Origin of the sequence: Shinella sp. AETb1-6, from assembly GCF_009826875.1 — a bacterium.
GTDB classification, from domain to species: Bacteria; Pseudomonadota; Alphaproteobacteria; order Rhizobiales; family Rhizobiaceae; genus Shinella; species Shinella sumterensis.
On record NZ_WUMM01000008.1, the window covers coordinates 114589 to 228526 of the forward strand.

The 113938-nt window shown below is 64.4% G+C and carries 98 protein-coding genes, 3 tRNA genes, 2 pseudogenes and 1 riboswitch (1 of these 104 cut by a window edge); of the genes and pseudogenes, 58 read left to right on the plus strand and 45 right to left on the minus strand.

The annotated features are described in order from the left end of the window. Nucleotides 1-76 precede the first annotated feature (76 nt). The 3 genes and pseudogenes from GR158_RS15760 to GR158_RS15770 all read right to left on the minus strand — a co-directional run bounded on the left by GR158_RS15760 (nt 77) and on the right by GR158_RS15770 (nt 1474). A pseudogene (locus GR158_RS15760) lies at nt 77-459 on the minus strand (RidA family protein). A 4-nt stretch (nt 460-463) separates the two neighbouring features. After that, nucleotides 464-1069 carry a 3-isopropylmalate dehydratase small subunit gene (gene leuD / locus GR158_RS15765; protein ID WP_134648469.1) on the minus strand — a complete coding sequence of 202 codons (606 nt, stop codon included), beginning with the start codon at nt 1067-1069 and terminating at the stop codon, nt 464-466. A 150-nt stretch (nt 1070-1219) separates the two neighbouring features. After that, a complete protein-coding gene (locus tag GR158_RS15770) occupies nt 1220-1474 on the minus strand; it encodes a hypothetical protein (RefSeq protein WP_134648467.1) in 255 nt (84 codons plus the stop codon). 109 nt (nt 1475-1583) lie between these two features. On the opposite strand from GR158_RS15770, the gene GR158_RS15775 reads away from it, so the two are divergent. Continuing rightward, a complete protein-coding gene (locus tag GR158_RS15775; protein WP_160871723.1) occupies nt 1584-2492 on the plus strand; it encodes a CoA ester lyase in 909 nt (302 codons plus the stop codon). Continuing rightward, nucleotides 2489-2695 carry a DUF1737 domain-containing protein gene (locus tag GR158_RS15780; RefSeq protein WP_134648463.1) on the plus strand — a complete coding sequence of 69 codons (207 nt, stop codon included), beginning with the start codon at nt 2489-2491 and terminating at the stop codon, nt 2693-2695. Before GR158_RS15775 ends, GR158_RS15780 begins: the two co-directional genes overlap by 4 nt. Nucleotides 2696-2780: 85 nt before the next feature. On the opposite strand, the gene GR158_RS15785 is transcribed toward GR158_RS15780, so the two are convergent. Further along, nucleotides 2781-3224 carry a metallopeptidase family protein gene (locus GR158_RS15785; RefSeq protein WP_134648461.1) on the minus strand — a complete coding sequence of 148 codons (444 nt, stop codon included), beginning with the start codon at nt 3222-3224 and terminating at the stop codon, nt 2781-2783. Further along, nucleotides 3211-3519: a hypothetical protein gene (locus GR158_RS15790; RefSeq protein WP_160871724.1), complete on the minus strand. Its 309-nt coding sequence runs from the start codon at nt 3517-3519 to the stop codon at nt 3211-3213. The genes GR158_RS15785 and GR158_RS15790 overlap by 14 nt, the downstream gene beginning before the upstream one ends. A gap of 71 nt (nt 3520-3590) precedes the next feature. Here GR158_RS15790 and GR158_RS15795 point away from each other — a divergent pair, with 71 nt between their 5' ends. Together GR158_RS15795 and bfr are read left to right on the plus strand one after the other, a co-directional pair. Continuing rightward, the gene (locus GR158_RS15795) at nt 3591-3902 is read left to right on the plus strand and encodes a bacterioferritin-associated ferredoxin (RefSeq protein ID WP_134648636.1); all 312 of its coding nucleotides are present in this window, start codon (nt 3591-3593) and stop codon (nt 3900-3902) included. Next, entirely contained in the window at nt 3868-4353 is a 486-nt protein-coding gene (gene bfr, locus GR158_RS15800; RefSeq protein ID WP_134648459.1) for a bacterioferritin, read from the plus strand. The genes GR158_RS15795 and bfr overlap by 35 nt, the downstream gene beginning before the upstream one ends. A gap of 54 nt (nt 4354-4407) precedes the next feature. On the opposite strand, the gene GR158_RS15805 is transcribed toward bfr, so the two are convergent. The 10 genes from GR158_RS15805 to obgE all read right to left on the minus strand — a co-directional run bounded on the left by GR158_RS15805 (nt 4408) and on the right by obgE (nt 14302). After that, nucleotides 4408-4935, minus strand: a complete 528-nt coding sequence (locus GR158_RS15805; protein WP_160871725.1) for an RNA pyrophosphohydrolase — start codon at nt 4933-4935, stop codon at nt 4408-4410. 9 nt (nt 4936-4944) lie between these two features. Next, nucleotides 4945-6138, minus strand: a complete 1194-nt coding sequence (locus tag GR158_RS15810) for a divergent polysaccharide deacetylase family protein (RefSeq protein WP_160871726.1) — start codon at nt 6136-6138, stop codon at nt 4945-4947. A gap of 70 nt (nt 6139-6208) precedes the next feature. Further along, nucleotides 6209-7531 (minus strand): S41 family peptidase, encoded by a 1323-nt coding sequence (locus GR158_RS15815; RefSeq protein WP_134648453.1) that lies wholly within the window; start codon nt 7529-7531, stop codon nt 6209-6211. Next, nucleotides 7521-8951, minus strand: a complete 1431-nt coding sequence (locus GR158_RS15820; protein ID WP_246665674.1) for a murein hydrolase activator EnvC — start codon at nt 8949-8951, stop codon at nt 7521-7523. The genes GR158_RS15815 and GR158_RS15820 overlap by 11 nt, the downstream gene beginning before the upstream one ends. Nucleotides 8952-9073: 122 nt before the next feature. Continuing rightward, nucleotides 9074-9556 (minus strand): 23S rRNA (pseudouridine(1915)-N(3))-methyltransferase RlmH, encoded by a 483-nt coding sequence (gene rlmH, locus GR158_RS15825; protein ID WP_160871823.1) that lies wholly within the window; start codon nt 9554-9556, stop codon nt 9074-9076. Nucleotides 9557-9690: 134 nt separating this feature from the next. Then, nucleotides 9691-10170: a ribosome silencing factor gene (rsfS, locus tag GR158_RS15830; RefSeq protein ID WP_160871824.1), complete on the minus strand. Its 480-nt coding sequence runs from the start codon at nt 10168-10170 to the stop codon at nt 9691-9693. 31 nt (nt 10171-10201) lie between these two features. Continuing rightward, nucleotides 10202-10810 carry a nicotinate-nucleotide adenylyltransferase gene (locus GR158_RS15835; protein ID WP_246665682.1) on the minus strand — a complete coding sequence of 203 codons (609 nt, stop codon included), beginning with the start codon at nt 10808-10810 and terminating at the stop codon, nt 10202-10204. Nucleotides 10811-10847: 37 nt separating this feature from the next. After that, nucleotides 10848-12125 carry a glutamate-5-semialdehyde dehydrogenase gene (locus tag GR158_RS15840; RefSeq protein ID WP_160871728.1) on the minus strand — a complete coding sequence of 426 codons (1278 nt, stop codon included), beginning with the start codon at nt 12123-12125 and terminating at the stop codon, nt 10848-10850. Beyond that, nucleotides 12118-13290, minus strand: coding sequence for a glutamate 5-kinase (gene proB, locus GR158_RS15845; protein WP_160871729.1), 1173 nt, complete (start codon nt 13288-13290; stop codon nt 12118-12120). Before proB ends, GR158_RS15840 begins: the two co-directional genes overlap by 8 nt. Nucleotide 13291: 1 nt before the next feature. Further along, nucleotides 13292-14302, minus strand: a complete 1011-nt coding sequence (gene obgE / locus GR158_RS15850; protein WP_134648445.1) for a GTPase ObgE — start codon at nt 14300-14302, stop codon at nt 13292-13294. Nucleotides 14303-14387: 85 nt separating this feature from the next. Between obgE and GR158_RS15855 the strand changes: the two genes are divergently transcribed. Beyond that, nucleotides 14388-15248: an endonuclease/exonuclease/phosphatase family protein gene (locus tag GR158_RS15855; protein WP_160871730.1), complete on the plus strand. Its 861-nt coding sequence runs from the start codon at nt 14388-14390 to the stop codon at nt 15246-15248. A gap of 160 nt (nt 15249-15408) precedes the next feature. Here GR158_RS15855 and GR158_RS15860 read toward each other — a convergent pair whose 3' ends face one another. The 4 genes and pseudogenes from GR158_RS15860 to rplU all read right to left on the minus strand — a co-directional run. Further along, nucleotides 15409-15999 (minus strand): GNAT family N-acetyltransferase, encoded by a 591-nt coding sequence (locus GR158_RS15860; protein ID WP_160871731.1) that lies wholly within the window; start codon nt 15997-15999, stop codon nt 15409-15411. Further along, the gene (locus GR158_RS15865) at nt 15996-16628 is read right to left on the minus strand and encodes a GNAT family N-acetyltransferase (RefSeq protein ID WP_134648439.1); all 633 of its coding nucleotides are present in this window, start codon (nt 16626-16628) and stop codon (nt 15996-15998) included. Before GR158_RS15865 ends, GR158_RS15860 begins: the two co-directional genes overlap by 4 nt. Before the next feature lie 126 nt (nt 16629-16754). Next, complete coding sequence (rpmA, locus tag GR158_RS15870; RefSeq protein ID WP_134648437.1) at nt 16755-17024, minus strand: 50S ribosomal protein L27; 270 nt, start codon at nt 17022-17024, stop codon at nt 16755-16757. A gap of 88 nt (nt 17025-17112) precedes the next feature. After that, nucleotides 17113-17424, minus strand: a pseudogene (gene rplU, locus GR158_RS15875) (50S ribosomal protein L21); the annotation flags it as partial. A gap of 337 nt (nt 17425-17761) precedes the next feature. On the opposite strand from rplU, the gene GR158_RS15880 reads away from it, so the two are divergent. The 3 genes from GR158_RS15880 to GR158_RS15890 all read left to right on the plus strand — a co-directional run bounded on the left by GR158_RS15880 (nt 17762) and on the right by GR158_RS15890 (nt 18889). Further along, nucleotides 17762-17851, plus strand: a tRNA-Ser gene (locus tag GR158_RS15880). A gap of 203 nt (nt 17852-18054) precedes the next feature. Continuing rightward, nucleotides 18055-18127 (plus strand) — tRNA-Lys (locus GR158_RS15885). 45 nt (nt 18128-18172) lie between these two features. Further along, a complete protein-coding gene (locus GR158_RS15890; RefSeq protein ID WP_160871732.1) occupies nt 18173-18889 on the plus strand; it encodes a hypothetical protein in 717 nt (238 codons plus the stop codon). Between the two features lie 182 nt (nt 18890-19071). Here the strand turns inward: GR158_RS15890 and GR158_RS15895 are convergent, their stop codons facing one another. Next, on the minus strand, nt 19072-20355 hold the full coding sequence (locus GR158_RS15895) for a PAN domain-containing protein (protein WP_160871733.1): 1284 nt from the start codon (nt 20353-20355) through the stop codon (nt 19072-19074). Between the two features lie 182 nt (nt 20356-20537). Between GR158_RS15895 and GR158_RS15900 the strand changes: the two genes are divergently transcribed. Both GR158_RS15900 and GR158_RS15905 read left to right on the plus strand, forming a co-directional pair. After that, nucleotides 20538-21530 (plus strand): site-specific integrase, encoded by a 993-nt coding sequence (locus tag GR158_RS15900; protein WP_160871734.1) that lies wholly within the window; start codon nt 20538-20540, stop codon nt 21528-21530. A gap of 1112 nt (nt 21531-22642) precedes the next feature. After that, nucleotides 22643-23170, plus strand: a complete 528-nt coding sequence (locus tag GR158_RS15905) for a hypothetical protein (protein WP_160871735.1) — start codon at nt 22643-22645, stop codon at nt 23168-23170. 96 nt (nt 23171-23266) lie between these two features. Here GR158_RS15905 and GR158_RS15910 read toward each other — a convergent pair whose 3' ends face one another. Then, nucleotides 23267-23521 (minus strand): hypothetical protein, encoded by a 255-nt coding sequence (locus GR158_RS15910; protein WP_160871736.1) that lies wholly within the window; start codon nt 23519-23521, stop codon nt 23267-23269. Between the two features lie 204 nt (nt 23522-23725). Between GR158_RS15910 and GR158_RS15915 the strand changes: the two genes are divergently transcribed. Continuing rightward, nucleotides 23726-24325, plus strand: a complete 600-nt coding sequence (locus GR158_RS15915) for a recombinase family protein (protein WP_160871737.1) — start codon at nt 23726-23728, stop codon at nt 24323-24325. On the opposite strand, the gene GR158_RS15920 is transcribed toward GR158_RS15915, so the two are convergent. From GR158_RS15920 to GR158_RS15935, 4 genes are all read right to left on the minus strand, one after another. Further along, on the minus strand, nt 24326-24526 hold the full coding sequence (locus tag GR158_RS15920; protein WP_160871738.1) for a hypothetical protein: 201 nt from the start codon (nt 24524-24526) through the stop codon (nt 24326-24328). 223 nt (nt 24527-24749) lie between these two features. Beyond that, the gene (locus GR158_RS15925) at nt 24750-28106 is read right to left on the minus strand and encodes a DUF499 domain-containing protein (protein WP_160871739.1); all 3357 of its coding nucleotides are present in this window, start codon (nt 28104-28106) and stop codon (nt 24750-24752) included. Nucleotides 28107-28116: 10 nt separating this feature from the next. After that, nucleotides 28117-30993, minus strand: a complete 2877-nt coding sequence (locus tag GR158_RS15930) for a DUF1156 domain-containing protein (protein ID WP_160871740.1) — start codon at nt 30991-30993, stop codon at nt 28117-28119. Between the two features lie 75 nt (nt 30994-31068). Continuing rightward, nucleotides 31069-34575, minus strand: coding sequence for a helicase-related protein (locus tag GR158_RS15935; protein WP_160871741.1), 3507 nt, complete (start codon nt 34573-34575; stop codon nt 31069-31071). Nucleotides 34576-34778: 203 nt separating this feature from the next. Between GR158_RS15935 and GR158_RS15940 the strand changes: the two genes are divergently transcribed. Then, nucleotides 34779-34868: transfer RNA gene (locus GR158_RS15940), tRNA-Ser, on the plus strand. Nucleotides 34869-34939: 71 nt separating this feature from the next. On the opposite strand, the gene GR158_RS15945 is transcribed toward GR158_RS15940, so the two are convergent. Next, nucleotides 34940-35740: an endonuclease/exonuclease/phosphatase family protein gene (locus tag GR158_RS15945; RefSeq protein WP_160871742.1), complete on the minus strand. Its 801-nt coding sequence runs from the start codon at nt 35738-35740 to the stop codon at nt 34940-34942. A 222-nt stretch (nt 35741-35962) separates the two neighbouring features. Here GR158_RS15945 and GR158_RS15950 point away from each other — a divergent pair, with 222 nt between their 5' ends. From GR158_RS15950 to GR158_RS15995, 10 genes are all read left to right on the plus strand, one after another. Next, nucleotides 35963-36781: an SDR family NAD(P)-dependent oxidoreductase gene (locus tag GR158_RS15950; protein ID WP_160871743.1), complete on the plus strand. Its 819-nt coding sequence runs from the start codon at nt 35963-35965 to the stop codon at nt 36779-36781. An 80-nt stretch (nt 36782-36861) separates the two neighbouring features. Continuing rightward, nucleotides 36862-38160 carry an ABC transporter substrate-binding protein gene (locus GR158_RS15955; protein WP_160871744.1) on the plus strand — a complete coding sequence of 433 codons (1299 nt, stop codon included), beginning with the start codon at nt 36862-36864 and terminating at the stop codon, nt 38158-38160. 158 nt (nt 38161-38318) lie between these two features. Next, nucleotides 38319-39014 (plus strand): ABC transporter ATP-binding protein, encoded by a 696-nt coding sequence (locus GR158_RS15960; protein ID WP_306159437.1) that lies wholly within the window; start codon nt 38319-38321, stop codon nt 39012-39014. After that, entirely contained in the window at nt 39011-39742 is a 732-nt protein-coding gene (locus GR158_RS15965; protein WP_160871745.1) for an ABC transporter ATP-binding protein, read from the plus strand. Before GR158_RS15960 ends, GR158_RS15965 begins: the two co-directional genes overlap by 4 nt. Further along, on the plus strand, nt 39729-40586 hold the full coding sequence (locus GR158_RS15970) for a branched-chain amino acid ABC transporter permease (RefSeq protein ID WP_160871746.1): 858 nt from the start codon (nt 39729-39731) through the stop codon (nt 40584-40586). Before GR158_RS15965 ends, GR158_RS15970 begins: the two co-directional genes overlap by 14 nt. 4 nt (nt 40587-40590) lie before the next feature. Beyond that, nucleotides 40591-41634: a branched-chain amino acid ABC transporter permease gene (locus GR158_RS15975; protein ID WP_230640062.1), complete on the plus strand. Its 1044-nt coding sequence runs from the start codon at nt 40591-40593 to the stop codon at nt 41632-41634. After that, nucleotides 41631-42644 (plus strand): zinc-binding dehydrogenase, encoded by a 1014-nt coding sequence (locus GR158_RS15980; RefSeq protein ID WP_160871747.1) that lies wholly within the window; start codon nt 41631-41633, stop codon nt 42642-42644. The genes GR158_RS15975 and GR158_RS15980 overlap by 4 nt, the downstream gene beginning before the upstream one ends. A 25-nt stretch (nt 42645-42669) precedes the next feature. Continuing rightward, a complete protein-coding gene (locus GR158_RS15985) occupies nt 42670-43449 on the plus strand; it encodes an alpha/beta fold hydrolase (RefSeq protein WP_160871748.1) in 780 nt (259 codons plus the stop codon). 59 nt (nt 43450-43508) lie between these two features. Continuing rightward, entirely contained in the window at nt 43509-44735 is a 1227-nt protein-coding gene (locus GR158_RS15990) for an acyl-CoA dehydrogenase family protein (RefSeq protein ID WP_160871749.1), read from the plus strand. After that, a complete protein-coding gene (locus tag GR158_RS15995) occupies nt 44732-45346 on the plus strand; it encodes a flavin reductase family protein (protein WP_134648419.1) in 615 nt (204 codons plus the stop codon). Before GR158_RS15990 ends, GR158_RS15995 begins: the two co-directional genes overlap by 4 nt. Nucleotides 45347-45379: 33 nt before the next feature. Here GR158_RS15995 and GR158_RS16000 read toward each other — a convergent pair whose 3' ends face one another. Next, entirely contained in the window at nt 45380-46330 is a 951-nt protein-coding gene (locus GR158_RS16000) for a LysR family transcriptional regulator (protein ID WP_134648417.1), read from the minus strand. A gap of 80 nt (nt 46331-46410) precedes the next feature. Here GR158_RS16000 and GR158_RS16005 point away from each other — a divergent pair, with 80 nt between their 5' ends. Genes GR158_RS16005 through GR158_RS16045 form a run of 9 tightly spaced genes read left to right on the plus strand, consistent with a single transcriptional unit; the run spans nt 46411 to nt 55660 of the window. Then, nucleotides 46411-47271 (plus strand): dioxygenase, encoded by an 861-nt coding sequence (locus GR158_RS16005; RefSeq protein WP_134648415.1) that lies wholly within the window; start codon nt 46411-46413, stop codon nt 47269-47271. Next, the gene (locus GR158_RS16010; protein ID WP_160871750.1) at nt 47268-48332 is read left to right on the plus strand and encodes a maleylacetate reductase; all 1065 of its coding nucleotides are present in this window, start codon (nt 47268-47270) and stop codon (nt 48330-48332) included. The genes GR158_RS16005 and GR158_RS16010 overlap by 4 nt, the downstream gene beginning before the upstream one ends. Nucleotides 48333-48356: 24 nt before the next feature. Then, nucleotides 48357-49634, plus strand: a complete 1278-nt coding sequence (locus GR158_RS16015; RefSeq protein WP_160871751.1) for an ABC transporter substrate-binding protein — start codon at nt 48357-48359, stop codon at nt 49632-49634. 3 nt (nt 49635-49637) lie between these two features. Beyond that, nucleotides 49638-50357, plus strand: coding sequence for an ABC transporter ATP-binding protein (locus GR158_RS16020; protein ID WP_160871752.1), 720 nt, complete (start codon nt 49638-49640; stop codon nt 50355-50357). Next, nucleotides 50357-51067, plus strand: coding sequence for an ABC transporter ATP-binding protein (locus GR158_RS16025; protein ID WP_160871753.1), 711 nt, complete (start codon nt 50357-50359; stop codon nt 51065-51067). The genes GR158_RS16020 and GR158_RS16025 overlap by 1 nt, the downstream gene beginning before the upstream one ends. Next, nucleotides 51064-51927 carry a branched-chain amino acid ABC transporter permease gene (locus GR158_RS16030; RefSeq protein WP_160871754.1) on the plus strand — a complete coding sequence of 288 codons (864 nt, stop codon included), beginning with the start codon at nt 51064-51066 and terminating at the stop codon, nt 51925-51927. Before GR158_RS16025 ends, GR158_RS16030 begins: the two co-directional genes overlap by 4 nt. A 1-nt stretch (nt 51928) precedes the next feature. After that, nucleotides 51929-53014, plus strand: coding sequence for a branched-chain amino acid ABC transporter permease (locus GR158_RS16035; RefSeq protein ID WP_160871755.1), 1086 nt, complete (start codon nt 51929-51931; stop codon nt 53012-53014). Further along, nucleotides 53014-54768, plus strand: coding sequence for an FAD-dependent monooxygenase (locus GR158_RS16040; RefSeq protein WP_160871756.1), 1755 nt, complete (start codon nt 53014-53016; stop codon nt 54766-54768). The genes GR158_RS16035 and GR158_RS16040 overlap by 1 nt, the downstream gene beginning before the upstream one ends. A 7-nt stretch (nt 54769-54775) precedes the next feature. Next, nucleotides 54776-55660 carry an intradiol ring-cleavage dioxygenase gene (locus GR158_RS16045; RefSeq protein WP_160871757.1) on the plus strand — a complete coding sequence of 295 codons (885 nt, stop codon included), beginning with the start codon at nt 54776-54778 and terminating at the stop codon, nt 55658-55660. A 52-nt stretch (nt 55661-55712) separates the two neighbouring features. Here the strand turns inward: GR158_RS16045 and GR158_RS16050 are convergent, their stop codons facing one another. Further along, entirely contained in the window at nt 55713-56705 is a 993-nt protein-coding gene (locus GR158_RS16050; RefSeq protein ID WP_134648397.1) for a LysR family transcriptional regulator, read from the minus strand. A 164-nt stretch (nt 56706-56869) separates the two neighbouring features. Between GR158_RS16050 and GR158_RS16055 the strand changes: the two genes are divergently transcribed. Both GR158_RS16055 and GR158_RS16060 read left to right on the plus strand, forming a co-directional pair. Further along, nucleotides 56870-57826, plus strand: a complete 957-nt coding sequence (locus GR158_RS16055) for a VOC family protein (protein WP_134648395.1) — start codon at nt 56870-56872, stop codon at nt 57824-57826. Nucleotides 57827-57836: 10 nt separating this feature from the next. After that, nucleotides 57837-58481, plus strand: coding sequence for an alpha/beta hydrolase (locus GR158_RS16060; protein ID WP_160871758.1), 645 nt, complete (start codon nt 57837-57839; stop codon nt 58479-58481). Nucleotides 58482-58519: 38 nt separating this feature from the next. Here GR158_RS16060 and GR158_RS16065 read toward each other — a convergent pair whose 3' ends face one another. Genes GR158_RS16065 through GR158_RS16075 form a run of 3 tightly spaced genes read right to left on the minus strand, consistent with a single transcriptional unit; the run spans nt 58520 to nt 61383 of the window. Then, nucleotides 58520-58825, minus strand: a complete 306-nt coding sequence (locus GR158_RS16065; protein WP_134648391.1) for an antibiotic biosynthesis monooxygenase — start codon at nt 58823-58825, stop codon at nt 58520-58522. A gap of 41 nt (nt 58826-58866) precedes the next feature. After that, a complete protein-coding gene (lsrK, locus tag GR158_RS16070; RefSeq protein WP_160871759.1) occupies nt 58867-60429 on the minus strand; it encodes an autoinducer-2 kinase in 1563 nt (520 codons plus the stop codon). A gap of 6 nt (nt 60430-60435) precedes the next feature. Continuing rightward, entirely contained in the window at nt 60436-61383 is a 948-nt protein-coding gene (locus tag GR158_RS16075; protein ID WP_134648389.1) for a sugar-binding transcriptional regulator, read from the minus strand. A 238-nt stretch (nt 61384-61621) separates the two neighbouring features. On the opposite strand from GR158_RS16075, the gene lsrA reads away from it, so the two are divergent. The 8 genes from lsrA to GR158_RS16115 all read left to right on the plus strand — a co-directional run bounded on the left by lsrA (nt 61622) and on the right by GR158_RS16115 (nt 70625). Beyond that, nucleotides 61622-63124 (plus strand): autoinducer 2 ABC transporter ATP-binding protein LsrA, encoded by a 1503-nt coding sequence (gene lsrA, locus GR158_RS16080; RefSeq protein WP_160871760.1) that lies wholly within the window; start codon nt 61622-61624, stop codon nt 63122-63124. After that, the gene (locus GR158_RS16085; RefSeq protein WP_160871761.1) at nt 63117-64148 is read left to right on the plus strand and encodes an autoinducer 2 ABC transporter permease LsrC; all 1032 of its coding nucleotides are present in this window, start codon (nt 63117-63119) and stop codon (nt 64146-64148) included. Before lsrA ends, GR158_RS16085 begins: the two co-directional genes overlap by 8 nt. Continuing rightward, entirely contained in the window at nt 64145-65158 is a 1014-nt protein-coding gene (locus GR158_RS16090; RefSeq protein ID WP_160871762.1) for an autoinducer 2 import system permease LsrD, read from the plus strand. The genes GR158_RS16085 and GR158_RS16090 overlap by 4 nt, the downstream gene beginning before the upstream one ends. A gap of 2 nt (nt 65159-65160) precedes the next feature. Further along, nucleotides 65161-66192 carry an autoinducer 2 ABC transporter substrate-binding protein LsrB gene (lsrB, locus tag GR158_RS16095; protein ID WP_160871763.1) on the plus strand — a complete coding sequence of 344 codons (1032 nt, stop codon included), beginning with the start codon at nt 65161-65163 and terminating at the stop codon, nt 66190-66192. Nucleotides 66193-66258: 66 nt separating this feature from the next. Beyond that, on the plus strand, nt 66259-67512 hold the full coding sequence (locus tag GR158_RS16100) for a class II aldolase (protein WP_160871764.1): 1254 nt from the start codon (nt 66259-66261) through the stop codon (nt 67510-67512). A gap of 84 nt (nt 67513-67596) precedes the next feature. Further along, on the plus strand, nt 67597-68265 hold the full coding sequence (locus GR158_RS16105; RefSeq protein WP_160871765.1) for an RluA family pseudouridine synthase: 669 nt from the start codon (nt 67597-67599) through the stop codon (nt 68263-68265). Between the two features lie 10 nt (nt 68266-68275). After that, nucleotides 68276-68902, plus strand: coding sequence for a class I SAM-dependent methyltransferase (locus GR158_RS16110; protein WP_371731696.1), 627 nt, complete (start codon nt 68276-68278; stop codon nt 68900-68902). A 100-nt stretch (nt 68903-69002) separates the two neighbouring features. Further along, nucleotides 69003-70625, plus strand: a complete 1623-nt coding sequence (locus GR158_RS16115; protein WP_160871767.1) for an ABC-F family ATP-binding cassette domain-containing protein — start codon at nt 69003-69005, stop codon at nt 70623-70625. A gap of 26 nt (nt 70626-70651) precedes the next feature. Here GR158_RS16115 and GR158_RS16120 read toward each other — a convergent pair whose 3' ends face one another. Beyond that, entirely contained in the window at nt 70652-71056 is a 405-nt protein-coding gene (locus GR158_RS16120; RefSeq protein WP_160871768.1) for a cupin domain-containing protein, read from the minus strand. A gap of 112 nt (nt 71057-71168) precedes the next feature. On the opposite strand from GR158_RS16120, the gene GR158_RS16125 reads away from it, so the two are divergent. Then, nucleotides 71169-72407, plus strand: coding sequence for a TIGR03862 family flavoprotein (locus tag GR158_RS16125; RefSeq protein WP_160871769.1), 1239 nt, complete (start codon nt 71169-71171; stop codon nt 72405-72407). A gap of 209 nt (nt 72408-72616) precedes the next feature. Then, on the plus strand, nt 72617-73501 hold the full coding sequence (purU, locus tag GR158_RS16130) for a formyltetrahydrofolate deformylase (RefSeq protein ID WP_160871770.1): 885 nt from the start codon (nt 72617-72619) through the stop codon (nt 73499-73501). Between the two features lie 54 nt (nt 73502-73555). On the opposite strand, the gene GR158_RS16135 is transcribed toward purU, so the two are convergent. Next, nucleotides 73556-74860 (minus strand): FAD-binding oxidoreductase, encoded by a 1305-nt coding sequence (locus GR158_RS16135; protein ID WP_160871771.1) that lies wholly within the window; start codon nt 74858-74860, stop codon nt 73556-73558. Next, on the minus strand, nt 74860-76209 hold the full coding sequence (locus tag GR158_RS16140; protein WP_160871772.1) for a glutamine synthetase family protein: 1350 nt from the start codon (nt 76207-76209) through the stop codon (nt 74860-74862). The genes GR158_RS16135 and GR158_RS16140 overlap by 1 nt, the downstream gene beginning before the upstream one ends. 138 nt (nt 76210-76347) lie before the next feature. On the opposite strand from GR158_RS16140, the gene GR158_RS16145 reads away from it, so the two are divergent. Further along, nucleotides 76348-77043, plus strand: coding sequence for a GntR family transcriptional regulator (locus GR158_RS16145; protein WP_134648363.1), 696 nt, complete (start codon nt 76348-76350; stop codon nt 77041-77043). Nucleotides 77044-77045: 2 nt separating this feature from the next. Here GR158_RS16145 and GR158_RS16150 read toward each other — a convergent pair whose 3' ends face one another. Next, nucleotides 77046-77750: an MOSC domain-containing protein gene (locus GR158_RS16150; protein WP_160871773.1), complete on the minus strand. Its 705-nt coding sequence runs from the start codon at nt 77748-77750 to the stop codon at nt 77046-77048. Between the two features lie 163 nt (nt 77751-77913). Between GR158_RS16150 and GR158_RS16155 the strand changes: the two genes are divergently transcribed. Continuing rightward, on the plus strand, nt 77914-79167 hold the full coding sequence (locus GR158_RS16155; RefSeq protein ID WP_134648357.1) for an FAD-binding oxidoreductase: 1254 nt from the start codon (nt 77914-77916) through the stop codon (nt 79165-79167). Between the two features lie 176 nt (nt 79168-79343). Here GR158_RS16155 and GR158_RS16160 read toward each other — a convergent pair whose 3' ends face one another. Next, nucleotides 79344-79784, minus strand: coding sequence for an Lrp/AsnC family transcriptional regulator (locus tag GR158_RS16160; protein WP_160871774.1), 441 nt, complete (start codon nt 79782-79784; stop codon nt 79344-79346). A gap of 112 nt (nt 79785-79896) precedes the next feature. Between GR158_RS16160 and GR158_RS16165 the strand changes: the two genes are divergently transcribed. Then, entirely contained in the window at nt 79897-80997 is a 1101-nt protein-coding gene (locus GR158_RS16165; protein ID WP_160871775.1) for a saccharopine dehydrogenase family protein, read from the plus strand. A 153-nt stretch (nt 80998-81150) separates the two neighbouring features. On the opposite strand, the gene GR158_RS16170 is transcribed toward GR158_RS16165, so the two are convergent. The 4 genes from GR158_RS16170 to GR158_RS16185 are packed head-to-tail and all read right to left on the minus strand — an operon-like array spanning nt 81151 to nt 86763. Further along, nucleotides 81151-82383, minus strand: coding sequence for a pyridoxal phosphate-dependent aminotransferase (locus GR158_RS16170; protein ID WP_160871776.1), 1233 nt, complete (start codon nt 82381-82383; stop codon nt 81151-81153). 6 nt (nt 82384-82389) lie between these two features. After that, nucleotides 82390-83913 (minus strand): aldehyde dehydrogenase family protein, encoded by a 1524-nt coding sequence (locus GR158_RS16175; protein WP_160871777.1) that lies wholly within the window; start codon nt 83911-83913, stop codon nt 82390-82392. A 22-nt stretch (nt 83914-83935) separates the two neighbouring features. Further along, entirely contained in the window at nt 83936-85354 is a 1419-nt protein-coding gene (locus tag GR158_RS16180; protein ID WP_160871778.1) for an FAD-binding oxidoreductase, read from the minus strand. An 11-nt stretch (nt 85355-85365) separates the two neighbouring features. Beyond that, complete coding sequence (locus tag GR158_RS16185) at nt 85366-86763, minus strand: VOC family protein (RefSeq protein ID WP_160871779.1); 1398 nt, start codon at nt 86761-86763, stop codon at nt 85366-85368. Between the two features lie 169 nt (nt 86764-86932). On the opposite strand from GR158_RS16185, the gene GR158_RS16190 reads away from it, so the two are divergent. Together GR158_RS16190 and GR158_RS16195 are read left to right on the plus strand one after the other, a co-directional pair. Next, the gene (locus GR158_RS16190) at nt 86933-87829 is read left to right on the plus strand and encodes a LysR family transcriptional regulator (protein WP_160871780.1); all 897 of its coding nucleotides are present in this window, start codon (nt 86933-86935) and stop codon (nt 87827-87829) included. A 116-nt stretch (nt 87830-87945) separates the two neighbouring features. Continuing rightward, nucleotides 87946-89229 (plus strand): FAD-binding oxidoreductase, encoded by a 1284-nt coding sequence (locus GR158_RS16195; protein ID WP_160871781.1) that lies wholly within the window; start codon nt 87946-87948, stop codon nt 89227-89229. 58 nt (nt 89230-89287) lie between these two features. Here the strand turns inward: GR158_RS16195 and GR158_RS16200 are convergent, their stop codons facing one another. Beyond that, nucleotides 89288-90490 carry an MFS transporter gene (locus tag GR158_RS16200; RefSeq protein WP_134648339.1) on the minus strand — a complete coding sequence of 401 codons (1203 nt, stop codon included), beginning with the start codon at nt 90488-90490 and terminating at the stop codon, nt 89288-89290. A 107-nt stretch (nt 90491-90597) separates the two neighbouring features. Between GR158_RS16200 and GR158_RS16205 the strand changes: the two genes are divergently transcribed. The 6 genes from GR158_RS16205 to GR158_RS16230 all read left to right on the plus strand — a co-directional run bounded on the left by GR158_RS16205 (nt 90598) and on the right by GR158_RS16230 (nt 95897). Continuing rightward, nucleotides 90598-91419: a helix-turn-helix domain-containing protein gene (locus GR158_RS16205; RefSeq protein WP_134648337.1), complete on the plus strand. Its 822-nt coding sequence runs from the start codon at nt 90598-90600 to the stop codon at nt 91417-91419. Between the two features lie 126 nt (nt 91420-91545). Next, nucleotides 91546-92325, plus strand: a complete 780-nt coding sequence (gene cobF / locus GR158_RS16210) for a precorrin-6A synthase (deacetylating) (RefSeq protein WP_160871782.1) — start codon at nt 91546-91548, stop codon at nt 92323-92325. Then, the gene (gene cobG, locus GR158_RS16215) at nt 92322-93776 is read left to right on the plus strand and encodes a precorrin-3B synthase (RefSeq protein ID WP_160871783.1); all 1455 of its coding nucleotides are present in this window, start codon (nt 92322-92324) and stop codon (nt 93774-93776) included. Before cobF ends, cobG begins: the two co-directional genes overlap by 4 nt. Further along, a complete protein-coding gene (locus tag GR158_RS16220) occupies nt 93773-94405 on the plus strand; it encodes a precorrin-8X methylmutase (RefSeq protein ID WP_134648331.1) in 633 nt (210 codons plus the stop codon). Before cobG ends, GR158_RS16220 begins: the two co-directional genes overlap by 4 nt. Next, on the plus strand, nt 94402-95136 hold the full coding sequence (locus tag GR158_RS16225; protein ID WP_134648329.1) for a precorrin-2 C(20)-methyltransferase: 735 nt from the start codon (nt 94402-94404) through the stop codon (nt 95134-95136). Before GR158_RS16220 ends, GR158_RS16225 begins: the two co-directional genes overlap by 4 nt. After that, nucleotides 95133-95897 carry a precorrin-3B C(17)-methyltransferase gene (locus tag GR158_RS16230; protein ID WP_160871784.1) on the plus strand — a complete coding sequence of 255 codons (765 nt, stop codon included), beginning with the start codon at nt 95133-95135 and terminating at the stop codon, nt 95895-95897. The genes GR158_RS16225 and GR158_RS16230 overlap by 4 nt, the downstream gene beginning before the upstream one ends. Here the strand turns inward: GR158_RS16230 and GR158_RS16235 are convergent. Continuing rightward, entirely contained in the window at nt 95861-96631 is a 771-nt protein-coding gene (locus GR158_RS16235; protein ID WP_160871785.1) for a cobalt-precorrin-6A reductase, read from the minus strand. The two genes, GR158_RS16230 and GR158_RS16235, sit on opposite strands and share 37 nt — an antisense overlap. Between GR158_RS16235 and cbiE the strand changes: the two genes are divergently transcribed. Together cbiE and cobM are read left to right on the plus strand one after the other, a co-directional pair. Continuing rightward, nucleotides 96615-97880: a precorrin-6y C5,15-methyltransferase (decarboxylating) subunit CbiE gene (gene cbiE / locus GR158_RS16240; RefSeq protein WP_134648323.1), complete on the plus strand. Its 1266-nt coding sequence runs from the start codon at nt 96615-96617 to the stop codon at nt 97878-97880. The genes GR158_RS16235 and cbiE overlap by 17 nt on opposite strands. Nucleotides 97881-97883: 3 nt before the next feature. Further along, nucleotides 97884-98645 (plus strand): precorrin-4 C(11)-methyltransferase, encoded by a 762-nt coding sequence (cobM, locus tag GR158_RS16245; protein WP_160871786.1) that lies wholly within the window; start codon nt 97884-97886, stop codon nt 98643-98645. On the opposite strand, the gene metH is transcribed toward cobM, so the two are convergent. Next, on the minus strand, nt 98646-102437 hold the full coding sequence (metH, locus tag GR158_RS16250) for a methionine synthase (protein ID WP_160871787.1): 3792 nt from the start codon (nt 102435-102437) through the stop codon (nt 98646-98648). It lies immediately after the preceding gene. Nucleotides 102438-102518: 81 nt separating this feature from the next. Then, nucleotides 102519-102734, minus strand: coding sequence for a hypothetical protein (locus GR158_RS16255; RefSeq protein ID WP_134648318.1), 216 nt, complete (start codon nt 102732-102734; stop codon nt 102519-102521). 95 nt (nt 102735-102829) lie between these two features. Next, nucleotides 102830-103058, minus strand: a riboswitch (cobalamin riboswitch). Between the two features lie 404 nt (nt 103059-103462). On the opposite strand from GR158_RS16255, the gene GR158_RS16260 reads away from it, so the two are divergent. Next, complete coding sequence (locus GR158_RS16260; protein ID WP_160871788.1) at nt 103463-111964, plus strand: GH36-type glycosyl hydrolase domain-containing protein; 8502 nt, start codon at nt 103463-103465, stop codon at nt 111962-111964. A 24-nt stretch (nt 111965-111988) separates the two neighbouring features. Next, complete coding sequence (locus tag GR158_RS16265; protein WP_160871789.1) at nt 111989-113161, plus strand: OpgC family protein; 1173 nt, start codon at nt 111989-111991, stop codon at nt 113159-113161. A gap of 6 nt (nt 113162-113167) precedes the next feature. Here the strand turns inward: GR158_RS16265 and GR158_RS16270 are convergent, their stop codons facing one another. Further along, nucleotides 113168-113938 carry the final stretch of a glucan ABC transporter ATP-binding protein/ permease gene (locus GR158_RS16270; protein ID WP_160871790.1) on the minus strand. Its footprint extends 990 nt past the window's final position, so 771 of the gene's 1761 nt are visible here — the last part of the coding sequence; the start codon falls outside the window, past its right edge — the gene reads right to left on this strand; its stop codon occupies nt 113168-113170.

Here is a 113938-nt window from a genome sequence, read left to right on the forward strand (position 1 = left end):
CGCTTCTTAGCGCAACTTCCGTTCAAGGAAAATCGCCGAAAAGAAAGAATTTTGCGCGATTGCCTCGGCCTTTCGGCTAGGTCCGGCGCAGGGCCGTCACTTCGATCTCGATCAGCATTTCGGGCCGGATGAGATCGCAGACGATCATGGTCGCAGCCGGCCGGACCGTGCCGAAGGTTTTGCCGAGGATGGGAAAGACGCGGTCCGCGAAGGCGGGGTCCGTCACGTAATAATGGCAGCGCACGATGTCTTCGACGGCAAAGCCGGCCTCTGTCAGAACGTCGCTGATGGTGGCAAGGTAGTTGCGCGTCTGATCCTCGACGCTGTCCGGCATGGTCATGGTGGTATAGTCGTAGCCGGTCGTGCCGGAAACGAAGCACCAGTCGCCCTGCACGACGGCGCGCGAATAGCCCGCCGTCACTTCGAAGGGAGAGAGCCGGATGAAATCAGCCGGCGCATGGCATCAAGCCCAGGGGCGCGAGGATGCGGTCTGCTTCTCGAAGCTGTCGATGGCGGTCGCCTTCTCCAGCGTCAGGCCGATGTCGTCGAGGCCGTTCAGCAGGCAGTGGCGGCGGAAGGCATCGATTTCGAAGCCGATGCGGCCACCGTCGGGGCCGGTGATTTCCTGGGCTTCCAGGTCGACGGTCAGGATGGCATTCGCGCCGCGGCTGGCGTCGTCCATCAGCTTGTCCAGGTCTTCCTGGCTGACGACGATCGGCAGGATGCCGTTCTTGAAACAGTTGTTGTAGAAGATGTCGGCGAAGCTCGTGGAGATCACGCAGCGGATGCCGAAGTCGAGCAGGGCCCACGGCGCATGTTCGCGCGAGGAGCCACAGCCGAAATTGTCGCCGGCAACGAGGATCGAGGCGTTCTGGTAGGCCGGCTTGTTCAGCACGAAGGTTTCGTTGAGGCTGCCATCCTCATTGTAGCGCGCTTCGGCGAAGAGACCCTTGCCGAGGCCCGTGCGCTTGATGGTCTTGAGGTAGTCCTTCGGAATGATCATGTCCGTGTCGATATTGACGACGGGGAGCGGCGCGGCGACGCCGGTCAGCTTGACGAACTTGTCCATGCGGAAACCCTCGGAATATGGAAGTCGATTTCGCCAAGCGTTTAAATCAGTTTTCCCGGAATTTGAAGGAAAATCTTGATCGGGGCCGCAAGGACGGCGCCGGGCGCGGAGGCAGGCGCCCGGATATCCTCTTTCGGGAGGACGCCTCTGTCAGAGGTCGATGATCGTGCCGCGGCCGTCGTTCCAGATCCGCGGCTCGCGCTGACCGGCGGTCGCGCGGTCGTTGCGGGCGCGCGCCGTTGCGCGGACCGGAGTCGGCTGGAATTTCGCTGCAAGCAGGGATCCAAGCATCAGGACGGCGGTGATGCCGACGATGGCGAGGCCGACCGAGGCGGCGAATACGATGGTCACGCCGGCGACAAGCATGGCGAAGACGGTGAAGATGATGGAGCGAATGCGCTGCATTTTGATTTGCCCTTTTCTCTGACAAGCAATGTGGGGGGCGATTTTGTCCATTGCAAGGCCGAATCTCATCGTGCTTGCGGGTTGCGACAAAGCGCGTCACAAAGGCACGATGAACAGGACACCGCATCACCATCCGCTTCACTTGCGCCGCTCGCTGTTGAGCGTTCCCGCGGTCAATGCGCGGGCGCTCGCGAAATCCGCGACGCTCGATTGCGACGCGATCATCTATGATCTCGAGGATTCCGTCCTGCCGGAGAAGAAGGCCGAGGCGCGCGCCGCGCTGATCGCGCATTTCGCCGCGCTCGACCGCAGCGACGGGCGCGAGCACGTGATGCGGATCAACCCGCTCGACGGGCCGGACGGCCTGCGCGACCTCGAGGCCGCACTCCAGTGCATGCCCGATGCCGTGCTTCTGCCAAAGGTGTCGGGGCCGCAGGACATCCTCGCGGCTGCCGACTGGTTTTCCGAAGCCGGTGCCGACGACGGACCGCGCCTCTGGGCGATGATCGAGACGGCCGCCGCCCTTCTCAATCTCTCCTCCATCGCCGAGACGGGGCGTACGCAGGGCGGACGGCTGGATTGCTTCGTCGTCGGGCTGAACGACCTGCGCAAGGAAACCGGGATCGCCGATATTGCCGGCCGGCCCTTCCTCGTGCCTCTGCTGCTTCAGGTGGTCGTGGCCGCGCGCGCCTGCGGCCTCGATGTCGTCGACAGCGTCTTCAACGATTTCGCGGACAGCGACGGCCTGGCCGCCGAATGCCGGCAGGGCCGCCAGATGGGGTTCGACGGCAAGATGCTGATCCATCCCGCGCAGATAGCCGCCGCCAATGACGCCTTCGGCGTGACGGAAGCGGAAGCCGCCGAGGCGATCGCCATCGTTGCCGCCTTTTCGGCGCCCGAAAATGTCGGCAAGGCCGTCGTTAATATTGCCGGCCGCATGGTGGAGAAGTTGCATGCCGAGCAGGCGGAGCGTCTGCTCGGCAAGGCCGACCTGATCAACGAGAGAAAGAAAGCATGAAAGTCTACCGATTCCTCACCGGCCCCGACGACGCATCCTTCTGCCACAAGGTCACGCTTGCGCTGAACAAGGGCTGGGAGCTGCACGGCTCGCCGACCTACGCCTACAATGCGGAGGCGAAGATCATGCAGTGCGGCCAGGCCGTGGTGAAGGATGTGCCCGGCAAGGACTATACGCCCGACATCAAGCTTTCGGAGCAATGAGCGCGATATAAGCGGCTGGTGCGTGCACAGCCCAAGCGCTTCAAGCCCGATGCATTCCGGTATCATCGGTCGGGCTTGACCCGCTTCAGGAGGATTGCTCCGCCGCGATCTCCGCGCTCGCCTCGATGCGCTCCATGTCGTCATCCGACAGGCCGAAATGATGGCCGATCTCGTGGATGAGGACATGGGTGACGATGTCGCCGAGCGTTTCCTCGTTCTCCGCCCAGTAATCCAGGATCGGACGGCGATAGAGCGTGATGCGGTTCGGCATTTCGCCTGTCTCGACGGTGAAACGCTCGGTGATGCCGCGACCCTCGAACAGGCCGAGCAGATCGAAGGGCGTTTCGAGCGCCATGTCCTCGAAAACATCGTCGCTGGGGAATTCGGAGATCTCGATGATCAGGTTGCCCGTCAGCGCGCGGAATTCCTCCGGCAGGTGACCGTAGGCCTCGAGCGCAAGGGATTCGAATGTGCTGATAGTCGGGGCGTGGCGGTTGCGCCAATCCTCGGTCTGGTCAATGCGGGCCATGAAGTCTCCTTTGACCGTCATATAGACGATTTCCAGCGTTTTTCGAGGGTTGAATTTGCACGCCGGGCATGCGCGCCGGGCGTCCCTCAAGGCGAGGCGGGACGATTCGTGTCGCCAGACGCGTGGCAAAGGCGGCAGACCGTCTTTTATGCAATAAAACGTGATCGGTCAGTTTGTCGCACGCTTTCACGATTTTTGCCCGCTGGTTTGAGCCGTAAGCGCATGAAAAGACGATATTTTTGATCAAGATTAGAACGACTCTAAGTTTGCGCAGGGCAGCAAGTGATGCGATCATTCTTGACAGTCAATGTCCTCTTTTGCTTAATCCCGGAAACTCAGTGCTTTGCGTATGACGGGCAAGTCGAAATGCTGGTTTGCAGCTGCAATTTCATCACCGAAAAGGACATCGTGGACGTGATCAACGGCCTCCTCGACGAGGACTGTTGGCAGCTCATCGTGCCTGCGAAAGTCTATCACGCGATGCAAAAGCGTGGCCGCTGCTGTGGCTGTTTTCCCAACGTCGTGGACATCATCATCCGCACGACGGAGCAATACCACGCCCGCGGCGACTCGACGGATGCCGAGATTTTTGATTTCATGACCCGCCTCAAACAGTTCCATGAAGAAAACAGGAGAGCGGATCTTGAAAGGCGACACAAGGGTCATCGAGCAGCTTAACGAAGCGCTCTATCTCGAGCTGGGTGCTGTCAACCAGTACTGGCTTCACTACCGCCTTCTCGAGGACTGGGGTTACACGCTTCTCGCCAAGAAGGAACGTGCCGAGTCCATCGAAGAAATGCAGCACGCCGACAAGCTCGTCGCCCGCATCATCTTCCTTGAAGGCCACCCGAACCTGCAAACCGTCGCACCGCTGCGCATCGGCCAGAACGTCAAGGAAGTTCTGGAAGCCGACCTTGCCGGCGAATACGATGCCCGCACGGCCTACAAGAAGTCGCGCGACATCTGTCACGACGCCGGTGACTACGTCACCATGAAGCTGTTCGAAGAGCTGCTGATCGACGAGGAAGGCCATATCGACTTCCTCGAGACCCAGCTGGAGCTGCTCGGCAAGCTCGGCGAGGAAAAGTACGGCCAGCTCAACGCAGCGCCGGCGAACGAAGCCGAATAAGACCGGCCTTCATCCACGCATACGAAAATCCCCGGCTTGCCGGGGATTTTTTTGTCAGGGCGCGAGATAGGCGAAGGTCGCCACGACCTCCTCGTAGACCTTGCGCTTGAACGGAACGATGAGCTCGGGCAGGTCGCGCATGGGCTTCCAGGCCCATTCGTCGAACTCGGCCGTGTGCCCGCCCGGCGGCGGGTTGATGGCGATCTCGCTTTCATCGCCCTCGAAGCGGAAGGCGAACCAGCGCTGCGTCTGGCCGCGATATTTTCCCTTCAGGCCAATGCCGATCAGGTGCGCCGGCAGGTCGTAGTTGATCCAGCGGCCGGCATCGGCGATCAGCGAGACGCTCTTCATGCCGGTCTCTTCGTAGAGCTCGCGGTACGCGGCCTCCAGCGGGTCCTCGCCCTCGTCGATGCCGCCCTGCGGCATCTGCCAGAGCTGCGGCGAGCCGTCATATTCGGAATTGCCGACCGCGAGCCGGTGACCGGCCCAGACCTTGTTTTCGGCGTTCAGCACCATGATGCCCACACAGGGGCGGTAAGGCAGGTCCTCGGCCCTGACCACCTTGTCCTTTTCCTTGCCCATCGGGAGTTCCTATCGTTTGGCGGGAATGTCTGCGAGCGATGCGACGCCGACGATCTCGATGCCGCGCGTGCCGGCTTCCTCGCACCATTCGCGGATGGCGTCCACACTTTCGTCAAAGGCCGAGGCGATGCCGATCGCGGTGCCGTTGCGCCGTGCGATGCGTTCCAGCTCATCGAGCTTCTTCAGGACGGCCGTGCGCGAGAGATCGGCGTCGAGCTGGAGGTCGGCAAAGGCATGCGGTGCGGAGACGGCGCCGGCAATGGTGCCCGAAAGCGACTGGGCGGAGCTGGCATCGTCCAAGAAGAGCAGGCCGCGGCTTGCCACGTCGCGCATCACGGGCTCCAGCGCGTCGGCGCTGGAGAGGAAGCGGCCGCCCATGAAATTCACGATGCCGGTATAGTTGGTGATCCGCGCCATCGCGCGGTGCAGCTCGGCGAGGTTCTGCGCCTCGCTCATGTCCGTGCGCAGCGTGTAGGGGCCGGGATCGTTCTGCGGATAATCGAAGGGTTCGAGCGGCAATTGCAACAGGATTTCGTGGCCGGCGCGCCGCGCCTCCTGCATCCAGCGCTGCAGGCTGTTGCCGCTGGCGGCAAAGGCCAGCGTCACCTCGCCCGGCAGTTCGCGGATGGCGCGCTGCGTGCCCGTCTGGCTGAGGCCGAGGCCGCCCACCACGATGGCGATCCGCGTGCCGCGCGCGCCCGACCATGGGCGGGCATACTGGTCCATCGGGCGCGTGCCGTCGAGACCGATGACCGGGATCTTGCCGTCGGAGGTGTCTTCCAGGAGATCTTCGTTCGGGAAGGCTGCCGTGCGGGCATCCTGGCCGACACGGTTTGCCTCGAGGATGACGGGACCGGTGCCGTCGCGCGTGCCGGGCGCATATTTGCGCACGACGCTTCCGTCGTCGGTGACGGTTTCCTCGACGCGTGCGCCGGAGAGGCCGTTGGCCCTGCGCACGCCGTCGCCGGGCTCAGCGGCCTTCCGGTCGGGCCCGGCATCCGCCGTTTCGATGGTTTCAGCGGGGACGGCAAACGGTTCCGTGCGCAGGCCGCTGGGCGCCAGCGCCGTCCAGCCGGACAGTCCGATCAAACCCGCGACGGCCAAAGCAGACACGACCCTGCCGGCGGGGAACCGTGACGGTCCCTTCCGTCCGGGCCTCGCCTTGCGGTCCTGGCCGAGAGGTGCGTGAATGTCTGTGCCCAAGGTCAGTCCGCGCTGGCCGGAAGGTGCGTGAAGACAGGGCCCGCGCGGTGACGGGCCCTGCGAATGCGACTTACTGCTTCAGCTCGGCCTTTTCCGGATTGGCCGGGAAGGACGGGTCGGACTTCTGGCCACGCAGCAGTTCGAGCGCGTATTGAAGCTGGACGTCGTCCTTGGCTTCCGGCGGCACGTAAGCGGAGGAGCCGGAGCCCGCTTCCGTCTCGCTCTGGCCCTGGATATGGCCGCGCAGGCTTGATTCGGCCGCGTTCTCGATCTTGCCCTGCAATTCCGGCGGCAGCGGCTGCTCGACGGTAATGTCGGGCGTAATGCCGGTGCCCTGGATCGATTTGCCCGACGGCGTGTAGTAGAGCGCCGTCGTCAGGCGAAGCGCGCCGGCGTCGCCCATCGGGATGATGGTCTGGACCGAACCCTTGCCGAAGGAACGCGTGCCGAGCACGGTGGCGCGGCGCAGGTCTTGCAGCGCGCCGGCGACGATTTCCGAAGCCGAGGCCGAGCCGCCGTTGATCAGCACGACGACCGGCTTGCCGTCGGTGATGTCGCCAGGCGTCGCGTTGAAGCGGCGGGTTTCGTCATCGTTGCGGCCGCGCGTCGAAACGACTTCGCCGCGCTCCAGGAAGGCGTCGGAGACGTTGATCGCCTGGTCGAGCAGACCGCCGGGGTTGAGGCGCAGGTCGAGCACGTAGCCCTTCAGCTTGTCGGCCGGAACCTCTTCCTTGATCTTGGTGATCGCGGCTTCGAGATCGTCATAGGTCTTCTCCGTGAAGGAGATGACGCGCAGGTAGCCGACATTGTCCTCGACACGCGACTTGACGGCCCTGACAGCGATGATGTCGCGCTTGATCGTCAGTTCGATCGGCTTGTCGGCGCCCTTGCGGATCAGCGTGAGCTTGATGGGCGTGTTGACCGCGCCGCGCATCTTCTCGACGGCGTCCTCAAGCTTCAGGCCGCGCACGTCCTGTCCGTCGATCTTGGAGATGAAGTCGCCGGCCAGAACGCCCGCGCGCGAAGCCGGCGTATCGTCGATCGGCGTGATGACCTTGACGAGCTCGTCTTCCATCGTGACCTCGATGCCGAGGCCGCCGAACTCGCCCTTGGTCTGGGTGCGCATGTCCTCGGCATCCTTGGCATTCATGTAGGACGAGTGCGGGTCGAGCGAGGTCAGCATGCCGTTGATGGCATTCTCGATCAGTTGGTCTTCCTTCGGCGGCGTCACATACTGGGCGCGCACGCGTTCGAAGACATCCCCGAAAATGGAAAGCTCGCGATAGGTCGACGAGCCGGCGGCTTCCGCGGGCAGCGTAACCGTGTTGATGACGCTCATGGCCGTGGCACCCATGAGTGCACCGACGATAACAAGTGAAGCCCTACGTATCATTGCGTGCCTTTCCAGAAATTTTGGCGGACCACCACGGCCGGGAATCAACCGGTTTTCCGTTCTTTCGAAACTCAATGTAAAGTGTCGGCTTGTCCGTTTCCAGCGTCAAAGCGTTCACACTTGCGATCCTCTTTTCGCCCATCACGGCGAGCGGCTCTCCCGCCACGACGAACTGGCCTTCCCGCACGTTCACCTTGTCCATGCCGGACAGGACGAGGTGGTAACCCTCCCCCGCGTTCAGAATGATCATGCGTCCGTAACTGCGAAACGTCCCGGCAAAGACGATCCATCCGTCGGCAGGGGCCGTGACGAGCGCGCCGGGATTGGTGGCGAGCGTCAGCCCCTGGGAATCGTGGCCGGTTCCGTCGGCGTCGCCGAATTGGCGCAACGGGTCGCCTGCCACGGGATAATCGAGTTTTGCCTGCAACTGTGAAAATTCATATGCGGGAGCAATGCGGTTTTTGTCGGGCACGCTGTCGCGCGCCAGCGCCCTCGCCTTCTCCCGCTCGGCCTCGCTCAGGCCGCGCCGTTCCTCTTCCTTGGCGCGGGCGAGCGCGGCGGCATCACGCACCGAGCCGATCTCCTTCTCCAGGCTGCCGATCAGGCCTTCCAGGCTCGTCGCGCGGCCGGCCAGCTCCTCCGCGCGCCGCTTTTCGGCGGCAAGCGTGCGGTTGTTGGTTTCCGTCAGCGCCTCGTTCTGGGCGACCAGCAGTTCCGAGCGTTTCTCCTCGTCCAGCCGGATCTGCATGGCGTCCGTCAGTTCGGTCTTTTCGCGGTCGATGTCGCTCTTGATGTCCATTAGCGCGGCGAGATCGTCGATCAGCGCATCGGTTTCCTTGCGGATGCCGGGCACGACCGCACCGAGCAGGATGGCGCTGCGCACGGAGGCCAGCGCGTCGTCGGGCGTCACCAGCAGGGCGGGCGGCGGATTGCGGCCCATGCGCTGCAAGGCGGCGAGAACCTCGGCCAGCACGCCGCGCCGCTCGTGCAGCGAGGCGCGCACGCCCGCCTCCTGTTCACGCATGCCTTCGAGCCGCTTTTCGCCGGCGAGAATCTTCTCCTCCATCTGCTTGCGCAGGGCGGCGGACTGGACGATGGCGTCGCGCAGGGTCTGGCGCGACTTGTCGAGCCGGGCGATCTCCGCCTCCAGCTCTTTCGTCTTTTCCTCGGAAACGCTGATGGACTGGGAGAGCGATTCGAGTTCGCGGCGCGTGCTGTCGCGGCGAAGGGCGAGGGCCGCGGCGGGATCCGGTTCGACACGGGGCAGCGAACCGGTCTTTTCGGTCGTGACGACCGTCTCGTCCGGTTCGGCGAGGACGGGATGGGTGAGCGCCGCCACCAGGAGCACAGCCGACAGCATTGCCGGCCGCAGCAGGCGGCTGACACCTTCACCGGGATGGGCTGTGCCGGTTTTCCTCATCGTCTTCCGAACATCCGTTCCCTTCGCTCTATGCTGATTTGCGGACTTCGCCAAGAAAGAGCGCCAAAAATAGGGCTGGCGGCACAGTGCGCGGTCAGGCTTGCGCGGCCATGGCGCGTGCGTCAGCTGCGATGATAGGGGTGGCCGGAAAGAATGGTGACGGCGCGGTAGAGCTGCTCGGCCAAAAGGATGCGCACGAGCTGGTGTGGCCAGGTCATCTTGCCGAGGCAGAGTGTTGCGTCCGCGCGGTCGTAGAGGGCGGGATCGAGCCCGTCGGCGCCGCCGATCGCGATCATCAGCTCGCGCTTGCCGGCATCGCGAAAGCCGCCGAGAAGAGTGGCGAAGCCGGGCGAATCGAGCGACTTGCCGCGCTCGTCGAGCAGGATCAGCACGGCGCCGTCAGGCAGCGCCTTTTCCAGCATCGCCGCTTCCTCGCGCTTTCGCGTATCGGCGTTGCCGGCGCGGCTTTCGCCGACCTCCGTCATCTTGCCGAGTTCGAGGCCGATCGCCGGGCCGGCCTTGGCGAAACGGTCGATATAGCGGGCCGCAAGATCCTTCTCAGGGCCGGCCTTGAGCCGTCCAACCGCAAAAAGTCCCACCCGCATCGCCGAAGCCCTGTCCGTTGTCGTGGTGCGGCGATCTCTACGCACGCACCGCTCTTCCTCGCCGGACAGGCGCCCGGCGTTATGTCAAAGCGCAGGTCTCGCGCAAAACCGCATCGCGTTCTTGCCGGATCCGCTCAGTGAACCGTACCGTCCTCGATTTCGGGAGCCGCCCACATCCGTTCGATGTTGTAGAACTCCCGGATTTCCGGCCGGAACACATGGATGATGATATCGCCCGTGTCGATCAGCACCCAGTCGCCGGCTTCAAGGCCCTCGACGCGGGCATTGCCCAGGCCTTCGTCCTTGAGATCGGAGATGAGGTGATCGGCGATCGCCATCACATGACGGTTCGAGCGTCCGGACACGACCACCATGTAGTCGCCCAGCGCCGATTTCCCGGCAATGTTGATGGACACGATATCTTCTGCCTTCGAGTCCTCGAGACTGGCGAGGACCAGTTGAAGGGCACGGTCGGCTGCATCGTCGCTGCGTCCCGCGCTCTTGGAGAAAACGCCATAGACGTTCCCCTTTGCGTGCACTGTTGTCAGGTTCGTTCCTTTCTGGATCAGAACAGCACGTCCCGTACCGGCAAAGCGCGCCGATACCTGCCAAATGTAGGCATCAATGGGTATCGGTTTCAAGACGTCACTTCTGAGGGATGGTTTTATCTAGGTCGGTGCGCGTGCGCAGGGCCGTGGAACTGAGCGCCGAGCGCGGCCCGTGGATGAAGGTCCAGGCGGGTGCGCGCCGGCCCGGCAGCGTCATGGCGTCCTCTTCGTCGACGCGGGCATAGTCGAAGGTCTTGGCCATGCGCGAGGAGAGATAGGCGAGCGTCGAGCCCGGCCGGTCGATGACGGCGATGGGGAAGGTGCGGGCGATCTTCCGCCAGTTCTGCCACTTGTGGAATGTCGCGAGATTGTCCGCGCCCATGATCCAGACGAAATTCACCCCACGGTTCAGCGCCTGTACGCGCTCCAGCGTCTTGGCAGTGTAGCTCTGGCCGAGCCGTTTCTCGAAGGCCGTCACCTTCACACGCGGCCCGGGCGCCATGGCCTCGCTCATGCGGATACGCTCTGCGAGCGGCGCAAGCTGCTTGTGGTCCTTCAGCGGGTTTCCGGGCGTCACCATCCACCAGAGCTGGTCGAGACCGAGCCGGCGCAGGGCCGTTTCGGCCACGAGCGCATGGCCCTCGTGCGGCGGATTGAAGGAACCGCCGAACAGGCCGACCGCCATGCCTTTCTCGACATGGGGCATTCTCAGATAGCGTTCTTCGACCGCGTCCGACGTCACCTCAGGGCCGCACCTGTCCGGTGCCGCGCACTCGGTACTTGAAGGAGGTGAGCTGCTCGACGCCGACGGGGCCGCGCGCATGCATCTTGCCGGTGGCGATGCCGATCTCGCCGCCCATGCCGAATTCCCCGCCATCGGCGAACTGCGTGGAGGCATTGTGCAGCAGGATCGCCGAATCGATCTCGGTGAAGAAGCGCTCGACCACGCCGGGGTCGTCGGCGATGACGGCCTCCGTATGGGCGGAAGACCAGCGGTTGATGTGCTCGATGGCGCCCGAGATACCGTCGACCAGCGAAACGGAGATGATCGCGTCGAGATATTCGGTCGACCAGTCCGCCTCGGTCGCCGGCACGAGATTGGGGATGCACGCGCGGATCTCGTCCGTCGCCCGGACCTCGCAACCGGCGGCCAGCAAGCCTTCGACCAGCGGGGCAAGATGCGTATCGGCCGCGGCGCGGTCGATCAGCAGCGTTTCGGCGGAGCCGCAGACGCCGGTGCGGCGCATCTTGGCGTTCAGGACGATGTCCCTTGCCATTTCCAGCCTGGCGGATTTGTCGACATAGACATGGCAGAGGCCTTCGAGATGCGCGAAGACCGGCACGCGGGCCTCGCTCTGCACGCGCGCGACGAGGCTCTTGCCGCCGCGCGGCACGATCACGTCGATGGCGCCGCCGAGGCCCGACAGCATGGCGCCGACGGCCGCACGATCCGTCACCGGCACATACTGGATGGCGTGCTCCGGCAGGCCGGCGGCCTTGAGACCGGCGACCAGGCAGGAATGGATAGCCTGCGATGAATTCACGCTGTCCGACCCGCCGCGCAGGATCACGGCGTTTCCGGCCTTCAGGCACAGCGCGCCGGCATCCGCCGTCACGTTCGGGCGGCTCTCGTAGATCACGCCGATGACGCCGAGCGGCGTGCGCACGCGCTCGATATGCAGGCCGTTCGGCCGGTCCCATTCGGCAATGACGTCGCCGACCGGATCCTTGAGGCCGGCAATGTCGCGGATGGCAGAGGCGATGCCTTCGATGCGCTCGGGCGTCAATATCAGCCGGTCGAGGAAGGATGCTGCGACGCCGCTTTCCTTCGCCTTGGCAAGGTCGAGCGCATTGGCGGCAAGGATCGCGTCGCGGTTCGCCAGGATCTCGGCGGCCATGACTTCCAGCGCGCGGTTCTTCTCTTCCGCGCTGGCGATGGAAAGCGGACGGGCGGCGGCGCGGGCATTGCGGCCGATCGTGTCCATCAGGGCGTCGATATCGGTCCTGACCTGGTCAAGCATGGCTCAAATCCTTCCCTGCCTCGGCAGCGGCCGGCACGGCAAGGCCGGTCACCACGAGGTCGTCCCGGTGCACCATGGCGGCGCGGCCGGCATAGCCCAGAATGGCGGCGATATCCGCCGATTTCTTGCCGACGATCAGCCGCGCCTCGTCGGCATCGTAGCCCGCGAGGCCGCGGGCGATCTCGCGGCCGTTCGTGCCGTAGATCGAAACCGTGTCGCCGCGCGAAAACGACCCCCATACGCCGCGCACGCCGGCGGGCAGCAGGCTCTTGCCGGCGCTGAGTGCTGTTTCCGCACCCGCATCGATTTCCAGCCGTCCGGCCGGCTGCAATTGCCCGGCAATCCACGTCTTGCGCGCGGTCACAGGCGACCCCGACGGTGCAAACCACGACGAGCGTGCGCCCTCTTCGATGGCGCGCAGTGGATGGTCGACCTTGCCCGAGGCGATGATCATGGCGCAACCCGCGCCCGTTGCGATCTTGCCGGCGTCGATCTTGGTGCGCATGCCGCCGCGCGACAGTTCCGACGCCGCACCACCGGCCATCGCCTCGATTTCCGGCGTGATGGCCGGGATGATCTCGAGGAATTTCGCGTCGGGATCGAGATGCGGCGGTGCCGTATAGAGCCCGTCGATATCCGACAGCAGCACCAGCAGGTCGGCGCCCGTCATGGTGGCGACGCGGGCGGCTAGCCGGTCGTTGTCGCCATAGCGGATTTCCGTGGTGGCGACCGTGTCGTTCTCGTTGATGATCGGCACGGCCCGGAGTTTCAGGAGCTGGTTGATCGTCGCGCGCGCATTGAGGTAGCGGCGGCGCTCCTCGGTATCGCCCAGCGTCAGGAGGATCTGGCCGGCGACGATAGCGTCGGCCGAAAGGCTTTCCGACCAGGCGCGCGCCAGCGCGATCTGGCCCACGGCGGCGGCGGCCTGGCTTTCCTCCAGCTTCAGGGCACCAGAGGGCACCTTCAGCACGGAACGGCCGAGCGCGATGGCGCCGGAGGAGACGACGAGAACCTCGGTGCCGCCGGCCTTCAATGCGGCAATATCCTTGCACATCGCATCGAGCCAGGCCTTCCTGAGGCCGCTTGCGCGGTCGACAAGCAGCGCCGAGCCGATCTTGATCACAATCCGGCGGTATTTTCCGAGCGGTTTGCGGTTCCTGGTCATCTCAGTCGTCGGATCCGGCATTCTTCGATTGAACGATGACGTCGCGGAGCGCACGCAGCGTGCCGACCATGCCGACATTGGCGACGGCGGAAAGCTGCAGCACGGGCTGGCCGCAGGCCTTCTGCAGCGCCTTGGACTTCTTCTTCAGCTCGTCCTCGTCGAGCAGGTCGATCTGCGAGAGCGCCACGATCTCCGGCTTGTCGGTGATTCCGCCGCCATAGGCTTCCAGCTCGTGCTTCACCGTCTTGTAGGCCTTGGCGACATCCTCCTCCTGGGCGGAGACGAGGTGCAGCAGCACGCGCGTGCGCTCGACATGGCCGAGGAAACGATCGCCGAGGCCCACGCCGTCATGGGCGCCTTCGATGAGGCCGGGAATGTCCGCCAGAATGAACTCGCCGCCGTCGATGGTGGCGACGCCCAGATTGGGATGCAGCGTCGTGAACGGATAGTTGGCGATCTTCGGCCGCGCGCGCGTGCAGGTCGCGAGGAAGGTCGACTTGCCGGCATTGGGCAGCCCGACGAGACCGGCATCGGCAATCAGCTTCAGCCGCAGCCAGATGGTCTTTTCCTCGCCCTCCAGGCCGGGATTGGCCCAGTTCGGCGCCTGGTTGGTCGAGGATTTGAAATGCGCGTTGCCGAAGCCGCCATTGCCGCCGGCGGCCAGCTTGAAGCGCTGTCCTTCCTGCACGAGATCCACGATCAGCGTCTCGTTGTCTTCCTCGAATATCTGCGTGCCAACGGGCACCTTCAACGTCACGCTCGCGCCGTTCGCGCCGGTGCGGTTGCGGCCCATGCCGTGCGTGCCGATCGTCGCCTTGAAGTGCTGCTGGTAACGGAAGTCGATCAGCGTGTTGAGGCCGTTGACGGCCTCCACCCACACGTCGCCGCCGCGTCCGCCGTCGCCGCCGTCGGGGCCGCCGAATTCGATGAATTTTTCGCGGCGGAACGAGACAGCCCCTGCCCCGCCGTCGCCGGACCGGATATAGACTTTTGCTTCGTCCAGGAACTTCATCGGCTCGCCGTTCGCTTTACTCTGATCAATATGGTCATTTTGCCGTCTTCGATATAGCCGCTTCCCGCAGAGGTCAAAGACTATCGTGAAATTCGTCAGCTATAACATCCAGTACGGGATCGGTCTCGACGATCGACTCGACCTGCCGCGCATCGTCTCCTCGATCCATGGCGCCGACATCATCGCGTTGCAGGAAGTGACACGCAACTTCCACCGCAATGGCGGCATCGACATGGTCGCCGAATTGCAGACCCTGCTGGCGAACCACTACTCCGTCTTCGGTTCGGTCTGTGATCTCGACGCAGGATCGGCCATCGAGAAGGGCCGTGTGGTCAATCGCCGCTTTCAGATCGGGAACATGATCTTCTCCCGCTGGCCGATCCTTTCGACCCGTACCATCCTGCTACCGCGCACACGAACCCTCGACAAGTTGAATACACAGCGCGGCGCCACCGAAGCGGTCATCGCCACACCGGGCGGCGCGCTCCGCGTCTATTCCGTGCATCTCGACCATGTGCACCGCGACGAGCGCATCGCCCAGATCCGGTATCTCAAGGACCGCGCCCAGCTCTACGGCTTCGAGGGCGGCGCGATTTCCGGCGCCCATGAACTCGGCCTGCCCGAACCGCCGGTGCCGGAGGACTATGTCCTGATGGGCGATTTCAACATGGTGCCGGAATCGCCCGAATATTGCGAAATGGTCGGCGGCGTCGATCCGCTTTATGGCCGCCAGATCCGCGCCGGCAACCCGGTCGATGCGATCGCCGGCCTCGGCAAGCGCCATGCCGCGAGCTTCAGCTGGATCAATCCCCAGGACCATGCCGACCGCATGTTCCTCGATTACTGTTTTCTCAGCCACGGCCTCGTGGAGCGCTTGACGGATGCCTGGGTCGACGAGACGGCCTTCGGCTCCGACCATATGCCCGTCTGGTTCGAATTGTCGTAAAGCGGCAGTTTTCCCAGCTTCGGCTGAAGCACTACCCCTCTCCTCCGTCATGGTCGGGCTTGACCCGACCATCCACCGCCGCGGGCGCCGCGTGGATCCTCGGGTTGAACCCGAGGATGACGAAAGAGAGGTGGGCGGATGTCTCCGCCCCGCTTGGTTGTCACTGCCTTGGCATCGCAGGGCGAAAATCGCCCGGCGCCAGCACGGTCTCGAGATGCGGCACCATGGCGGCGCGCGCGACGCTGAAGACGTCGCTGCAACCGGTGATGCGGAAGCCCGCCTTTTCCTGCACGCGAAGAGACGCGAGGTTGTCGGCGAAGATGCCCGAGTGGATTTCCGTGCCCGGCATGCGCATCAGGAAGCGGGCGATGGCCGCGTGCACGGCCTCGCTCATATAGCCGCGCTGCCAGTAGAAGCGGTTCAGCCAGTAGCCGATTTCCCAGCCTTTGCTCCGTCTCTCGAAGGAAACGCAGCCGATATGCACGTCGTCGCCGGCGGTGATGGCGAAGGCCCAGCCATCGTTGAGATCGGTGGTCGCCACGGCAAGCCACTCGGCGGCATCCTGCCGGTCATACGGGGCGGGAACCCGCGCCAGCATGCGCGAGACCTGGAAGTCGGCAAGCGACTGGGCGATGGCGTCGGCATCGGACATGCGGTGCGGGCGCAGCACCAGGCGCGCCGTCGTGATGGTCGGGCAGGGGCCGGGCCCGGCGGTGCGGGCCCGTTCGACGGAGGTTTGCATGGCGTTCATCGCATGCCTCCCCAGCTCTTCAGCGAGACCCAGGTCTTGCGGTCGAGCCGGTACCACTCCACGGGCACCATGCCGCCGACGGCAAGGCTCTGCACCATGCCGGTCGCCTGGAACTGGAAGCCGCACTTCTGGATGACCCGCCGCGAGGGGATGTTCATGACCCGGCAGCGCGCGTCGATCTGTTCGATGTCGCGGGTGCGGAAGACCATGTCGATCAGCGCATGGGCCGCTTCCGTGACATAACCCTGGTTCCAGTAGGGTTCGCCCAGCCAATAGCCCAGCTCGACCGTGCGTCCGTCGTCATGCGGCTCGATCCCGCAGCAACCGAGGAAGGCGCCGTTGTCGGCTTTCGTAATGGCATAGACGCACTTGCCAATCGCGCCGTCGCGCGTGCGTCGCACGAAATCGGCGGCGTCCGCAACCGTGTAGGGGTGCGGCATGCGGGCGACCATGTTGGCGATATTGGCGTTGTTGGCGAGATGGGCAAGGGCGTCGATGTCGTCTTCGTGCGGGGCTCTCATGACGAGCCGCGGCGACAGCAAGATCGGGCAATCGGTCCTCGACCGTTCAGGCCTTGGCCTTTCCTGGGGAGACCTTGATTGGTCTTCCCGCAACAGTTCGGTTTGCATGTTCAGTCCTCCAGAACGAAAAAGGGAGATAAGGTCTTGCCTCATCTCCCTTTTTCTTCTTCAGGCCTGAAACCTGTCGCGCCAGCCGGGTCGATGAGACGCCGGCTGTTTTAGAGCGCTACCGGCTTATTCCGCTGCTTCCGCTTTCGGGGCCACAGACACGTAAACGCGACCGTTGGCCTTCGTACGGAAATTCACATTGCCAGCCGTGAGAGCGAAGATCGTGTGATCCTTGCCGAGACCGACATTGGCACCGGGATGCCACTGCGTACCGCGCTGACGCACGATAATGTTGCCTGCGAGCACGGCTTCGCCGCCGAACTTCTTCACGCCAAGACGCTTGGACTCGGAATCGCGACCGTTGCGCGAGGAACCGCCAGCTTTTTTGTGTGCCATGGGAGTTCTCCTTTACCTGTCCGGGTTATTCGGCTGCTGCAACGGCTTCGGCTTCAGACTTCTTGGAAGCCTTCTTTGCCTTGCCGCCGGCGGCTGCGATGTCGATGATACGGACAGTCGTGTTGTGCTGACGATGACCGCGCGAACGCTTCGAGTTCTGGCGACGACGCTTCTTGAAGGCGATGACCTTCTTGGCGCGGCCGTGCTCGACGACTTCTGCGGTGACGATCGCGCCTTCGACGAAGGGCGCACCGATCGTCGCATCGGCGCCGACGCCGACCATCAGCACTTCGGTGAATTCGATCTTTGCACCAGCGTCGCCCGACAGCTTTTCAATTGTCAGAACGTCGTTGGCGGCCACGCGGTACTGCTTACCGCCGGTCTTGATGACTGCGAACATTTTGTATCCTTTCATGTTCGTGCCGGCTCTGCGCCCTGGGGCACGGCCGTCTTTTTATCAGTCGACAGGGATGGCGATGCATTGGCGCATCACCGGCTCGGGTGGTTCCGCAGAACGCGGCGCCGAAAAATCAGGCCGCTCGGCAAAAAGAACCATGTCGCGGCACGGGCGAGACCCATGCCACAGCACCTTGCGCAATAGGTGAGGGGCGGGAAACTGTCAAGGGAATTTCCGTCACCATGACAAATAGATGACCTTTCAACGGTCAAGGCCTCTTGCCAGCCTGCACGACACCCGCTATGTACCGCCCGCGCCTCAAAGGTGCCGACCGACATCCGGAGAGGTGGCAGAGTGGTCGAATGCACCGCACTCGAAATGCGGCATACCTGCAAGGGTATCGTGGGTTCGAATCCCACCCTCTCCGCCATCATGGACCTTGAGTTGCCAGTGGCTTGCCTCTGGCATTCGCTTTCTGTTGGTCTTCGGGCCCTGGTGCTCGATTTAGCTAGGGCCACACGTGGGGCACTTCTAACACCTCTGATAAGACATGATTTTATCAAGCAACGGGAATTTGCGTCTTGGTGGCGGGGACCTTGCCAACACCCAAGGCAAGTGATAGTTGAATTTTCGCGACGGTAGCTCAGCAAGGTAGAGCGCACGGTGTTTCACCGTGAGGTCCCCGGTTCGATTCCGGGCTGTCGAAACGTTGTCACTAAATGGCTGCGTTTCGACAGCCCGGGTTGGAAGAGTGGATCAGGCAAGTTGCAATAAAGTATTTGGCGCACAGACTCAAAATGTTAGGGCCCTCAGTGGGGCGAGAGTCCAGCTGTCACGCGCGATAAATGACGCGTTGAAGCAGAAGAATTACGCCACTGTCGGGGTGCTTTCTAAAAGCTTGGCTCTTGTCTTCTGCGCTTGGGTAGAAGCCAGCTTCTCAAAGCTCATTCATACACCACATGGCTTTACTCTTGATGAGATCGCAACCATTAAACAGGCGATTTCCTCGGGCAGCGTCGTTTCAGGGTGGGAGCGAGCGATCCAGATCGCAATGACAGATCACGATGCCGCAAAAAGCAATTTTGATGCGAACGATAGCCAAAAACTGAGCGATCTGGTCGATCGATTTGTGAAGAGGCCAAGTCTTCTTAGAAATAAGATCGCTCATGGCCAGTGGATAGTTGCTCTTAACGGTAAAAATACTGATATTAATTCAGATGTGACGAACGATATATCAGAAATTAATTCTGTAATGATCGACACATGGTTTGAATGCCAAGAAAAATTGATTGAAATAGTTGAGCATCTTATTCATTCACCCAACAAAGCGTTTATAAAAACATATCGCGCTCGCGTGGACCAACTTGAGCAGCTCTATCAGGAGCGCCAAACTTGGACAGATGAAACCAAAAGAGCGAAACTACTTGCCAGGCGCAGAGGGGCCTTAGAGACTACTGCAGTAGTTTAAGGCTTGCCGCATTTACCGAATGGCTCGGCTCACCTTATGCACCCCGTCTCGCTTATCGTGCCACGACGCTGAGGTGCCGGGATAACCCTTGGCACCTATCCGGGGCTGTCCTACGCGTGACCTTCAATATCCGTTGGAGATCACATGGCAACGATCAGAAAGCTCAGGGGACGCTGGCAGGCTTATTCCAGACTGATAACCTTAGCCGGCGAGAATGTCTCCAGCTTCTTTATGCCGGATACCATTTCCTTGCCGAAGACGGGCGAGCCGATTGCACCTTTCAGCCAGCACTCTCGTTTAGGCTTGATGTATGTGAACGCGATGCAAAGCGCTTCGTCTACGCAGGCCAATCGACAGGCGAGGGGCGTTTTCGCCGACTGATGCGGACGTCGTGAAAGATCACCGCCCGGCAGATCGACATTGTCAAACAGCGCGGTTTGAGGGTCGATGACGCCCATTGTGAAAGCTGATGGATCTGCCTCGGCTCCGCTCAGGAATCGCCCTGAGAAAGCTACGCTGTTTCCATCGGCTCGGCCGGCGCTCGACTTCAGGAAGCAGTTCGGTCCCTTCCTGAGCCTTGGATTCGTATTAAAGGTGAACGCCTTGCACTGACCGTCCATTACTAGGCAGCTATTAGCGCATGCCGCAGCATCATCGACACGAATAGAGGAGATGTCGTCACCGAACAGATCGAGGCCGGTGTAGATGGCTATTCGGTTTGGTCGCTTGGTGAACTCTTCGATCGGGGAAAGTGCCGTATCTCGAGGCAGGCTGGCTTGAAGCGAGTCTGGTGTTGGCTGATCAGAAGTGGCAGGTTGTTTGTCGGACGAGTTGCCTCCATCGATAGGCTTGGTGGTCGTTCGCGGATCTTGACTGGATCCGGCCAATTCATTCGATCGCTGGCTAGCATTTCGGTTCAACCCGTAACGTGCAATCTCATCTTGACTGAATACGTGCATGTCATCAGGCGGAGTCTTGAACATGACGTGCATCACGTCCATCGGCGTGCCGAAGCGGTTCAGCACTTCAATAATGTCCGATATCGCCAGCTGTGCGCCGACGAGATCAGACGAGCCGGAGGAGATCTGGTGGACGCCCAGGTCGCCATCGGCCTTTCTTTCAGCACCTGCAAGAAAGACGAAGGCGCATGCCGAGAAGCATTTGCTGCCACTCGGGATATAGGTGGCCAACTTACGTTGATGGATGTCGTCTGCGATGAGCAGACCGATCTGAACGTTACCGCCGGGACTGTTGAGGATAATTAGCTTTGCTTCCGGTGTCGCTTGAAGTGCGCGGCGAAAATTCAGGCCGGAATTGATGTCAATCTCACCATTTAGCGTGATGACGTCCGGCGTGGAATCGTCAAAGCTGAAGGGGCCAAAAGCTTTTTCCCCGGCGCTTGCATCGAAAATAGAGGCGACCGATAGCAGAATGCTCGCCAGCACAGCCCAAAATTGAATACGCATATTAACATACCCTTACCCGTGCTCATCAAACTACATCGATCGCTACTGAGCAAGAGTTGGATGGAATCGGCTCAATCTACCTGGGAGTGCAGTTAATCGTTGCCCCTTTCGGTGCCGGAATGTCCCTTGGCGCCCCTGCCGGGGCGTCCTACGCATGATCTCCAACGCAACAAGAGATCGAAATGGCAACTATCAGAAAGCTCAGAGGGCGCTGGCAAGCTCAGGTGCGTCGTCGCGGGATGAAGCCACGCGCGAAGAGCTTCGACAGCAAAGCAGACGCCGAGAAGTGGGCGCGAGATCTGGAAAGCCAGGTCGACCGCTTCGGGGCCGCTCCGGACACAAAGATCCTCGAGACCACGACGCTCGGTGCGCTCCTAGAGCGATATCAGCGGGAGATCACGCCCACCAAGCGCGGAGCGGTGCAGGAAGGACAGCGTATCGATGTTCTTCGGCGTCATGATCTCTCGCACCGAACGCTGATCGGGTTGAGCCAGCAGGACGTTGCGTCGTTCCGCGATGAGCGCCTGCAGTCGGTAGCTCCATCTACCGCTGTGAGAGAGATGGCGATCCTCAGTCATGCTCTTGAGGTTGCGATGCGTGATTGGGGAATGCCGCTCGCGAAGAACGTGGTGAAGCTCGTGCGCCGTCCGGTCATTCGAAATGAGCGCAGCCGACGCCTGACGGGCGATGAGGAGCAGCGCCTTCTCGATGGCTGTGACGCCGGATTGGTTCCCCATCTCAAAACGCTGATCATTCTGGCGATCGAGACCGGGATGCGCCGAGGGGAGATCCTGGGTCTTGAGTGGAAGGACTTCTCTCACAATCGCCGGGTGATCACCCTGATGATGACGAAGAACGGATCCGGGAGAGAGGTGCCTCTGTCTCAGCGTGCCTTTGACGCACTGACAGAATGGAGAGATCGAGCAGAAGTAGATCAATCTCTCATCTTCTCAATGAAGCCAGGCGCGCTCGAACAAGCTTGGCGTCGTCTTCTAGTTCGTTCAAAGATCAAGGGGCTGCGCTTCCATGACCTACGTCACGAGGGTGTCAGTCGCCTGTTCGAGCGCGGACTGAATATCATCGAGGTCAGCAGTATCTCAGGGCATCGCGACCTGCGTATGTTGAAAAGGTATACGCATCTAAGCGCCGACGATCTCGTGACTCGTCTCGCGTAGATCCATCTACGTCAATGCCGTCGCCTTGCACAACGTTTACACTAACCTGCGTGAGCGCCAAATCTGTCAAGGCTGAGCGATAAAATCGGTGAAAAATGTATATCATGGGTTGCGTTTCGCCTTGCCTCCAACCGCAAAAACCTGCGGATTGGCGCCCGACCTTGACATGATGTTTACGTTATCTTGCGGAAAGCGCTCATTTCGAGCGTTTTTGACGCCGATGTTAAGGTTGCGCAACGAGCGTGAGTTGCATCGCTGCTTCGGCGTCCCGTTGGCTGCCAGACAACCTGCTCAGACTACCAAAATTCGCGATCGGAGGACGGCTTAGCCGGCAAGTAGACGCTGCCGATCCCCTGGGTGCCAGTGGAGAAAACATATCCGCTGTTGAATCAGGATGCATGCGTGGGCGAACCTATATTCGTGTGCCAGCCCCTAAGGGTTGCCGTAACATTCGACAAGGAGTTGAGAGTCATCGAGCGCTACCGAACGCCTCCGCCCTCCTTGGACGATCCAGAGCAGAGCGTCCGCTTCTCGTTCATGTCCGCCCGGTGCCTGTGGACCTCCTCTGCCAGGGCTGCGGCGATCGACGATCGAGATCATTAGGCGGACATCGAAGTCTTAGAAAAAATCAAGCTGCGCGATGGGGATGCCTTCCGTGGCCGCGACGATTGGGTCCTCTATCCTCCCATGCCTCAAATCGACAGAGAAGCTCAGGCGAGCGAAGCATTATCAGAAGCAACTTCGTCGGACTCAACGAAGGATAGAGCCTGTGCCAATCCTGGAGTCAATCAGACCTATCCAGACAAGCAGGCGACATAGCCGGAGCGATAGACAGCAGGCATATTCTCTACCCAGCCAGCTGAAGCCCCCGGAAGCTTCTTTCACGCCCGCGACCACCAAGAGAATGGGAACGCCCGGGGCGTGAACTTTTGATCGTTCTTTATTATGGCTAATTACATATAAGACGTATCTTATAATAGAAGAGTTACATACGGCCAAAAGTTCACGCGCCGGTCATTCACAAATCACATCTCCCGCTCACGACGTGAAGCACTCGCTCCGGCTGGTTGCTATAAATCTTCACGACGACGAACAGCAGAGGAACTTCTGAAATGGAAAACTTGAGTGATGACGACACCTATGTGGTAGAACGCGCGCCGATCAAGCTCACCGCCTACGACCGCCGTCTGAAGGAGTTTCGTGACCTGAGCGAGAAGCGTGACGAGCTTGCGTCTCATCCGGACAGTCAGCGTAGGATGGCGCAGTTGAACCTGTTGATAGAGCAGGCGCAGAAGCGGCTTGAGATCGAAAAGGAGCGGAGCACCGATGATGCCTGGCGTCGGCGTCGTGACATCGATGACTGGCGTTCGCGCGATGGGAAGGAACTGCGCAATGCGGGCCGCCGGAAGGTTCGCCGGAAGCCGAATGACGACTTGTCGCACCTGACTCTCCCCGAGAAGGAGCAGCGGAAGCGTGACCAGCGTGCCGATGCAAATTTCATCAAACGGAAGGAGAGGGAAGGCATGTCCGAAGCGAATATTCAAGCCGCGCTTTTGCTGCGCCAGCAGCAGCGTGCCAGTAGGCGGGCAGTGTCAGAAGATAGCGATTTAGCGGTGAACCCGGCCTACGGGATGTTCTGAACGTGCGACGACGGTGTCGCTGATGCTAAGAGGCTGCGAATCGATTTAACAGCGCCCTACCGACGAGTTGTAGGCATGCGTGCCCGCCTTGTGACTTCAACCCAGCCAGGGACGCTCCGGATCTTTCGGGTTGGGTGCGAACTCGCCGTTACCCTGGCGTCGTTTCGACCGACGATCTTCAGATGACTTCTCTGCGGGCGAGAGCGCGGCGATCACGATCAATGCAGTGATGCTGAAGAAGAAGCCGAGGGCGAACCAGCCCAGCGGATCCCGGTTCTTGTTCGCGGCTAAGATCGCGCACGCACCACCGAACACGACGCCCGATGCAAAAATGATCAATGAAACGTCCATGCACTCCTCGCAGCAAATCGGGCCTGGATGTGCCCGCGAGAGCGAAAGGGAACCTTTGTCCGATAGAGATCAGCTGCAACTGCTGACCGGTCGCATCCTATGGTTTCAAGGACTTCCGGGAAAGCTCCATTTAATCACCGACAGAGCGAAATCGTTCCTTTATGTCAATCGCTTAGCTGCCATTGGAGCGTGAGGATGCACGAGATGAAGCTGGTCGGTTATGCCCGTGTTTCAACGGTCGAGCAGAACCTCGACATGCAGGTCGCCGCGTTGAAGGCGGCTGGTTGCTCAGAGATCTTCACCGATCATGGGGTATCCGGCGCCGACTTCCAGCGTCCTGGTCTTCTCACCGCTCTCAAGAAGGTCAAGCGGGGTGACATGCTCGTCGTTTGGCGTCTCGACCGGCTTGGACGCTCTCTCGTCGACCTAATTCAGACCGTGAACGGACTATCGAAGAGGGGCTGTGATTTCCGGTCGTTGACTGAGAGTATCGATACGTCATCATCGGGCGGACGGCTGCTCTTCCATGTGATGGCCGCGATGGCGGAATTCGAACGAGCCATCATCAGCGAGCGCACCAAGGCGGGGATGGAAGCTGCCAGAGCTCGAGGATCGCGTATTGGACGCCGTCGCTCGATGACGCCAGAGCAGACCGAAGCCGCGCGATCGGCAATCGAGAACGACCTGGAGCCCGTCGCCGACGTCGCTGCGGCATACGGTGTGCACCCGAAAACGCTCGCACGGCTCCTGCGCAGTTCCGTCAAATCGATGCGTTCGCAGGCAGCCATTTCTCCAGGGCCATAATCACATCGGGTTGCTGCCTGTCTCTCTATGAAGAGCTCGGCCCAATGACGCGTTGAGCTTCGGGAACTCCATCTCTGCCATTACGTCGCAGACCTTCAGATGGCGCTTCGCAATGATCTCTTCGATCTGGTTCTTTATGGCGGGCAATAGCTTTCCGTTGATTGCGATCGTGGGGCTATCCACCACGACACGAAAGCGCATAGCGACTCACCGGCGAGCATCGCCTCGCTTTCCTCTGCAGACATCGATCAATAGCTCGGAGCCAGCCACTGAGCTCCCCTGAGTCAACCAGACGCTGTTCCCCTAGGCATAGTGCTTAAGCTCCGATAGGGCGGCCCGGAAGACAGAGGGTCCGACTCTGATGTGACCTGCTTTGCGCTCATGCCCCCTATCGGACTATTGTGTTGGTATCTCTTTGAGGCTGTCAGTCATCGAACCCTGTCGATTCCGCCTTAAACTTCAACTGCTTTGCATTATCTCTGATGACACTTGCATCGTCGTCATCGAAGCCCTCGGGCGCAGTTGCCTCTATCTCAAGTGTTAACGTAACCTTTGCGCCCTGAGTGCGCTGCAGTTCCATGACGACAGCGTTCAGGATGGCGTCGAACGATTTGACGGGACGGATCATGTCGATCTCGACCGAGCCATAAAAGCGTGTCGGCTTGCTCGGCCTTGCAGGTTCCGAAACGACAGGGTCAAAGCCACGAACGGGTGCCGCAGGCTGACCAGGCGTCGGCCCAGTTGATGTTCCTGGGGTTGGTCGCGAGATGGCGATCGCTTCTTCGTCAATCTGCCGCCGGGCTTCCTCCTCTCGCACGATGAGCCCGCTCGACAGGTCAAGACTCACAGGCTCTCTGGCCCAGCTGAGCTTGTGATACTTGCCCGTCGCCTCGTCGAAGCTCTCCGCATATCCGAATTGGGGATCGAGCTTCGCCAGCGCGTCGCGGACTGCGACCTCGAGGACAACCCGGTCGCGAAGCTTCGGCAGGTAAACATAGGACGCGAACCAGTTGGTGATCTCGGCGACCGGCAGATGCGGACGATCCTCGGGCCAGATCGGCTTCAGTGCGAGCCAGAGGCGTTCGGTTCCAAGCTTCTCAAGAACTACACCATCGGCCTTCGCCTTGTCGTAGACCATGGCCGGGATAGCAGGTCGGTCGCGCGACGAGATCTGGTTGTGCTCGAGTTCGAAGGGTTTGCCAGGCGTATCACTCTTGACTGGGTGTATAATGTGGCTCCAAGCAGCTCTGACGGCCTTCTGAGCGGAGTCCCGGGTCGTCTTGGCCTTGTCCTTAGCATCCGCGGACTGTGCCTGCGTCATTTGTTGCTGCAGCCGGTCATCCGACGCGATAGAGGCCCAAGCGATGGCCTTGCGCATCACTTCACGGGCCGTGCCGAGCTGCGCAACGTCTGGCGCGACGAAGACCAGGGTGTTCCTGAAACGCCTCTGCGATGATCGGCAGCGCGTAAGAGTGTCATCGACCGCCTCTGTCGCGGCGGACTTGTCCGCGCCGCGACCCGCATGCGGATGGGCCGGACCTAGGATGACGAGCGACAGAGCTTGGGCTTCATCGATTGTCACTGGGTCATCAGGTGCGGCGAAGACGCGATGGAAGCCGCTGGCGGCCCTTGCATCGTCGCGCAGCACGTCCGCGATCGCGGCATCGACTTCGTGATCTGGGAGCGCCCTGGCGCGATCGTCGGCAAGACGGTTGAGAGTTGGCTGCGTCGAGAACCAGTATCGTCCTGCCTCTTCGTAGAGATAGGTGGCACGCTCGGTGAGCTCGCGCAGCGCTTCGCCGAAGATCGCAAGCTGATCTCCAGGTTCTGCACAGGCAAGTCGCAGACCCTGACCTGTGACCCCGGCGTTGGGTTGACCAACCAACGGCGCCGAGCAGACGAAGACGGCGCGAGCCGCGCGCGTGGCTGCGCGCGCCTGCGAGATCCGGCGAGATGGATTGGCCTCCATAAGGCTGGGCAGCGAGCTGTCTCCGTCGACCTCTCGGTCCACGACGGCGCCGAAGGCTGGATCGAGCGGGTAGAGCACGCTTGCACGCACGCGTTCATTGCTGACCGGGATCCGGGCCGGCAGGATCATCGGGTCGCGCGACTGCCCATGCCAGAGCACGCCGACGACGTTGGCCATGAAGCGTAGCACGCCACGCGTCCGCTGGAATTTCTCGAGGCTCGCCCAGTCCTTCGAGAGGCGATCGAAGAGCTCGGGATGGATCGGATAGGAAAGTCGCAGAAGCTCCAAATAGCGGGCCTCCTTGGCCGCTGGCGGAAATTCGGCAGCATTGGACTTGTAGAGATTGTGAAATGCCTTGACGGTCTCGTCGCGCGCCTTCTCTCCCTCGACGTCGAGCGGCTGGAACAGGCGGCGACGGATAATCTCGTAGGTCTCGTCGCCCGAGGCCGGGAGCCATGCTGACTGCACGCGCCCGAAAATCTTCTCGAGCCGCAACAGCGCTCTCACGCCACGCTCGCCGCCTGCCTCGGCATTGCTCTCGGGCAGCGAGCCGACGATCAAGATACCAGGCACCATCTTGGCCGCCTCAGTCAGCGACTGGATGAAGGACAGCAGCGCCTCGAAACGATCCTCGTCAAGCTGCCGGGCGAACATGGTCAGCTCGTCGAGCAGGATCACGCTAGGCCCAGCGAGCCTGAATACCTCAACCATCAGGTCAGAGCCAGGGCTCGTCCGGGCTGCCTCAGCCTCGGCGACCAGCCTCAGACCCTCCTCGCCAGCAATGCGCCAAGCTATGTAACCCCAGAGGGTATGCAGGCGCGGGCCGTCCTTGATGTTGAGCGAGACGTCGACGCCCTTCGAAGAGCCGACGAAGACCGAGATCTTCGGCTTCGGCAGGGAAGCAACGCCGGCGCGATCAAGGATCTCGGAAAGGCCCGGGAGTGCACGAGGATCGCCTCCACCCTGGAGGTGTTTCACGAGATGAAAGAGCGCGAGCATGGTGTGCGTCTTGCCGCCACCAAACGCGGTTTGCAGGCCGATCACCGGATCACCGCCCGACCCGCCCAGTCGCTGCACCGCAGTTGCCAGCACGCGCTTCAAGCCCTCGGTGAGGAAGGTGATGCCGTAAAAGGCGGAAGGCGTCGCATAGCCCTCGCCGGCGAGGCCGGCATCGACGGCAAAAAGGTCGGCGGCGAACTCGGCTTCCTTGAAGCGATTTGCGATGACATCCGGGTGCGGGAGAGCAACCTCGATCCAAGGCTTGAGAGCCGTTGTGGAAGGCTCTGGAGCCGTCAGGCCGAGCTGCGGTTGCGCCGCAGTCTCCACCACTTTGTTGACAGCCGGGGTTGCCGGATCGACCTGGCCTTTCTCGATGCCGGTTGTTCGTTGCGCTGCATAGGCGGACTTTACTTTCTCCAGCGTCGCAGCGGGCGCCTTGAGGATCTCGGCGAGTTGCAGCATCGCGAAGAGGTAGTTCAGCGCCTCGGCGTCGCTGAGCGGCAGGTTGAGGTGCGAGGTCGCATTACGTGCATCGAAGGCGACGGAAACGTGGTTGCGCGCCTTGTGCAGGATCTTGCGGTCGAAGCACGCGTAGAAGACGTCGTTCCAGTTGTCGATGATGGTCTTGAGCAAGCCATAGGCATCGAGCGGGTCGTTTGGACCGGAACCCGAGGCACGGCTTGCATAGTGCAGCCAGCGCGGCCCGTGTTTCTTCTTCATGTTGGCTTCGACGAAGCCCTCGAGCACCGGCTTCAGGACGAAATCCAGCGTGTCGCGAACCCGTTTCGTTCCTTCGATGTCTTCTCCAGCCATGATCAGTTCCTCAGAGATCTAACGCGGCCTGCGCAGGCTTTGTGTTGGACGGCGCAGCACGTGTGTTGGCGTCCTCGAGATGTGGCCATTCCTGCGCGAGCTCGTTGTAGACCAGCGCCTCTTGCGACCAGCCCTTCTGGGTGGCGATTTCGAAGAGCCGGTAGGCCAGCGTTCGCGCGTGGTCGCTTGCCGCACCCATCTGAGCCACCAGCTGACCGGCTGCCTCTGCGCCACCGTCCTCCGCGTTGAGCACGCGAGCCGTGTGCTGCACGCATTCCCATATCGTGAGTGTCCTGTCCTTCTCGGGCGACCAGTCCTTCGGGAGCTTTTCGCGTGGTGTCAACGCTGTCTTACCCCTCAGATCTTCGAATACGCCTGAATCGAACAGCGCGTTGCTGCTGATGTTCTTGGCGTTGGCCAATGTGATCAATTCGCCGGACGAACGGGCATCAAAGCCGTATGTCGAAAACCAGGCGAGAGCCACCTGAGTCTCCGAGTCGAAGGCGGCGTCGAGCTCCTGGTCGATTTCTTCCCAAACGCGGTTGATCAGGGCGAGAGCTGTCTTAACCGTCATAACGCCATCATCGTCCTCCAGAACCTTGGCGTGCCGAGAAAATACACCCATTCCAGGACCGATTACCGATTGCTGCATGTCAACTGGACCGACGCCTGCCTTGCGAATGTCGTCGATGGCATCCGGGAGCTCACGTCGGAGCAGGCGGATAAACTCGGCCCGAGTAATTATACCTGCGTTCTCCACCCGTTTTCTGCAAACGAGCACTATTGACGAAGCCAGAGCATTCATATTTGCCTTCAGACCCGTTGCTCTCTCGGTGCGAATGGGCCATGTTCCATCAATGAGCCAACCAGAACTAACAATGGCCTGAAGGAACGAGGCCCAGCCAGCTGAAGTAATACCTTCCTCTGACATCTCCGATTGCTTGAATGCGTAAAACAATGCCATGGGCGCTTCATTGACCGATGTGCGGCGTAAATCGCCAACCACCTTTCTCATCCCAGACAGAAAGAACTCTTCTGACGCTTCGGGAGTGCCGTGCCTAAATACATTCGCTACTAGCTCTTCTGATTTTGGAACAACAATTCGTCTGTATTGATCTGGCATTATTTCCGAAAGCATAGGTCTCTGCCAGGCGTAAAAAAAGTCCGATAGGTCGGAGTAAATTATGTTGTCGTAATAGGGCGGGTCAGAGGTAATTACTCTTACTCCCTCACCCAATTCGACTGTTCCCGCGGCGAAATTTTCAATAGATCCGACGCCGGCATTCCCGAGTGTGGATAATACTTTCAACATATTTGGAAGGGTGGTAAGAAAATCTCCAGCATTTCCATTAAAGACGTTTGATTCTGGATAGTCCCAGGTCATGGGTATAGCCTGTCGGCCGAATGCGTTGACCGCCTGATCCATGGAAGAACTCCAGAGCCCAACTGTCGACTGGGCCGCCGACAACTTGCTAACTGCTAAGGCTAAGTATACTGCTATAGCGTCTGCGTATGCGCGGGCTCCACTGCCACCCTCACGAAGTCGTGATGAGTTGTCGGTAAGACCGGCCATCTCGGCATCGATTTGTGCCATCTCACGCGCACGTTCAACAAGGCTGGAATAAGTTGTCAGCGCAACAAGCTGCCGCTTGGTGAATAGCGACGAAAATGTCCGCAAACCGTAGTTTGGTGTTTTGAAATCACGAGGGTTTTCAGGTAACTCTGCCTCGGGCCCCCAGTCGGCTTCCGCTGAGAGAGCGAGCTTTTCGTGATCGGGCGAGGGATTCAAATACACCCGCTTACGGCCGCCGTCGGCCACAACAGCCATTAGGCGCACTCCTAGTCCGTTCGATTGCCCTTGATGACGGACATAGCTGAAAGGCATGGATACGCCGGTGAGGATGCATGTGCCACCTGTGCTGCGTCCGATCGTGCCTTGTGCAAGCTGTTTCTCGCGCTCTTTGCTGAGGGTGCCAGTCTTCACTTCGAAGCGCCACCCCTCGGGTGCCTGTTCATCGATCACTGTCTCCACCCACGCCTTCTTTCCCTCCTTCGTCGAGAGCATGAAGGATGACACGAGCGGCACCATGGCGCCTTTCGCCGCTGGATCAGGTGAACGAACCGTTCGAGCCCAGAGCCACGCGATGACTGTTGATTTAGATCCGTCCGGTAGCGTTGCCTTCGGATAGAGATGGCCGATTTGCTTCTCCGCTTCGTCGCGCATCCACTGGCCATAGTAACGCACATCTTCTGCAAGACCCTGCGCCCCTTTTCCATTCCAACGCCCGCGTTTAAGTTCCTCTTGGGCCTTTGGGTTCACCGGTGGCCAGCCAGCAAACTTTGGTGGGATTTCCACCAGCGCCTTGCCAATCAGGACCGCGACCGGGTTGAGGTCGGATCCATAGGCACGCAGGCCAAGCCGCTGCGCCTCGAGCGGGATTGAGCCCCCGCCAGAGAACGGATCGTAAACCGGTGGCGCCTTCTCCTGCAGATAGGCGAGGATCGCCTTGCCATCATCGATTGCCGGAGGTTCCTCGCCAAGCCCCCAAGCGACCGAACGTGCGATCTCCCAGCGTGCTTCGTTGAGGATATCCTCGTTGTTCGAGGCCTCCCAGGGCACCATGCGCTCGATGACGCGATGCAGGCGTCGCCGCTCGATGTCCTGCGCCTCTTCGGTCGGAAAGCGGTCCGGCCAGGACGAGGGATCATCGACCAACTGCGAGAACAGCACAGCGCGGCAGGCTGCCAATGGTCGACGTGCCCACCAAAGATGGAGCGTCGAGGGATGCCCATGGCGGATCGACTTCTCTCGAGCGGATGCCGTATTGATTGCCTCGAGCGGGATCGATACCTCGATGAGTTTTTTGCGTGGAGCCGAAGCCGTCATATCCTACCTACAATTCGGGCACGTCGCGCGCTGCCCAATCTAATGTTGTTCGCCACTTTTCGGGGAATCGTCTACTTAAGACGGTGTCGTCCCCATGGATAGCAGATCAGCGACGTTGAACACCACCGCCGTCTCACCGAAGCCCAGTTCCCTGTGGAAGAAGCGGCGGACATAGACAGGCTCGCGCGCAAAGCCTTCTTCGATCTGCACGATCGCCAGGATGAAGGCCTCTGCAGCGTTCAAGGACGACAAGAGCTCGTTCTTGGTGAGGATGATGTCACGACCCTCGGCGTGCCGGCCCTTGACCTCGATGAAACGAAGGTGGCCCGTCTGGCCGTCGCGGCTCTCGATGTCCCAGCCTTTCTTCTCTGCTGCTACATCGCGAGGGATATGGCCGAGCGCAAGTTCCGCCGCCATCACCGCGTCCATGGCTGTCTTCTCGGATATTGCGCGCAAAACGGGATCCTCGGCAAAACCGCCCACTTTCGGCGTAGCGGCCGCCGGCAATGTGGCATCCAGCAGGCCGCGCGGGATCACAAGCGCCGCGCCCTTCAACACCGGCGGCAGCGCGGAGATCTGCCGTTCGTGGTCGAGCTCCGTCTGACGCTTGTGCAAACGCTCGACCAGGCGCGCGGCCGTCGCCTCGGCGTTCTGGGCGTTGATGCGCTGCTCCTTCCCGGCGCGCTCCTCCTCGCGAAGCCTGGCTGCACGTGCATCCCAGTAATTGATTTCACGGGTGAGGCGCGCCCGCACCTCACGTTCAACCTTGTCGATCTCGGCGATCCTGCGCTTCCTGACTTCCTCGAGGTGCTGCGGCACGAGAGAAGCGATCGCATAGCCCAACGCCTGCTTCTCGACATTACCTGCCAACCAGGCCGCTTCCTGCGCGTTGGCAATTCTCGACCGCTCTTCCTCGGTGATCGGTCGGTAGTCGAGATACGGCGCCGGTCCGCCATCGACCGCGGAGCCGTCTTCCTTGAGGAACAGGAACTGGAGACGCTGCGAGATGACGCGCGGCTCACCGGAGCGGCTGGCGCGAGCATCTCGGACGGCGTGCTCGAGGTAAACCAGCAGACGTGGATCCTGGGTGTCGTTGGCGTCGTCGACCAGCACTGCGCCCTGGCCGAGTAGCGGCTGAAACCGCTCGAGCACCAGATCTACGAGCGCTTCGAGCAGAGGATGGCCCGGCGCGACGAGTTCCGCCTGCGGCTGGCCGACGATCAGCGCCTTCTCGAAAGTGATGCGCGCGTAGCGATCGAGCACCGGGTCAGATCGACCGATTAGCCTGTCTCGCTCCTTGAGGAGCGAGGGCACACGCAGGATCTCAAATCGGCCCTTTTCCCGCTCGGCGATCCGACCGCCAAGCATCACAAAGGCCTCGCGGAAGAACGCGCCGATGAAATGTGGCTGAAGACGGCGAGCGGCCGCTCGCTCCATCTGCTCGCGGATCTCGGCAACGGATCTCGGATTCATGCCCTCCGACGTGAGCTTGCGCTCGGCGACGAGTGTTTCGATCGCGTCGACGTCGACGGCGCCGTCGACTTTCTGGAAGAGCTCAGCCTTCTTTTCCGGACGGTCGCCATAGCGGATGGCCTCGACGAGCAGATCGCGCAGCGCCTGGCCCTCGAAGAGTTCCCCCAGCACATCATAGACCTTTCCACCAAGCGCCGTGCGCGCCTCTTCGAGCTTCTCGAGCAGCCGGCGATAGACCTCGCCCTCTCGCGTGTTGGCCGCGCAGAGGTTCCACAGATGGCAGACCTCGGTCTGGCCGATGCGGTGGATGCGGCCGAAGCGCTGTTCTAGGCGGTTGGGATTCCATGGCAGGTCGTAGTTGACCATCAGATGGGCGCCGCGCTGCAGGTTCACACCTTCGCCGGCAGCGTCGTTGGCGATCATTACCCGGACCTGTGGATCGGAATTGAAGGCAGCAATCGCCGCGCGACGGGCCTCACGAGCGATGCCACCGTGGATTACGACGACTGCCGAGGGATCTCCGACCAGAGCTCCGATCTTCTGTTGCAGATATTCGAGTGTGTCCTTCGGCTCGGTGAAAATCAGCACCTTGCGTCGCAACCCGGTTGCTTTGTCGAGCATGAGAGGCTCGTCAAGGATTGATTGCAGCTCCCGCCACTTGGCATCTTGGCCAGATAGCTTAAGCCTGAGCGCTCGCTCCTCGAGATCCTGGAGGATGAGGATCTCGGCTTCCAGCTCAGCAAGGGTGGAGGCAGCCGTCGCCTGGTCGACGATCTGTTCTTCTGCCGCCTCCGCTTCCGCACCTGGCGCTTCCTCGAACTCATCGGGGTCGAAGCGCGGCAGATCCGGCGCGCTCGCCAGCTGTGACGTCCCGCCCTGGCGCATCAACTTTTCCTCGCGAAGCCGCTCCTCAAGCCTCTTGCGGCGCCTTTCAAGCGATCGATGTATTGCCGCAGGGGAGGACGCAAGCCGTCGTTGCAGGATCTGGAGCGCGAAGCCGACGCTTGACCGGCGCTTGTCATCGCCGGTCCTATCGGCCCGGTTCATCTCCTCGCGGACGTATGTGGTGACCGCCTGGTATAGGTCGGCCTCGACCGGCGACAACGCGTAGCTCGCCGTGTATGCGCGACGCTCCGGGAACAACGGTGTTCCGTCGAAACGATAGAGTTCTTCCTTGGTGAGACGCCGCATCATGTCTGAGACGTCTGCTTTGTGGACACCTTCACGGAAGCGACCTTCGAACCGGTCGGCGTCGAGTAGGCCCATGAAAAGTTGGAAGTCGGCTTCCTTACCGTTGTGCGGCGTTGCTGACATCAGCAGGAAGTTCCGAGTGCGTGTCCCAAGCAATTTTCCCAGCTTATGGCGCTGGGTCTCCTTGACCTCGCCGCCGAAGTAGGACGCAGCCATGCGATGAGCTTCATCGCATATGATGAGATCCCAATCCGGCGCCGCACCAAGCTTGGCCTTGAGCTCGTCGGAGCGTGCGGCCATATCCAGCCGGACAATCAGTCGGTTCTTATCGAGGAACGGGTTGCCAGTAACGGACGCCTCGATCTGGTCACGCGTTAGTAGGTCAAAGTGCAGTCCGAACTTTTCGGCCATCTCCTCCTGCCACTGCTCAACCAGGCTGCCCGGGGCGACGATCAAGCAGCGTTCAAGATCACCGCGAATAAGGAGTTCCTTGATCAACAATCCAGCCATTACGGTCTTGCCGGCGCCGGGATCGTCCGCGAGCAAGAACCGAAGTGGCTGACGGGGAAGCATCTCACCGTAGACGGCCGTGATCTGATGCGGCAGCGCTTCGATCTGGGAAGCACTCACTGCGAGATAGGGGTCAAACAAGTGTGCAAGGCGGATTCGATAGGCCTCGGATGCAAGCCGGAGAAGCCCGCCATCAGCATCAAATGCATAAGCGCGACCACCACTGACGATTTCGAAGTTCGCTTCCTCGCCGCGGTAGACGAGTCTCTCCGCTACTTTACCATCGAAACGGAAAACGACATTGATGGCATCAGAGCCGAAGCGTGACACTGAGACGATTTCGGCTATGCCATTCGGACTCAGCCCTCGAAGCCGTGAACCAGGTTTAATGTCTTCAAAAATGCTCATTGTTGCGCGGCTATAAATTGGCTGACCAAGATGACCGTCACCATATCGTTGCGTTATTCAAAATGGTAGCCTGACGCGCAGCTGCAACTCAGACTTTTAGCGGCGCACTGCGGGCACACCGCTGGTGCCGGAGACGCAAATTGTCATCGCAAGCATCTCCCGCTAAGAGACAGCCCGCGCCTCAAAGGTGCCGACCGACATCCGGAGAGGTGGCAGAGTGGTCGAATGCACCGCACTCGAAATGCGGCATACCTGCAAGGGTATCGTGGGTTCGAATCCCACCCTCTCCGCCATTCCTCGCTGATGATCGCACTCCCGCAAAACCGTCTTCACAGACGTGCTGCGATCCCCGCTGATATATTGGTTATAATTGTAGAACGAGAGGGCAGTGATCCGAGACTTCCGGGTCATGGATGACGTCGAACGACGTCACGGCGTCCACGCGGTTCACAAGCATATAGTCGGCGAACCGGCCCGGTTTCTTGTAGTGCGTGGTTCGGGTGCTCTCAATGCCACGCGCCGTCACCAGTTCATGCAGTCCGGCATCGGTGAGGATGGCGAGCGTTTCGCTGCCGGGTTCGACATTGAAGTCGCCGCAGACCACCACGACGTCACCCGGCTCTGAAATCTGTCGGGAAAGATCGAGCAACCTTCGTGCCTGCGCGGCGCGTTCGGGTGTATCCATCTTGCCGTTCAGATCGCGCAGCCCGTGCATATGCGTGATACTGACGGACCGACCCGCGCTGTCATCATAGACCCTGACGCCATGGGCGCTGCGCGACCGCGGATGGTCGCCATAGCCGGCCGGTGAAAAGCCCTTGTGAACAAAGCCCTGTATCTGGCCGATGATGGGCAGAGAGCGGCGCACGAACGTCGCCAGTCCCCATTGCGACGGGACGGGTTGGTCCTGATCCCAGAGGACGCCCTGTGCCGCCGGGCAGAAGATGGCGACATGATCGGGCAAGGCGTTCGAGACATCGCGAAAGAAGTTGGCGCGCTGCGCCAGGACGTGGTCGCCATCGCGATAGGTCAGCCAGTCCTTGCCGGATTCGGGACTGTGAATGACTTCCTGCAGGCAAAGGACATCGGGTTCGCTGTTTTCGAGATAGGGCAACAGTTTTTCGTGCAGCTTGCCGCCCCAACCGTTCAGGCACATCACTTTCACGAATCTATCCTTCAGGCCTCAGAGTCTCGAAAACACGACTTTGGATACTTCGAGAGCCGTCTGCAAGTCGGGTCAAAGCGAATGGGTTATCCGTATCAGCGGCGCAGTTTAAGCCGGGACGACAAGGTTCCAGAACATAACGATCCGACATATTAAAGTTGAAAAAAATCATTAAAACGGGTGTTGGCCACTGTTAGCCTCCTGGTAATCGGGAGGAGAAGAATGGCGACATTGGAGGAAATGTTCGACGTTCGCGGCAAGTCGGTCATCGTGACCGGCGGCGCCAGTGGCATCGGCCGTGCTTATGCCGAGGTCATGGCGGACAACGGCGCGCGGGTCTGTATTTTCGATCTCAATCCAACGCAACTCGACAGCGTCGTGGCCGAACTCAAGGCCGATGGCGGCGATGTCTGGGGGCAGGTGGTCGATGTGGCCGATCGTGCCCGCATGAAGGAGGCCTTCGACGCGGTGGCCGAACGTCATGGCCGCATCGACGTGGTCTTCGCCAATGCCGGCATCGATGCCGGACCGGGCTTCCTGTCGACGACAGGCGGGCGCATCCCCGAAGGGGCGATCGACGTGCTCGACGACCATCACTGGGACCGGGTCATCGAGGTCAATCTCTCATCCGTCTACACCACCGTGAAACATTCCGCGCGCCACATGAAGGCGACGGGCGGCGGCCGCATCATCGTCACATCCTCGATTGCTGCGCAGATCAACGAGGCGATCGTCGGCACGCCCTATATGCCGGCCAAGGCGGGCGTCGACCATTTCGTCCGGCAGATGGCGATGGAGCTGGGCATGTTCGGCATCCTGGTGAACTGCATCTCGCCCGGGCCTTTCATGACGAACATTGCCGGTGGGCGGCTGAAGATCCCGGCGGACCGCAAGGCCTTCGAGGAGCAGTCGCTGATCGGCCGGATCGGCGACACCGAGGATATCAAGGGGCTGGCGCTTTATCTGGCATCGCCCTGCTCATCCTATGTCACAGGGAGCCAGATCGTGATCGACGGCGGTTCGATGAACCGCATCAAGTGAGGCGATTGCCGGGTCTGGGAGAACCGGCCGCCACCGCATGCGCGTCAAGACGACAAGAACACCAGAGGGAGGAGACCAAGGTGGACCTGAAGACGAAATTTGCGCAGCCATCCCGCCGCACCGTGCTCAAGGGCATGGGGGCCGGTCTTGCCGCCGCCACGCTCGGCGCGCCGATGATCGCCAGGGCGCAATCGGCCGGCACGATCAAGCTCGGCTTCGTGACGCCCACCACCGGTCCCCTCGCGCTGTTCGGCGAGACGGACGGCTGGGCGGCGCAGAAGGTCAAGGAGATGCTGAAGGACGGTCTGGAGACCGCCGCCGGCAAGTTCGATGTCGAGATCCTGATCCGCGACAGCCAGTCCGATCCGAACCGCGCCGCCGAAGTTGCCGGCGACCTCATCCTGAACGACGGCGTGCACCTGCTCCTGCCGGCCTCGACGACCGACACCGTCAGCCCTTCGGCCGACCAGGCCGAACTCAACGAATGCCCGTGCCTGTCGACCGGCGCCCCCTGGCAGGCCGTGATCTTTCCGCGCGGCGGCCAGAACGAGCCCTTCAACTGGACCTACCACTTCTTCTGGGGTCTCGACGAGGCGCTGAACACCTTTGTGGGCCTGTGGAACACGCTCGACACGAACCGCAAGGTCGGCATGCTGTTTCCGCAGAACGCCGATGGCGAGACATGGGGCAACAACGACTACGGGCTGCCCGCCCCCACCCAGAAGGCCGGCTTCGAGATCACCGTTCCCGGCTTCTTCCAGCCGCGCACCAACGACTATTCGGCACAGATCGCCGCGTTCAAGAATGCCGGCTGCGAAATCGTCGGCGGCATCACCTATCCCGATGACCTCAAGACCTTCGTCAACCAGTGCGCCCAGCAGGGCTACAAGCCGAAGGCCATCACCGTGGCCGCAGCACTTCTCTTCCCGGGCGGCGTGCAGGCGCTCGGGCCGCTCGGCGACGGCATGTCGTCGGAAGTCTGGTGGACGCCTGCCTTCCCGTTCAAGTCGACGCTGACGGGCCAGGTGAGCCGCGAGATCGCCGACCAGTGGGAGAGCGAGACCAAGAAGCAGTGGACGCAGCCGCTCGGCTATAGCCATGCGATCTGGGAAGTGGCGCTCGACATCCTCAAGCGCGCCGCCAACCCGCTCGATCGCACCTCGATCCGCGACGCCATGGTCGAAACCAAGGTGGAGACGCTGATCGGCAAGGTCGATTTCGCCAGCGGACCGCACAAGAATGTCTCGACGACGCCGATCTTCGGCGGCCAGTGGGTGAAGGGCGATAAATGGCCCTACGACCTGAAGATCGTCGACAACACCGTCAACAAGCTGTTCGAGCCCGAGCAGAAGATGAAGGTAATCCCCTGGGCGAGCTGAGCCCGGGCATGCTGGACATGGTTGCCGGGCGGCAATGCGCCCGGCCACAGGCAGAACCATCCGAGTGCATGAGAAAACCGGGCACGCAGCGCGTGGAGGCGCTTGCCGCGGCCGGGGCGGAGGATCGATTGGACGGCGTATTGCTAGAAGCGAGAGGATTGAGCAAATCCTTTGGTGCGCTCCGCGTGCTGCACGACATCAGTTTCGATGTCCGGCGCGGCGAGGTGCTGGGTATTCTCGGTCCCAACGGCGCCGGCAAGACCACGCTGTTCAACCTGATCAGCGGCGACCTGCACAACGATGCCGGCGACCTTGTTTTTGGCGGTGAACGGCTCGTCGGCCAGCGGCCCTATGCGCGCTGCAAGATCGGCATCGGCCGGACCTACCAGATCCCCCGGCCCTATGTGGGCATGTCGACCTTCGAGAACCTGCTCGTGGCGGCCACCTTCGGGGGCGGGCGCACGGAGGCGCAGAGCTATGCGTTCTGCGCCGAGATCCTGCGCGACTGCGAGCTGGCGGACAAGGCCAACCGCTCGGCCGGATCGCTGACGCTGCTCGATCGCAAGCGGCTGGAGCTTGCCCGCGCGCTGGCCTCGGGCCCGAGCCTGCTCCTGCTCGACGAAATCGCCGGCGGGCTGACGGATGAGGAAGGCAAGGCGCTCGTGCAGCTGATCCGCCGCATCCGCGACCGCGGCGTCACCATCGTGTGGATCGAACATGTGCTGCACGCCCTGCTGGCGGTGGCCGACCGGATCATGGTGCTGAACTTCGGCGAGAAGATCGCTGAGGGCCAGCCGGATGACGTCATCAAGGACCCGGAAGTCCGGCGCGTCTATATGGGGATCGAGGCATGACGGCAAAAACGCTCCTCTCCACCCACGATCTCAAGGCCCGTTACGGCGATTTCCAGGCGCTCTACGGTGTCGATTTCGATATCGCCGAGGGTGAAGTCGTCGCCCTGATCGGCGCCAACGGTGCGGGCAAATCCACGCTTTTGAAATCGATCATGGGCCTGATCAGGGTCGGGGCCGACATGGTGCGTCTCGATGGCCGGCCGGTCGGCGGCAGCAAGCCGCACCACATGGTGGCCGATGGCGTGGCGATCGTGCCGGAGGGACGCCGGCTGTTTGCCGGCATGTCGGTGCTCGACAACCTGCGCGTTGCCGTCGATCATGCCGCAGCCGGCCGCGGTGATGCGTGGACGATCGAGCGCGTCCATGCGTTGTTTCCGATCCTGAAGGAAAAACAGGCGGTGCCGGTCCAGTCGCTCTCCGGCGGCCAGCAGCAGATGGTGGCGATCGGCCGCGCGCTGCTCAACCAGCCGCGCCTGCTTCTGTGCGACGAGATCAGCCTCGGGCTGGCGCCGAAGGTGGTCAAGGAAATCTACCAATCCATCCCGTCGATTTCGGCAAACGGCACGGCCATCGTGCTGGTGGAGCAGGATGTCGGCCTCGCCAAGTCCTCTTCGGACCGGCTCTACTGCATGCTGGAGGGCCGCGTGACGCTGACCGGCCGCTCCGCGGACCTGTCGCGCGAGGCGATCGGCGAAGCCTATTTCGGAGCATCTCATGCAGTGGCTTGACGGACTGGTCCAGGGCGTTCTTCTGGGCGGCCTCTATGCACAATATGCCCTCGGCATGGCGCTGATGTTCGGCGTGATGCGGGTCGTCAACATTACCCATGGCGACCTCATGATCCTGCTGGCGCTGGTCGGCATCAGCCTCGCCTCGACCTTCGGCCTCGGCCCCTGGTCGGTGCTGGTCGTGCTGGTCGCGCTCGGCGGCATCATCGGCATCATCCTGCAGCGGCTGATCCTCAACCGCGTCGTCGGTGCCGATCCGCTGCCATCGCTGATCGCCACCTTCGGCCTGTCGATCGCGCTGCAGAACGCGATGTTGCAGGTCTGGTCGGCCGACACGCGGTCGCTGCCGAGCGACGGCCTCGCACAGGCGTCCTTCCAGCTCGGGCCGCTCTTCGTCGGCGTGCTGCCGGTGATCGTGCTGGGCACGGCCACGGTGCTGACGGCGGCGCTTGCGGCCACGATGCAATATACCCGCTTCGGGCGCTCGCTGCGCGCGGCCGCCGCCGATGTCGAGGCGGCCGCGATGACGGGTATCGACCCCAAGGCCGTCTATGCCGGCGCGACCGCGCTTGCCGTCGGTATCCTGGGCTTTGCGGCCGTCTTCCAGTCGATGCGCGCGACGGTCTCGCCGGCCGATGGCGCCTTCCAGCTCATCTATGCCTTCGAGGCGGTCATCATCGGCGGCATGGGTTCGATCTGGGGCGCCTTCATCGGGGCCATGGTGCTCGGCATCAGCCAGTCGATCGGGTTCCGCATCGATCCCGGCTTCGGCATCCTCGCCGGCCACCTCGTTTTCCTCATCATTCTCGCACTGCGGCCGCAGGGCATTCTCGGAAAGGGCTGAGACCGTGACCCAAGCGTTCGCAACCGCATCAGCATCGGCCGGCGCCATGGATCTTCCGCCGGTGCGCGTCCAGCGCCAGACCCTGTCGGGCGTCGTCGCCATGGGGCTCGGCATCGTCGCGCTCCTCGCCATCGCCGCGATGCCGTTCTGGGCGAGCCAGGGGCTGATCCGCGATGTCGTCGAGCTCTGCTGCTACATCGCCGTCGCGCAGATGTGGAACCTGCTTGCCGGCTATGCCGGGCTGGTATCGGTCGGCCAGCAGGCCTTTATCGGCGTGTCCGCCTACATGATGTTCGTGATGGCGCAGCTCTGGGGCATCAACCCCTTCGTCGCCGTCGTGCTCGCGATGATCGCGCCGGCCCTGCTTGCCATTCCCACCTATGGCCTGCTGCACCGGCTCGACGGTCCCTATTTCGCAATCGGCACCTGGGTCATCGCCGAGGTGCTGCGGCTTGGCACATCGGTCTTCGGCTATGTCAACGGCGGGGCGGGCATGAGCCTTCGCGTCATGACCGGCTATTCGCCCATGGAACGCGCCATCGGCGTCTCGCTGCTCTGCGCGCTGATGCTGCTCGTCACGGTCGGCGGCAGCTACTGGCTCCTGCGCTCGCGCTACGGGCTGGCGCTCATCGCCATGCGGGACAATCCCGTCGCCGCCGCCAGCCAGGGCGTGAATGTCGGCCGGCTGCGCTTCCTCATCTGGGTCGCCGCGGCGGTCGGCACGGGCCTTGCCGGCGCCATCTATTTCATGGCGCAGCTGCGCATCACCCCGCCCTCCGCCTACGATCCGAGCTGGGCCAATATCGCGATCTTCATCGTCATGGTCGGCGGACTGGGCTCGCTGGAGGGCGTGCTGATCGGGGCGCTGATCTACTTCTTCGCCGAGCGCTGGTTCGGCGAATATGGCGCGACCTACATGGTGGTGCTCGGCCTGCTCACCGTGTTCATGGCGCTGTTTGCGCGCGGCGGCCTCTGGGGTCTCATCTGCAAGGTCGTCGACGCCCCCTGGTTCCCGACGCGCCGCCGACTGATGGAGGACCGGACATGAAGGCCGTTCTGTTCGATGCTGTCGGATTGCCGTTGACCGTGGGCGAGCGACCCGTCCCGGAGCCAGCGTTCGATGAAGTCCTGCTGAGGATCGCCGCCTGCGGTATCTGCGGTTCCGACCTGCACATGACCGAGGACCCCAAGACGTTCGGGCTCAACCGCCATGACGTTCTCGGCCATGAATTCGCCGGTGAGGTGGTCCGCTGCGGCAGCGCTGTCCATGATCTCAAGCCGGGCGACCGGGTGGCGGTGGCGCCGATGCGTGGCTGCGGGTCCTGCGACAGTTGCCGCAAGGGCGAGCCGGCCTGGTGTGCCGAGATGGAGCTGATCGGCGGCGGATATGCGGAGTTTACCACCGTCGCCGCCCGTCAATGCCGCATCCTGCCCGACGACCTGCCCATCGAGGAGGGCGCGCTGGCCGAGCCGGTCGCCGTGGCGCTGCATTGCGTCATGCGATCGGGACTGAAGCCGGGCGATCGCGTGCTGATCCTCGGTGCCGGGCCGATCGGCCTGCTGGTCGCCTTCTGGGCGCGGCGCTACGGCGCGCGTGACGTCATCGTCGCCGATATCAACACGCATCAGGAGGAGCGCGCGGCCGCCGTCGGCGCGACCGGCTTTGCCCTTTCCGGCCCCGGCCTTGCCGCGGACTTTAAGGCCCGGACGGGCGGGGAGGCCGACGTCGTCTTCGAATGCGTCGGCAAGCGCGGGCTCATCGATTTCGCCTGCCGGCTCGTGCGTACCCATGGAACGGTGGTCGGTGTGGGCCTCTGCGTCGGCGGTGACGAATGGGATCCGTTCGTCGCCCTGTCGAAGGAAATCCGGCTCGTCTTTGCGGTGTTCTTCAACATGGCCGAATTCGAGACGGCGCTGGGCGCGCTCGGCCCCGGCCATTACCGCCCGCAGGCGCTGATCACGGACCGGATCGGCTTCGATGCCGTGCCCGAGACTTTCGAAGGGCTGAGGCGCCGCACGACGCAATGCAAGGTGCTGATCGCTGCCGATGCCGCGTGACGCGAATGGACGAGGAGGAGAGGTTATGGAATTCGAGACGCTGACCCGGGACATCGACGGTGTGCGCACGGTCGTCAAGGCGATCGGCAAGGGACCGGCCGTGATCGCCCTGCACGGCGCGGCGACGATCGAGGGTTACGACTGGGCGCGCGGCCTTGCCGACCGCTTCCGCGTCTACCTGCCCTTCCATCCCGGTTTCGGCGAGAGCGCCGAAGCGCCGCATATTGCCGGCATGCAGGACATGGTGGTCCACAATCTCCGCCTCGTTGCCGCGCTCGGCCTCGAGCGCCCGCATCTCGTCGGCCATTCCATGGGCGGCTGGATGGCGGCGGAAATCGCCGCGGTCGCGGGCGAGCGGTTCGGCAAGCTGGTGCTGAATGCGCCGGCCGGGCTCAATCATCCGGATCATCGCGGCGCCGACCTCAGCCGGATTCCGCCGGAAGAGTTTCCCGCCTATCTCGCGCACGATGCCGCGGTCGCGGCGCGCTACTTTCCCGGCGGTTCGGAGTGCCCTTCGGCGGAGGCCTTCGTGGCGGCCCGCGAGAAGGAGGGGACGGCACTGGGCAACATTCTCAAGGTGCACGGCATGGGCCATCCCAATCTCGGCCGCTGGCTGAGCCGTATTCCCAACGAGACATTGATCGTCTGGGGCGACAGGGACCGCATGCTGCCGGCCTCGCAGGCGCCGCTCTGGCAGGCCGCCATTCCCAATGCCCGAATGCTGATCATCGAGGAGGTCGGCCATTTCGCCATGCAGGAAGATCCGCGCACCGTCACGGCCATCGGCGACTTCCTGGCCACGTGAAAACCGAGCGCGGCGCTCCGGGCGATCCGCGACGACAGGACCATCAAGGAGGAATTGTCATGAACGCACCTATCAAGCACGCATCCGGCTACTGGGGCACGAAGACGGACTTCGCATCCCTCATGGCGCATATCGAGACGATCGGCCCGATCCTCGACAGGAATTCCGAGGCGAACGAGAAGCTCGGCCGCCTCAACGAGGAAACCTTCGAGGCGCTCAAGCCTATCCGCATGAGCCATATCTTCGCGGGCGAGGATATCGGTGGCGCGCAGCTCTCGCCGACGCAGGGCCTGCAACTCATCGAGGCCATCACCTATCACAGCGGCGCGGCCGGCTGGGTATCGATGGTGCATGCCGGCATCGGCGCGATGTCGGCAGCTTTCCTGCCCGATACCGCCATCAGCCGCCTCTATGACGGCAAGACCGACAACCGCTTCTCCGGCCAGGGCACGCCCACCGGCATGCTGAAGAAGGTCGACGGCGGTTATCGCCTGAACGGCAAGTGGTCCTATGCCAGCGGCATCTACCACGCGACCTACACACATACCGCCGCCCTGCTGGACGACGGCAACGGCCAGCCGGCCAAGGACGAGAAGGGCGATGTGATCGTGCTCTGCGCCCATGCGCCGGTCGAAGAGCATGAATTGCTCGGCAACTGGAACGTGCTCGGCCTTCAGGCCACGGGCAGCATCGATTACGCCGCCAATGACGTCTTCATCCCTGACGACATGGTGTTCCCGATCCTGACGGCCGAGCCGCAGCGCATGCAGGAATTCTTCAGCCTCGGCGTGGTGGGGCTTGCCGCCATCGGCCATTCCGGCTGGGCCATCGGCGCCGCGCGCCGCATGCTGGACGAAGCCGCGAAATATGCCAAGACCAAGACCGGCCGCGCCGGCCTGCTCGGCGAGAGCGACAAGTTCTGGTATGATTTCGGCCGGGCGGAGGCCCGGGTTCGCGCCGCCCGCGCCTTCCTGTTCGAGGTTTGGCGCGACGTGGAATCCTCCATCGAGGCCGGCAATCGCATGACGACGCGCCACATCAGCCTGGTGCATCTTGCCAAGTCGGAAGTGCATGAGGCGGGCGTCGATGCCTGCCATTTCGTCTACCGCTCGCTCGGCGGGGCCTCGCTGCGCTACGGCGTGATGCAGCGGATCTACCGCGAGATGCTGACGGCGGCGAACCATTTCACGATCAACCCGAACATCGTCGGTGCCGCCGGCCGCGAACTTGCCGGGCTGTGGAGCGACCGCACCTGGCAGTTCTACGACCTGATCGAGAAGAAATGAGCGCGCCGGCGAAAGACATGCCGGGCACGGCGGCTGCGCCTGAAACGGGTGCCGCCCCAGCTGGCTCCGGCCTCACCGAGGCGTTCCTGGCCGCCTTCCGGCATCATCCCTCCGGCGTCGCCATCATCACGGCGGAGGGAGCGGAGGGACCGGTGGCGCTGACGGTGAGCTCGCTGATCTCGATCAGCGCGTCACCGCCGATGGTGGCCTTCTCGCTTTCGGCATCGTCCTCCAGCGCGAAGGTGGTGGAGCGCGCCGCCTCGGTGGTCGTGCATTTCGTGCGCCGCGCCGACATGCAGCTTGCCCGGCTCTGCGCCACGTCCGGCAAGGATCGCTTCGGGCCGGATGTGCGGTGGTCGCGGCTCGACAGCGGCGAGCCCTATTATCCGCAGGTCGAGCTGTGGTTTCGCGCCGAGCTGCGCGGCCGGCTGGAAACGCCGGGCGCCTGCCTGGTGACGGCGGAGCTGACTTCCGTCTCCGCCGGAACGCATGCCACCCGGCAGGCCGAGGCGCTGGTCTATTCCAACCGTGCCTGGCATGCGCTGGGTCCGGTGGTCGACACCGCCTCGGCGCCGGTGCTGCTGTGGCCGGACGATTCCGCGACCTTCTGAGACAAGAGCCGGCGAGATGCCGCCGGCTTTCCCCTAAATGCCCCAGATAACGGATTGTTCGTGGCGCTTGATGAGATGCCGCAGATTCTCGAAACTCTTGCGCAGATGCACCGAAAACGCCTCGATGGCGGGTGCCCCGAGATCGCCCGAGCGCCTGAGCAGGCCGAGCGCCCGCTCCGGATGCGGGATTTCGACCGGCAGCGCGGTGATCGCCCGGTCGTTGCGATAGGCGAAGACGACGCTGTGCGGCAGGATCGTCAATGCGTCGCTTTCCTTCATGTAGTTGATCGCGCTGGTCAGCGAACCGCCGGCATAGCGGATCTTCGTCTCGGTGGCGCCGAGCGAGAGGACGAGGCTGCGCAGGTCGGCGAGCAGCGGGCTGCCGGGCGGCGGCGCGATCCAGGGAAAATCGAGCAGCTCGGGGCCCGAAAGCTTGCGCTTGAGCAGCAACGGATGCGTGACGCGGCAGGCGACGACGTTTCGCCCGGGCAGCAATTCCTGGAAATGCATGCCCGAGCCTTCCTCGAGCATGTCGATCGGGCAGATGGCGAGGTCGATGCGATCGGCGACGATGGCGGCTTTCAGTTCCGAAAGGTAGCCGTAGCTTTGCTCGACGCGCACGTCGGGAAAGGCATTCTGGAAGCCCGCCACCATCCCGGCGATCAGGGCATCCATGAAGAAGGGCGTGCCGCCGACGCGCACCAGCCCGGTGCGGCCATGGCGAAAGCCTTCCACCAGGCTCGATGCCTTGCGGGCGGAGGTCAGGATCGCCTGGCCGTGATCGGCCAGCGCCCGGCCGAGTGGCGTGGGCTGCAGCGGGCGTCGTCCCTTGAGGAACAGCGGCTCGCCCAGGCGCTTTTCCAGCATGGCAAGCGTGCGCGACACCGCCGGCTGGCTGAGGCCGAGCAGGGTCGCGCCCTCGGTCACGCCACCCGCCTGGACGACCGCTGCAAGCTGCGCAAGGTGCCTTTCGTCAATCTTCATAACAATAACGAATATAAATCGCCGAAAAAATTATCAAGTACGCAGTTTCGGCCTGTTAGGTTCTCGTTATGGGAGAAGTCATGCCAGACATATCGTTCAGTGAGCGCACCTCTGCGCAGCGCGTTGCCGAGCGGCTCGACAAGCACGCCGCGGGACCGCTGCAAGCCTTCATGGTTCCCTTCATCGAGCACCTGCACAAGCTGATCCGGGAGACGCGTCCCTCGCAGGCCGACTGGCGGCGGGCGATGGAATTCCTGACCGATGTCGGCCATGCCAGCGATGGCCGCCGGCAGGAATGGGTGCTGCTTTCCGACCTGCTCGGCGTGACCGCGCTGGTCGAGGAGATCAACACGAACCGGCCGAAGGGCGCGACCCCCAACACGGTGCGCGGCCCCTTCTACCGGGCCGATGCGCCCCGGCTGCCGCTCGACGCCAACATATCGCTCGACGGCGTCGGCCCCGTGCTGTCCGTCAGCGGCCATGTGCGGGATCTCGACGGCAAGCCCGTCGCCGGCGCGACGGTCGAGACCTGGCAGGCCAACAGCGAAGGCTTCTACGAGAACCAGCAGCCGGACCAGCAGCCGGAATTCAACCTTCGCGGCATCTTCACGACCGATGGCCAGGGGTGCTTCCGCTACAAGACCGTGCGCCCGGGCGGCTATGCCGTGCCCAGCGACGGCCCCGTGGGCCAGATGCTGGGCGGGCTGGGTTTTGCCATGCGCCGTCCCGCCCATCTCCACTTCCTGATCAAGGCCGCCGGCTTCGAGACGATCAGCACGCATGTCTACGACGGCAGCGATCCGCATCTCGGCCAGGACGCGCTGTTCGGCGTGAAGGACGAGCTGATCGGGGAATTCAAGCCGACCGGGAAGGGAGATGCGTCGACGCTCGACTTCACCTTCACCATGGTCCGGGCGAAGAAGGGACGCGGCACGCCATGACACTCGACTTTACCTATCAGGCAAGTGCGGCCCGTATCGTCTTCGGCAACGGGGCGAGCGACGATGTCGGCGAATGGGTGGAGGCGCTGGACTGCCGACGCGCGCTCGTGCTGTCGACGCCGCATCAGGCCGGCGATGCGGAGGCGCTGTCGAAGCGGCTCGGGCCGCTTTCGGTCGGCACCTTCACCGAGGCCACCATGCATACGCCCGTCGATGTGACCGAGCGCGCCGTCGCGCGTGCGGCCGAGCTCGGCGCCGATTGCGTCGTCTCGCTCGGCGGCGGCTCGACGACCGGGCTCGGCAAGGCCATGGCCTATCGCACGGATATTCAGCAGATCGTGATACCCACCACCTATGCCGGCTCCGAAGTCACGCCGATCCTCGGCCAGACGGAGAATGGCGTCAAAACCACCGTCCGCAGCCCGAAAATCACGCCGGAAGTGGTGATCTACGATCCGCAGCTGACGCTCGGCCTGCCCGTCGGCATGAGCGTCACCAGTGGCCTGAATGCCATCGCGCATGCGGCCGAAGGGCTTTACGCGCCCGACCGCAATCCCATCACGACGATGATGAGCATCGACGGCATTCGCGCGCTCAAGGAGGCCCTGCCGGCCCTGATCGACAGCCCGCGCGATGGTGCGGCGCGCGAAAAGGCGCTTTATGGCGCCTGGCTCTGCGGCACCGTCCTCGGCCAGATTTCGATGTCGCTGCATCACAAGATCTGCCACACGCTGGGCGGCAGCTTCGACACGCCGCATGCCGAGACCCATTCCATCATGCTGCCGCACACGATCGGCTTCAACGCCGCGGCGGTGCCGGAGTTGATGACGCCGATTTCCGGCATTTTCGGCGGCGCGACACCCGGGCGGGCGCTCTACGATTTCGCCCGATCCATCGGCTCGCCGATGGCGCTGAAGGATTTCGGCCTCAGCGAGGCCGATCTCGACCGCGCCGCCGATATCGCCACCAGGAACCCCTATTCCAATCCGCGCCCGATCGACCGTACGGCGATCCGCGCACTGTTACAGGACGCCTGGAGCGGAACACGACCGCCATATTGAATTCTTTTGGGAGGAGGAATGAATATGCTTACGAGACGTGACTTGCTGAAATCCGCAGCCGCCACGGGCGCATTGGCGGCGACATCCGGCCTCGCCATGCCGGCCCTGGCCCAGGGCGCGCCGATCAAGCTCGGTTATGTCAGCCCGCAGACCGGCCCGCTCGCCGCGTTCGCCGAGGCCGACAAGTTCATCATCGATGGCTTCATGGCCGCGACCAAGGCGGCCGGCCTCAACTACGAAGTGGTGGTGAAGGACAGTCAGTCCAACCCGAATCGCGCCGCCGAGGTCGCCAAGGAACTGATCGTCAGCGACGAGGTCAATCTCGTGCTCGTGGCCTCGACGCCCGAGACGACCAACCCCGTGGCCACGACCTGCGAGGCGGAGGAGGTGCCCTGCATCTCGACGGCCGCGCCCTGGCAGCCCTGGTTCATCGGCCAGCAGGCCAATCCGGGCGACCCGGCCTCGTGGAAGCCGTTCAACAGCGCCTTCCATTTCTTCTGGGGGCTGGAAGACGTCATCGCCGTCTATACCAACATGTGGGGACAGCTTGAGACCAACAAGAAGGTCGGCGGCCTGTTTCCCAACGATGGCGACGGCAACGCCTGGGGCGACAAGGCCGTGGGCTTCCCGCCGGTGCTGGAGAAGCTCGGCTACAGCCTCAACGATCCCGGCCGCTACCAGAACCTGACCGACGACTTTTCCGCCCAGATCAACGCCTTCAAGTCCGACGGCAGCGATGTCATCACGGGCGTGATGATCCCGCCCGATTTCACCACCTTCTGGAACCAGGCGCAGCAGCAGGGCTTCAAGCCCAAGGTCGCGTCGATCGGCAAGGCGATCCTGTTTCCGCAGGCGGTGGAGGCGCTCGGCAAGAACGGCCATAACCTGTCCTGCGAAGTCTGGTGGTCGGCGAGCCATCCCTTCAAATCGTCGCTGACCGGCCAGAGCGCCGGTGAACTGGCGGAGGGCTTCACCAAGGCCACCGGCCGGCCCTGGACCCAGCCCATCGGCTTCGTCCATGCGCTGTTCGAGGTCGCCGTCGATGTGATGAAGCGCGCCGACCCGACCGACAGCGAAGCGGTGATTGCCGCCATCGCCGCCTCCAATATCGAGACGATCGTCGGCAAGGTGGCCTGGGATGGCGCCAACCTGCCGCCCTTTGCCGGCAGGAATGTCGCCAAGACGCCGCTGGTCGGCGGCCAGTGGCGCCTCAAGGATGGCGGCGGCTACGACCTCGTCATCGTCGACAACCAGACGGCGCCGAACATTCCGACCGGCGGCAAGATGGAAGCGATCGGCTGAGCCATGCCCATCCTCGCCCTCGACCAGGTCTCGAAAAGCTTCGGCGCACTCAAGGTCGCCGACCGGATTTCGTTTGCGCTGGAAAAGGGCGAGGCGCTGGGCGTGATCGGGCCGAACGGCGCGGGCAAGTCGACGCTGTTCAACCTCATCACCGGCAATATCCGCGTCGATGCCGGCACCATCCGCTTCGCTGGCGAGGACGTGACGCGCCAGCCTCCGATGGCGCGGTGCCTGGCCGGCGTCGGACGGACGTTCCAGATCCCGCAACCCTTCGAAAAGCTGACGGTGTTCGAGAACCTGCTCGTTGGCGGCGCCTTCGGCTCGCGCAAGACCGAGAAGGACGTGGGTGACCGCTGCGCCGACATTCTCGTCGAGACCGGGCTCTACCCCAAGGCAAACCAGCTCGCCGGAAGCCTCGGGCTGTTGCAGCGCAAGCGTCTCGAGCTTGCCCGGGCGCTCGCTACAGACCCGAAAATCCTACTGCTCGACGAGATCGCCGGCGGGCTGACGGAAGGGGAATGTCAGGAGCTCGTGGAAACGATCCGCGCCATCCACCGGCGCGGCGTTTCCATCATCTGGGTCGAGCATGTGCTGCATGCGCTCAATTCGGTGGTCAGCCGCCTCGTCGTCCTGCATTTCGGCCGGGTGATCGGTGACGGCGATCCTCAGACCATCATGGCGTCCAGGGATGTGCGCGAAATCTATCTCGGGATCGATGTGTGATGGCGCTGCTCGAGACCCATGGCCTGACGGCCTTCTACGGTGATTTCCAGGCCTTGTTCGGCGTCGATATCGCGCTCGACGAAGGCGAGACGGTCGCGGTGATCGGCGCCAACGGTGCGGGCAAATCGACCCTGCTGCGCTCGATTTCCGGCCTCATCCGCAATGTGCCGGGACAAATCCGCTTCGATGGCCGTGAGATCGGCGCGCTTGCCGCGCCCGATGTCCTGCAACTCGGCATCGCCATGGTGCCGGAAGGCCGCCGTCTCTTCCCATCGCTTTCCGTCGAGGAAAACCTGCTGATCGGCAAATACGGCCGTGTCGGCAACGGCGCCTGGTCGCTCGACGGCATCTACGACCTTTTTCCCGTGCTGAAGGAGCGCCGCCACCAGCCGGGCACGGCGTTGTCCGGCGGGCAGCAGCAGATGGTCGCGATCGGCCGCGGGCTGATGTCCAATCCGCGCGTGCTGCTCTGCGACGAGGTGAGCCTCGGCCTCGCCCCCGTGGTCGTCAGGGACATCTACGCGGCCTTTCCGAAAATCCGCGCGACGGGCGCATCCATCGTCATCATCGAACAGGATATCGGCCAGGCGCTGAAGGTGGCGGACCGGGTCTATTGCATGATGGAGGGAGGTGTGACGCTTTCGGGCACGCCGGCGACGCTCAGCCGCGAGGATATCCACGCCGCCTATTTCGGAGCGCATGCGCGATGAGCTGGCTCGACACCATCCTTCAGGGCATCCTGCTCGGCGGGCTCTACGCGCTCTTCGCGGCGGGCCTTGCCCTCGTCTTCGGCATCATGCGGCTCGTCAATCTCGCCCATGGCGACCTGATCGTGCTCGCCGCCTTCCTGATCCTGCTGCTCGTTTCGGCGCTCGGCCTCAATCCCTTCATCGCTGCCGCGGTCGCGCTGCCGGTGATGTTCATGCTCGGCTGGGCGCTGCAATTCCTCGTGCTCAACCGCACGCTCGGCAACGATATCCTGCCGCCGCTGCTGGTGACGTTCGGCCTTTCGGTGGTGATCCAGAACGGCCTGCTCGAGGGCTTTTCGGCCGATAGCCGCCGGATCTCGGCGGGCGCGCTGGAAACGGCGTCGATCCAGATCGGCCCCATCAGCATCGGCACCATGCCGCTCCTCACCTTCCTGTCGGCGGTGGGCGTCATCGTCGCGCTCAACCTCGTCTTCTATCGTACCGCGCTTGGCCGCGCCTTCCGCGCCACCTCGGATGACAGCGCGACGGCCGGCCTGATGGGCATCCGCGCGGAACGCATCTTCGCCACCGCCACCGGGCTTGCCATGATGGTCGTGACGATCGCCGCGCTCTATCTCGGCACGCGCGCCAATTTCGATCCGACCATGGGGCCGGCACGGCTGATCTACGCCTTCGAGGCCGTCATCATCGGCGGGCTCGGCTCCTTCTGGGGCACGCTCGCCGGCGGCATCATTATCGGCGTCGCGCAGACCGTGGGCGCGGCAATCAACCCGGAATGGCAGATACTTGCGGGCCACATCGCCTTCCTTCTGGTGCTGCTTGTGCGGCCGCGCGGCCTTTTTCCACGGGCGGTGGACTGACATGAGCGATCATCTTTCCGCATCCTCCTGGACCGTTTCGACCCGCACCCGAGGCTCCGTCGTTTCGATGCTGGCGATCCTCGCGCTGGTGGCGATCGCCTTTGCCGCACCGCTGTTCGTGTCGCGTTCGGTGGTGCAGGATCTCTTCTTCATCCTGACCATGCTGGTGCTGGCGCAATGCTGGAACCTGCTTGCCGGTTATGCCGGCCTCGTCTCCGTCGGGCAGCAGGCCTTTGTCGGCTTCGGCGCCTATGCGATGTTTGCCGGCGTCAGCCTGCTCGGCATGGACCCGATGGCGGCGATCCTGCTCGGCGGGCTTGCGGCGCTGGCGCTGTCGGTGCCCACGGCCTTCTTCGTCTTCCGCCTGCAGGGCGCCTATTTCGCCATCGGCACCTGGGTCATCGCCGAGATCGTGCGGCTGTCGCTGGCGCAGTGGAAGGCGCTCGGCGGTGGAACCGGCACCTCGCTGCCGTCCGGTGCCACGCGCGACATGGTCGGCGTGCGTTTCGTCGCCGATCTGCTTGGCGTGCGAGGGCCCCAGGCCACCGATATCGTCTGCTACTGGCTGGCGCTCTTTCTGGCCGTCGTCACCATCGGTTCGATCTACAAGCTGCTGCGCTCGAAGCAGGGCCTGGGGCTTGCGGCCGTGCGCGACAACCGCGAGGCGGCCCGCTCCGTCGGCGTCGATCCGACCTGGACGAAGTCGTTCGTCTATCTGGTGGCCGCACTCGCGACGGGCCTAGCCGGCGCGCTGATCTATGTGCAGAAGGCGCGCATCTCGCCGGATGCCGCCTTCTCGGTTCCCGACTGGACCGCCTATGTGATCTTCATCGTCGTGATCGGCGGCATCGGCACGATCGAGGGGCCGATCGTCGGCGTCATCGTGTTCTACATCCTGCAGAATATGCTGGCCGATTACGGCTCCTGGTATCTGCTGATCCTCGGCCTCATCGGCATCCTGATCATGCTGTTTGCGCCGCGCGGCCTGTGGGGCCTGTTTGCCGACCGCACCGGACTCCAGCTTTTTCCTGTCCGCCGTATCCTGGCGGGCCAGCCCAAACCCAAAGACATCAGAGGGAGTGACTGATGGCCGATATCGAAACCGACGTCCTGATCATCGGAACCGGCCCCGCCGGCTCGGCGACCGCCGCGCTGCTTGCGAGCTACGGCGTCGAGAACATGGCGATCAACCGTTACCGCTGGCTGGCCAACACGCCGCGCGCCCACATTACCAACCAGCGCACCATGGAGGTGCTGCGCGATCTCGGCCGCGAGGTCGAGGCGGAAGGCTACCTCCATGCCAGCCCGCAGGAGATCATGGGCGAGAACGTGTTCTGCACCGCGATCGCCGGCGAGGAGCTCGGCCGTCTCAAGACCTGGGGCACCCATCCGACGTCCAAGGCCGAGCACCTGCTCTCCTCGCCGAGCGAGATGAACGACCTGCCGCAGACCTTCATGGAGCCGCTTCTGTTCAAGACGGCTTGTGCGCGCGGCACACAGGCGCGCATGTCGACGGAATATGTCAGCCACGTGCAGGACGCCGAGGGCGTGACGACCACCTGCCGCGACCGCCTGACCGGCAAGGACTTCACCGTCCGCTCGAAATACCTCGTCGGCGCCGATGGCGGCAATTCTCTGGTGGCACAGCATCTCGGCCTGCCCTTCGAAGGCAAGATGGGTGTCGCCGGCTCGATGAACATCCTGTTCAAGGCCGACCTCACCCGCTACGTCGCGCATCGCCCCTCGGTGCTCTACTGGGTGCTGCAGCCGGGTTCGAATGTCGGCGGCATCGGCATGGGCCTCGTGCGCATGATCCGGCCGTGGAACGAGTGGCTGATCAACTGGGGCTATGACATCAGCCAGGGCGCGCCCGATGTCGATAATGCCTTTGCCGAGGGCGTGGCCCGCGACCTGATCGGCGATCCCGATATCGACATCGAGATCACCTCGGTCTCCACCTGGACGGTCAACAACTGCTACGCCACCCGAACCCAGAAGGGTCGCGTCTTCTGCATGGGCGACGCGATCCATCGCCACCCGCCGTCGAACGGGCTCGGCTCCAACACCTCGATCCAGGACGGTTTCAACCTCGCCTGGAAGCTCGCCATGGTGCTGAAGGGCCAGGCCGGTCCCGGCCTGCTCGAAACCTATACGGAAGAGCGCGCGCCGGTCGCCAGGCAGATCGTCACGCGCGCCAACCAGTCGATCGAGGAATTCGGCCCGATCTTCGGCGCGCTCGGCCTGCTGGATTCCATCGATCCGGTGAAGATGCAGGAGAACATGGACCGCCGCTGCGAGGACGGAAGTGCCGCCGAAAGCCAGCGCGCGGCGCTGCGCGAGGCGATCGCCTTCAAGGTCTATGAATTCGATGCCCATGGCGTGGAGATGAACCACCGCTACAAATCCGCAGGCGTCGCGACCGATGGCCAGCCCGAGCCGGCCTTCACCCGCAATCCGGAACTGCATTTCGAGCAGACCACCTGGCCTGGCGCGCGCCTGCCGCATGCCTGGCTGTTCGGCGAGGGCAACGGCAAGGCCTCTACGCTCGATCTGTGCGGCCACGGCAAGTTCACGCTCCTGACGGGCATCGGCGGGCAGGCCTGGGTCGATGCGGCCGAGACGCTGTCGGCGGAGCTTGGCCTGCCGCTCGTGGCCCATGTCATCGGGCCGCGGCAGACCTGGCAGGATCATTACGGCGACTGGGCGCGTGCCCGCGAGGTGGGCGATGCCGGCGTCGTGCTGGTCCGGCCCGATCATCATGTCGCATGGCGCTCGGAAGGGCTGGCGGCCGACCCCGCCGGCGAACTGCGCCGTGTGCTGAAGACAATTCTGGATCTGTGAGGCGACGATGGAAGCGCATGAGAAGGGTTATTTCACCGAGGAGAACTCCGTCGAGGTCGTGACCGGCCGCAATGCCGGCGCCAGGGACGCACGCCTGAAGGAGGTGATGGAAGTCATCACCCGCAAGCTGCATGAGGCGGTGAAGGAACTGGAGCCGACGCAGGAGGAATGGATGGAGGCGATCCTCTTCCTCACCCGCACCGGCCAGATGTGCAACGAATGGCGGCAGGAATTCATCCTGCTGTCGGATGTGCTGGGCGTGTCGATGCTGGTGGACGCGATCAACAACCGCAAGCCCTCCGGCGCGTCGGAAAGCACGGTGCTCGGCCCGTTCCACGTGGCCGACGCGCCGGCACTGCCGATGGGCGCCAATATCTGCCTCGACAGCAAGGGCGAGGACATGGTCATCGAGGGGCGCATCCTCGATACCGAGGGCAAGCCGATCGCCGATGCCGTCATCGATGTCTGGCAGGCCAATGACGAGGGTTTCTACGACGTGCAGCAGAAGGGCATCCAGCCCGATTTCAATCTGCGCGGCATCTTCCGCACCGGGCCGGACGGACATTACTGGTTCCGCGCCGTGAAGCCGAAATACTATCCGATCCCGGATGACGGCCCCGTCGGGCAGCTGCTCGGCCATCTCGGCCGCCACCCCTACCGTCCGGCGCACCTGCACTACATCATCAGCGCCGATGGTTTCGAGACGCTGACGACGCATATCTTCGACCCTGACGATCCCTATATCCATTCGGACGCGGTGTTCGGGGTCAAGGAGAGCCTGCTGGCGAAATTCGACCGGGTAAACGATCCGGCCCGCGCGAAGGCCTATGAATTCGACGGCGAATTCTGGGAGGTCAAACACGATTTCGTGCTGGCGCGCGACCAGGCCTGACAGCGGCATCTGAAAGAAAATGGGGACGGATGCGGATCGCGTCCGCCCCTTTTCATTCTGCCGAATGGATTCGTTCGCGCTCGCCCATGAACGGGCCCTGCACCCACTGGATCGTCTTCTCGTGCTTTTCGACCGCGCGGCGAAGTTCGGCGAACTCCCGGCGCATGTGGCCGAGAAACTTGCGGCCGGCGGGGTTCGAATAGGGTTTCTTGCGCGTCATGACGCCGAGCACGCGCTCGGGCTGGGGAATATCCAGCGGGATGATGCTGATCTTGTTTTCGCCGCGAAAGGCGTGGACGACGGAATGCGGCAGGATCGCCAGCGCATCGGTGCCGGCAAGATAGTTCACGACACTCAGCAGCGAGCCGCCGGCATAGCGCAGCGACACCTCCGCCAGCCCCAGCGTCAGCAGGATATTGTGCAGGTCCAGCACCAGCGGCGAGCCCGGCAGCGGCGCGATCCAGGGATAGTTGACGATATCCTCGGTCGCCAGGGTGCGCTTGCGCACCAGGGGATGGCCGGCGCCGCAGGTCAGCACGTTGCGCGCCGTCAGGATCGGCTCGAAATGCAGGTCGGCGCGCAGGTCGACGGAACCCGTCGGGGTCACCGCAAGGTCGATCTGTCCGGAATCCAGTTCCGCCACGAGGTCGGGATAGTTGCCATAGGACTGGTAGACCATGATTCCAGGCTCGCCGCGCTGGAACGACGCGATCATCGGCGACACCACCGCATCCATGAAGAAGGGCACGCCGCCGATCCGCACGCGTCCCGACGAGCCGGACTTGAAGCTGCGGATGATCTCCATCGCCTTGCGCGACGATGCCAGGATGGCCTTGCCCTGCTGGCCGAGCTGTTCGCCGAGCGGCGTCGGCTGCATCGGCCGCCGGCCGGATACGAAGAGTGGCTCGCCGATGCGCTTTTCCAGGATCGACAGCGTGCGTGATACCGCCGACTGCGTCATGCCGAGCATGGCGGCCGCTTCGGTGACGCCGCCGGTCTCGATGACGGCCGCGAGCTGGACAAGATGGGCTTCGACGATCTTCATAGCAAATTGCTATAGCTTACATGAACAAAGTCAATCACCGGCGGGCTCGAACCTCTATAGTGGAGACAATCACGGACGGCTTGCGACAGGCGGGCTCCAGCCGTGGTTCCCGAGGCGGTGGAGGAACCGCATCCGGAATTGCAATGTCTTTGGAGGAGGACACCATGGCCCTTGTCAGCGGCTATCATCACCTGACGCTCTGCACCGACGGCGTGCAGGAGGATTACGACTTCTACACGAAGGTGCTCGGGCTCTATTCGGTCAAGCGCACCGTGCTGTTCGACGGCACGATCCCCGTCTATCACCTCTATTACGGCTCGCGGAACGGCGACGCCTCGACCATCATCACCACCTTCCCCTTCCGCAAGCCGGCGGTGTTCGGCAAGCGCGGCACCAACCAGTCGAAGATCATCCAGCAGGCCATTCCGGTCGGCTCGGCCGACTATTGGGTCGACCGGCTGAACGAGAAGGGCGTCGAGGCCGCCAAGACGTCGCGCTTCGGCATCACCCGCGTGGCCTTCAAGCATCCGTGCGGCATTCCGCACGAGCTGGTCGAAAGCCCGGCTGACAACCGCCCGTCGATCGTCAACGAGGCGCAGGGCGTGAAGCCCGAGCACGGCATCAAGGGCATCTATGGCGCGGCCATCGCCGTCTTCGATCGCACCGCGATGGACGATTTCCTCGGCGTCGGCATGTCGATGACGAAGGAAGCCGACAGCGACGAGGGTCTGATGTTCTCGGTGCCGAATGCCGGCGGGCCGAACAGCATCGTCGAGGTGCTGCACGAATCCTCCGGTCCGCAGGGCACCTGGACTTTGGCCGGCGGCACGATCCATCACCTCGCGCTGAACACCGGCAACGAGGAAAACCAGCTCAAGCTCAAGGCGCATCTGGAAGGTCTCGGTTTTACCGACGTGTCGGACCAGAAGGACCGCAACTACTTCAAGTCCTGCTATGTCCGCTCGCCCGGCGGCGCGCTGTTCGAGATCGCCTGGTCGGTCGAAGGCGGCTGGGCGCTCGACGAGCCGGCCGACCAGATCGGCACGACGCTGGTCTTCCCGCCATGGTTCGAAGATCGCCGGCAGGAGCTGATTGCAGGTCTCGAACCCGCAAAATTCTGAGCCCGGCGCCATGTCGAACCATGACACGCCACTCCTCCTCGGCGCGAGCCCCGGGGAGGCCCTGGTGCACTGCGTCTTCATCCACGGGCGGACCCAGTCGCCCGAGGATATGGTCGAGCAGGTGATTTCCAGGCTGAAGGCGCCGGGCGTGGCCTTCGTGCTGCCCCGGGCCCGCGGCAACAGCTGGTATGATGCGCGCGCGACGGATGTGCTGACGGATCGCACCCGCAAACAGCTCGAGCAGTCGATCGCCTATGTCAGGCAGCTTGTCGGCGATCTCTCGGGCGCGAAGGATCATGCCAGGCCGCTCCTGATCGGCGGCTTCAGCCAGGGGGCGTGCCTTTCCATCGAATATGCAATGCGGCACGGCCCGTGGAACGGTGCGCTCGCAAGCCTGACGGGATGCCGCGTCGGCACGCCGGATTGCGACCGGCCCTTCGCCGATCTCGATCGGCTGCCGGCCTATCTGACCGGCTCCGACAAGGATCCCTGGATCCCCGTCGATGCCTTTGCCCAGGCAGCCGCAGCGCTCGCCCGCGCCCGCGCAAAGCTTCATTGCGATGTTCTGCCGGACAGGTCGCACGAGGTCTCGGCAACCGAGATCGCGCAGTTCGAGACGATGCTGCGCGGCCTATCGCATCAAAGCTGGTGGTAGCCGCCGAACCGGGCGCTGGTTCGCGCCCGGTGCCTTGCTCATTCGCCCAGGAAATCGGCCATTTCGACCTGATAGAAGGTCTTGGTGCGCGGGCCGGCGAGGATCGGGTCGATGCGGCGCACGCATTCCTGGTAATGCGCGGTCTTGCGGTGTTCGTCGACGGCTTCGGGCGAGGTGAACACCTCGTAGATCGTGAAGCTGTTCTCGTCCTCGGGATTGCGAAGCACGTCGAAGCGCACATTCCCCGGCTCCTGCCGCGTGCCCTCGTAATTGATGCGGAACGCCTCGAGAAACTCCGCGGCATGGCCCGGCTTGACGTTGATGCTGACCATCTGGATGAGCATGTCTTATTCCCTGTTATCTGTTGAAGTCCTGAATGAAGGGGTCAAAGGCCCGGCGCTTTCCACATGGCGGTGGTAACGCCCTCGTCGACGAGCTGGCGTTGCAGCGCATAGGCCCGCGCCCAGCGTTCGCCCGCCTCGTCATAGACGGCCTTGTGCGTGAAATCCGGCTCGAAGTGCCTGTCCCAGCGCACCCAGCCATCCGCCGCCTCGACGAAATCCCGACGCAGGCCGATGCCGATGGCCGCGGCCGCCGCGCAGCCGAGCGCGGTCGCTTCCTTCACGACGGGTGTGACGACGGGAAGGCCCGTGGCGCTCGACAGGATCTGCGACCAATGGGCGGATTTCGATGCGCCGGCGGCGAAGACGATCTTGTCGGGCGTCCTGCCCGACAGCTTGAAGATGGCGGCGAGATTGCGCGCCGCGACGATGGCCGCATTCTCCTGCAGGGCGCGGAAGATCGCGGCCTTGCCGGATTTTTCGGGATCGATGGAGAGGTTCAGCAGCGAAGGGGCTGCGTGATACCAGTTGCCGTAATGCATGACGTCGGAAAAGACTGGGATGATGCCATGCGCGCCGACCGGCACCTTCGCAGCCTTCTCCTCCAGCAGCCGGTAGGCATCGCCGCCGGGGCCGGCCGCCGCCAGTTCCTCGGCGCCGAAACTGTCGCGGAACCAGCGCATGACGATGCCGACGAAGAAGCTGATCGCTTCGGCCTGGTTGAGGCCGGTGACGACATGCGGATTGATGCGCAGGTCCATGGACGGGTCGGAGACATCGAGGCCGACATTCACCACCTGCTGCCAGAAGGTGCCGCCGAGCACGGCGCAGTCGCCCTCGTTGACGACGCCGATGGCGGCCGCCCCGCTCTGGCAGTCGCCACCGCCCATGACGACGGGCGTGCCGGGCGCTAGGCCGGTCTCGTCGGCCGCCTTCTCCGTGACGCGGCCGATGACCGTGCCGGGCTCGACGCTTACGGGGAAGATATCGTCGCGCATGCCGGCCTTGGCCATCGCTTCCGGCAGCCAGTCGCGTTTCGCAAGACTGTAGAGCCCGGTCGTTCCCGCATTGGACGGATCGCTGGCGATGACGCCGGACAGGCGTGCGAGCACCCAGTCGGACAGCATGCTGATCCGGTCGATGCGGGCATAGACGTCGGGCAGGTTGCGCTTCAGCCAGAGCAGGCGCGGCAGTGCGCCGAGCGCAAAGGTCTGGCCGCTTTGCGCATAAAGCTCGCTTTCGAGGCCCGGAAAATCGCGCTTGAGGTCGCGCACTTCGCTGACGGCGCGGCTGTCGACATTGGCGCAGGCCCAGATTTCCCGTCCGCCGCGATCATAGGCGACGATGGCCTCGCGCATGCTGGTGGCGCTGACGGCGCGGATATCGGCGGCCGTTATGCCGGCCTCGGCGATCGCCTGCCGGATGGCGCGCGATAGGAGCGCCCAGTTGCCCTCCACGTCGAAATCCATCGAGCCGGGGAACCTCGGATCGGTCTTGTGCCACCATTCGTGCTGGGCGCTGGCGATCTGGTTGCCGTTCTCGTCGAAGATCACGGCCCGGCCGCTGCCGGTGCCGGCATCGACGGCCAGCAGATATGTCGTCGTCATGGCGGTTCAGTCCTTGATTTCGAGGAGGCCGGCGGCCGTCGTCTCGTCCGTGATGAGGATGCCGACGAACTTTCCGCGCAGCGCGGCGTGGATGGCCTGGACCTTCTGGATGCCGCCGGCCGCCGCCACGACCTTTTCGGCGCGCGAGAGCCCCGCGAGCTTCACGCCGATCACCCGGTCGTGCAGGGGCAGGTCGAGCGCTTCGCCGCGCTCGTTGTAGAACTGGCAGAGGATATCGCCGACCGCGCCCTTGCGGCGCAGCGGCTCCACCTCGTCGGGGCTGACATAGCCGGCCCGCACCACCGTCGAGGCAGCGGAAAGCTCGCCGATGCCGACGAGCTGGTAGGTGGCGTTGAGCGCCATGTCGAGCAGGTTCGCGACGGCCGGTTCGGAGGAAAGATTGCGCGCCACGTCCGGGTCGCGCACGACGAGCGGTGCCGGCACCAGATGCACGCCGCTGCCCCAGTTGGCGGTGCGCATGCCGTCGACATAGGTGCTGACGCCGCCGGTGAGGCTGACGAGGCCGATATTGCGCTCGTTGGCGAGATGGCCAAGGCGCTGGATCGTGTTGGAGACGGTAGCCCCCCAGCCGACGGCCAGCAGGTCATCGGTCTGGAGGCGCTGCATCAGGAACTGCGCGGCGGCCTGACCCAGCCGGTCGCTCGGGTCCTGATCGGGCAGCTGCGGCACGACATAGGCCTCGAGCAGCCCGTAGCGTTCCTTGATCTGCCGTTCGAGGGTGAGGCAGCCCTGATAACGCGAGTTGATGCGCACCTGGATGATGCCGGAACGGCGGCCGCTTTCGAGCAGGCGCGACACCTTGATGCGCGACATGTTCAGTTTTTCGCCGATCTCGTTCTGCGTCAGTCCGTCGTTGTAATAGTACCAGGCGATGCGGGTGAGGATTTCCTCGTCCGTATCGGCATAACTCCATTCCCCGTTATCCGTCGCCATCAAGCGCCCTTTCGGTCATTTTCTGATCATTTGAATAGCAAAAAAACTTTTGATACGTCAACGCGTTCCGGTGGCGAAAAATTCTTCGCGCAGGCAATGCATTGATTTTCGCCGACAAATCATATTTTGCAGTGCAATATCGGGCTTCTTCGACGCGTCGACGCTATTTGAGCATATTGACGGCTCCTCATCACTGTGATCACATGATTGCCGTGAATTACATATGAACAGGTGCAGAATGACGGATCAAGCGGCGACCGGGAGGGTCGCGCAGCTGACGGATATCTGGAAGTCCTACGGTGCCGTCCCGGTGCTGAAGGGCGTTTCGCTCGCCTTGCAGGCAGGGGAGGTGCACGCGCTTCTCGGCGGCAACGGTGCGGGCAAGTCGAGCCTCATGAAGATCATGTCGGGCGTCATTGCGGCCAATTCCGGCGCAATCGAAATCAACGGCCGGCCGCTCACTCAGGCCTCACCCGCCCATGCGCAGGAGCTTGGCCTCTATCTGGTGCCGCAGGAAGCGCATATCCTGCCCAACCAGAGCGTTCTGGAAAACATCTGCCTCGGCCTTTCCGCCTCGCCACGGGCGCTGCGCCCGCGCGTCGCGCAGCTGGTGGCCGAGCTTGCGGTGTCGCTCGATCTCGATGCGCAGGCCGCAGCACTCGAAATCGCCGAGCGGCAGATCGTCGAAATCCTGCGCGGCCTCGTGCGCGATGCGCGCGTGCTCATCCTCGACGAACCTACATCGGCGCTGACACCCTTCGAGACGAATGCGCTGTTCCAGCGGGTACGCAAGTTGCAGGCCCAGGGCGTCGGCATCTTCTTCATTTCGCACAAGCTGCGGGAAATCCGCGAAATCTGCCGCACGATCAGCGTTCTGCGCGACGGCGTCATCGTGCTGTCCGGTTCGCTCGACAGCTACAGCGACGCCGAGATCATCGATGCGATGAGCCGGGTGCAGATCACCGAGGCATCCGGCAAGGACCGCACCGGCCGCAAGGTCTCGCAGATCGGCCAGCCGCGCCTCGGCGTGCGCGGCCTGAGCGGCGAGGGCTTCCGCAATATCAGCCTCGATGTCCGGGCGGGGGAGATCCTCGGCCTTGCCGGCGTGGTTGGCGCGGGCCGCACCGAATTCGCCGAAACGCTGTTCGGCCTGCGTCCCCAGACGGCGGGCAGCGTCGTCTTCGACGGTGCCGAGATGAAGAAGCGTTCGCCGCGCGTCTGCATCGACCGCGGCCTCGTCTACCTGCCGGAGGACCGCCAGCAGCACGGCCTCTTTCTGGAAGCGCCGCTGTTCTGGAATGTCTCGTCCTATCTCGTGCATCGCCTGCCGTTCTTCCTGCGCCCGGGCGCCGAGCGCAAGGTCTTCGAAACGTTCCGGTCCTCCATGGGCATCAAGTGCACGGGTCCCGGACAGGAGGCGCGTGGCCTTTCTGGCGGCAACCAGCAGAAGGTTCTGCTGGCGAAGTGCCTGTCGGCCCGGCCGAAGGTGCTGATCCTCGACGAGCCGACGCGCGGCGTCGACGTGGCGGCGCGCAACGATATCTACGATCTTATCCGCAAGCTTGCCGCCGAGGGCGTGGCCATCATCCTCATTTCCTCGGATTTCGACGAGATCGAGCAGCTTGCCGACCGGGTGGAGGTCATGGCGTTCGGCCAGTCCGGCGGGGCGCTCACGGACAATATCTCCGTCGACGCCATCGCCCGGCTCGCCTTCGGCGCTTCGGAGGCCCGTCATGCTTGATCTTTTCGCTCGCAACCGCGTTGCAACGCTCATCGTCGTGCTCGCCGTCGCCTATGCGGCCATCGGCGCGGCCGCGCCCGGCTATCTCTCGGGCGCAACCGCCTCGGTCGTCATCTCCAACAGCCTCGTCTTGATGCTGATTTCGCTCGGCACGATGATCGTCATCCTCACGCGCAACATCGATGTGTCCAGCGGCTCCGTGCTGGGCCTCAGCGCCGCCGTGCTGGGCCTCTCGCTCAATGCCGGCGCCGGCCTGCCGCTCGCCATCGTCTTCTGCCTGATGACCGGCGCCGCCGCAGGCGCCTTCAACGGGTTGATGGTCGCCTATCTCGGCATACCCTCCATCGTCGCCACGCTCGGTACGCTCGGCCTTTATCGCGGCATCATGCTGGTGCTGACGGGCGGGCGCTGGATCGAGGACCTGCCGCAGGGCCTGAAGGCGCTCGCCGGCAATCTCGGCTTCGGCTTCTCGGCGCTGACCGTCGTCGTGCTTCTTCTCGTCGCGCTCGCCTGGCATGTCCTGCGCAAGACACGCTTCGGCCGCTATTTCTACGCCGTCGGCGACAACCGCGCCGCCGCCCACCATCTCGGCGTGCCCGTCCGGCGCGTGCAGTTCACGGCCTTCGTCGCGACGGGCCTTTGCGCCGCACTTGCTGGCCTCGTCTTCGCCGCGCAGATCGGCTTCATTCCCAACCAGGCCGGCAACGGTGTCGAGCTGAAGGCGATCGCCGTCAACGTGCTCGGCGGCGTCAGCCTGCTCGGCGGCACCGGCTCGGTCGCGGGCGTGTTTTCCGCCGTCATCTTCATAACCTCCATCGACAGCGCGCTCGTCTTCCTGAAGATCCCGGCCTACTGGAACGACTTCATTGCCGGCGCCATCCTGCTTTCGGTGCTTTTGCTCGACGGGCGCATCCGCCAGATCATCGACCGGCGCATCCGTGCCCGCCGCTACGCCGTGCATGCGCGCGGCCCCGTTCCATCCGATGAAACGACAACGGCACAGACCGTGGAGGCGGGCCGATGAAAAAGCTGATCTTCCGCTGGGAGACCGCGCTCCTCGTCATGCTGGTCGCCGAACTCGTCATCTTCGGCATCATCAATCCGCGTTTCCTCAACGTCGCGAACCTGATCTACGGCACCTCGGATTTCGTGCAGATCGGTATCGTCGCCCTGCCGCTCACCCTGGTCATCATCGCCGGCGGCATCGATGTGTCCTTCGCCTCGGTGATCGGCCTTGCCGCCATCGTCTTCGGCGTCGCCACCTTCTACGGCGTGCCGCTGCCGCTCTCGATTGCGCTGGCGCTCGTCGCCGGTGCGCTGTGCGGGCTGCTCAACGCCACCGTCATCCATCTGTCGAAGATCCAGCCGCTCGTCGTGACACTCGGCAGCCTCTATCTCTTCCAGGGCACCGCGACGGTCGCGTCGGGTCTTGTCGGCGCGGGCGGCTACGAGGGCATCGGCAACTTCCCGGATGCCTTCAACGCCTTCGGTTATGCCCAGGTTCTCGGCCTGCCGGCGCCGCTGGCGCTGTTCCTTGTGCTCGCGCTGGTGCTGATCGTGCTTTTGCATTTCACGCGTTTCGGCCGCGCCGTCTTCCTGTCCGGCCAGTCGGAAAGTGCCGCGCGCTTTGCCGGCATCCCGGTCGGGCGCGTACAGACCATCACCTATGTCATCACCGGCGTTTCGGCCGCCATCGCCGGTCTCGTCATGTCGGCCTATTTCGGTTCGGCCCGCGTGGACCTCGGTTCGGCGACGCTGCTGCCGGCGGTTACAGCCGCCGTGCTTGGCGGCGCCTCGATCTATGGCGGCCAGGGCTCCATCCTCGGCACGCTGATTGCCACCTTCGTCATCGGCTACCTGCAGCAGGGCCTGCAGGCCACCGGTGTGCCCAGCCAGATTTCCAGCGCACTTTCGGGAGGGTTGCTGGTTGTCGCGGTCGCATTGCGCCACGGAAGCGCCATGCTGGCCGATTTCATCGCCGTCGCCCGGCAACAGAAAAAATCCCGGGCGGCAGTCACTTCAGGAGGAGAATGAGAATGATCAAGTCCATGTTGAAATCCGGTGCTCTGGCCGCCGCGCTCGTTGCCGGCACCATGCTCGCCTCGGGCACGGCCCATGCCGAAAACCAGATCGCCTTCATCCCCAAGCTGGTGGGTGTCGGCTTCTTCACCTCCGGCGGCGCCGGCGCGACGAAGGCCGGCGAGGAGCTCGGCGTGAAGGTCACCTATGATGGCCCGACGGAACCCAGCGTTTCCGGCCAGGTGCAGTTCATCAACAACTTCGTCAACCAGGGCTACAATGCGCTGATCGTCTCCTCCGTCTCGCCGGACGGCCTGTGCCCGGCGCTGAAGCGCGCCATGGACCGCGGCGTACTCGTCATGACCTGGGACAGCGACGTCAACCCGGATTGCCGCAGCTACTACATCAACCAGGGCACGCCCGAGCAGCTTGGCGGCCTGCTCGTCGACATGGCGGCCGAAGGCGTGACGAAGGAAAAGGCAAAGGTCGCCTTCTTCTATTCCAGCCCGACCGTGACCGACCAGAACGCCTGGGCCGAAGCCGCCAAGGCGAAGATCGCCAAGGAGCATCCGGGCTGGGAAATCGTCACCACGCAATACGGCTATAACGACGCGCAGAAGTCGCTGCAGACGGCCGAAAGCATCCTGCAGACCTATCCGGATCTCGATGCGATCATCGCGCCCGATGCCAATGCCCTGCCGGCCGCCGCGCAGGCTGCCGAAAACCTGAAGCGTGCCGCGGGCGTCACCATCGTCGGCTTCTCCACGCCCAATGTCATGCGCCCCTATATCGAGCGCGGCACCATCCAGCGCTTCGGCCTGTGGGATGTCACGCAGCAGGGCAAGATCTCGGTCTATGTTGCCGATCATGTCCTGAAGAATGGCCCGATGAAGGTCGGCGACAAGCTGGAAATCCCCGGCGTCGGCACCGTCGAAGTCTCGGCCAACAAGGTCCAGGGCTACGACTACGAGGCCGACGGCAACGGCATCATCCTGCTTCCCGAGCGCACGGTCTTCACCAAGGACAATATCGCCAACTTCGACTTCTGATCCCGCATACGCGGCGGGCGGCTTCGGCCGCCCGCCGTACCCATTTCCAAAGACAGGACGATACGCATGAAAAGCCGCTGGAACGACGAGACCGCAGCCCGCTACGTGGAGGCCGCGCTGGCGGCAGGACAGAGCGAGGCGCTTGGCCTTCGCATCTATACCTCGCGCATCATCGGCGGCGATCCCGATCTCGTGCTGCACGGCGGCGGAAACACCTCCGTCAAGGTCACGTCTGCGACGAGCGAGGCGCTGATGCATATCAAGGGCAGCGGCTGGGACCTCGACACGATCGAGGCGCCGGGCCTGCCGGCCGTGGGTCTCGAACCATTGCTGGAAACCCGCAATGGACCCAGGCTTTCCGACCCCGACATGGTGTCGCTGCTGCGCGCCAGCCTGATCGATGCGGACGCGCCCAACCCGTCCGTCGAGGCGCTGCTGCACGCCTTCCTGCCCTTCGCCTTCGTCGACCATACCCATGCGACGGCCATCCTGGCGCTGGCCGACCAGCCGGACATGCGCGAGACGGTCCGGCGCGTCTATGGCGAGCGGCTCGCCTATGTGCCCTATGTCATGCCGGGCTTCGACCTTTCCATCGTCGCCGACCGCATCTATCGCGAGCATCCCGGCTGCGAGGGCCTCTGGCTGGAGAATCACGGCCTTTTCACCTTCGCCGACGGTGCCCGCGCCTCCTACGAACTGATGATCGAATTCGTCACCATGGCCGAGCAGGAGCTTGCCCGGAAGGGTGTGGCGCTCTCCGGCCCGCAGCCCAGCGACGGCCCGGAGGACATGGCGCTCAGGGCGCGGCTGGAGACGGCGCTTGTCCGTGACGGCTCGCCTTTCGCAAAGGGCGTCTTCCTGGATTATCGCTCCACCGCCGCCATCCGCGCCCATGCGGGCAAGGCTGACGTCGAGGAGATCGGCCTGCGCGGCACGGTGACGCCCGATCACGTCATCCGCATCAAACCGTGGCCGATGGTCATCGACGCCGATGCGGATGCCGCCGCGATCGATGCGGCGCTTGCCGCCTATGCCGAGCGCTACAGGGCTTATTTCGCGCGAAACGCCACGCGCACCAGCGAGCCGAAGCAGATGCTCGACGTTTATCCGCGCGTCGTCCTCGTCAGGAACAAGGGGGTCTACGCGCTGGGTGCGAGCGCCAAGGCCGCCGTGATCGGCGGCGATCTCTGCGAGCAGGCGACACGCGCCATCAACGCCGCCGAAGCCTATGGCCGCTTCACCCCCATCGGCGAGGCCGACCTGTTCGACATGGAATACTGGTCGCTGGAGCAGGCCAAGCTGAAGGTCGGCGTGAATTAGCGCCGGAGCGGGCCCCTTGTTCGCCAAGGGGCCGCCTGCGCGCTGCTGATGCACAAGGCTCGGGAAACGTGCTAATGGCGCGCGATGAATTCTTACTCGGAAGATGCGCCGGTCTATCATCCGCCGCTGGAGCCCTATCTGTCGCTGCTTCACCGCGATGCCGATCTGCTCGTCTATGACAAGCCGAGCGGGCTGCTTTCTGTACCCGGACGGCATCCCGCGCTGCAGGACAGCCTGCTGACACGGGTGCAGGCGTCATCGCCGCAGGCGCTGATCGTGCATCGGCTGGACAAGGACACGTCCGGCGTCGTCGTCTTCTCGCGCAATCGCAAGGCCCATGCCTTCGTGGCCCGGCAGTTCGAGGAGCGCACCACGCGCAAGTCCTATGTGGCCGTGGTCTGGGGGCGGGTTGCGGACGAGGCGGGCGAGATCGATCTGCCGCTGGCGATCGACCCCGAGAACAAGCCGCGGCACCGCGTGGATTTCGAAAACGGCAAGCCGGCCCGCACGCGCTTTGAGGTGATGGCGCGCGGCGAGACCACGACACGGCTGCGGCTCTTTCCGCTGACCGGCCGCACCCATCAGCTGCGGGTGCACATGAAAGCGCTCGGCCATGTCATCCTCGGCGATGAATTCTACGCGGACGGTCTTGCGCTTTCGAGCGTGAACCGCTTGCATCTGCATGCGGAGGAACTGGGCTTCCGCCATCCCGATGGCTCGGAGGTCACCTACCGGGCTCCCGTTCCCTTCTGAGACCGACAGCGTGCAGAAACTCGAAAAATCGCCATTGATCGTCGATTTCGTCGGTGGAGCCGTCGGCCACCGCTTCCGTTCGGGCGAAGGGCGCGGGCAGGGGCTGGCAAAGGCCGCGGGCTTTTCCCCGGGCGTCACGCCTGACATCGTGGATGCGACGGCGGGCCTGGGGCGGGACGCGTTTCTGCTGGCATCGCTCGGCGCGCGGGTCACGCTCATCGAGCGCTCCGAACAGATGCATGCGCTGCTTGCCGAGGGCATCGCGCGGGCGCGGGCGGAAGGCGGGCGCTATGCCGAGACGGTCGGGCGCATGACGCTCATCCACGGCGATTCCCGCGAACTGCTGGCTGGGCTGGCGCCGCAGGTCGTGCTGATCGACCCGATGCATCCGCCACGCGACAAGACGGCGCTGGTGAAGAAGGAGATGCGGCTGATCCGCGATATCGTCGGTGCCGACCCCGATGCCGTGGAGCTGATGCAGGCCGCGCTCGAAGCCGCGCAGAACCGCGTCGTGCTGAAATGGCCGCTGCGGGCGGAACCCATGGCGGGCATACGCAGGCCCTCCCACCAGATCATCGGAAAGAGCACGCGCTACGACGTGTTCGTCAAGGCGAAGATCGCCGCGCCGGCGGGCTAGGCGGGCTCGGCCCCCGGATTGTGCGGCCATCTGCGACGAATGCGTGGACTTTTTGCGCTGCGTCATGGCATAGGGCTGGCACACGACGAGGCCCGTTTCCATGATCCGCATCGAGAATATCAGCAAGTCCAACAGCCATCGCATTCTCTTCATCGAGGCGGCCGCCGCGCTCAATCGCGGCGAGAAGATCGGGCTTGTCGGGCCGAACGGCGCCGGCAAGACGACGCTGTTTCGCATGATCACCGGGCAGGAGCAGCCCGACGAGGGGCAGGTCTCCGTCGAGAAGAACGTCTCGATCGGCTATTTCAGCCAGGATGTCGGCGAGATGGCGGGCCGCAGTGCCGTCACCGAGGTGATGGATGGGGCAGGGCCGGTCAGTTCCGTCGCCGCCGAACTGCGCGAACTCGAGGCCGCCATGGTCGATCCCGACCGCCTCGACGAGATGGACGAGATCATCGAACGCTACGGCGAGGTGCAGGCGCGCTACGAGGAGCTCGATGGCTACGGGCTGGAAAGCCGGGCGCGCGAGGTTCTGGCGGGCCTGAGCTTCAGCCAGGAGATGATGGACGGCGATGTCGGCAAGCTCTCCGGGGGCTGGAAGATGCGCGTGGCGCTTGCCCGCATCCTGCTGATGCGCCCGGACGTCATGCTGCTCGACGAGCCGAGCAACCACCTTGATCTGGAAAGCCTGATCTGGCTGGAGCAGTTCCTGAAAAACTACGACGGCGCGCTCCTGATGACCTCGCACGACCGCGAGTTCATGAACCGCATCGTGACGAAGATCATCGAGATCGATGCCGGCTCGCTCAACACCTATTCGGGCGATTACGGCTTCTACGAGCAGCAGCGCGCGCAAAACGAAAAACAGCAGCAGGCGCAGTTCGAACGCCAGCAGGCGATGCTCGCCAAGGAGATCAAGTTCATCGAGCGCTTCAAGGCGCGCGCCTCCCATGCCGCGCAGGTGCAGAGCCGCGTGAAGAAGCTCGACAAGATCGAGCGCGTCGAGCCGCCGCGGCGGCGCCAGACCGTGATGTTCGAGTTCCAGCCGGCGCCGCGCTCCGGCGAGGACGTCGTCAATATCCGCAACATCGACAAGAGCTACGGCAGCCGGGCGATCTACCGGGATTTCAGCTTCCTCGTCCGCCGGCGCGAGCGCTGGTGCGTGATGGGCGTCAACGGTGCGGGCAAGTCGACGCTGCTGAAGCTCGTCGCGGGGGCGGCCGAACCTGACAGCGGCAGCGTGACCGTGGGCGCGAGCGTCAAGGTCGGCTATTTTGCACAGCATGCGATGGATCTGCTTGACGGCGACCTGACGGTGTTCGAATGGCTGGAGGCGGAGTTTCCGCGGGCCGGCCAGGGGCCGTTGCGCACGCTGGCCGGCTGCTTCGGCTTTTCCGGCGACGACGTCGAAAAGAAGTGCCGGGTGCTGTCAGGCGGCGAGAAAGCGCGCCTCGTCATGGCGGCGATGCTGTTCGATCCGCCGAACTTCCTCATCCTCGACGAGCCGACCAACCACCTCGACCTCGACACGAAGGAAATGCTGATCAAGGCGCTCTCGGACTATGAGGGCACCATGCTCTTCGTCTCGCATGATCGTCACTTCCTCGGCGCTTTGTCGAACCGTGTTCTGGAAATCAACGGCGACGACGTGCATCAATATCCCGGCGGCTATACGGAATATGTCGCGCAGACCGGCCAGGAGGCGCCGGGCTTGCACGCCTGAGGCATCGGCAGGCGAGCGCCTGCCTGTCAGGCGGTCTTGCCGTGATACTGCTCGTCCGTGACCTTCTCCAGCCATGTCACCGGTGAGCCGTTCTCGGCTTCGGCGATGGCGACATGGGTCATGGCGGTCCTGTCTGTGGCGCCGTGCCAGTGTTTTTCACCCGGCGGAAACCACACGACATCGCCCGGGCGGATTTCCTCGATGGGCCCGCCCTCGCGCTGCGCCCAGCCAAGTCCGGCAGTGACGATGACCAGCTGGCCGAGGGGATGGGTGTGCCAGGCGGTGCGCGCGCCGGGTTCGAATGTCACGATCGCGCCGCCGGCGCGGCCCGGCGCTTCCGCCTTGAACGGCGTGTCGAGGCGCACATTGCCGGTGAAGTAATCCGCCGGGCCCGATGTGGAGGGGCTGGTGCCGTTGCGTCTGATATCCATGGCTGTCTCCGATTCGCTGCCGTTATCCTACACGCCGGACGGGCCGCGATCACTGGCGCGGTCGCCGCGGAGCCTCTATGAGAACGGCGACGGGTTTGAAGGCGGGTGTGCGATGGGCAAGCGGATCGGGATCGTCGGCGGCGGGCCGGCCGGGCTGATGGCGGCGGAGGTGCTGTCGGCGCGCGGCCACGCTGTCACCGTGCTGGAGGCCATGCCCACCATCGGGCGGAAATTCCTGCTTGCCGGCAAATCCGGCCTGAACCTCACCCACGCGGAGCCCTACGACCGCTTCGTCACCCGTTTCGGTGCCGCCAATGAACGGTTGCGGCCGGCACTCGATGGTTTCACGCCGCAGGATATGCGGGCCTGGGCGCAGGGCCTCGGCACGGAAACCTTCGTCGGCACGTCCGGCCGTGTCTTCCCGACGGTGATGAAGGCTTCGCCGCTGCTGCGTGCCTGGCGCGCGCGTCTGGAGGCGCAGGACGTCGACATCCGCGTGCGCCATCGCTGGACCGGTTTTGCGCCGGGCGGGCTTTCGATCGAGACGCCGGAAGGGCCCGGGACCATGGCCTTCGATGCGGTGCTTCTGGCGCTCGGCGGCGCAAGCTGGCCGCGGCTCGGTTCGGATGCCGGCTGGGTCGACATGCTTGCCGCGAAGGGCGTGGCGCTGGCGCCGTTCCGTCCGGCCAATTGCGGTTTCGACGTGGACTGGTCGGCCTTCTTCACGGAGAAATTCGCCGGGGCGCCGGTCAAGGGCGTGACGGCGCAGTCGGCGGCCGGCACCATCCCGGGCGAGTTCGTGATTTCGAAGACGGGCGTGGAAGGCAGCCTGATCTATGCCCATGCCGCGGTGCTGCGCGATGCGCTGGAGGAAACGGGGGCGGCGACGCTGATGCTCGATCTGGCGCCCGGCCGCAGCGCTGAGCGACTGGAAAGCGATCTGGCACGGCAGGGCGGCAAGGCGAGCTTCTCCAGCCGGCTGCGCAAAGGGGCGGGGCTCGACGGTGTGAAGGCGGCGCTTCTGCGCGAGGGCTTTGCCGATAGCGCGGCACTCTCCCCCGCCGCGCTGGCGGCCGCCATCAAGGCGGTGCCGGTCCGGCTCGTGCGGCCGCGCCCGATCGCCGAAGCGATTTCGTCGGCCGGCGGCGTCGCATTCGATGCCATCGACGCGGCCTTCATGCTCAAGGCGCTGCCGGGCGTTTTCGTCGCAGGCGAAATGCTCGACTGGGAGGCCCCGACCGGCGGCTATCTCCTGACCGCCTGCCTTGCAAGCGGACGCGCGGCGGCAAACGGTCTGGATCGCTGGCTTTCGGGCCTCGAAGCCGCATTTGAGGGTGCTCCCGCCCGCTAGCGGAGGCTTTCGCTTGCCGCGTGGCAATTTCGACGCACTGGATGTCGCGAACCGGAAGGAGTCGCGGCAAGCGACAGCGTAGCTTTTGGCCATTCCAGGGGCTTGCACTGTCGCCAACCACCTGAAATATGCGCCAAGCCGTCGTTGCGGCCTCAGACAGGGGATTGCCGGGGCCACGCGCGCGCCGGCCGAACATGAGAAAAGAACCGATGACCAGCCACGTCCTGACCGTTTCCTGCCAATCGACCCGCGGCATCGTTGCTGCGATCACCGGCTATCTCGCCGAGAAGGAATGCAACATCGTCGACAGCTCGCAGTTCGACGATCTGGAGACCGGCCTGTTCTTCATGCGCCTCACCTTCACCAACGAGGGCGGTGTGCCGGAGGAGGACATCACGGCAGGCTTCGCGCCGGTCGCCAAGCCCTTCGACATGAACTACCAGTTCCATTCGAGCGAGGAGCGCATGAAGGTGCTGCTCATGGTCTCGCGCTTCGGCCATTGCCTCAACGACCTGCTCTATCGCTGGAAGATCGGCGCGCTGCCGATCGACATCGTCGGCGTCGTCTCCAACCACTTCGATTACCAGAAGGTCATCGTCAATCACGACCTGCCCTTCTACCACATCAAGGTGACGAAGGAGAACAAGCCGCAGGCCGAGGCGCGCCTGATGGAAGTGGTCGAGCAGTCCGGCGCCGAGCTCATCGTGCTCGCGCGCTACATGCAGGTGCTGTCGGATGCCGTCTGCAAGAAGATGTCGGGCCGCATCATCAACATCCACCACTCGTTCCTGCCGTCGTTCAAGGGCGCCAACCCCTACAAGCAGGCCTTCGAGCGCGGCGTGAAGCTGATCGGTGCGACGGCGCACTACGTCACGGAGGATCTCGACGAGGGTCCGATCATCGAGCAGGACGTCGCGCGCATCACGCATGCGCAGTCGGCGGAGGACTATGTCTCGATCGGCCGTGACGTCGAAAGCCAGGTTCTGGCGCGCGCCGTGCACGCCCACATCCATCACCGCGTCTTCATGAACGGCAACAAGACCATCGTCTTCCCGCCGAGCCCGGGCTCCTATGCTTCCGAGCGCATGGGGTGAAAACGAAAAGGCCGGCGGAAACGCCGGCCTTCTGCTTTCCGGGTGACCTCGATCTCACAGACCGAAGGCATCCTTGAACTGATACCACCAGGAACCGATGGTGGAATATTGCGCGCGGAACATGCGCCCGCCGGGGAAGGGGATCCACGGCAGCTTCTCGAACTGGCTGAAGCGCGACAGGTCGCCATGGATCGCTTCGCTCAGGATCTTGCCGAAAAGATGCGAGCCGGTGACGCCGTGGCCGCTATAGCCGTGGGCGAAATAGGTGTTCTTGCCGATCTTGCCCATCTGCGGCACGCGGGAGAAGGACAGGGCGAAGTTGCCGCTCCAGGCATAGTCGATCTTCACGCCCTTGAGCGAAGGGAAGACCTTTTCCAGGTTCGGGCGGATCTTTGCGCGCACATCGGCGGGGTCGGTGCCGCCATAGACGGTGCCGCCGCCGAAGATCATGCGCTTGTCGGCCGACAGGCGGAAATAATCGAGGATGTAGCGCACGTCCTCCACGCACATGTCGGAGGGGATCAGCGCATCGGCGCGCTCGCCCAGCGGTTCGGTGGCGATCATCTGGGTCGAGACCGGCATGACGCGCGAGACGAGCTTCGGCACCACATGGCCGAGATAGGCATTGCCGCAGAGCACGGCCGTGTTGGCCGTCACGCTGCCCCTGGCCGTATGGATGACCGGCTTTTCGGCCTCGTGCTCGACGCGCACGACGGGCGACTGCTCGTAGATCACGCCGCCGAGCGATTCCAGTGCCGCCGCCTCGCCGAGCGTGAGGTTGAGCGGGTGCATGTGGCCGCCGGTCGTGTCCAGCATGCCGCCGATATAGGCGTCGGTGTTGACGAGCTTGCGCATCGCCGCCTTGTCGAGCATCTGGTGATCGTTCATCCCGTAGCTCGCCCACAGCGCCTTCTTGTGCTCCAGCTCCTTCATGTGGGCGGGCGTGTAGGCGGCGTAGATATTGCCGTTCTTCAGATCGCACTCGATACCGTATTGCGAGACGATGCGGCGGATGATCTTTCCGCCCTCCTGCACGAGGCTGCCGACGAAGGCGCCCGCCTCGTCGCCGTAGCGCCGCTTGATCGTGTCGAGGCTGGCATTCAGGCCGTTGACGATCTGGCCGCCGTTGCGGCCGGATGCGCCCCAGCCGATGCCCGCACCTTCCACGACCACCACCTTGTAGCCCTTTTCGGCAAGGTGGATGGCGGTGGACAGGCCGGAATAGCCGGCGCCGAGCACGGCGACGTCGGCGGTCACGGCGCCTTCCAGCACCTTGGGTGTGCGGATGATGTTGCGCGAGGCGGCGTAATAGCTGTCGGGATAGGCGCCGTTGCCGGCATAGGACGCGGTGTTTGCCATCAGACGATTTCCAGGTAGGCGCTGAATTCGAAGTCGGTCACCTGCTCGGCGAAACCGGCGATTTCCTGCCGCTTGCAGGCGATCAGCATGGAACGGAGATCCTGGTCGAAGACCTCCGAGATGATCGAACCGTTCTCGAAGGCCGTCACGGCCGAACCCCATTCGGAGGGAATGCGCGGCAGCTGGGACTGGTAGGCGCGGCCCGAGACGGGTGCCGGCGGCTCCCACTTGTTACGGATGCCGACGAGGGCGGCGCCGAGAATGCCGGCCATGACGAGATAGGGATTGGCGTCGGCGCCGGCCACGCGGTGCTCGATGCGCCGCGCCTTGTTGTTGCCGCCGGGAATGCGGATGGCGGCGGTGCGGTTCTCGTAGCCCCAGGAGATGGAGGTCGGCGCGTGCGTGTCGGGGCGAAGGCGGCGATAGGAGTTGAAGTGCGGCGCAAAGAGCAGCGTCGATTCCGCCATGCCGCGCGTCAGGCCCGCCACGGCATGTTTCATGATGTCCGACCCTTCGGGCGTGCCGTCGTCGAAGACGTTGTTGCCCTCGGCGTCGACAAGGCTGAAATGCATGTGCATGCCGCTGCCCGAGCGCATGCCGTAGGGCTTGGCCATGAAGGTGGCGGCAAAGCCGTGCTTGCGCGCCACGCCCTTGATGATGCGCTTGAAGAACAGCGCGTCGTCGGCGGCCTTCAGCGGGTCGTCGGAATGGATGAGGTTGATCTCGAACTGGCCGATGCCGTTTTCGGCGACGGCCGAATCCGCCGGCACGTTCTGCCGCTCGCATTCCGCATAGACATCCGAGAAGAACTGGCCGAAATCGTCGAGCTCGTCGATGGACAGGATCGCATCGGAATCGAGCCGCTTGCCGGTATAGGGCGAGATTGGCGGCTCGGCATGGTCGGGCTCGGCGTCGATCAGGTAGAATTCCATCTCGGAGGCGACGACGGGCTTGAGGCCCAGGTCGTGGTACTGGCGCACGATATTGGCGAGGGCCTGGCGCGGATCGGCAAGGAAGGGCTCGCCGTTTTCCTTGAACAGCCACAGCGGCACGACGGCGGACGGTTTCAGCGTCCAGCTGACGGGCAGCGCGCCGCGGCCGGTCGCCGCGCAGATGCCGTCCATGTCGCCCGAGGCGAAGACGTGGCTCGAGCCCACGATATCCTCGCCCCAGACATCGACGCCGACGATGGACAGCGGCATGCGGATGCCGCCCTTCAGCACCTTTTCGGCCTGTCCGACGGGAACACGCTTGCCGCGCAGAATGCCGTTGAGGTCGCAGACGACGGCCTGGATGCTCTCCACGCCATCGGCATCGATCAGCCATGCGGAATCTTCGCTCAAGGTCATGGTTCCCTTTCCATATCACATAATTATTTTTGTGATCACATTTTCAAAATATGCACACTTTCTTGTCACGGGTCAAGCTGCTAGAAACTGTGACAAGGGATCGAACAGCACCCGGCAGCCTGGCACAGGAGGAATGGATTGGGCAACTTGGCGCTTGAGCCGCTGGACCGGCCGGACGGTATGACAACGCATGAATATGCGCACCGGCGCCTGCGCCAGGCGATCATGGTGGGTTCCATCCGGCCCGGGGAATCGCTGACGATACGGGGCATCGCCGAGGCCATGGAATCGAGCCCGACGCCCGTTCGCGAGGCGCTGCGCCGGCTGTCCTCGGAGGGGGCGCTTAGGGTGCTCGACAACCGGCGCATCATGGTGCCGCGCATGACGGCGGACCGGTTCAGCGAACTCGTCTCGCTGAGGGCGGTGCTGGAACAGCATGCCGCCCGCCGCGCCGTGCCGCACATCACCGAACGGCGCATCGACCGGCTGGAGGAGATCGACAAGGCGCAGGACGAGGCCATCGCCCGCAAGGACAACGGCACGGCCCTGCTGCTGAACCAGGAATTCCACCGCACGCTCTACACGGCCAATCCCGAGCAGGTGATCATGCCGATGGTGGAAAGCGTGTGGCTGCAGCTCGGGCCCTTCCTCGGCATCGCCATGGAGCATGTCGCCCAGCTCTATTTCGTCGATCGTCACCAGGAAGCGATCGCGGCGCTGCGCAAGCGCGATGCCGACGGCGTGGCCGCGGCCATCAAGGCGGACATTTCCGAGGGCATCGGCGGTTTCGAGCGTTCGGCGATCGAAAACCTGCTGCGGCTCGCCGGGCAGTAGCGCTAGACGACGGTCACGCCGTCGCCGCATGCCACGCGGCCCGTGCCCATCACACTCGCCAGCACCCCGAAACCGCCGCCGCCATGCCGGGCGATCGCGTGCAGCACGTCCTTGTCGAAGGGGATGCCGGGCTGGCCGAGCGCGGTGAAGGCGCATCGCGTGCAGGGTTCGGTGATCTCCACCACCGCATCTCCAAGGGAGAGCCGATGGCCGACAAGCTTCTGCTCGGCGAAACCGGCATCGTTGCCGTCGGTCTCGATCAGGATGTTCGGCCGGAACCGGCGGACATCGAGGATCGCTTGCGGCAGCAGCGCCTGAAGGCGGGCGAGCGAGGATGTCGTCAGGATATGCAGGTGGCCGCGCTCGTAGCGCGGCGCCGCATCCGTGCCGAAGGGCAGGAAGCGCACGGGAAAACCGAGATGGCTGGAAGCGGCTTCGTCGGCCCGGGGCGAGGGCACGGCATGCCAGACCGCGCCGTCGCGGCTGATCTCGATCCCACCCGCGCCGAGCCGGGAGCAAAGATCGGGCACGGGCCGCCAGCGTCGCGCGCTTTCAGGTGCTGCGGCTTCCAGGCTGCCTGCGTCGAAGAGGCCCCATTGCCGGTCTCCGGCGACACCGTCATCATCGAGATCCGTCGTCTCAAGCCGTTCGCCTGTCAGCGAGCTTATGGGGTAGCGCCAGAGTTCGCGCACGGTACCGAACCGCATGCCGTTTCCTTTCCATGCCGATCGGATGCGACGCTATCGCCACATCTGCCTGATGTCGACCGTCGATCGCTGACGGCGCTTTACCGCGGCCGGGCGGCTTGCATCGCGCGTTCGGGCCATGCAATGGATCGACAAGCGTGGCTATCGACGAAGGGGCGGGTGCATGAAGACGGATGTCATCGTTCTCGGTGCGGGCGTGGTGGGCATTTCGACCGCGATCCATCTGGCGCGGCGCGGCAAGTCCGTGGTGCTGGTCGACCGGCGCGGCGCGGCGGAAGAGACCTCCTACGGCAATGCCGGGCTCATCCAGCGCGAAGGCGTGTTTCCCTATGGTTTCCCGCACGATTTCGGCGCTCTGTTCCGCTACGCGCTGAACAACACGATCGACGCGCATTACCATCCCTCGGCCATTCCCGGCATCATTCCGTTCCTCGCCCGTTACTGGTGGCATTCGGGCTTTCGCCAGCACCAGAGCATCGCCCATCTCTACGCGCCGCTGATCGAGAACTCGATTTCCGAGCACGCCGACCTCATCGCGGCCTCCGGCGCCGATGATCTCATCCGCAAGGACGGCTGGATGAAGGTTTTTCGCACGGAGAAGGAGCGTGACAAGGCCTATGCGGATGCGGAAAAGCTCTCCGCCAATTTCGGCGTCAACCACCAGAAGCTGACGACGGCGGAAGTGGCGGCGGCCGAACCATCGATCCGCGCGGATCTCACCGGCGGCCTGCGCTGGACCGATCCCTGGTCGATCCTCGATCCGCAAGGTCTTCTCAAGCGCTACCTCGCCTATTTCCAGTCACTGGGCGGGCAGCTGAAGGCGGGCGACGCCGCGACCATCGAACATGTGCTGGAAGGCGAAGGCTGGCGCATCGCCACACCCGAGGGGCCGCTGGAGGGCAGGGAGGTCGTCGTGGCGCTCGGTCCCTGGGCCGATACGGTGACACGCAAGCTCGGCTACCGCTTCCCGCTCGCCGTCAAGCGCGGCTACCACATGCATTACGGCACGCAGGACGGGGCAAGCCTCAACAACTGGGTGCTGGATGCCGAGCGCGGCTATTTCCTCGCGCCGATGAACCAGGGCATCCGCCTTACCACGGGTGCGGAATTCGCCCGACGCGACACGCGCAAGACGCCGGTGCAGTTGCGGCGGGCCGAAAAGGTCGCGCGCGAATTCTTCCCGCTTGCGGAACGCCGCGACGAGGAGCCGTGGATGGGTTCGCGCCCCTGCACCCCCGACATGATGCCCATCATCGGCAAGGCCCCGCGCCATGCCGGCCTGTGGTTCGCCTTCGGCCACGCCCATCACGGTATGACGCTGGGGCCGATCACCGGCCGGGTGCTGGCGGAGAAGATGCTGGGCGAGCGCACGGTGATCAATATCGGGCCGTACCGACCGGAGCGGTTCATCGCCTGATGGCGGTGATGTGAAGGCGAACGCTCTCACCCTCCGTCATCCTCGGGCTTGACCCGAGGATCCACGCTTCACGGCACGCCCAGAGTTTGTGGCATGGATCCTCGGGTCAAGCCCGAGGATGACGGAGGAGAGGTTGCGGGTCGTGGTTGGAGGTTGCTTAGGCCGCAGGCAATCACCTACCGCCTTATCCGCGTCGACAGGATGATCGACGACAGCGTGCGCTCCACGCCCTCGATTTCACCGATGCGGTCGATCAGGTGGTCGAGTTCGGCGATCGACGTTGCCTCCACGATGGCGATCAGGTCGAAGCTGCCGCTCACCGAATGCAGCGTGCGCACGGCCGAGATGGCGTGCAGGTCCGTCGTGATGCGCGCCAGCGTCTTCGGCGCGATGGTGATGAGCACATGCGCCTTCACCATGCCGCTCTCATAGGCGTCGGAGAGTTTCACGCCGTAGCCGGCAATGACCCCATCCCGTTCCAGCCGGTCGATCTTCGCCTGCACCGTCGTGCGGGACAGGCCGAGCCTGCGGGCGATGGTCGCCGTCTGCTCGCGGGCGTTCTCGCTGAGGATGGCGAGCAGTTCGCGATCCTTGGCGCCTAGCGTCGAAATGCTCATCTTTACCGTCATTATGCCGATACTGGTTATGTATTATGTCATGTATGGCGCTTTAAATCGACGGGCTCCGCCTCCAAAATGTGTGCATCAGTTCATGCCGGAGGGAAATCACATGAAGGACATCGTCGTCATCGGCGCAGGCAAGATCGGCTCGACCATCGCGCGCATGCTGGCTCACAGCGGAGACTATCGCGTTACGGTCGCGGACCGTTCGGAAGAGCAGCTTGCCGGCATCGAAAGCCACGCTGCCGTCACGACCAAGGTCGTCGATATCGCCGACGCTGCCGCGATGAAGGCCCTCCTGTCCGGCAAGTTCGCCGTTCTCTCGGCTGCGCCGTACCACCTGACCGTTGCCATCGCCGAAGCGGCTGCCGCTGCCGGCGTGCACTATCTCGACCTCACCGAGGACGTCGAATCCACGCGCCAGGTCAAGCGCATCGCCGAAAACGCCAAAACGGCCTTCATTCCGCAATGCGGGCTGGCGCCGGGCTTCATTTCCATCGTCGCCAATGATCTCGCCAGCCGCTTCGACACGCTCGAAAGCGTGCGCATGCGCGTCGGCGCGCTGCCGCAGTATCCGTCCAACGCGCTGAACTATAACCTGACCTGGAGCACGGACGGCGTTATCAACGAATATATCGAGCCCTGCGAGGCCATCGTCGAAAGCGCGCTGATCGAGGTTCCGGCGCTGGAAGAGCGCGAGGAATTCTCGCTCGACGGCGTGACCTACGAAGCCTTCAACACGTCGGGCGGCCTCGGCACGCTGTGCGAGACGCTGAAGGGCAAGGTGCGCACGCTGAACTACAAGACGATCCGCTATCCCGGCCATGCCGCCATCATGAAGGCGCTTCTGAACGACCTCGGCCTGCGTCACCGCCGCGAAGTCCTCAAGGACATCTTCGAGAATGCATTGCCGACCACCACGCAGGATGTCGTCATCATCTTCGTGACGGTTTCGGGCCGCAAGGGCGGGCGCCTGATTCAGGAAACCTATGCCAACAAGGTCTACAGCGCGCCCATCGCCGGCGCCCTGCATTCTGCCATCCAGATCACGACGGCCGGCTCGATCTGCGCGGTGCTCGATATGCTCGCCGACGGCACGCTGCGCGCCGAGGGCTTCGTGCGCCAGGAGGAAATCGCGCTCGACGCCTTCCTCGCCAACCGCTTCGGCCATCATTACGCCCAGGAGCAGCACGGCGCCCGCGCCGCCTGACCGATAAAACCCATCGAACGCCCCGACCGAAAGGCCGGGGCGTTTTCACGATCGTGGCTCCGCCGCGGGGAAGAGAAGAACGCCGGAACGGCGCGGACAGATAAAAATGGGGCCTTTTTCGAGGCCCCTTTTCTTTTGCCGATTTCCTGCCGCTCAGGCGAGCTTTGCGCAGGCGTCCGCGATGCGCTTCAGCGCTTCCGTCAATTCCGCTTCCGACGTGGCGTAGGAGATGCGGAAATAGGGAGAGAGGCCGAAGGCGGAGCCGGGCACGACGGCGACATGGGCGTCTTCCAGGAGATAATCCGTGAAGTCGCTGTCGGTTTCGAGGCGCTTGCCTCTGGGCGTCGTCTTGCCGATCACGCCGGCACAGCCGGAGAAGGTGTAGAATGCGCCTTCCGGGGTGCGGCAGGCAAGGCCGGGAATAGCATTCAGCGCCGACACGACGAGGTCGCGGCGGTGCTTGAAGCTTGACTGTCGGTCTTTCAAAAACGCCTGTGGGCCGTTCAACGCTTCCACCGAAGCCGCCTGGCTGACGGAGGAGGGGCAGGAGGTCGCCTGGCTCTGGATCACGGCCATGGCCTTGATCAGCGCCTTGGGGCCGCCGGCATAGCCGATGCGCCAGCCGGTCATCGCATAGGCCTTCGAGACGCCGTTGATCGTCAGCGTGCGGCTTTTCAGGCGCGGCTCGATGGCGACGGGCGTCACGAACCTGAATCCATCGTAGACGATGTGTTCGTACATGTCGTCGACCATCAGCCAGACATGCGGGTGCTTCAGGAGCACATCGAGCAGCGGGCGGTAGTCGGTTTCGCTGTAGGCGGCGCCCGACGGGTTCGACGGCGAGTTGAGCAGCACCCAGCGCGTTTTCGGCGTGATCGCCTTTGCCAGTTGCTCGGCCTTCAGGCGGAAGCCGGCTTCGGCGTCGCAGGGGATCAGCACCGGCACGCCGCCGCAGATTTCCACGATGTCGGAATAGGAGGTCCAGTAGGGCGTCGGGATGATCACCTCGTCGCCCGGATTGACGCTCGCCATGAAGGCGTTGAACAGGATCTGCTTGGCGCCCGTCGCGACGGTGACTTCGTCGAGCGCGTAATCCACGCCGTTTTCGCGGCGGAATTTTTCGGAAATCGCCTTCTTCAGCGCCGGGGTACCGTCGAGCGCGGTATACTTGGTATCGCCGCGGTCGATGGCGGCCTTGGCGGCTTCCTTGACGTTGTCGGGCGTGTCGAAATCAGGCTCGCCGGCGCCAAGGATGATGACGGGCAGGCCATCCTTCTTCATGGCAGCGGCGCGGGCGCCGATCTGCAGGATCTTGGAGACGCCGATGGCGGCGATACGTGAGGCGGGCTGGAAGCCCGCATCCTCGATCTTGGTCTGATCGTTCATATCGGCTTACTCGATATCAAAAGAGACGCCCTGGGCGAGCGGCAGGGCTTTCGAGTAGTTCACCGTGTTGGTGGCGCGGCGCATATAGGCCTTCCAGGCGTCAGAGCCGGATTCGCGGCCGCCGCCGGTTTCCTTCTCGCCGCCGAAGGCACCGCCGATTTCAGCGCCCGAGGTGCCGATGTTGACATTGGCGATGCCGCAGTCCGAACCGTCGGCCGACAGGAAGCGCTCGGCTTCCTGAACGTTGAGCGTGAAGATCGACGAGGAGAGACCGGCCGAAACGGCATTGTGATCATCCAGTACGGCGTCGAAGTCGGAATACTTCATGACGTAGAGGATCGGCGCGAAGGTCTCTTCGAGAACCGGGCCGGCCTGCTTCGGCATTTCGACGATGGCCGGCTTCACATAATAGGCCGTGTCCTTGCCGGCCTCAGTGACGCGCTCGCCGCCGGTGACGGAACCGCCTTCGGCCTTGGCCGCTTCCAGCGCCTTCTGCATGTTGTCGAAGGCCTGCTTATCCACGAGCGGACCGACGAGGGCCGAGGTCTCCAGCGGGTTGCCGACGGAAACGCTGGTATAGGCCTTCTTCAGGCGCGGCACGAGCTGGTCGTAGACGCTGTCATGCACGAAGAGGCGGCGCAGCGTCGTGCAGCGCTGGCCGGCGGTGCCCATGGCACCAAAGGCAATCGCGCGCAGCGCCATGTCGAGATCGGCGGACGGGCAGACGATGCCGGCATTGTTGCCGCCGAGCTCGAGGATCGAGCGGGCGAAACGCTTGGCGAGACGCGGGCCGACTTCCTTGCCCATGCGGGTGGAGCCGGTGGCCGAGACGAGCGCGACCTTGGGATTGTCGACGAGGGCTTCACCGATGGCGCGGTCGCCGATGAGGACCTGGCTGAGGTTTGCCGGGGCATCACCGAAGCGGGCCAGCGCACGCTCGAGGATCGCCTGGCTGGCGAGTGCCGTCAGCGGGGTCTTTTCGGAGGGCTTCCAGACAATGGAATTTCCGGCGACGAGGGCGAGCGCGGCGTTCCACGACCAGACGGCGACCGGGAAGTTGAAGGCCGAGATGATGCCGACGACGCCGAGCGGGTGCCAGGTTTCCATCATGCGGTGGCCGGGGCGCTCGGTGGCGATGGTGAGGCCGTAGAGCTGGCGGGAGAGACCGACGGCGAAATCGCAGATGTCGATCATTTCCTGCACTTCGCCGAGGCCTTCCGAGGTGATTTTGCCGGCTTCGATGGAGACGAGGCGACCGAGATCGGCCTTGGCGGCGCGCAGCTCTTCGCCGAGCAGGCGCACGAGTTCGCCGCGCTTGGGGGCGGGCACGAGGCGCCATGCCTTGAAGGCTTCGTGGGCGGCGTCGATGGCTTTGTCGGTCTCTGCGCCCGAAACGGTCTTCAGCTTGCCGATCTCCTCGCCGCTGACGGGGCTGAAGGAAGCCATGTCGCCACCCTGCCAAGCGCTGCGGGCAACGCCGAGCTTGTCGAGAAGGGCTTCGGTTTCCTTTTTCACGTCGACTGTCGTCATGGGGGTATCTCCCTGTTGTCTCTCAGAATGTCATGGCGCCGAGCGGACCCGGCGAGGTGATGGTTTTCAGCCCGGCCGCGAGCGCGCGGATCTTTTCCGGGGTGTATTGGTCGTAGAAGGCCTGGTTCTTGCGGCCGATGGCATGCTCGGCGCTGAAGCTGCCATCGAAGTTTTCGACCGCGATGGTGAAGACCCATGCGCGCAGGTCCGCCTCGAAATCGGGATCGGCAAGCCGCGGGTCGTCCTTGGCGACGACGAGGTTGAAGTGCACGCCGCCGTCGCCGATATGGCCGAAGTCGCAGATCGTGACGTCCTCGAAATGCTCCGGCATCTCGGCCTTCATATGGGCGAGGAAGGGCATGATGTCACCGCGGCGGAAGGACAGATCGAAGGCGATCAATCGCCCGCTATGTTTCACGCCTTCGGACAGCGCGTGGCGCAGCGCCCAGATCTCGTGCGGCGGTCCGACGAAGGCGTCGGCGAGCGGCGCATCCTCGCGTTCCCAGATGGCCGCCAGAACCTCTTCCAGCACCGCATCGAGTGGCTGCTCGCCGTCGCGCGGCGGGGTCGAGCGCGAGATTTCGGCGAGGATGACGAAATCGGGCACGATGCCGCCCTGGAAGGGATTGCGCAGCGAGGGAACGTGGTCGAGCGCGGCGCTGATGGCGTTGCCGGACATGCCCTCGAAAGCCGAGAGGTAGCTTCCGAGCGCGTCTTCCATGGCCACCAGCAGCGTCGCGACCTGTTCGGGCGAGGAGGGTACGAGCAGGGCGGTTGCCGATTGTTTCGGCGCAGGCTCCAGGTTGAGAACGCATTCGGTGACGATGCCGAAGGCGCCGGAGGTGCCGATGAACAGCTGCTTCCAGTCCACGCCGGTGTTGTTCTTGCGCAGGTCCGAGGACAGGTCGAGCACGGTGCCGGCTTCGTCGGCGAGAACCACCGTGAGGCCAAGTGTGTTGCGGCGCACGTCGCCGTAGCGCAGGAAGCGCGAGCCGCCGGTGTTCGTCGCGATCATGCCGCCGAGGCGCGGGTCGGCGCCGAGGTCGATCGGAAAGAAAAGGCCGGTGTCTTCGAGCTTTGCGTTGAGGTCGGAGAGGCGAACGCCCGCGCCGGCCTTGATCGTACGGTTGACGCGATCGAGCGTGAAGGGTGCGGTCAGGCGGTCGAGGCTCAGAACGCCCTGTCGGCCGCTGTCGTCGGGGGTCGAGCCGGAAACGAGGCCGGTATTGCCCGATTGCGGCACAAGCGCGATGCCGTTTCGCACGCAATAGGCGACGACGGCGGAGGTCTCGGCGGTCGTCGCGGGCCGCGCGACGAAGGCAGCGCTGCCCTTGTCGTAGCGCGCGCCGGTCTCATAGGCCGCCCTGTCGCCAGGCGCGGTGAGAAGGCCCTTCTCGCCGAGCAGGCTTTTCAGCGTTTCGATATGGCGCGCCTCGATCATCCGCTTGTCCCCTATTCCGCAGCGGCCGCCATGTTGACGATGCCGAGGCACTTTTCAAGCGAGGCGCGCTCGATGCCGGCATAGTGGGCGAACTCGTCGAGGACGGTGGCGCCGAGATCGCGCTCGAACATCACCTGATTGGGGCTCGCGACGAAATCCTGCGTGGCGTCGTCGCCGAGGTTCGACTGGAAGATGCCTGCGGCGCTGACCGGCAGGAAATCCTCATAGACGATGGGGTCGAACTGGACGAGGCCGGCTTCGATGGCGGTTTCGAGGTCGGCGCTGCGGCCGGAGGACGCCTTGCCCTTTTCGGTCAGCGAATAGCGGAAATAGCCGAGGCCCGCCTTGCGGATGCCGTCCCAGGTGTCCGGGAAGGCCTTGAAGACATCGGCTAGCGCGGCTTCGTATTCGGCAGCGTTGGAGCCGTCGGCGGCCGGGCGCACGCGGGCGCGGGTGTCGTTCAGGAGCTTGTCGTAGAGCGCGCGGCCCTTCGGGGTCAGCGCCACGCCGCGCTGCTCGATCTCGCCGAAGCGGGCGGTGTGCGAGCCTTTCTGCCAGCTGCCGTCCGCGCCGATAAAGGACACGGCCTCTTCCAGCGCCTTGAACGAGGTCTGGCGCAGCAGGATGGGGCAGGTGCGGGTCGGCGGACCCTCGACGATGGCCTTGGGCGCGATGCCCTCTTCCGGCATGCGGGCCTGCACCTTGTCGATATCGAGCGTGCGCGGGGTGAGGTGGTTGATATGCGGGCCCTTGAAGGAGACGACGTCGGCGATCAGGCGGTGCGCGTCGTGCAGCCGCTTGTACATGTCGGTGCTGACGATGGCATGGTCGTGCCAGCGGAAGGTTTCCAGCACTTCAGCCACGAAACGGGCGGCATCGGTTTCATCGAGGCCGCCGTCACGCTCGGCCTTTTCGACCAGCCGGACGGCCTCGTCGGTGAAGATCTTGCGCGCGGCGAGCACGGCGGCGGCCTCTTCGCGGAGCTTTTCATCGGCGATCAGGTCGAGACGCAGCAGCGAGGTGAAGACGCGGAAGGGATTGCGGCTCAGGCTCTCCGCGCCGACCGGGCGGAAGGCGGTGGAATGGACCGGCACGCCGGCCGTCGACAGGTCGTAGTAGCCGACCGGGAACATGCCCATGACGGCAAAGACGCGGCGCATCATGGAAAGCTCTTCCGGCGTGCCCAGGCGGATGGCGCCGTGGCGCTCTTCCGAGATGCGGTCGAGCGAATCGGTCGCCTCCAGGCGATCCTTCAGATGCGGATCGGCGGCGAGCGTCTCGTCGTTGACCCTGGCGACCAGGGCCATCAGCGTGCCATAGGCCGGAACCTCGTCGCGGTACATGGCGGACATGGCGGCGGAGAAATCCGAGCGGATCTTGTCGGCGGAAAGGATCGAATTTGCCTTCATGGGAAGTTGTCTCATCTGTTTGACGCGATTCCGGACGGAAAACCGTTTCACACTTTTCCTGGAATTGCTGTACAAGGTGGGAGGCCCTGTTCATTCTCAAAACGGATCATTACCCTATCGTTTCCTTGAGTGATTGCGACCGTTCTGACTATGTTGATGCGAGGAATGAATGAAGCTCAGTCGCAGGCTGATCCCCGACGTCACCACGCTGCAGGCGTTCGAATGCGCCGCACGCCATGGCTCCTTCACGCAGGCCGCGCACGAGCTGAACCTCACCCAGAGCGCCGTCAGCCGCCAGATCAAGGATCTGGAGGAACAGCTCGGCGTGCTGCTCTTCGAGCGTGTACGCCAGCGCGTGGTGCTGTCGGATGACGGGCGGCGCTTCCTGCCGGAGGTGCGCAAGCTCCTGCACCAGACGGAAGAGACCATGCTGCGCGCCATGGCGTCCGCGTCGTCGGAACACAGCCTCGCCATCGCGACCCTGCCGACCTTCGGCAGCCGCTGGCTGACGCCGCGCATCCCCGGCTTCCTCGCCCAGCATCCCGGCACGATCATCAACATCGCCTCGCGCTCGGCGCCGTTCGATTTCGACGAGGAGAATTTCGACCTCGCGATCCATTACGGCCAGCCCGTCTGGGCGCGCGCCTCCTGCTCCTATCTGTGCAGCGAGATCATCCTGCCGGCGGCAAGTCCGGACCTCCTGAAGTCCTGGGCGCCATCGGAGCCGAAGGATCTGGAAACGGCGCCGCTGCTGCATCTCGCCACCCGGCCGAAGCTGTGGGCGCAATGGTTCGAGCTGAACGGCGGATCGGCCGATACCGCCTATCGCGGCCACCGCTTCGACCAGTTCTCGATGGTGATCGAATCCGCGGTCGCCGGCCTCGGCTTCGCGCTCCTGCCGAAATACCTGATCGAGCAGGAGCTTGCGAGCGGACGCCTCGCCGTCGTCTTCGACCGGCCGATGGAGACGGAGAACAGCTACTATCTCGTCGTGCCGGAGGGCAAGCTGGAGAACCCGCTCAGCCAGGCGTTCCGGGCCTGGATCGCCGGGCAGGTGCCGGCGTGAGAACCCGCCGGCATCATGCGGCGGGGGCATGACCCGGTTCGCAATTTTTGCTTTAGTGCGAAAGCCGCATGGTCGATGCTGTGCGCACAATCCTCCTTGTGAAAAGACACACCACGATGCTCAATGATCCGCGCTCCCATGGCCTCTGGGAGATGACCGCCCCGCCCGCCCCCGACACCGTCGCCTTTTCCGGAAAGGCCGAAGCGGATGTCGTCATCGTCGGCGGCGGCTATACCGGGTTTTCCGCAGCGCTCCATCTGGCCGAGCGCGGCACGCGGGTCGTCCTGCTGGAAGGCGCGGAGATCGGCTATGGCGGGTCGGGTCGCAATGTCGGCCTCGTCAATGCCGGCATGTGGGTGATGCCCGACGAGCTGCCGGGCGTTCTCGGCGATGTCTACGGCAGCCGTCTGCTCGATGTTCTCGGCAACGCGCCGCGCCTCGTTTTCGACCTCGTCGAAAAGCACGGGATCGACTGCGAGATCAATCCGGCCGGCACGCTGCATTGCGCCGTCGGCCAATCCGGCCTCGACGAACTGAAGCAGCGCGCCGAGCAATGGTCCCGCCGGGGCGCGCCCGTGCGGCTGCTCGATGCGGCGGAGACGGCGACGAAGGTCGGCACCGACGCCTATGCCGGCGCCCTGCTCGACATGCGCGCAGGCACGATCCAGCCGCTTGCCTATGCCCGCGGCCTTGCCCGCGCCGCCATTGCGGCCGGCGCGCAGGTGTTTACCGGAAGCCCTGTGACGGGGGCGGAGCGCAACGGCACCCGCTGGGCGGTGAAGACGGCGCGCGGCACCGTGACGGCCGATTGGGTGATCGTGGCGACCAATGCCTATACTGTCTCGCCCTGGAACGTGGTGCGCACGGAACTCGTGCACCTTCCCTATTTCAATTTCGCCACGGTGCCGCTGTCGGCCGAAATGCAGGCAAGGATCCTGCCGGAGCGCCAGGGAGCATGGGATACGAAGGAGGTGTTGTCCTCCTTCCGGTTCGACAAGCGCGGCCGGCTGGTTTTCGGCAGCGTCGGCGCTCTGCGCGGCACGGGGCTCGGCATCCACAAGGCATGGGCGCGCCGTTCGCTCAGGAAGCTGTTTCCCGGCATCGGTGACGTCGCCTTCGAGGCGGAGTGGTACGGCAAGATCGGCATGACCGCCGACAACCTGCCGCGCTTCCACCGGCTGGCTGACAACGTCGTCGGCTTCTCGGGCTATAACGGCCGCGGCATCGCGCCGGGCACCGTCTTCGGCCGCACGCTGGCCGAGCTCGTGTCCGGCCGCATCGCCGAAGCCGACCTGCCGCTGCCGGTCACCGATCCGCAGGCGCAGTCCTTCCGCTCCGCGCGGGAGGGGTACTACGAACTCGGCGCCCAGCTGGCTCATTTCGCAGGCGCGCGGTTTTAAAGGATGTAACGAACAAAACGCCCGGCCGAAGCCGGGCGTTTTGCATTTCTGGCGGGTCTCAGTGCTGCTTTGACGGCAGGCGCGGCAGGAAGATCGTGAGGATGCCGAGAAGCGGCAGATACGAGCAGATCTGGTAGACGAAGTTGATGCCGTGGCTGTCGGCAATGCCGCCGAGCAGGGCCGCACCCAGCCCGCCCGCGCCGAAGGCGAAGCCGAAGAAGACGCCAGCGATCATGCCGACGCGGCCCGGCACCAGTTCCTGCGCGAAGACGACGATGTTGGAGAAGGCCGAGGAGAAGATCAGGCCGATCAGCACCGTCAGCACGCCCGTCCAGAACAGGTTGGCATAGGGCAGCATCAGCGCGAACGGGATGACGCCGAGGATCGAGAACCAGATCACGAAGCGGGTGCCGAAACGGTCGCCGATCGGCCCGCCCATGAAGACGCCGAGCGCGGAAGCGCCGAGGAACAGGAAGAGCATCAGCTGCGCCTGCTGCACATCGAGACCGAAACGGCCGATCGTGTAGAAGGTGAAGTAGCTCGAGATGCTGGCGAGATAGGCATTCTTCGTGGTGGTCAAGAGGACGAGGACGGCGAGCGCCCAGGCCACGCGGCCGCGCGGCAGCGGCAGGTCGCGGCTGGCGGCGGGCCGACCGGCCGCCAGGCGGCGCTCGCCGGCATACCAGTTGCCGACCCAGGTCAGGATCGTCATGCCGAGCAGGGCGGCGACCGAAAACCACGCGACGCTGGATTGGCCGAAGGGCAGCACGATGAAGGCAGCGAGCAGCGGGCCGAGTGCGGTGCCGGCATTGCCGCCGACCTGGAACATCGACTGTGCCAGGCCGTGGCGACCGCCCGAGGCGAGGCGCGCGACACGCGAGGATTCCGGGTGGAAGATCGCCGAGCCGAGGCCGATCAGGCAGGCGCCGAAGACCAGCACGGGGAAGGAATGCGCATAGGCCAGCATGATCAGGCCGCAGAAGGTGCTGCCCATGCCGACCGGCAGCGAGAAGGGCATCGGCCAGCGGTCCGTCACGATGCCGACGGCCGGCTGCAGCAGCGAGGCCGTGACCTGGAAGGCGAGCGTCAGGAAGCCGATCTGCATGAAGTCGAGCGCGTAGTTCGCCTTCAGCAGGGGATAGAGCGACGTGAGGAGCGACTGCATGATGTCGTTCAGCATGTGGCAGGCGCTGACGGCGATGATGATGGAATAGGACGTGGTGGCGGCGCTACTGCGCGCCGCGGGAACGACAGTCGACATTTTTTCCTCGAGGTTTCGACCCGGACAGGTTTTTCTTGCTGAATTACAAGTATTGCCTGCGGCCTGCTTTCGTGCTGAGGTCCATTTCTTACGCGATTGGGCCAAAGATGGAAAAACTCACGGAATCCCGCCTCAAGACGCTGCATGAGGAGCATGTCCGCAACCTTGCCCGCATGGAGCAGTCGAACGAGGACGTTCTGGTGCACAGCACGGACGTTCCGGGCGGCTATACCGTGCCGCCGCACCATCACCGCCGCACGCAGTTCCTCTGCGTCTTCTCCGGTGTCGTGCTGGTTGCGACGGATCGCGGCCGCTGGATGATCCCGCCGGGCCACGCCCTGCTCATTCCGCGCGGGCTGGAGCATTCCGTCGAGATGTATTCGGATGTCAGCATGCGCTCGGTCTACATCTATTCGCCCGAGGGACGCGCGGCGGCGCGCGAGCCCGTCGTGCTGGAGGTGACGGATCTTGCCCGCCAGCTCATCGCCGAGGCGCTGCGCAAGGGGGCGGTGGCGGAAGACCGGGTGCGGGGCGAACTGGTGATGGCCTTGCTGCTCGACGAGATCGGCCGCCTGCAGGAGCGCCGGCTGGGCCTGCCCTTTCCGGCGAGCGGCCGGCTCGCCGGGCTTTGCCGCGATTTCGTCGCGCAGCCGTCGCCGGCCGCCAAGATCGACGACTGGGCGCGCCGCCTCAACATGAGCCGGCGCACCTTCACGCGCTTCTTCCGGCAGGAGATGGGGGTCAGCTTCGTGACCTGGCGCCAGCAGGCCTGCCTTTTTGCCTGCCTGCCGCGCCTTGCCGCCGGCGAGCCGGTGACGCGGGTGGCGCTCGATGCCGGCTATGAAAGCGTGCCGGCCTTTACCACCATGTTCAGGCGCATGCTGGGGGCCGCACCACGCGCCTATCTGACGAACCGCGAGGCGGCCTAAAGTCTCAAAAAGACCGACAAAGGACGTGATCGGGGGGCTGTTTTCCGCCGGCTTTTGGGATTAGGAAGGGCTGCGGGACCCAAACCGGGCCGCAAACCGGGAGCGCTGGCCGCACGGGAGAGGGGCATGAAAAAGATATCGGTCATCGGCATCGGTGCGGGCAACCCCGAGCACATGACCATTCAGGCCATCAATGCGCTGAACCGGGCGGATGTGCTGCTCATTCCGCTGAAAGGCGACGAGAAGGCGTTCCTGGCCGATGCGCGCCGGGACATCTGCGCGCGTTTCCTCACCAATCCCGCCTGCCGCATCCTGGATTATGCCGTGCCGGTGCGCAACGCCGACGGCGTCTACGAAGACGGCGTGCGCGACTGGCACCAGGCGATCGCCGCCATCTACGAACGCACGCTCCTGAACGACCTCGGCGACGACGAAACGCTCGGCCTGCTCGTCTGGGGCGATCCGATGCTCTACGACAGCACGCTGCGCATCGTCGATCACGTGCGCGCCGCCGGCCGCGTCGCCTTCGAGATGGAGGTCATTCCCGGCATCACCAGCGTGCAGGCGCTGTGCGCCGGCCACGGCATCGCGCTCAACCGTATCGGCCTGCCCGTCGAGATCACCACCGGCCGCCGGCTGGCGGAGGGGTGGCCGGCGGCAACGCGCGACGCGCTGGTCATGCTGGATGGCGTTCAGGCTTTCAAGACGGTGCAGGACCCCGACGCGGAAATCTGGTGGGGCGCCTATCTCGGCACGCCGCATGAGATCCTGCTGTCCGGCCGGCTTGCCGAGATGGCCGAGACGATCACGCAGACCCGGTCCAGGGCGCGCGCCGAACACGGCTGGATCATGGACACCTACCTGATCCGCCGGCCGGCCGCCGATGCCGGGGAGGACGCAGCATGACGGCCGCGTCCCACCGCATCGATACCGACACCCTGCGCCGCGGCGCCTGCCCCTCGCTTGCCGCGCCCATGCAGACCGGCGACGGCCTTCTCGTGCGCCTTCGGCCCGTCGCGCCGGCGCTGACGGCGAATGATCTGCTCGCACTCGCCGGTCTCGCACGCGAAACAGGCAACGGGCTTATCGAAATCACCGCACGCGGCAATATCCAGCTGCGCGGCCTGACGGGCGCCTCGGTGCCGCGCCTGGCGCAGGGCCTTGCCGCCGCCGGCATCGTGCCGCAGACCGGCGTCGCGATCGAGACGCCGGCGCTGTCCGGCATCGACCCGTCCGAAATCGCCGACGCCACGCCGATGGCCGATGCCTTGCGCGCCGCAATCGCAGCCGCCGGGCTCACGCTCGCGCCGAAACTCGCCATCGTCGTGGATGGCGGCGGCGTGCTGTCGCTTGCCGATATGGTCGCCGATATCAGGCTCGACGCCATCGAGGCGAATGAGGGCGTCGTCTGGCGCCTGGCCGTCGGCGGCGATCGCGAAACGGCGCGTTCCGTCGGCGTGCTTGCAGCCGAATCGGCGGTCGATGGGACGATGGCGGTCGTGGCGGCGCTGGCCGCCATCGGCCCCGCCGCGCGTGGGCGTGACCTTGACGTTCCGGCGCTCGCCGCCGATCTCCCCTTCTCCCCGGTGGGGAGAAGGTGGCCCGAAGGGTCGGATGAGGGGGCTTGCTCACCGGTCGGCGTCTGCGCACCCCCCTCATCCCGTTGCCGCGACCTTCTCCCCGGGGGGGAGCAAGAGGCGAAGTCTTGGTTCAAATCCGGGCTGCGCCATCCGATCGGCAAACACAATATCGGCGGCCATCCGGTGCTCGGTGTCGCGCCCGCCTATGGGCAGGTGCATGCGGATCGTCTTGCAGCCCTCATTCAAAGCCTCTCGGCCTGCGGCGCCACGGAATTTCGTCTTGCGCCGCACCGCACCCTTCTGGTGCGCGGCCTTTCGGAAGAAGGGCTGGTCGCCGCACAAGGGGCAGCGGAGCGCGAAGGCTTCTGGTGCACGGATCAGGCGCCGGGGCGTTCCGTCTCGATCTGCGCCGGAGCCGCGGGCTGCGCGTCCGCGAGCTTCGATACGCATGCCGCTGCCGATGCCGTGGTGGCCCACGCGGCGGGCCTGCTCGACGGCTCCGTCGATGTCCATATTTCCGGTTGCCCCAAGGGCTGCGCCCATCCGGCGCGCGCGGCCGTCACGCTGTGCGGCACGGCCGGTGGCGTCGGCCTTGTCATGAACGGCAAGGCGTCCGATCCGGCGCTGGCAACCGTTCCCGCCGAGGGCTTCATGCCAGCGATCCGGCGTCTCGGCGCCCTCTTGCGCAATCGCCGCGCCGAAAGCGAGACGGCGAAAACCCTTCTCGACCGCACGGCGCCCGATACCATCGTTTCCGCATATCAAGGCCATCCATGACTGAATACGACTACATCAAGGATGGCACGGCCATCTACGAGAAATCCTTCGCGATCATCCGCTCGGAGGCCGATCTTGCGCGCTTTTCCGAGGCCGAGGCCGATGTCGCGGTGCGCATGATCCATGCCGCCGGCCTCGTCGAGGCAGCACGGCACTTCGTCTTCTCGCCGGATTTCGTATCGTCGGCGCGGGCCGCACTTCAGGCCGGTGCGCCGATCTTCTGCGATGCCGAAATGGTCGCCCGCGGCGTGACCGCCGCCCGTCTGCCGGCCGGCAACGACGTCATCTGCACGCTGCGCGATCCGCGCACGCCGGAACTGGCGGGCGAGATCGGCAATACCCGCTCGGCCGCCGCCATCCGGCTCTGGCTGGAGCGCATGGCCGGCTCCGTCGTCGCCATCGGCAATGCGCCCACGGCGCTGTTCTACCTGCTTGAACTGCTGCGCGACGGCGCGCCGAAGCCGGCGGCCATCCTCGGCATGCCGGTCGGCTTCGTCGGCGCGGCGGAATCGAAGGATGCGCTCGCCGAAAATTCCTACGGCGTGCCCTTCGCCATCGTGCGCGGCCGTCTCGGCGGCAGCGCGATGACGGCCGCCGCCCTCAATTCTCTGGCGAGGCCGGGCCTATGAGCACGATGACGGGACGACTCTATGGCGTGGGCACAGGGCCGGGCGACCCGGAACTGCTGACGCTGAAGGCGGTGCGGGCGATCGGCGAAGCCGATGTGCTCGCCTATTTCGCCAAGGCCGGCCGTTCCGGCAACGGGCGCGCCATCGTCGAAGGGCTGCTGAAGCCCGGCATGACGGAACTGCCGCTCTACTATCCCGTGACGACGGAAATCGACAAGGAACACGACGACTACAAGGGCCAGATCACCGGCTTCTACGATGCGTCGGCCGACGCGGTCGCCGCGCATCTGGCGGCCGGCCGCACGGTCGCGATCCTCTCGGAGGGCGATCCGATGTTCTACGGCTCCTACATGCATCTGCATGTGCGGCTGGCCCATCGCTTCCCGACGGAGGTCATTCCCGGCATCACGGCGATGTCCGGCTGCTGGTCACTCTCCGGCCTGCCGATCGTGCAGGGCGACGACGTGCTGTCGGTCCTGCCGGGCACGATGGCCGAGGGCGAGCTGGAGCGCCGGCTGGGCGACACGCAGGCCGCCGTCATCATGAAGGTCGGCCGCAACCTGCCGAAGATCCGCCGTGCTTTGGCAAGCGCCGGACGCCTCGGCGAGGCCGTTTACGTCGAGCGCGGCACCACGCCGTCGAGCATGTCCATTCGCCTCTCCGAAAAGCTCGACGACACCGCGCCCTATTTCTCGCTGGTGCTCGTGCCCGGCTGGGGCGGGCGGGCATGACGGGCAAGCTCCTCGTGATCGGCACGGGGCCGGGCAATCCCGACCAGATGACGCCGGAAGCGCTGCGCGCGGTCGAGGCATCCAGCGAATTCTTCGGCTATTTTCCCTATATCGACCGCCTGAACCTCAGGCCCGACCAGATCAAGGTCGCCTCCGACAACCGCGAGGAGCTGAACCGCGCCCAGGCGGCGCTGACGCGGGCGGCCGCAGGGGTGAATGTCTGCGTGGTCTCCGGCGGCGATCCCGGCGTGTTCGCCATGGCGGCGGCGGTCTGCGAGGCGATCGACGCGGGGCCTGAGGAATGGAAGACGGTCGACCTCGTCGTCGTGCCCGGCGTCACCGCCATGCTGGCGGTCGCCGCCCGCATCGGCGCGCCGCTCGGGCATGATTTCTGCGCGATCTCGCTGTCCGACAATCTCAAGCCCTGGGAGATCATCGAGAAGCGGCTGCGCATGGTTTGCGAGGCGGGCCTCGTCATCGCGCTCTACAATCCGATCAGCAAGGCGCGGCCCTGGCAGCTCGGCAAGGCGTTCGAGATCCTGCGCGAGACGCTGCCGGCCGAAACCCCCGTCATCTTCGGCCGCGCGGCGGGCCGTCCCGACGAGCGCATGCTGGTCATGCCGCTGGGGCAAGCCGAGGCTGATCGCGCCGACATGGCGACCTGCGTGGTCATCGGCTCGCCGGAGACGCGCGTCATCGCCCGCCCCGGCCTGCCGGACCTCGTCTACACGCCGCGCTTCCTCAGGGATGAGAGCAGATGATCGGCGAGCCGCTCCGCTTCCTCGGCCGTTCCGGCGCGGTGCCCGTCATCGGCCGCCGTCCGCTCGACGAGCACGACGGGCAGGCCGAGAATGCGCGCGGCGACGATCTTGCCGTGGGTGGCCTCGCCGCCGGAATTCTTGCTGACGATCACCTCGATCCGGTGCTCGCGAAGAAGAGCGACCTCGTCCTCCACCGCGAAGGGACCGCGGGCCAGCAGGTATTCGACCTGCGGCGCATCGAGCGGCGGGTCGACCGGATCGACGCTGCGCACGAGATAGTGGTGCTGCGGCGCGGCATCGAAGGCCTTGGCCTCCTGCCGGCCGATGGCGAGGAAGACGCGGCGCGGGTCTTTTCCGAGCGCGGCGACGGCGCCGGCCATCGTGGCGACGCGCGTCCAGCGGTCGCCGTCCGTTTCGTCCCAGCCATGCCGCTCCAGTCGCAGAAGCGGAATGCCGGTCTCACGGCTTGCGGCGCGGGCATTGGCGGAAATCTGCCGGGCGAAGGGATGTGTGGCGTCGATCAGGAGATCGATCGCCTGCGCGCCGAGATAATCGACGAGGCCGGCCACGCCGCCGAAGCCGCCGCTGCGCACCGGCACGGGCTGCGGGGCGGGATCGATCGTGCGGCCGGCAAGCGAGAGCGTCATGGCGAGGTCGTCGCGTTCCGCCAGGCGCGCGGCGAGTTCGCGGGCTTCGGCCGTTCCGCCCAGTATGAGGATGCGTTTCTTGTCCACGCCTGATCCGACCCTTTCGACGGCCGCCCCGTGGCTTTCCATCGTCGGGATCGGCGAAGATGGTCTAGCGGGTCTGGGTGACGAGGCCAAGGCCGCCATCTCCGCCGCGACCGTGGTTTTCGGCGGCGCGCGGCATCTGGAACTCGCCGGCAGCGCCATCCGTGGCGAGCGGCAGGGCTGGCTCAGTCCGTTCGAGCGTTCGGTGGAGGCGGTGCTTGCCGCCCGCGGTCGTCCGGTCGTCGTGCTCGCTTCGGGCGATCCCTTCTTCTTTGGCGTCGGCGTCACGCTGTCGCGCCGCATTGCGCGCGCGGAAATGCGGGTCTTTCCCGCGCCCTCGGCCTTCAGCCTCGCGGCCTCGCGCCTGGGCTGGGCGCTGCAGGACACGGTCTGCATTTCCCTGCACGGTCGCCCCGTCGATCTCATCCGCCCGCACCTGCATCCGGGCGCGCGCATCCTGGCGCTGACATCCGATAGCGATGGGCCGGCCGCGCTTGCCGCCCTTCTTGCCGAAAGCGGGTTCGGCGAATCGCGGCTTACGGTGCTGGAAGCGCTCGGCGGGACGCGCGAACGTGTCAGCCATCACACGGCCGGGCAGTTCGCGCTTGCGGATGCGGATATGCTCAATGTCTGCGCTGTGGAGGTCGCGGCCGCGCATGATGCGCGCATCCTGGCTTTTACGCCGGGGTTGGACGACGCGCTCTTCGAGCACGACGGGCAGATCACCAAGCATGAGATCCGGGCACTGACGCTGTCGGCGCTGGCGCCGCGCCGGGGCGAGCTCCTGTGGGATATCGGCGCGGGGTCGGGCTCGATCGGCATCGAATGGATGCTGGCCGATCCGTCGCTCAGCGCCATCGCCATCGAAGGCCATCCCGAGCGCGCTGGCCGCATCCGCCGCAATGCCGGCAAATTCGGCGTGCCGGGGCTTGCCGTCGTCGAAGGCACGGCGCCGGATGCGCTGGCCGGGCTTGCCGCGCCGGATGCCGTTTTCATCGGCGGCGGCGGCAGCGAGGCTGGCGTGATGGACGCGGCGATGGCGGGGCTCAGGCCCGGCGGCCGGCTCGTCGCCAATGCGGTGACCACGGAAATGGAGGCGGTGCTGCTGGCACATCATGCCCGGCTCGGTGGCGCGCTCATCCGCATCGATATCGCGCGCGCGTCGCCCGTCGGGCAGATGACGGGCTGGCGGCCGGCCATGCCGGTCACGCAATGGCGCTGGGTCAAACCGGCCGAACAAGTCGAGGACTAGCACATGACCGTTCACTTCATCGGCGCCGGACCGGGTGCCGCCGACCTCATCACCGTGCGCGGCCGTGACCTCATCGGCACATGCCCGGTCTGTCTCTATGCCGGCTCCATCGTCTCGCCCGAACTCCTGCAATATTGCCCGCCCGGCGCGCGCATCGTCGACACAGCGCCCATGTCGCTCGACGAGATCGAGGCGGAGTATCTCAAGGCCGCGGCGGCCGGTGAGGACGTGGCGCGGCTGCATTCCGGCGACCTGTCCGTCTGGAGCGCGGTTGCCGAGCAGATCCGCCGGCTGGAGAAGCACGGCCTCGCCTATACGATGACCCCCGGCGTGCCGTCGTTTGCGGCGGCCGCAGCCGCGCTCGGCCGCGAGCTGACCATTCCCGCCGTCGCCCAGAGCCTGGTTCTCACCCGCGTTTCGGGCCGCGCGTCGCCCATGCCGAACCGCGAGACGCTGGAGGGTTTCGGTGCGACGGGTGCGACGCTTGCCATCCACCTCGCCATCCATGCGCTCGACCAGGTGGTGACGGAACTGACGCCGCTCTACGGCGCCGATTGCCCTGTCGCGATCGTGGTCAAGGCCTCCTGGCCGGATGAGCGCGTGGTGCGCGGCACGCTCGCCGACATCGCCGTGAAGGTCGCGGAAGAGCCGATCGAGCGCACGGCGCTGATCTTCGTCGGGCGGTCGCTCGGTGCCGAGGATTTCCGCGAAAGCTCGCTCTACGACCCCGCCTACCAGCGCCGCTTCCGCGGCCGCGGCGACTGATTACTCCGCAGCTGCGGCAGCAGGGGCCGGCACGTAGTTCAGCACCGGGCCGAGCCAGCGCTCGACCTCCGTCACGGACATGTCCTTGCGGCGGGCGTAATCCTCCACCTGGTCGCGCTCCACCTTGGCGACGCCGAAATAGTAGCTTTCGGGCGAGGCGATATACAGGCCCGAAACGGAGGAGCCGGGCCACATGGCATAACTCTCCGTCAGCGCGACGCCGATCTGCTGTTCCGCATCGAGAAGACGGAACAGCGTCGTCTTCTCCGTGTGGTCCGGCTGGGCGGGATAGCCCGGCGCCGGGCGGATGCCGGCATAGGGCTCGCCGATGAGATCGGCCGGGGCGTAGGTCTCGTCCGGCGCATAGGCCCAGAGTTCCTTGCGCACGACTTCATGCATGCGCTCGGCGAAGGCTTCCGCAAAACGGTCGGCCAGCGCCTTGACGAGGATCGAGTTGTAATCGTCGTTCGCCCGCTCGAAGCGCTCGGCAATGGCGATCTCGCCGATGCCGGCCGTCACGACGAAGCCGCCGAGATAATCGGGCTTGCCGCTGTCGACGGGCGCGACGAAATCGGAGAGCGCCACGTTCGGCCGGCCGTCGCGCTTGGAGAGCTGCTGGCGCAGCGTGAAGAAGGTGGCCAGCTCCTCGTTGCGCGCCTCGTCGGTGAAGAGCCTGATATCATCGCCCACGGCCCCCGCCGGCCAGAAGCCGACGACGGCCTTCGGCGTGAACCACTTTTCCGAAATGATCTTCTCCAGCATCGCCTGCGCATCGGCAAACAGCTGGCGGGCGGCAGGCCCCTGCTTCTCGTCGTCGAGGATCTTCGGATAGACGCCCTTCAGCTCCCAGGTCTGGAAGAACGGCGTCCAGTCGATATAGCGGGCGAGGTCCGCGAGGTCCCAATCCTGCCAGACGCGGGTGCCGAGGAAGGAGGGCGTCTTCGGCTGGTAGGCCGACCAGTCGGCCTTGAACGCGTTGTCGCGCGCCTTGGCGATGGGCAGGCGCTGCTTTTCGGCCTCGCTGCGGGCATGGGCGTCGGCCACCTTGCGGTACTCCGCCTGAAGGGTCTCGACATAGCCCGGCTTCATGTCGGCGGAGAGCAGGCTGCCGACGACGCCGACGGCGCGGCTGGCATCGGTGACATAGACCGCCTGGCCGCGATCGTAGCGCGGATGGATCTTGACGGCGGTGTGCACGCGGCTCGTCGTGGCGCCACCGATGAGGAGGGGAATGTCGAAGCCTTCGCGCTCCATCTCCGCGGCGACATGCACCATCTCGTCGAGCGAGGGGGTGATGAGGCCGGAGAGGCCGATGATATCGACCTTTTCGGCTTTGGCCGTCTCAAGAATCTTCGTCGCGGGCACCATGACGCCGAGGTCGATGATCTCGTAGTTGTTGCAGGCGAGCACGACGCCGACAATGTTCTTGCCGATGTCGTGCACGTCGCCCTTGACGGTCGCCATCAGGATTTTTCCCGCAGTCTGGCGTTCGCCGCTGCCGCCGTTGGCGAGCTTTTCGGCTTCCATGTAGGGCAGGAGCACGGCGACGGCCTGCTTCATCACGCGGGCGGACTTCACGACCTGCGGCAGGAACATCTTGCCCGCGCCGAACAGGTCGCCGACCACGTTCATGCCGGCCATCAGCGGTCCTTCGATGACGTGCAGCGGGCGCTCGGCGTTCTGTCGCGCCTCTTCCGTGTCCTCTTCGACGAATTCGGTGATGCCGTTGACCAGCGCATGTTCCAGCCGCTTTTCGACCGGCCATTCGCGCCAGGCGAGATCGCGTTCCTTGGCTTCCTTGCCCGCCGCGCCCTTGAAGCGTTCGGCGATGTCGAGCAGGCGTTCGGTGGCGGTGCCGCCGGCCTTCGGCTGGCGGTTCAGCACCACGTCCTCGCAGGCCTCGCGCAGGTCCGGTTCGATCGTGTCGTAGACGGCGAGCTGGCCGGCATTCACGATGCCCATGTCCATGCCGGCCTGGATGGCGTGGTAGAGGAAGACCGCGTGCATCGCCTCACGCACCGGCTCGTTGCCGCGGAAGGAGAAGGAGAGGTTGGACACGCCGCCCGAGATATGGACATGCGGCAGCGTGCGCGTGATCTCGGCCGTCGCCTCGATGAAGTCGACACCGTAATTGTCGTGCTCCTCGATGCCCGTCGCCACGGCGAAGATGTTGGGGTCGAAGACGATATCCTCGGGTGCGAGGCCGGCAACCTCCGTCAGCAGCCTGTAGGCGCGCGTGCAGATTTCCACCTTGCGCGCCCTGGTGTCGGCCTGTCCGGTCTCGTCGAAGGCCATCACCACGACGGCCGCACCATAGGCGCGCACGAGCCTGGCGTGGTGCAGGAAGGCTTCCTCGCCTTCCTTCAGCGAGATGGAATTGACCAGCGGCTTGCCCTGCACGCATTTCAGGCCGGCCTCGATCACCTCCCATTTGGAACTGTCGATCATGACGGGCACGCGGGCGATATCCGGCTCGGCGGCGATGAGGTTGAGGTACTCCACCATCGCCCTGCCGGAATCGATCAGGCCCTCGTCCATGTTGATGTCGATGATCTGGGCGCCGTTCGCGACCTGATCGCGCGCGACATCAAGGGCGCTGGCATAGTCGCCGGCGGTGATGAGCTTGCGGAACTTGGCCGAACCCGTGACATTGGTGCGCTCGCCGACATTTACGAAGGGAATGGCGTCGGTCAGCGTGAAGGGTTCGAGACCGGACAGGCGCATATGGCGCGGGATATCGGGGATTTCGCGCGGCTTGTGGTGCGCGGCGGCGGCGGCGATGGCGCGGATATGAGCCGGCGTCGAGCCGCAGCAGCCGCCGACGATGTTGACCAGCCCGTCGCGCATGAAGTCTTCGATCTGGGCGGCCATTTCCTCCGGGCTTTCGTCATACTGGCCGAAGGCGTTGGGCAGGCCGGCATTCGGATAGGCGCAGACGAAGGTCTGCGCGACGGCGGAAATCTCGGCGAGATGGGCGCGCATGGCATTGGCACCGAGCGCGCAGTTGAGGCCGATGGAGAAGGGATCGGCATGGCGAACCGAATTCCAGAAGGCCTCCGGCGTCTGGCCGGAGAGCGTGCGGCCGGAGAGATCGGTGATCGTGCCTGATATCATGACGGGCAGGTGGATGCCCTTTTCCGCGTAGACCTCGTGCGTGGCGAAGATCGCCGCCTTGGCGTTCAGCGTGTCGAAGATCGTCTCGATCAGGATGATATCGGCGCCGCCGTCGATAAGGCCGCGCACCTGCTCGGCATAGGCGATGCGCAGGTCGTCGAAGGTCACGGCGCGATAGCCGGGATTGTTGACGTCGGGCGAGATGGAGGCGGTGCGGTTGGTCGGCCCCAGCGCGCCGGCCACGAAACGGCGCTTGCCGTCCTTCTGCTCGGCGCGCAGGCCCGCGCGGCGCGCAAGGCGGGCGCCGTCGCGGTTCAGCTCATAGACCATGTCCTCCATGCCGTAATCGGCCTGGGCGATCGTCGTGGAGGAAAACGTGTTGGTCTCGAGGATATCCGCACCGGCGAGCGCATAGCGATAATGGATGTCCTCGATGGCGCCCGGCTGGGTCAGCGTCAGCAGGTCGTTGTTGCCCTGCTGGTGGCAGGCGCAATCGCCGAAGCGCTCGCCGCGGAAATCGTCTTCCACCAGCTTCAGGGTCTGGATCTCGGTTCCCATCGCGCCGTCGAGCACGAGGATGCGTTCGCGCGCGGCGGCCTTGAGGGCGGCGAGGACCTCGCGTCCGTCGCGCGGTGGCTGTTCGGGGCCGAACAAGTCGTCCAGGTGGGAATTGGCCATGGAAGAACCCTCCGGTGCTGCATCTCGCACCGGAGATCACATAAAGATATCTTTATGTCAACATATGTTTTGTGCGCTCGCCTAGTGCAGCGGCCCGTCCGCGCCCGCCAGCGACGTGAACAGCGCCTTCAGCCGCGCGATATCAGGGTCGGGATTGTCGAGTCGTGCGAGCTTGTGCACTTCCTTCAGCGCCTCGGCGGCGAGGTCGGCGCCGCGCGGCTGCCAGAGAAGCCAGGAAATGAACACGGATTCCGGGTTGCCGGTGCCGGATGCCTGTTTTTCGGTGAGTTGAAACATGTCTTCCCCAATCGGATCATTGGGGGATGGCCGGACGCACGCTGCTTGTCGCCAATCCCTGGCATTGCAAGCGCACCCTTGGGACACCCCGCCCAGGTCGTTACAGCTATCAGGGCAGGTCTCCTGGCTTGCGGGTCGTCGCGTCTGTCTGGCCTTCCCGGTGCATGATACCAGTGGCGCGGAGCGACAGACGCTCGCCGCTTACAGTTGCGGGGGCAGCGCCGGTCTTGATGCCCAGGTCTTGATGTCCTGGGCCTCGCACCGGCTTCCCTCTTAGCCTCCGGACCGTTTTCGATTCGGAAGACCCTGATGCCGGCAACCTCGCGCCGCTTGGATATCAAGTCAATGGCAGGCGGCGCGCATTCGGGCGGGAACCTTTTTTATCCCCGTGCATTGTTTGTCCGCCTGCACCTCGCGCGGGCTCGTCTCCTGTTCAGGGTGCGCGATTCACCAAAACCGCAGATGAGGGTCCATGCTGCGCCATCCTGCCCTGTTGACAGGTTGCAAGTCTCTGTCCTTACGGCTAAAAAATGCCGTTTTCATGCACCACGCGGCGTGGATGACAAACAGCGTGTCGCTTGAGCCAAAATCGCATCTGGAGCGCCATGAGGGCGCGGTCGGGTGTCATGGCTGATCGCGACAGTAGAACGAAGCCCGCCCGCGAAAGACAATCCGGCGCAACGGCCGCTGCCGGGTGGCTCAACATGGCCGGTTCCAGAATCAGAGACATGTCCCTTCATACTACGCCGCAAGCCCCTTCGCGCGACGCCGATATCCGGCAGATCGACTATAACGACTCGATCCGCGCCACCTATCTCACGCTGGAGGAGCTCGCCGCCTGCGGCGAAGCGCTCGCCCGAGACAAGACGGCGGTGCTTCCGGGTTTCCGCCCCTTCGATTTCCGGGCACGGCACAAGGAAAACGAGAAGGAAATCTTCCGCGTCTATCAGGTCACGGCCAAGGACGTGGAGGCCGGCGCGCAGATTACGCCGGCGGCCGAGTGGCTGCTCGACAATTTCTATGTGATCGAGGAAGCGATCCAGGAAGTCCGTCGCGACTTCCCCCGCCGCTTCTACCGGCAGCTTCCCACCATGGAGATCGACGGCCAGCCCTTTCCGCGCACGCTGGCCCTGGCCTGGCTCTATGTCGCCCATACGCACAGCAGTGTCTCGCAGGAAAGCCTGACCGCCTTCGTACAGGGCTTCCAGACGGTGGATCCTTTGAAGATCGGCGAGCTCTGGGCCCTGCCGTCCTTCGTGCGCTTCGTGCTTCTGGAGAACCTGCGGCGTATTTCCAGCCGCGTCGAACGCTCGCGCAAGATGCGCCTCAAGGCCAACGACGTGGCCGACGAGCTCGTGCGCCTCAACGACGCGGAGAAGTCGATTGCGCATCTGCGCACCATCGAGAGCCTGACCGAGGACAACACCTTCGTCGTCCAGCTTCTCTACCGCCTGCGCGACGGCCTTCAGACATCGGGCGCGGTCATCCAGTGGCTGGAACGCAAGATCGAAAGCCGCGGCAGCGATCTGGAAGAGCTGATCGTGGCGGAAAACAACCGCCTGTCTTCCGGCAACGTGACGATGAGTTCGCTCATCAAGGGCCTGCGTACGATAGATGACGCGGAATGGCCGGTCTGGTTCGAGAGCGTCAGCCGCCTCGACGAGGCGCTGCGTCAGCGGTCGGACTACAGCGATCTGGATTTCGGCTCGCGCAACAAATACCGCAACACGATCGAGCGTTTCGCCCGCCGCTCCGGCAAGAGCGAGCTGGAGGTCACCGAAATCGCGCTCGCCATGACCGAGGAAGACGCCGCGGAAAATGCCGGCGATCCCGATTATCGCGCCAATGTCGGCGCGTTCCTCGTGGGCAAGAAGCGCAAGCTGCTCGAAAAGCGCATCGGCTACCATCCCTCGGTCGTCCAGCGCGTCGTTCGCATGACGCGCAAGCTCGACTGGCTCGCCATTGCCGGTCCCAACATCATCCTCACCCTGCTGGCGATGATTGCGGTCTACTACTTCCTCGACCAGCTCGATATTCCCAACGGCGCCTGGCTGATCATGCTCGTGCTGTTCGCGCTGCCGGCCTCGGAAGGCGCGACGGGTCTGTTCAACACGCTCGTGACCTTCTTCGTCACGCCGTCACGGCTGGTCGGCTACGAGTTCAAGGACGGCATCCCCGAGGATGCGCGCACGCTGCTCGTCGTGCCCTGCCTCATCTCGAAACGCGACCATGTCGATGAACTGGTGCGTAATCTCGAGGTCCACTATCTCGCCAACCCGCGCGGCGAGATCTATTTCGCGCTTCTCAGCGATTGGGCCGACAGCCAGAGCGAGGAAACGCCTGCCGATCTCGACGTTCTCGAATATGCCAAGCGCGAGATCGCCGAACTGTCCGCGCGCTACGCCTTTGACGGGCGCACGCGCTTCTACCTGCTGCACCGCCGCCGCCTCTACAATCCGTCGGAAGGCGCGTGGATGGGCTGGGAGCGCAAGCGCGGCAAGCTGCACGAGCTGAACCTGCTGCTGCGCGGCGATGGCGACACGACCTTCCTGCCCGGCGCCAATGTCGTGCCGTCGGACGTCAAATACGTCATGACGCTCGATTCCGACACGCGCCTGATGCGCGATGCCGTGACCAAGCTCGTCGGCAAGATGCACCATCCGATCAACCGCCCCGTCATCGACGAGGCGACCGGCGAGATCACCGCCGGCTACTCGATCCTCCAGCCACGCGTGACGCCCTCGCTGACGACTGGCAAGGAAGCCTCGACCTTCCAGCGCATCTTCTCCGCCGACCGCGGCGTCGACCCCTACGTCTTCACCGTTTCCGATGTCTACCAGGACCTCGCGGGCGAGGGCACGTTCACCGGCAAGGGGCTCTACCACGTCGATGCCTTCGAGGCCGCCGTGAAGGGCCGCATCGAGGAAAACTCGGTGCTCAGCCACGACCTGCTCGAAGGCTCGCTGTCGCACTGTGCGCTGGTGACCGATGTGGAGCTCGTCGAGGACTTCCCGACCCGCTACGGCGTGGAGACCTCGCGCCAGCATCGCTGGGCCCGCGGCGACTGGCAGCTCCTGCCCTATCTTTTCGGGCCGTCGAGCGGCATTTCCATGCTCGGCCGCTGGAAGATGTACGATAACCTCAGGCGCAGCCTCATCCCCATCGCCTGGCTCGTCGCCTCCGTGATGGGCTGGTACTATATGGAGCCGCGCCAGGCGCTGATCTGGCAGCTGGTGCTGATCTTCCTGCTGTTCGTGGCGCCGACGCTCTCGCTCATTTCCGGCCTCATGCCGCGCAGCAGCGATATCGTGGCGCGCGCCCATGTGCATCGCGTGTTCTCCGACATCCGCGCGGCCAACGCGCAGGTCGCCCTGCGCATCGCCTTCATCGCGCATTCCGCAGCACTGATGGGCGACGCCATCGTTCGCTCGCTCTACCGCACCTTCGTCAGCCGCAAGATGATGCTGGAATGGCGCACCGCCGCCCAGGCCGACAGCGCGGCGCGCGGCGGCATCCTCGCCCATTACAAGGCGATGTGGCAGGCCCCGGCACTGGCGGTCGCTTCCGTCGCCCTTGCCGCGATCTCGAAGACCGGCCTTCCTTTCATCGGCGTGCCCTTCGCGATCGTCTGGATGCTGTCACCGATGATCGCCTGGTCCGTCAGCCAGACGGCGGAGACGGAAGACCAGCTCGTCGTGTCCGATCACGTCGCCAACGAGCTGCGCAAGATCGCGCGGCGCACCTGGCGCTATTTCGAGACCTTCGTCACCGCCGAGCAGCACTTCCTGCCGCCGGACAATTTCCAGGAGACGCCCAATCCGGTTCTGGCCGAGCGCACCTCGCCCACCAATATCGGCGTCTATCTCCTGTCGGTGGTTTCGGCGCGCGATTTCGGCTGGATCAGCTTCGAGGAAACCGTGCGCCGGATGGAGCAGACCATCGCCACCATCGACGGCATGCCGAAATACCGCGGCCATCTGTTCAACTGGTATCGCACCAACACGCTCGAAACGCTCGGCCCGCGTTATGTCTCGGCGGTCGACAGCGGCAACCTGGCCGGCCATCTCATCGCCGTGTCCTCCATGTGCCGCGAATGGGCGGAGGCGCCCTCGGCGCATCTGCAGGGAAGCCTCGACGGCATCGGCGACGTGGCCGCCATCCTCTCGGAAGCGCTCAAGCAGCTGCCCGACGACCGCAAGACGGTGCGTCCGCTGCGCCGCCTGGTCGAGGAGCGCATCGCCGGCTTTCACAACGCGCTCGCCGCCGTCAAGCGCGAGCACGAATTCGCCTCCATCCGCGTCATCAACCTTGCGGTGCTGGCGCGCGACATCAACAAGCTCATCGTGAACCTCGATCATGAGGTGAAGTCGCCGCAGAGCGGCGAGGTGGTGCATTGGGCGGGCGCGCTGGTGGCGACCTGCGAAGCGCATATCGCCGACAGCGTCTTCGATCTCGGCAGCATCGAACAGCTGCGCATGCGGCTCGTCGTGCTGCGTGACCGGGCGCGCGACATCGCGTTCTCCATGGATTTCGGCTTCCTGTTCCGCCCGGAACGGCGTCTCCTGTCCATCGGCTACCGCGTCGAGACCAACGAACTGGACGAGGCCTGCTACGATCTTCTGGCCTCGGAAGCGCGCCTGACCAGCCTGTTTGCCATTGCCAAGGGCGACCTGCCCACCGAGCACTGGTACAAGCTTGGCCGTCCGGTCGTGCCGATCGGATCGCGCGGCGCGCTGATCTCCTGGTCGGGCTCGATGTTCGAATATCTGATGCCGCCGCTCGTCATGCAGGAGCGCCAGGGCGGCATTCTCAACCAAACGAACAATCTCGTCGTGGTCGAGCAGATGAACCACGGCCGCCGGCTGGGCACGCCCTGGGGCATTTCGGAAGCGGCTTTCAACGCCCGCGACCACGAGTTGACCTACCAGTACACCAATTTCGGCGTGCCGACGCTCGGCCTCAAGCGCGGGCTCGGCCAGAACGCCGTCATCGCGCCCTATGCCTCGCTGCTGGCGGCGCAATATGCGCCGAAGGAAGCGCTCGACAATCTGGAGCGGCTGCGCAAGCTCGGCGCGCTCGGCGTCTACGGCTTCCACGATGCCGTCGACTTCACGCCGACGCGCGTGCCGGAGGGCAAGACCTGCGCGGTGGTGCGCAATTACATGGCCCACCACCACGGCATGTCGATCGCCGCCGTCGCCAACGTCGTCTTCAACGGCGCGCTGCGCGAACGTTTCCATGCCGATCCGGTGATCGAGGCGGCCGAGCTTCTGCTGCAGGAAAAGGCGCCGCGCGACATTCCCGTCATCAACGCCAAGCGCGAGCCGGAAACCGTCGGCAGCACGCAGGCCGACCTGCTTCGCCCGGAAATCCGAATCTTCAAGGACCCGATCAGCCGCGAGCGCGAGACGGTCTTCCTGTCGAACGGCCATTATTCGGTGATGCTGACGGCGACCGGTGCCGGCTATTCGCGCTGGAACGGCCAGTCCGTCACACGCTGGAAACCCGACCCGACGGAGGATCGCTGGGGCTCCTTCCTGTTCCTGCGCGATACCGCGACGAACGAGTGGTGGTCCGCCACCGCCGAGCCGAAGCGCGCCGAGGGCGAGGAAACGAAGACCCAGTTCGGCGACGACAAGGCGGAGTTCCTGAAGACCGTCGGCACGCTGACCAGCGAGGTCGAGGTCATCGTCGCCACCGAGCACGATGCCGAAGGCCGTCGCCTGACGCTCGTCAATACGGGCACGGAGGACCGCTTCATCGAGGTGACGTCCTATCTGGAGCCGGTCATCACGACTGACGATACCGACAATGCGCATCCGCTCTTCTCGAAGATGTTCATCCGCACCGACATCGACGAGCGCGGCGACGTGATCCGCGCGGAGCGCCAGAAGCGTCATCCCAACGAACCCGACATGGCGATCGCCCATCTGATCGTCGACAATGCCGGCCCCGCGCGCCGCACCGAGGTCGAGACGGATCGCCGCCGTTTCATCGGCCGTGGTCGCTCGCTCGCGACGGCGGCGGCCTTCGATGCCGGCGCGCAGCTCTCCGGCACGGATGGTTTCACGCTCGATCCGATCCTGGCGTTGCGCCGTGTCGTGCGCGTTCCCGCCGGCAAGAAGGTCAAGGTCATCTTCTGGACCATTGCCGCGCCGACCCGCGCGGATGTGGATGCGGCCATCGACCGCTATCGCCATCCGGACAGTTTCAACCATGAGATGATCCATGCCTGGACGCGCTCACAGGTGCATATGCGCCACGTCGGCGTGACCTCGCAGGAGGCGGCGAGCTTCCAGATGCTCGGCCGCTACCTCACCTATCCGGATCTGCACCTGCGCGCCGACACCGGCACGATCCAGACCGGCCTGACGTCCCAGTCGGCGCTCTGGCCCATGGCGATCTCGGGCGATTTCCCGATCTTCGTGCTGCGCATCAACGACGAGATCGATCTCGATGTCGCCCGCGAGGCGTTGCGGGCGCAGGAATATCTGCGCCACCGCGGCGTCACCGCAGACCTCGTCATCCTCAACGAGCGCGCCGCATCCTACGCGCAGGACATGCAGCACACGCTCGACCAGATGTGCGAGAACCTGCGGATGCGTGGCCAGTCGGACGGCGTGCGCCAGCATATCTTCACGGTCCGCCGCGACCTGATGAATGTGACGACCTGGCAGGCCCTGCTGGCGGCGGCGCGCGCCGTCTTCCACGCCCGCAACGGCTCGCTGGCCGACCAGATCGCCCGCACCGTCTCGCTCTACTCCTCGCCGCCGCGCGGCGAGGACGAGGCGAAGTCAGAGACGCTTTCGGCCAAGGCCTTGCCGACACCGGCAATCGCTGCCGCTCCGGTGGCGATCGACGGAAACGGCCTGTCCTTCTGGAACGGGTTCGGCGGCTTCAATGCCGACCGCCGCGAATATGCCGTGCGCCTGCGCGGCGGCGAGGCGACGCCGCAGCCGTGGATCAACGTGATCGCGAACCGTGAATTCGGCTTCCATGTCCCCGCAGAAGGCGGCGGCTTCACCTGGAGCCGCAATTCCCGCGACTACCAGCTCACGCTCTGGACGAACGATCCTGTCGTCAACCGGCCGGGCGAGGCCTTCTATGTGCGGGATCGGGACAGCGGCACGGTCATGACGCCGTTTGCCGCGCTGTCGCGCAAGGCCTCGGTCAAGTTCGAGACCTGGCACGGCCTCGGCTACACCGCCTTCCGCAGCTGGGAGGACGGCATCGAGCTCGACCTCGTGCAGACGGTCGACCCGGAAGACCCGGTGAAGTATTCGCGCCTCGTCGTGAAGAACACCGGCGAGACCGAGCGCAGCCTCTCCGTCTACGGCTATGTCGAATGGGTGCTGGGCAACAACCCTGCCAAGACCGCGCCCTTCGTGCTGACAAGCCATGACGAGGAGAGCGGTGCGCTCTTCGCGACCAATCCCTACAGCCTCGATTTTGCCGGCCGGGCCAGCTTCTTCGGCGTCGATGCCGCCCTTTCGGGCTTCACGACGCGGCGGCGGGATTTCATCGGCCGCACCGGCGATATCGTTTCGCCGGCGGCGCTGTTCAACGGCCAGCCCCTGTCGGGCGCGGCCGACGGCATCAGCGATCCCTGCGCGGCGCTTTGCGTCGATGTCACGCTGAAGCCGGGCGAAAAGCGGGAGCTGCTCTTCGTGCTCGGCGATGCCGCGGATGCCGAGGGCGCCCGCGTGCTGGCCGAGAAGAGCCGCAAGGCCGATTTCGATGCCGTCATGGCGGCGGTGCGTTCGTTCTGGGAAGGCTTCACCGGCACGTTGCAGATCAAGACGCCCGATCCGGCGCTCGACCGCATGGTGAACGACTGGCTGCCCTACCAGGCGCTCGGCTGCCGCATCATGGCGCGAACCGCCTTCTATCAGGCGAGCGGCGCCTATGGTTTCCGCGACCAGCTGCAGGACACGCTGGCCTTCATCCTGCACCGGCCGGACCTCGCCCGCGCGCAGATCCTGAACGCCGCCGCACGCCAGTTCGTCGAAGGCGACGTGCAGCACTGGTGGCTGCCGGACACCGGCGCGGGCGTGCGCACCATGATCTCCGACGATGTGGTCTGGCTTGCCCACGCCGTCGAATATTACTGCCGCGTCACCGGCGACCGTGGCGTGCTCGACGAAAGGCTTGCCTTCATCGAAGGCCCGCCGCTTTCCGAGGGGCAGCACGATGCCTTCTTCAAACCGGACCATTCGGGCGAGGATGCATCGCTTTACGATCATTGCGCCCGCGCGCTCGATCTGGCGCTTGCCCGCACCGGCGAGAACGGCCTGCCGCTCATTCTCGGCGGCGACTGGAACGACGGCATGAACCGGGTCGGCGAAGCCGGCCGCGGCACGAGCGTCTGGCTGGGCTGGTTCCTTGCCGGCACGCTGCGCGGCTTCATCCCTCTTGCGCGCGAGCGGGGCGATGGCATCCATGCCGAGGCGTGGGAGATCCACCTCGATCGCCTCAAGCGGGCGCTGGAAACGGCCGGCTGGGACGGCGAATACTATCGCCGCGGCTACTATGACGACGGTACGCCGCTCGGCACGTCCGACAGTGCCGAATGCCGCATCGATTCCATCGCGCAGAGCTGGAGCGTTCTGTCCGGCGAAGGCGATGCCGGGCGCTCGCGCCAGGCCATGGATGCCGTGATGGCGCAACTGGTCGACCGCGAGAACGGCGTCATCCGCCTGTTCACGCCGCCGCTTGTCGAAACCGCGCAGGACCCGGGTTACATCAAGGCCTATCCGCCCGGTGTGCGGGAGAATGGCGGGCAATATACCCATGCCGCGACCTGGGTCGTCATGGCGCTGGCGCGCCTTGGCCGGGGCGACGAGGCCTTTGCCTGCCTCGACCTGCTTAACCCGGTCAAGCATGCGCTCGATGCCGAGGCGGCCGAACGCTACCGCGTCGAGCCCTATGTCGTGGCCGCCGATGTCTATGGCGAAGGCGAGCGGGTGGGACGCGGCGGATGGTCCTGGTACACCGGCTCGGCCGGCTGGCTCTACCGCGCCGCCGTCGAGGGCATTCTGGGTATCCGCAAGGAAGGCGGCCGCCTCTTCGTCGACCCTGTCCTGCCGGAAGCCTGGAACGGCTACAGCGCGACGCTCGTTGTCGATGGCCGCAAGCTGACGCTGCGTGTGGATCGTGGGGATGACGGCGCGTGGCAGGCCACAATCAACGGCTCTGTCATCAAATCTTCAAAAGAGGGCTATTTGCTCTGATCCACCCATGTGGATCAGAGTACCATGACAGACACATCTGGACCGGTGGGCGTCGTGCCGCGGCAACGCGACACGCGCCTCGACGTCTTCCGGGCCCTCGCCCTCCTGACGATCTTCGTCAATCACGTTCCGGGACAATATCTGGAACATCTCACGCACAAGAATTTCGGCTTCTCGGATTCCGCCGAGGCCTTTGTGCTGATTTCGGGCATGTCGGTGGGGCTTGCCTATGGATCACGCTTTGCCGTCGGCGCGCGGCTCGCCGTCACGCTGCGCATCCTGCGCCGGGCATTGACGCTCTATGTCGCCCACATCATGACCAGCATCATCACCTTCGCGATCTTCGCGGGCGGGGCCCTGTGGTTCGGCCGGCCGGATCTCCTGTCGGAGATCAACCTGCGCGCCGTCGTCGACCGCACGGAGCAGGGGGTGGTCAGCATGGTGCTGCTCGGCCACCAGTTCGGCTACAACAACATCCTGTCGATGTATGCCGTGCTGTTCCTCATGCTGCCCGGCTTCCTCTGGCTTTATCAGCGCGGGCCGCGCCTGCTGCTCGCGGTTTCCGGCACGATCTGGCTCTGCGCCGGCATCTGGCGCATCGCGCCGTCGAACTTCCTCGATGACGGCAAGTGGTTCCTCAACCCGCTGTCCTGGCAGTTTCTCTTCGTCATCGGTTTCGTCGGCGTGCTGCGGGCACGGTCGAAGGGCATCCCGCGCAATGCGCTGCTGTTTGCGCTCAGCGGCACCTATCTCGCCGTCTCGATGCTGTGGGTCGTGCTGGGCTGGTGGCACATCGACTTCTCTTATGGCCTGCCGGCGGTGCTGACCGGCTTCGACAAGACATACCTGTCGGCGACGCGCCTCCTGCATGTGCTGGCCGGCGCCTATCTCATCGCCACGATCCCGGTCCTGTCGAACTGGGCGGCCCTGCCGCTTTCCCATCCGCTCGTCGCGATCGGGCGCCATTCGCTGGCCATCTTCATCTTCGGCACCATCCTGGCCATGGTGGGGCAGGTGCTGATGTTCGTGACGGGAAAGAACCCGTTCTTCGGCACGCTCTATGTGGTTGGCGGCATCGGGCTGCATTTCGCCTATGCGCGCTATCTCGACTGGCAGGCGGATGTGATCGCCGACCACGCAAAACGGCAGGGCATGCGAGCCCTGCCGGTCAAGGGGCGCGACGGCCCGAAGCGCTGACGCCGGTCAGGCGGCGGTGTGGCTCTTGCGCACGTCGTCGTCCGTCAGGATGCCGCTGGCGCGCAGCAGGGCTGCGAAGCGGCCGTTGCTCTGGCTGAGCTCGTTGAACGTGCCCATCTCGGCGATCCGGCCATGATCGAGGAAGATGACCTTGTCGGCCTCGCGCACGGTGGAGAGGCGGTGCGCGATGATGAAGGTCGTCCGGTTCTTGCGCAGCGAGTCGATCGCGGCCTTCACCCGGGCTTCCGTTTCCACGTCGAGCGCACTCGTCGCCTCGTCGAGCACGAGGATGGGCGCGTTCTTCAGGATCGCGCGGGCAATGGCGATGCGCTGGCGCTCGCCGCCCGAGAGACGGTTGCCGCGCTCGCCGACATGGGTTTCGTAACCGCTCTGGCGCGACGTGATGAAGTCGTTGGCCGCCGCGGCCTCGGCTGCCGCCATGATCTCCTCGTCCGTCGCGCCCTCGCGGCCGAGACGGATATTGTCGGAGATCGAGCGGTTGAGCAGGCCCGCATCCTGGAACACGGTGGCGATCGAGCGGCGCAGCGACTTGCGCGTCACCTTCGAGATATCGACGCCGTCGATGAGGATCTGGCCCGACTGCGGCTCGTAGACCCGCTGGAGCAGGTTGACGAGCGTCGTCTTGCCGGCACCCGTCGGGCCGACGATGGCGACGGTCTGGCCGGCTTCCACGGTGAACGAGATGTTGCGCACGCCCTGCGTGGTGTTGGCGAAGTCGAAGGTGATGTCGCGGTATTCGACCTTGCCCTTGACGTC

What these genes read in the sequence shown, in the direction of transcription:
- leuD (WP_134648469.1), bottom strand. Translation starts at nt 1,069, where the DNA reads ATGGACAAGTTCGTCAAGCTGACCGGCGTCGCCGCGCCGCTCCCCGTC.
- GR158_RS15770 (WP_134648467.1), bottom strand. Translation starts at nt 1,474, where the DNA reads ATGCAGCGCATTCGCTCCATCATCTTCACCGTCTTCGCCATGCTTGTC.
- GR158_RS15775 (WP_160871723.1), top strand. Translation starts at nt 1,584, where the DNA reads ATGAACAGGACACCGCATCACCATCCGCTTCACTTGCGCCGCTCGCTG.
- GR158_RS15780 (WP_134648463.1), top strand. Translation starts at nt 2,489, where the DNA reads ATGAAAGTCTACCGATTCCTCACCGGCCCCGACGACGCATCCTTCTGC.
- GR158_RS15785 (WP_134648461.1), bottom strand. Translation starts at nt 3,224, where the DNA reads ATGGCCCGCATTGACCAGACCGAGGATTGGCGCAACCGCCACGCCCCG.
- GR158_RS15790 (WP_160871724.1), bottom strand. Translation starts at nt 3,519, where the DNA reads ATGATCGCATCACTTGCTGCCCTGCGCAAACTTAGAGTCGTTCTAATC.
- GR158_RS15795 (WP_134648636.1), top strand. Translation starts at nt 3,591, where the DNA reads ATGCTGGTTTGCAGCTGCAATTTCATCACCGAAAAGGACATCGTGGAC.
- GR158_RS15805 (WP_160871725.1), bottom strand. Translation starts at nt 4,935, where the DNA reads ATGGGCAAGGAAAAGGACAAGGTGGTCAGGGCCGAGGACCTGCCTTAC.
- GR158_RS15815 (WP_134648453.1), bottom strand. Translation starts at nt 7,531, where the DNA reads ATGATACGTAGGGCTTCACTTGTTATCGTCGGTGCACTCATGGGTGCC.
- GR158_RS15820 (WP_246665674.1), bottom strand. Translation starts at nt 8,951, where the DNA reads ATGAGGAAAACCGGCACAGCCCATCCCGGTGAAGGTGTCAGCCGCCTG.
- rlmH (WP_160871823.1), bottom strand. Translation starts at nt 9,556, where the DNA reads ATGCGGGTGGGACTTTTTGCGGTTGGACGGCTCAAGGCCGGCCCTGAG.
- GR158_RS15835 (WP_246665682.1), bottom strand. Translation starts at nt 10,810, where the DNA reads ATGCCCCATGTCGAGAAAGGCATGGCGGTCGGCCTGTTCGGCGGTTCC.
- GR158_RS15840 (WP_160871728.1), bottom strand. Translation starts at nt 12,125, where the DNA reads ATGCTTGACCAGGTCAGGACCGATATCGACGCCCTGATGGACACGATC.
- proB (WP_160871729.1), bottom strand. Translation starts at nt 13,290, where the DNA reads ATGACCAGGAACCGCAAACCGCTCGGAAAATACCGCCGGATTGTGATC.
- obgE (WP_134648445.1), bottom strand. Translation starts at nt 14,302, where the DNA reads ATGAAGTTCCTGGACGAAGCAAAAGTCTATATCCGGTCCGGCGACGGC.
- GR158_RS15860 (WP_160871731.1), bottom strand. Translation starts at nt 15,999, where the DNA reads ATGAACGCCATGCAAACCTCCGTCGAACGGGCCCGCACCGCCGGGCCC.
- GR158_RS15865 (WP_134648439.1), bottom strand. Translation starts at nt 16,628, where the DNA reads ATGCAAACCGAACTGTTGCGGGAAGACCAATCAAGGTCTCCCCAGGAA.
- rpmA (WP_134648437.1), bottom strand. Translation starts at nt 17,024, where the DNA reads ATGGCACACAAAAAAGCTGGCGGTTCCTCGCGCAACGGTCGCGATTCC.
- GR158_RS15895 (WP_160871733.1), bottom strand. Translation starts at nt 20,355, where the DNA reads ATGCGTATTCAATTTTGGGCTGTGCTGGCGAGCATTCTGCTATCGGTC.
- GR158_RS15900 (WP_160871734.1), top strand. Translation starts at nt 20,538, where the DNA reads ATGGCAACTATCAGAAAGCTCAGAGGGCGCTGGCAAGCTCAGGTGCGT.
- GR158_RS15905 (WP_160871735.1), top strand. Translation starts at nt 22,643, where the DNA reads ATGGAAAACTTGAGTGATGACGACACCTATGTGGTAGAACGCGCGCCG.
- GR158_RS15910 (WP_160871736.1), bottom strand. Translation starts at nt 23,521, where the DNA reads ATGGACGTTTCATTGATCATTTTTGCATCGGGCGTCGTGTTCGGTGGT.
- GR158_RS15915 (WP_160871737.1), top strand. Translation starts at nt 23,726, where the DNA reads ATGAAGCTGGTCGGTTATGCCCGTGTTTCAACGGTCGAGCAGAACCTC.
- GR158_RS15920 (WP_160871738.1), bottom strand. Translation starts at nt 24,526, where the DNA reads ATGCGCTTTCGTGTCGTGGTGGATAGCCCCACGATCGCAATCAACGGA.
- GR158_RS15925 (WP_160871739.1), bottom strand. Translation starts at nt 28,106, where the DNA reads ATGGCTGGAGAAGACATCGAAGGAACGAAACGGGTTCGCGACACGCTG.
- GR158_RS15930 (WP_160871740.1), bottom strand. Translation starts at nt 30,993, where the DNA reads ATGACGGCTTCGGCTCCACGCAAAAAACTCATCGAGGTATCGATCCCG.
- GR158_RS15935 (WP_160871741.1), bottom strand. Translation starts at nt 34,575, where the DNA reads ATGAGCATTTTTGAAGACATTAAACCTGGTTCACGGCTTCGAGGGCTG.
- GR158_RS15950 (WP_160871743.1), top strand. Translation starts at nt 35,963, where the DNA reads ATGGCGACATTGGAGGAAATGTTCGACGTTCGCGGCAAGTCGGTCATC.
- GR158_RS15965 (WP_160871745.1), top strand. Translation starts at nt 39,011, where the DNA reads ATGACGGCAAAAACGCTCCTCTCCACCCACGATCTCAAGGCCCGTTAC.
- GR158_RS15970 (WP_160871746.1), top strand. Translation starts at nt 39,729, where the DNA reads ATGCAGTGGCTTGACGGACTGGTCCAGGGCGTTCTTCTGGGCGGCCTC.
- GR158_RS15980 (WP_160871747.1), top strand. Translation starts at nt 41,631, where the DNA reads ATGAAGGCCGTTCTGTTCGATGCTGTCGGATTGCCGTTGACCGTGGGC.
- GR158_RS15985 (WP_160871748.1), top strand. Translation starts at nt 42,670, where the DNA reads ATGGAATTCGAGACGCTGACCCGGGACATCGACGGTGTGCGCACGGTC.
- GR158_RS15990 (WP_160871749.1), top strand. Translation starts at nt 43,509, where the DNA reads ATGAACGCACCTATCAAGCACGCATCCGGCTACTGGGGCACGAAGACG.
- GR158_RS15995 (WP_134648419.1), top strand. Translation starts at nt 44,732, where the DNA reads ATGAGCGCGCCGGCGAAAGACATGCCGGGCACGGCGGCTGCGCCTGAA.
- GR158_RS16000 (WP_134648417.1), bottom strand. Translation starts at nt 46,330, where the DNA reads ATGAAGATTGACGAAAGGCACCTTGCGCAGCTTGCAGCGGTCGTCCAG.
- GR158_RS16005 (WP_134648415.1), top strand. Translation starts at nt 46,411, where the DNA reads ATGCCAGACATATCGTTCAGTGAGCGCACCTCTGCGCAGCGCGTTGCC.
- GR158_RS16010 (WP_160871750.1), top strand. Translation starts at nt 47,268, where the DNA reads ATGACACTCGACTTTACCTATCAGGCAAGTGCGGCCCGTATCGTCTTC.
- GR158_RS16015 (WP_160871751.1), top strand. Translation starts at nt 48,357, where the DNA reads ATGCTTACGAGACGTGACTTGCTGAAATCCGCAGCCGCCACGGGCGCA.
- GR158_RS16020 (WP_160871752.1), top strand. Translation starts at nt 49,638, where the DNA reads ATGCCCATCCTCGCCCTCGACCAGGTCTCGAAAAGCTTCGGCGCACTC.
- GR158_RS16025 (WP_160871753.1), top strand. Translation starts at nt 50,357, where the DNA reads ATGGCGCTGCTCGAGACCCATGGCCTGACGGCCTTCTACGGTGATTTC.
- GR158_RS16030 (WP_160871754.1), top strand. Translation starts at nt 51,064, where the DNA reads ATGAGCTGGCTCGACACCATCCTTCAGGGCATCCTGCTCGGCGGGCTC.
- GR158_RS16035 (WP_160871755.1), top strand. Translation starts at nt 51,929, where the DNA reads ATGAGCGATCATCTTTCCGCATCCTCCTGGACCGTTTCGACCCGCACC.
- GR158_RS16040 (WP_160871756.1), top strand. Translation starts at nt 53,014, where the DNA reads ATGGCCGATATCGAAACCGACGTCCTGATCATCGGAACCGGCCCCGCC.
- GR158_RS16045 (WP_160871757.1), top strand. Translation starts at nt 54,776, where the DNA reads ATGGAAGCGCATGAGAAGGGTTATTTCACCGAGGAGAACTCCGTCGAG.
- GR158_RS16050 (WP_134648397.1), bottom strand. Translation starts at nt 56,705, where the DNA reads ATGAAGATCGTCGAAGCCCATCTTGTCCAGCTCGCGGCCGTCATCGAG.
- GR158_RS16055 (WP_134648395.1), top strand. Translation starts at nt 56,870, where the DNA reads ATGGCCCTTGTCAGCGGCTATCATCACCTGACGCTCTGCACCGACGGC.
- GR158_RS16060 (WP_160871758.1), top strand. Translation starts at nt 57,837, where the DNA reads ATGTCGAACCATGACACGCCACTCCTCCTCGGCGCGAGCCCCGGGGAG.
- GR158_RS16065 (WP_134648391.1), bottom strand. Translation starts at nt 58,825, where the DNA reads ATGCTCATCCAGATGGTCAGCATCAACGTCAAGCCGGGCCATGCCGCG.
- lsrK (WP_160871759.1), bottom strand. Translation starts at nt 60,429, where the DNA reads ATGACGACGACATATCTGCTGGCCGTCGATGCCGGCACCGGCAGCGGC.
- GR158_RS16075 (WP_134648389.1), bottom strand. Translation starts at nt 61,383, where the DNA reads ATGGCGACGGATAACGGGGAATGGAGTTATGCCGATACGGACGAGGAA.
- lsrA (WP_160871760.1), top strand. Translation starts at nt 61,622, where the DNA reads ATGACGGATCAAGCGGCGACCGGGAGGGTCGCGCAGCTGACGGATATC.
- GR158_RS16085 (WP_160871761.1), top strand. Translation starts at nt 63,117, where the DNA reads ATGCTTGATCTTTTCGCTCGCAACCGCGTTGCAACGCTCATCGTCGTG.
- GR158_RS16090 (WP_160871762.1), top strand. Translation starts at nt 64,145, where the DNA reads ATGAAAAAGCTGATCTTCCGCTGGGAGACCGCGCTCCTCGTCATGCTG.
- lsrB (WP_160871763.1), top strand. Translation starts at nt 65,161, where the DNA reads ATGATCAAGTCCATGTTGAAATCCGGTGCTCTGGCCGCCGCGCTCGTT.
- GR158_RS16100 (WP_160871764.1), top strand. Translation starts at nt 66,259, where the DNA reads ATGAAAAGCCGCTGGAACGACGAGACCGCAGCCCGCTACGTGGAGGCC.
- GR158_RS16105 (WP_160871765.1), top strand. Translation starts at nt 67,597, where the DNA reads ATGAATTCTTACTCGGAAGATGCGCCGGTCTATCATCCGCCGCTGGAG.
- GR158_RS16115 (WP_160871767.1), top strand. Translation starts at nt 69,003, where the DNA reads ATGATCCGCATCGAGAATATCAGCAAGTCCAACAGCCATCGCATTCTC.
- GR158_RS16120 (WP_160871768.1), bottom strand. Translation starts at nt 71,056, where the DNA reads ATGGATATCAGACGCAACGGCACCAGCCCCTCCACATCGGGCCCGGCG.
- GR158_RS16125 (WP_160871769.1), top strand. Translation starts at nt 71,169, where the DNA reads ATGGGCAAGCGGATCGGGATCGTCGGCGGCGGGCCGGCCGGGCTGATG.
- purU (WP_160871770.1), top strand. Translation starts at nt 72,617, where the DNA reads ATGACCAGCCACGTCCTGACCGTTTCCTGCCAATCGACCCGCGGCATC.
- GR158_RS16135 (WP_160871771.1), bottom strand. Translation starts at nt 74,860, where the DNA reads ATGGCAAACACCGCGTCCTATGCCGGCAACGGCGCCTATCCCGACAGC.
- GR158_RS16140 (WP_160871772.1), bottom strand. Translation starts at nt 76,209, where the DNA reads ATGACCTTGAGCGAAGATTCCGCATGGCTGATCGATGCCGATGGCGTG.
- GR158_RS16150 (WP_160871773.1), bottom strand. Translation starts at nt 77,750, where the DNA reads ATGCGGTTCGGTACCGTGCGCGAACTCTGGCGCTACCCCATAAGCTCG.
- GR158_RS16155 (WP_134648357.1), top strand. Translation starts at nt 77,914, where the DNA reads ATGAAGACGGATGTCATCGTTCTCGGTGCGGGCGTGGTGGGCATTTCG.
- GR158_RS16160 (WP_160871774.1), bottom strand. Translation starts at nt 79,784, where the DNA reads ATGAGCATTTCGACGCTAGGCGCCAAGGATCGCGAACTGCTCGCCATC.
- GR158_RS16165 (WP_160871775.1), top strand. Translation starts at nt 79,897, where the DNA reads ATGAAGGACATCGTCGTCATCGGCGCAGGCAAGATCGGCTCGACCATC.
- GR158_RS16170 (WP_160871776.1), bottom strand. Translation starts at nt 82,383, where the DNA reads ATGAACGATCAGACCAAGATCGAGGATGCGGGCTTCCAGCCCGCCTCA.
- GR158_RS16175 (WP_160871777.1), bottom strand. Translation starts at nt 83,913, where the DNA reads ATGACGACAGTCGACGTGAAAAAGGAAACCGAAGCCCTTCTCGACAAG.
- GR158_RS16180 (WP_160871778.1), bottom strand. Translation starts at nt 85,354, where the DNA reads ATGATCGAGGCGCGCCATATCGAAACGCTGAAAAGCCTGCTCGGCGAG.
- GR158_RS16185 (WP_160871779.1), bottom strand. Translation starts at nt 86,763, where the DNA reads ATGAAGGCAAATTCGATCCTTTCCGCCGACAAGATCCGCTCGGATTTC.
- GR158_RS16190 (WP_160871780.1), top strand. Translation starts at nt 86,933, where the DNA reads ATGAAGCTCAGTCGCAGGCTGATCCCCGACGTCACCACGCTGCAGGCG.
- GR158_RS16195 (WP_160871781.1), top strand. Translation starts at nt 87,946, where the DNA reads ATGCTCAATGATCCGCGCTCCCATGGCCTCTGGGAGATGACCGCCCCG.
- GR158_RS16200 (WP_134648339.1), bottom strand. Translation starts at nt 90,490, where the DNA reads ATGTCGACTGTCGTTCCCGCGGCGCGCAGTAGCGCCGCCACCACGTCC.
- GR158_RS16205 (WP_134648337.1), top strand. Translation starts at nt 90,598, where the DNA reads ATGGAAAAACTCACGGAATCCCGCCTCAAGACGCTGCATGAGGAGCAT.
- cobF (WP_160871782.1), top strand. Translation starts at nt 91,546, where the DNA reads ATGAAAAAGATATCGGTCATCGGCATCGGTGCGGGCAACCCCGAGCAC.
- cobG (WP_160871783.1), top strand. Translation starts at nt 92,322, where the DNA reads ATGACGGCCGCGTCCCACCGCATCGATACCGACACCCTGCGCCGCGGC.
- GR158_RS16220 (WP_134648331.1), top strand. Translation starts at nt 93,773, where the DNA reads ATGACTGAATACGACTACATCAAGGATGGCACGGCCATCTACGAGAAA.
- GR158_RS16225 (WP_134648329.1), top strand. Translation starts at nt 94,402, where the DNA reads ATGAGCACGATGACGGGACGACTCTATGGCGTGGGCACAGGGCCGGGC.
- GR158_RS16230 (WP_160871784.1), top strand. Translation starts at nt 95,133, where the DNA reads ATGACGGGCAAGCTCCTCGTGATCGGCACGGGGCCGGGCAATCCCGAC.
- cbiE (WP_134648323.1), top strand. Translation starts at nt 96,615, where the DNA reads ATGCGTTTCTTGTCCACGCCTGATCCGACCCTTTCGACGGCCGCCCCG.
- cobM (WP_160871786.1), top strand. Translation starts at nt 97,884, where the DNA reads ATGACCGTTCACTTCATCGGCGCCGGACCGGGTGCCGCCGACCTCATC.
- metH (WP_160871787.1), bottom strand. Translation starts at nt 102,437, where the DNA reads ATGGCCAATTCCCACCTGGACGACTTGTTCGGCCCCGAACAGCCACCG.
- GR158_RS16255 (WP_134648318.1), bottom strand. Translation starts at nt 102,734, where the DNA reads ATGTTTCAACTCACCGAAAAACAGGCATCCGGCACCGGCAACCCGGAA.
- GR158_RS16260 (WP_160871788.1), top strand. Translation starts at nt 103,463, where the DNA reads ATGTCCCTTCATACTACGCCGCAAGCCCCTTCGCGCGACGCCGATATC.
- GR158_RS16265 (WP_160871789.1), top strand. Translation starts at nt 111,989, where the DNA reads ATGACAGACACATCTGGACCGGTGGGCGTCGTGCCGCGGCAACGCGAC.